98 protein-coding genes and 2 pseudogenes are annotated in these 107,936 nt (G+C 71.7%); 36 read left to right on the top strand and 64 right to left on the bottom strand.

Features of this window, described 5'->3' with window-relative positions; all coding sequences use genetic code 11:
• Positions 1-6 precede the first annotated feature (6 nt).
• Positions 7-195, bottom strand: coding sequence for a DUF4236 domain-containing protein (locus tag ACFV9T_RS24070; RefSeq protein ID WP_385443718.1), 189 nt, complete (start codon positions 193-195; stop codon positions 7-9).
• A 164-nt stretch (positions 196-359) separates the two neighbouring features.
• Here ACFV9T_RS24070 and ACFV9T_RS24075 point away from each other — a divergent pair, with 164 nt between their 5' ends.
• Positions 360-4,946, top strand: coding sequence for a hypothetical protein (locus tag ACFV9T_RS24075; protein WP_385443720.1), 4,587 nt, complete (start codon positions 360-362; stop codon positions 4,944-4,946).
• Positions 4,943-5,623: a hypothetical protein gene (locus tag ACFV9T_RS24080; RefSeq protein ID WP_385443721.1), complete on the top strand. Its 681-nt coding sequence runs from the start codon at positions 4,943-4,945 to the stop codon at positions 5,621-5,623. Before ACFV9T_RS24075 ends, ACFV9T_RS24080 begins: the two co-directional genes overlap by 4 nt.
• Here ACFV9T_RS24080 and ACFV9T_RS24085 read toward each other — a convergent pair.
• Genes ACFV9T_RS24085 through ACFV9T_RS24185 form a run of 21 tightly spaced genes read right to left on the bottom strand, consistent with a single transcriptional unit; the run spans position 5,611 to position 30,016 of the window.
• Positions 5,611-5,880 carry a hypothetical protein gene (locus ACFV9T_RS24085; protein ID WP_385443723.1) on the bottom strand — a complete coding sequence of 90 codons (270 nt, stop codon included), beginning with the start codon at positions 5,878-5,880 and terminating at the stop codon, positions 5,611-5,613. The genes ACFV9T_RS24080 and ACFV9T_RS24085 overlap by 13 nt on opposite strands.
• A 6-nt stretch (positions 5,881-5,886) precedes the next feature.
• A complete protein-coding gene (locus tag ACFV9T_RS24090; RefSeq protein WP_385443725.1) occupies positions 5,887-8,001 on the bottom strand; it encodes an ATP-binding protein in 2,115 nt (704 codons plus the stop codon).
• A 5-nt stretch (positions 8,002-8,006) separates the two neighbouring features.
• Positions 8,007-9,860: a hypothetical protein gene (locus ACFV9T_RS24095; protein ID WP_385443726.1), complete on the bottom strand. Its 1,854-nt coding sequence runs from the start codon at positions 9,858-9,860 to the stop codon at positions 8,007-8,009.
• On the bottom strand, positions 9,857-10,393 hold the full coding sequence (locus ACFV9T_RS24100; RefSeq protein ID WP_385443729.1) for a hypothetical protein: 537 nt from the start codon (positions 10,391-10,393) through the stop codon (positions 9,857-9,859). Before ACFV9T_RS24100 ends, ACFV9T_RS24095 begins: the two co-directional genes overlap by 4 nt.
• Before the next feature lie 2 nt (positions 10,394-10,395).
• Positions 10,396-11,532 (bottom strand): hypothetical protein, encoded by a 1,137-nt coding sequence (locus ACFV9T_RS24105; RefSeq protein ID WP_385443731.1) that lies wholly within the window; start codon positions 11,530-11,532, stop codon positions 10,396-10,398.
• Entirely contained in the window at positions 11,529-13,523 is a 1,995-nt protein-coding gene (locus ACFV9T_RS24110; protein ID WP_385443732.1) for a hypothetical protein, read from the bottom strand. Before ACFV9T_RS24110 ends, ACFV9T_RS24105 begins: the two co-directional genes overlap by 4 nt.
• Positions 13,524-13,525: 2 nt before the next feature.
• A complete protein-coding gene (locus ACFV9T_RS24115) occupies positions 13,526-14,791 on the bottom strand; it encodes a hypothetical protein (protein ID WP_385443734.1) in 1,266 nt (421 codons plus the stop codon).
• 11 nt (positions 14,792-14,802) lie between these two features.
• Complete coding sequence (locus tag ACFV9T_RS24120) at positions 14,803-16,761, bottom strand: phage tail protein I (RefSeq protein ID WP_385443736.1); 1,959 nt, start codon at positions 16,759-16,761, stop codon at positions 14,803-14,805.
• Complete coding sequence (locus ACFV9T_RS24125) at positions 16,758-18,827, bottom strand: putative baseplate assembly protein (RefSeq protein WP_385443737.1); 2,070 nt, start codon at positions 18,825-18,827, stop codon at positions 16,758-16,760. Before ACFV9T_RS24125 ends, ACFV9T_RS24120 begins: the two co-directional genes overlap by 4 nt.
• Positions 18,824-20,770: a putative baseplate assembly protein gene (locus ACFV9T_RS24130; protein WP_385443739.1), complete on the bottom strand. Its 1,947-nt coding sequence runs from the start codon at positions 20,768-20,770 to the stop codon at positions 18,824-18,826. Before ACFV9T_RS24130 ends, ACFV9T_RS24125 begins: the two co-directional genes overlap by 4 nt.
• Complete coding sequence (locus tag ACFV9T_RS24135; protein ID WP_385443741.1) at positions 20,767-21,198, bottom strand: GPW/gp25 family protein; 432 nt, start codon at positions 21,196-21,198, stop codon at positions 20,767-20,769. Before ACFV9T_RS24135 ends, ACFV9T_RS24130 begins: the two co-directional genes overlap by 4 nt.
• Positions 21,195-21,890, bottom strand: coding sequence for a phage baseplate assembly protein V (locus tag ACFV9T_RS24140; RefSeq protein WP_385443743.1), 696 nt, complete (start codon positions 21,888-21,890; stop codon positions 21,195-21,197). The genes ACFV9T_RS24135 and ACFV9T_RS24140 overlap by 4 nt, the downstream gene beginning before the upstream one ends.
• A gap of 2 nt (positions 21,891-21,892) precedes the next feature.
• The gene (locus ACFV9T_RS24145) at positions 21,893-23,074 is read right to left on the bottom strand and encodes a phage late control D family protein (RefSeq protein WP_385443745.1); all 1,182 of its coding nucleotides are present in this window, start codon (positions 23,072-23,074) and stop codon (positions 21,893-21,895) included.
• 10 nt (positions 23,075-23,084) lie between these two features.
• Positions 23,085-23,756, bottom strand: coding sequence for a LysM peptidoglycan-binding domain-containing protein (locus ACFV9T_RS24150; RefSeq protein WP_385443748.1), 672 nt, complete (start codon positions 23,754-23,756; stop codon positions 23,085-23,087).
• Positions 23,753-23,947: a putative phage tail protein gene (locus tag ACFV9T_RS24155; RefSeq protein WP_385443750.1), complete on the bottom strand. Its 195-nt coding sequence runs from the start codon at positions 23,945-23,947 to the stop codon at positions 23,753-23,755. The genes ACFV9T_RS24150 and ACFV9T_RS24155 overlap by 4 nt, the downstream gene beginning before the upstream one ends.
• Positions 23,944-24,462, bottom strand: a complete 519-nt coding sequence (locus ACFV9T_RS24160; protein WP_385443752.1) for a phage tail protein — start codon at positions 24,460-24,462, stop codon at positions 23,944-23,946. Before ACFV9T_RS24160 ends, ACFV9T_RS24155 begins: the two co-directional genes overlap by 4 nt.
• A complete protein-coding gene (locus ACFV9T_RS24165) occupies positions 24,459-25,952 on the bottom strand; it encodes a phage tail sheath family protein (protein ID WP_385443754.1) in 1,494 nt (497 codons plus the stop codon). The genes ACFV9T_RS24160 and ACFV9T_RS24165 overlap by 4 nt, the downstream gene beginning before the upstream one ends.
• Position 25,953: 1 nt before the next feature.
• On the bottom strand, positions 25,954-26,409 hold the full coding sequence (locus ACFV9T_RS24170; protein ID WP_385443756.1) for a phage tail protein: 456 nt from the start codon (positions 26,407-26,409) through the stop codon (positions 25,954-25,956).
• A gap of 31 nt (positions 26,410-26,440) precedes the next feature.
• Entirely contained in the window at positions 26,441-28,705 is a 2,265-nt protein-coding gene (locus tag ACFV9T_RS24175; RefSeq protein ID WP_385443758.1) for a phage tail sheath family protein, read from the bottom strand.
• Between the two features lie 10 nt (positions 28,706-28,715).
• Positions 28,716-29,441 carry a carboxypeptidase regulatory-like domain-containing protein gene (locus ACFV9T_RS24180; RefSeq protein ID WP_385443761.1) on the bottom strand — a complete coding sequence of 242 codons (726 nt, stop codon included), beginning with the start codon at positions 29,439-29,441 and terminating at the stop codon, positions 28,716-28,718.
• Positions 29,438-30,016: a DUF4255 domain-containing protein gene (locus tag ACFV9T_RS24185; RefSeq protein ID WP_385443763.1), complete on the bottom strand. Its 579-nt coding sequence runs from the start codon at positions 30,014-30,016 to the stop codon at positions 29,438-29,440. The genes ACFV9T_RS24180 and ACFV9T_RS24185 overlap by 4 nt, the downstream gene beginning before the upstream one ends.
• 183 nt (positions 30,017-30,199) lie before the next feature.
• On the opposite strand from ACFV9T_RS24185, the gene ACFV9T_RS24190 reads away from it, so the two are divergent.
• A complete protein-coding gene (locus tag ACFV9T_RS24190; RefSeq protein ID WP_385443764.1) occupies positions 30,200-30,397 on the top strand; it encodes a hypothetical protein in 198 nt (65 codons plus the stop codon).
• A gap of 320 nt (positions 30,398-30,717) precedes the next feature.
• On the top strand, positions 30,718-31,425 hold the full coding sequence (locus ACFV9T_RS24195; RefSeq protein ID WP_385443766.1) for a BTAD domain-containing putative transcriptional regulator: 708 nt from the start codon (positions 30,718-30,720) through the stop codon (positions 31,423-31,425).
• A gap of 21 nt (positions 31,426-31,446) precedes the next feature.
• Here the strand turns inward: ACFV9T_RS24195 and ACFV9T_RS24200 are convergent, their stop codons facing one another.
• Together ACFV9T_RS24200 and ACFV9T_RS24205 are read right to left on the bottom strand one after the other, a co-directional pair.
• Positions 31,447-31,965, bottom strand: coding sequence for a hypothetical protein (locus tag ACFV9T_RS24200; RefSeq protein ID WP_385443768.1), 519 nt, complete (start codon positions 31,963-31,965; stop codon positions 31,447-31,449).
• Positions 31,966-32,132: 167 nt separating this feature from the next.
• Positions 32,133-32,759, bottom strand: coding sequence for a hypothetical protein (locus ACFV9T_RS24205; RefSeq protein ID WP_385443770.1), 627 nt, complete (start codon positions 32,757-32,759; stop codon positions 32,133-32,135).
• 33 nt (positions 32,760-32,792) lie between these two features.
• On the opposite strand from ACFV9T_RS24205, the gene ACFV9T_RS24210 reads away from it, so the two are divergent.
• Positions 32,793-34,448, top strand: coding sequence for a protein kinase (locus ACFV9T_RS24210; protein WP_385443773.1), 1,656 nt, complete (start codon positions 32,793-32,795; stop codon positions 34,446-34,448).
• Positions 34,449-34,473: 25 nt separating this feature from the next.
• Here ACFV9T_RS24210 and ACFV9T_RS24215 read toward each other — a convergent pair whose 3' ends face one another.
• The 17 genes from ACFV9T_RS24215 to ACFV9T_RS24295 form a co-directional block, all read right to left on the bottom strand.
• The gene (locus tag ACFV9T_RS24215) at positions 34,474-35,514 is read right to left on the bottom strand and encodes an MBL fold metallo-hydrolase (RefSeq protein WP_385443775.1); all 1,041 of its coding nucleotides are present in this window, start codon (positions 35,512-35,514) and stop codon (positions 34,474-34,476) included.
• 80 nt (positions 35,515-35,594) lie between these two features.
• The gene (locus tag ACFV9T_RS24220; RefSeq protein WP_385443777.1) at positions 35,595-37,112 is read right to left on the bottom strand and encodes a class I adenylate-forming enzyme family protein; all 1,518 of its coding nucleotides are present in this window, start codon (positions 37,110-37,112) and stop codon (positions 35,595-35,597) included.
• A 12-nt stretch (positions 37,113-37,124) separates the two neighbouring features.
• The gene (locus ACFV9T_RS24225) at positions 37,125-37,445 is read right to left on the bottom strand and encodes an EthD family reductase (RefSeq protein WP_385443779.1); all 321 of its coding nucleotides are present in this window, start codon (positions 37,443-37,445) and stop codon (positions 37,125-37,127) included.
• A 31-nt stretch (positions 37,446-37,476) separates the two neighbouring features.
• A complete protein-coding gene (locus ACFV9T_RS24230) occupies positions 37,477-37,854 on the bottom strand; it encodes a hypothetical protein (RefSeq protein ID WP_385443781.1) in 378 nt (125 codons plus the stop codon).
• Complete coding sequence (locus ACFV9T_RS24235; protein ID WP_385443783.1) at positions 37,851-38,219, bottom strand: nuclear transport factor 2 family protein; 369 nt, start codon at positions 38,217-38,219, stop codon at positions 37,851-37,853. The genes ACFV9T_RS24230 and ACFV9T_RS24235 overlap by 4 nt, the downstream gene beginning before the upstream one ends.
• A 190-nt stretch (positions 38,220-38,409) precedes the next feature.
• The gene (locus tag ACFV9T_RS24240; protein WP_385443785.1) at positions 38,410-39,030 is read right to left on the bottom strand and encodes a TetR/AcrR family transcriptional regulator; all 621 of its coding nucleotides are present in this window, start codon (positions 39,028-39,030) and stop codon (positions 38,410-38,412) included.
• Positions 39,031-39,141: 111 nt separating this feature from the next.
• The gene (locus ACFV9T_RS24245; RefSeq protein WP_385443787.1) at positions 39,142-40,290 is read right to left on the bottom strand and encodes an acetyl-CoA C-acetyltransferase; all 1,149 of its coding nucleotides are present in this window, start codon (positions 40,288-40,290) and stop codon (positions 39,142-39,144) included.
• A 42-nt stretch (positions 40,291-40,332) separates the two neighbouring features.
• Positions 40,333-41,124: an enoyl-CoA hydratase/isomerase family protein gene (locus tag ACFV9T_RS24250; protein ID WP_385443789.1), complete on the bottom strand. Its 792-nt coding sequence runs from the start codon at positions 41,122-41,124 to the stop codon at positions 40,333-40,335.
• Positions 41,121-41,900: an SDR family NAD(P)-dependent oxidoreductase gene (locus ACFV9T_RS24255; protein ID WP_385443791.1), complete on the bottom strand. Its 780-nt coding sequence runs from the start codon at positions 41,898-41,900 to the stop codon at positions 41,121-41,123. The genes ACFV9T_RS24250 and ACFV9T_RS24255 overlap by 4 nt, the downstream gene beginning before the upstream one ends.
• Complete coding sequence (locus tag ACFV9T_RS24260; RefSeq protein WP_385443793.1) at positions 41,897-42,673, bottom strand: SDR family oxidoreductase; 777 nt, start codon at positions 42,671-42,673, stop codon at positions 41,897-41,899. Before ACFV9T_RS24260 ends, ACFV9T_RS24255 begins: the two co-directional genes overlap by 4 nt.
• The gene (locus tag ACFV9T_RS24265) at positions 42,670-43,917 is read right to left on the bottom strand and encodes an acyl-CoA dehydrogenase family protein (protein ID WP_385443795.1); all 1,248 of its coding nucleotides are present in this window, start codon (positions 43,915-43,917) and stop codon (positions 42,670-42,672) included. The genes ACFV9T_RS24260 and ACFV9T_RS24265 overlap by 4 nt, the downstream gene beginning before the upstream one ends.
• Positions 43,918-43,941: 24 nt before the next feature.
• On the bottom strand, positions 43,942-44,916 hold the full coding sequence (locus ACFV9T_RS24270; protein ID WP_385443798.1) for a phosphotransferase family protein: 975 nt from the start codon (positions 44,914-44,916) through the stop codon (positions 43,942-43,944).
• A complete protein-coding gene (locus ACFV9T_RS24275) occupies positions 44,913-46,115 on the bottom strand; it encodes an acyl-CoA dehydrogenase family protein (protein ID WP_385443800.1) in 1,203 nt (400 codons plus the stop codon). Before ACFV9T_RS24275 ends, ACFV9T_RS24270 begins: the two co-directional genes overlap by 4 nt.
• A gap of 34 nt (positions 46,116-46,149) precedes the next feature.
• Positions 46,150-47,295 carry a thiolase family protein gene (locus ACFV9T_RS24280; protein WP_385443802.1) on the bottom strand — a complete coding sequence of 382 codons (1,146 nt, stop codon included), beginning with the start codon at positions 47,293-47,295 and terminating at the stop codon, positions 46,150-46,152.
• Entirely contained in the window at positions 47,292-47,672 is a 381-nt protein-coding gene (locus ACFV9T_RS24285; protein WP_385443804.1) for a Zn-ribbon domain-containing OB-fold protein, read from the bottom strand. The genes ACFV9T_RS24280 and ACFV9T_RS24285 overlap by 4 nt, the downstream gene beginning before the upstream one ends.
• Before the next feature lie 5 nt (positions 47,673-47,677).
• The gene (locus ACFV9T_RS24290) at positions 47,678-48,466 is read right to left on the bottom strand and encodes an enoyl-CoA hydratase/isomerase family protein (protein WP_385443806.1); all 789 of its coding nucleotides are present in this window, start codon (positions 48,464-48,466) and stop codon (positions 47,678-47,680) included.
• A 95-nt stretch (positions 48,467-48,561) separates the two neighbouring features.
• Positions 48,562-49,701 (bottom strand): acyl-CoA dehydrogenase family protein, encoded by a 1,140-nt coding sequence (locus tag ACFV9T_RS24295; RefSeq protein WP_385443809.1) that lies wholly within the window; start codon positions 49,699-49,701, stop codon positions 48,562-48,564.
• A 187-nt stretch (positions 49,702-49,888) separates the two neighbouring features.
• Between ACFV9T_RS24295 and ACFV9T_RS24300 the strand changes: the two genes are divergently transcribed.
• Positions 49,889-50,929, top strand: a complete 1,041-nt coding sequence (locus ACFV9T_RS24300; RefSeq protein ID WP_385443911.1) for an NAD(P)-dependent alcohol dehydrogenase — start codon at positions 49,889-49,891, stop codon at positions 50,927-50,929.
• Positions 50,930-50,983: 54 nt separating this feature from the next.
• The gene (locus ACFV9T_RS24305; protein WP_385443815.1) at positions 50,984-51,742 is read left to right on the top strand and encodes an SDR family oxidoreductase; all 759 of its coding nucleotides are present in this window, start codon (positions 50,984-50,986) and stop codon (positions 51,740-51,742) included.
• Between the two features lie 25 nt (positions 51,743-51,767).
• On the opposite strand, the gene ACFV9T_RS24310 is transcribed toward ACFV9T_RS24305, so the two are convergent.
• Positions 51,768-53,069, bottom strand: a complete 1,302-nt coding sequence (locus ACFV9T_RS24310; RefSeq protein WP_385443817.1) for an MFS transporter — start codon at positions 53,067-53,069, stop codon at positions 51,768-51,770.
• A gap of 167 nt (positions 53,070-53,236) precedes the next feature.
• Complete coding sequence (locus ACFV9T_RS24315) at positions 53,237-54,040, bottom strand: SDR family NAD(P)-dependent oxidoreductase (protein WP_385443820.1); 804 nt, start codon at positions 54,038-54,040, stop codon at positions 53,237-53,239.
• Between the two features lie 158 nt (positions 54,041-54,198).
• Between ACFV9T_RS24315 and ACFV9T_RS24320 the strand changes: the two genes are divergently transcribed.
• Positions 54,199-55,530, top strand: a complete 1,332-nt coding sequence (locus ACFV9T_RS24320; protein ID WP_385443823.1) for an FAD-binding protein — start codon at positions 54,199-54,201, stop codon at positions 55,528-55,530.
• 4 nt (positions 55,531-55,534) lie between these two features.
• Here ACFV9T_RS24320 and ACFV9T_RS24325 read toward each other — a convergent pair whose 3' ends face one another.
• Positions 55,535-56,557 carry a glutathione S-transferase family protein gene (locus ACFV9T_RS24325; protein ID WP_385443826.1) on the bottom strand — a complete coding sequence of 341 codons (1,023 nt, stop codon included), beginning with the start codon at positions 56,555-56,557 and terminating at the stop codon, positions 55,535-55,537.
• A gap of 314 nt (positions 56,558-56,871) precedes the next feature.
• On the opposite strand from ACFV9T_RS24325, the gene ACFV9T_RS24330 reads away from it, so the two are divergent.
• Positions 56,872-57,633 carry a hypothetical protein gene (locus ACFV9T_RS24330; RefSeq protein ID WP_385443829.1) on the top strand — a complete coding sequence of 254 codons (762 nt, stop codon included), beginning with the start codon at positions 56,872-56,874 and terminating at the stop codon, positions 57,631-57,633.
• Between the two features lie 77 nt (positions 57,634-57,710).
• Here the strand turns inward: ACFV9T_RS24330 and ACFV9T_RS24335 are convergent, their stop codons facing one another.
• The 3 genes from ACFV9T_RS24335 to ACFV9T_RS24345 all read right to left on the bottom strand — a co-directional run bounded on the left by ACFV9T_RS24335 (position 57,711) and on the right by ACFV9T_RS24345 (position 59,634).
• Positions 57,711-58,370, bottom strand: coding sequence for an NADPH-dependent F420 reductase (locus ACFV9T_RS24335; protein WP_385443912.1), 660 nt, complete (start codon positions 58,368-58,370; stop codon positions 57,711-57,713).
• Between the two features lie 78 nt (positions 58,371-58,448).
• Positions 58,449-59,384 (bottom strand): SDR family oxidoreductase, encoded by a 936-nt coding sequence (locus tag ACFV9T_RS24340; protein ID WP_385443832.1) that lies wholly within the window; start codon positions 59,382-59,384, stop codon positions 58,449-58,451.
• A gap of 91 nt (positions 59,385-59,475) precedes the next feature.
• Positions 59,476-59,634 (bottom strand): hypothetical protein, encoded by a 159-nt coding sequence (locus ACFV9T_RS24345; RefSeq protein WP_385443835.1) that lies wholly within the window; start codon positions 59,632-59,634, stop codon positions 59,476-59,478.
• A 319-nt stretch (positions 59,635-59,953) separates the two neighbouring features.
• On the opposite strand from ACFV9T_RS24345, the gene ACFV9T_RS24350 reads away from it, so the two are divergent.
• Together ACFV9T_RS24350 and ACFV9T_RS24355 are read left to right on the top strand one after the other, a co-directional pair.
• On the top strand, positions 59,954-60,865 hold the full coding sequence (locus ACFV9T_RS24350) for a LysR family transcriptional regulator (RefSeq protein ID WP_385443838.1): 912 nt from the start codon (positions 59,954-59,956) through the stop codon (positions 60,863-60,865).
• Positions 60,866-61,325: 460 nt separating this feature from the next.
• Positions 61,326-61,463: pseudogene (locus tag ACFV9T_RS24355) on the top strand (Tn3 family transposase); the annotation flags it as partial.
• Positions 61,464-61,763: 300 nt separating this feature from the next.
• Here ACFV9T_RS24355 and ACFV9T_RS24360 read toward each other — a convergent pair.
• Complete coding sequence (locus ACFV9T_RS24360; protein ID WP_385443840.1) at positions 61,764-62,363, bottom strand: TetR/AcrR family transcriptional regulator; 600 nt, start codon at positions 62,361-62,363, stop codon at positions 61,764-61,766.
• A 97-nt stretch (positions 62,364-62,460) separates the two neighbouring features.
• Between ACFV9T_RS24360 and ACFV9T_RS24365 the strand changes: the two genes are divergently transcribed.
• Both ACFV9T_RS24365 and ACFV9T_RS24370 read left to right on the top strand, forming a co-directional pair.
• Positions 62,461-63,951 (top strand): carboxylesterase/lipase family protein, encoded by a 1,491-nt coding sequence (locus ACFV9T_RS24365; RefSeq protein ID WP_385443843.1) that lies wholly within the window; start codon positions 62,461-62,463, stop codon positions 63,949-63,951.
• A gap of 133 nt (positions 63,952-64,084) precedes the next feature.
• The gene (locus ACFV9T_RS24370) at positions 64,085-64,393 is read left to right on the top strand and encodes a hypothetical protein (RefSeq protein ID WP_385443846.1); all 309 of its coding nucleotides are present in this window, start codon (positions 64,085-64,087) and stop codon (positions 64,391-64,393) included.
• 46 nt (positions 64,394-64,439) lie between these two features.
• Here the strand turns inward: ACFV9T_RS24370 and ACFV9T_RS24375 are convergent, their stop codons facing one another.
• Positions 64,440-64,898: an Rrf2 family transcriptional regulator gene (locus ACFV9T_RS24375; protein ID WP_385443849.1), complete on the bottom strand. Its 459-nt coding sequence runs from the start codon at positions 64,896-64,898 to the stop codon at positions 64,440-64,442.
• Between the two features lie 154 nt (positions 64,899-65,052).
• Between ACFV9T_RS24375 and ACFV9T_RS24380 the strand changes: the two genes are divergently transcribed.
• Complete coding sequence (locus tag ACFV9T_RS24380; RefSeq protein ID WP_385443852.1) at positions 65,053-66,162, top strand: amidase domain-containing protein; 1,110 nt, start codon at positions 65,053-65,055, stop codon at positions 66,160-66,162.
• 64 nt (positions 66,163-66,226) lie between these two features.
• Here the strand turns inward: ACFV9T_RS24380 and ACFV9T_RS24385 are convergent, their stop codons facing one another.
• Complete coding sequence (locus ACFV9T_RS24385) at positions 66,227-66,898, bottom strand: TetR/AcrR family transcriptional regulator (protein ID WP_385443855.1); 672 nt, start codon at positions 66,896-66,898, stop codon at positions 66,227-66,229.
• Between the two features lie 244 nt (positions 66,899-67,142).
• Here ACFV9T_RS24385 and ACFV9T_RS24390 point away from each other — a divergent pair, with 244 nt between their 5' ends.
• On the top strand, positions 67,143-68,090 hold the full coding sequence (locus ACFV9T_RS24390) for an ADP-ribosylation family protein (protein WP_385443858.1): 948 nt from the start codon (positions 67,143-67,145) through the stop codon (positions 68,088-68,090).
• A 10-nt stretch (positions 68,091-68,100) separates the two neighbouring features.
• On the opposite strand, the gene ACFV9T_RS24395 is transcribed toward ACFV9T_RS24390, so the two are convergent.
• Positions 68,101-68,640 carry a hypothetical protein gene (locus ACFV9T_RS24395; RefSeq protein ID WP_385443861.1) on the bottom strand — a complete coding sequence of 180 codons (540 nt, stop codon included), beginning with the start codon at positions 68,638-68,640 and terminating at the stop codon, positions 68,101-68,103.
• Positions 68,641-68,649: 9 nt separating this feature from the next.
• Between ACFV9T_RS24395 and ACFV9T_RS24400 the strand changes: the two genes are divergently transcribed.
• Positions 68,650-68,811, top strand: a complete 162-nt coding sequence (locus tag ACFV9T_RS24400) for a hypothetical protein (RefSeq protein ID WP_385443864.1) — start codon at positions 68,650-68,652, stop codon at positions 68,809-68,811.
• Here ACFV9T_RS24400 and ACFV9T_RS24405 read toward each other — a convergent pair.
• The gene (locus tag ACFV9T_RS24405) at positions 68,808-70,043 is read right to left on the bottom strand and encodes a cysteine desulfurase-like protein (RefSeq protein ID WP_385443867.1); all 1,236 of its coding nucleotides are present in this window, start codon (positions 70,041-70,043) and stop codon (positions 68,808-68,810) included. The two genes, ACFV9T_RS24400 and ACFV9T_RS24405, sit on opposite strands and share 4 nt — an antisense overlap.
• Positions 70,044-70,269: 226 nt before the next feature.
• On the opposite strand from ACFV9T_RS24405, the gene ACFV9T_RS24410 reads away from it, so the two are divergent.
• The 4 genes from ACFV9T_RS24410 to ACFV9T_RS24425 all read left to right on the top strand — a co-directional run bounded on the left by ACFV9T_RS24410 (position 70,270) and on the right by ACFV9T_RS24425 (position 74,179).
• Complete coding sequence (locus tag ACFV9T_RS24410; RefSeq protein WP_385443869.1) at positions 70,270-71,355, top strand: AI-2E family transporter; 1,086 nt, start codon at positions 70,270-70,272, stop codon at positions 71,353-71,355.
• Positions 71,356-71,391: 36 nt separating this feature from the next.
• On the top strand, positions 71,392-71,841 hold the full coding sequence (locus ACFV9T_RS24415; protein WP_385443870.1) for an RrF2 family transcriptional regulator: 450 nt from the start codon (positions 71,392-71,394) through the stop codon (positions 71,839-71,841).
• Between the two features lie 114 nt (positions 71,842-71,955).
• Positions 71,956-73,152 (top strand): globin domain-containing protein, encoded by a 1,197-nt coding sequence (locus tag ACFV9T_RS24420; protein WP_385443872.1) that lies wholly within the window; start codon positions 71,956-71,958, stop codon positions 73,150-73,152.
• A 208-nt stretch (positions 73,153-73,360) separates the two neighbouring features.
• A complete protein-coding gene (locus tag ACFV9T_RS24425) occupies positions 73,361-74,179 on the top strand; it encodes a class I SAM-dependent methyltransferase (RefSeq protein WP_385443874.1) in 819 nt (272 codons plus the stop codon).
• A gap of 10 nt (positions 74,180-74,189) precedes the next feature.
• On the opposite strand, the gene ACFV9T_RS24430 is transcribed toward ACFV9T_RS24425, so the two are convergent.
• Complete coding sequence (locus ACFV9T_RS24430) at positions 74,190-75,227, bottom strand: methyltransferase (RefSeq protein WP_385443877.1); 1,038 nt, start codon at positions 75,225-75,227, stop codon at positions 74,190-74,192.
• 127 nt (positions 75,228-75,354) lie between these two features.
• Here ACFV9T_RS24430 and ACFV9T_RS24435 point away from each other — a divergent pair, with 127 nt between their 5' ends.
• Positions 75,355-77,094, top strand: coding sequence for a right-handed parallel beta-helix repeat-containing protein (locus tag ACFV9T_RS24435; protein WP_385443879.1), 1,740 nt, complete (start codon positions 75,355-75,357; stop codon positions 77,092-77,094).
• Positions 77,095-77,142: 48 nt separating this feature from the next.
• Entirely contained in the window at positions 77,143-77,616 is a 474-nt protein-coding gene (locus ACFV9T_RS24440; RefSeq protein ID WP_385443914.1) for a nuclear transport factor 2 family protein, read from the top strand.
• Between the two features lie 15 nt (positions 77,617-77,631).
• Here ACFV9T_RS24440 and ACFV9T_RS24445 read toward each other — a convergent pair whose 3' ends face one another.
• A complete protein-coding gene (locus ACFV9T_RS24445; RefSeq protein WP_385443881.1) occupies positions 77,632-77,802 on the bottom strand; it encodes a hypothetical protein in 171 nt (56 codons plus the stop codon).
• A 164-nt stretch (positions 77,803-77,966) separates the two neighbouring features.
• Between ACFV9T_RS24445 and ACFV9T_RS24450 the strand changes: the two genes are divergently transcribed.
• The gene (locus tag ACFV9T_RS24450) at positions 77,967-79,889 is read left to right on the top strand and encodes a glycoside hydrolase family 97 catalytic domain-containing protein (RefSeq protein WP_385443883.1); all 1,923 of its coding nucleotides are present in this window, start codon (positions 77,967-77,969) and stop codon (positions 79,887-79,889) included.
• Between the two features lie 119 nt (positions 79,890-80,008).
• The gene (locus ACFV9T_RS24455) at positions 80,009-80,581 is read left to right on the top strand and encodes a YceI family protein (RefSeq protein ID WP_385443885.1); all 573 of its coding nucleotides are present in this window, start codon (positions 80,009-80,011) and stop codon (positions 80,579-80,581) included.
• A 15-nt stretch (positions 80,582-80,596) separates the two neighbouring features.
• On the opposite strand, the gene ACFV9T_RS24460 is transcribed toward ACFV9T_RS24455, so the two are convergent.
• The 4 genes from ACFV9T_RS24460 to ACFV9T_RS24475 all read right to left on the bottom strand — a co-directional run bounded on the left by ACFV9T_RS24460 (position 80,597) and on the right by ACFV9T_RS24475 (position 85,718).
• Positions 80,597-81,628, bottom strand: coding sequence for a PHP domain-containing protein (locus ACFV9T_RS24460; protein WP_385443916.1), 1,032 nt, complete (start codon positions 81,626-81,628; stop codon positions 80,597-80,599).
• 27 nt (positions 81,629-81,655) lie between these two features.
• Positions 81,656-84,001 (bottom strand): glycoside hydrolase family 65 protein, encoded by a 2,346-nt coding sequence (locus tag ACFV9T_RS24465; protein ID WP_385443886.1) that lies wholly within the window; start codon positions 83,999-84,001, stop codon positions 81,656-81,658.
• Positions 83,998-84,741, bottom strand: coding sequence for an HAD family hydrolase (locus ACFV9T_RS24470; protein WP_385443887.1), 744 nt, complete (start codon positions 84,739-84,741; stop codon positions 83,998-84,000). The genes ACFV9T_RS24465 and ACFV9T_RS24470 overlap by 4 nt, the downstream gene beginning before the upstream one ends.
• A gap of 80 nt (positions 84,742-84,821) precedes the next feature.
• Positions 84,822-85,718, bottom strand: coding sequence for a Gfo/Idh/MocA family protein (locus ACFV9T_RS24475; protein ID WP_385443889.1), 897 nt, complete (start codon positions 85,716-85,718; stop codon positions 84,822-84,824).
• Between the two features lie 209 nt (positions 85,719-85,927).
• On the opposite strand from ACFV9T_RS24475, the gene ACFV9T_RS24480 reads away from it, so the two are divergent.
• Entirely contained in the window at positions 85,928-87,166 is a 1,239-nt protein-coding gene (locus tag ACFV9T_RS24480) for a YncE family protein (RefSeq protein WP_385443890.1), read from the top strand.
• A gap of 32 nt (positions 87,167-87,198) precedes the next feature.
• Here ACFV9T_RS24480 and ACFV9T_RS24485 read toward each other — a convergent pair whose 3' ends face one another.
• The 3 genes from ACFV9T_RS24485 to ACFV9T_RS24495 form a co-directional block, all read right to left on the bottom strand.
• Positions 87,199-87,573, bottom strand: coding sequence for a toxin Doc (locus ACFV9T_RS24485; RefSeq protein ID WP_385443918.1), 375 nt, complete (start codon positions 87,571-87,573; stop codon positions 87,199-87,201).
• 2 nt (positions 87,574-87,575) lie between these two features.
• Complete coding sequence (locus ACFV9T_RS24490) at positions 87,576-87,815, bottom strand: hypothetical protein (protein ID WP_014057435.1); 240 nt, start codon at positions 87,813-87,815, stop codon at positions 87,576-87,578.
• 79 nt (positions 87,816-87,894) lie between these two features.
• The gene (locus ACFV9T_RS24495) at positions 87,895-88,872 is read right to left on the bottom strand and encodes a carbon-nitrogen hydrolase family protein (RefSeq protein ID WP_385443893.1); all 978 of its coding nucleotides are present in this window, start codon (positions 88,870-88,872) and stop codon (positions 87,895-87,897) included.
• A gap of 213 nt (positions 88,873-89,085) precedes the next feature.
• Here ACFV9T_RS24495 and ACFV9T_RS24500 point away from each other — a divergent pair, with 213 nt between their 5' ends.
• Positions 89,086-90,069 carry an aldo/keto reductase gene (locus tag ACFV9T_RS24500; RefSeq protein ID WP_385443919.1) on the top strand — a complete coding sequence of 328 codons (984 nt, stop codon included), beginning with the start codon at positions 89,086-89,088 and terminating at the stop codon, positions 90,067-90,069.
• A 37-nt stretch (positions 90,070-90,106) separates the two neighbouring features.
• Here the strand turns inward: ACFV9T_RS24500 and ACFV9T_RS24505 are convergent, their stop codons facing one another.
• Together ACFV9T_RS24505 and ACFV9T_RS24510 are read right to left on the bottom strand one after the other, a co-directional pair.
• A complete protein-coding gene (locus ACFV9T_RS24505; RefSeq protein WP_385443895.1) occupies positions 90,107-92,062 on the bottom strand; it encodes a cellulase family glycosylhydrolase in 1,956 nt (651 codons plus the stop codon).
• A gap of 89 nt (positions 92,063-92,151) precedes the next feature.
• Positions 92,152-93,612: an FG-GAP-like repeat-containing protein gene (locus ACFV9T_RS24510; protein WP_385443897.1), complete on the bottom strand. Its 1,461-nt coding sequence runs from the start codon at positions 93,610-93,612 to the stop codon at positions 92,152-92,154.
• Positions 93,613-93,858: 246 nt separating this feature from the next.
• Here ACFV9T_RS24510 and ACFV9T_RS24515 point away from each other — a divergent pair, with 246 nt between their 5' ends.
• Complete coding sequence (locus ACFV9T_RS24515) at positions 93,859-95,262, top strand: glycoside hydrolase family 43 protein (RefSeq protein WP_385443899.1); 1,404 nt, start codon at positions 93,859-93,861, stop codon at positions 95,260-95,262.
• Between the two features lie 18 nt (positions 95,263-95,280).
• Here the strand turns inward: ACFV9T_RS24515 and ACFV9T_RS24520 are convergent, their stop codons facing one another.
• On the bottom strand, positions 95,281-96,549 hold the full coding sequence (locus ACFV9T_RS24520; protein WP_385443901.1) for a ricin-type beta-trefoil lectin domain protein: 1,269 nt from the start codon (positions 96,547-96,549) through the stop codon (positions 95,281-95,283).
• A 192-nt stretch (positions 96,550-96,741) separates the two neighbouring features.
• Here ACFV9T_RS24520 and ACFV9T_RS24525 point away from each other — a divergent pair.
• The 9 genes and pseudogenes from ACFV9T_RS24525 to ACFV9T_RS24565 all read left to right on the top strand — a co-directional run.
• Positions 96,742-97,194: pseudogene (locus tag ACFV9T_RS24525) on the top strand (tellurite resistance TerB family protein); the annotation flags it as partial.
• Positions 97,195-97,278: 84 nt separating this feature from the next.
• Complete coding sequence (locus ACFV9T_RS24530; RefSeq protein WP_385443921.1) at positions 97,279-97,572, top strand: ArsR/SmtB family transcription factor; 294 nt, start codon at positions 97,279-97,281, stop codon at positions 97,570-97,572.
• A gap of 95 nt (positions 97,573-97,667) precedes the next feature.
• A complete protein-coding gene (locus ACFV9T_RS24535) occupies positions 97,668-97,907 on the top strand; it encodes a twin-arginine translocase TatA/TatE family subunit (protein ID WP_385443903.1) in 240 nt (79 codons plus the stop codon).
• A gap of 259 nt (positions 97,908-98,166) precedes the next feature.
• Positions 98,167-99,165 (top strand): LacI family DNA-binding transcriptional regulator, encoded by a 999-nt coding sequence (locus tag ACFV9T_RS24540; RefSeq protein WP_385443922.1) that lies wholly within the window; start codon positions 98,167-98,169, stop codon positions 99,163-99,165.
• Positions 99,166-99,494: 329 nt separating this feature from the next.
• Positions 99,495-100,703, top strand: a complete 1,209-nt coding sequence (locus ACFV9T_RS24545) for an ABC transporter substrate-binding protein (protein ID WP_385443905.1) — start codon at positions 99,495-99,497, stop codon at positions 100,701-100,703.
• Positions 100,704-100,712: 9 nt separating this feature from the next.
• Positions 100,713-101,660, top strand: a complete 948-nt coding sequence (locus ACFV9T_RS24550; RefSeq protein ID WP_385443907.1) for a carbohydrate ABC transporter permease — start codon at positions 100,713-100,715, stop codon at positions 101,658-101,660.
• Positions 101,657-102,511 carry a carbohydrate ABC transporter permease gene (locus ACFV9T_RS24555; RefSeq protein ID WP_385443908.1) on the top strand — a complete coding sequence of 285 codons (855 nt, stop codon included), beginning with the start codon at positions 101,657-101,659 and terminating at the stop codon, positions 102,509-102,511. The genes ACFV9T_RS24550 and ACFV9T_RS24555 overlap by 4 nt, the downstream gene beginning before the upstream one ends.
• A 64-nt stretch (positions 102,512-102,575) precedes the next feature.
• Entirely contained in the window at positions 102,576-104,666 is a 2,091-nt protein-coding gene (locus tag ACFV9T_RS24560) for a beta-galactosidase (protein WP_385443909.1), read from the top strand.
• Between the two features lie 214 nt (positions 104,667-104,880).
• Positions 104,881-107,907 carry an ATP-binding protein gene (locus ACFV9T_RS24565; RefSeq protein ID WP_385443924.1) on the top strand — a complete coding sequence of 1,009 codons (3,027 nt, stop codon included), beginning with the start codon at positions 104,881-104,883 and terminating at the stop codon, positions 107,905-107,907.
• The last annotated feature ends 29 nt before the right edge of the window (positions 107,908-107,936 follow it).

Below are 107,936 nucleotides of genomic sequence, written 5' to 3' on the forward strand. Positions count from 1 at the left end.
CTGTCGTCAGTGGCGTGTGGTGGTCTTGCGGTAGCCGAAGGGGCCGGGGAGGTCCATCGACGTCGTCCTGCGGCCGGTGGAGGAGTAGGTGCGCTTGGCGTCGCCCTTTCCGAGGGTGACGGAGACCGACTTGCGGTTGATGTTGAGCCGGACGCCGGGGAAGACGCGGAAGCTCTTGCGGAAGGTGACGGGCACGGGAACTCCTTTCCTCTGTCCTCGCCTTTCGCGTTCCCCGCCTGCGGGCGGATACGCGGTCCGGGCTCGTGGAGACGCTGGGGGGACAGCGGGGTGACGGTCGCGTCACGCCCGTGCTGGCACGCTTCACCGGGAAGAACGTGCTGTGGGAGGGGTTCCGACCGATGCCACCGCCCAAAGCCCTCGCGCCGCGGCCAAAGTCGTCGAAGACGGCTTCCGCCCCGGTGCGGCAGCGTCCGGAAGCACGCACCCCCGGCCCCGTACGGCCCCCGCTCCCCGCGTCCAACGCGGCCGTGTCGGCGGCGCTGGCCGCCGGGCGCGGTCCGGCGCCGCTTCCGCCCGCGTCGGCCGCACAGCCGAGCGCCGGGCAGGACACGGTCGGCAATGGCGCGGTCGCGGCGGCCGCGGCCTCCGGGGGCGGGGCGGAGGTGGCGGCGCGTCCCGGACCGGAGGCGGATCCGAAGTTCGCGGCGCTGAAGCAGGACGTACGGCGCAAGAAGCGCTCGGTGGCGACGTCGCACCCGCCTCCCAAGACCGAGGCGACGGCGGCGCAGGACGCCGCCCTGCCGCCCAAGGACGACGAAGAGGCACAGGGCAAGACCGCCAACGCCGAGAAGATGAACGAGGCCAAGCCGAAGGAGTTCGACAAGGAAGCGTTCATCAGGGCGGTCGAGAAGGCGATCGCCGAGAAGGCGCCGAAGAACCTTGACGAGGCGGACAAGTTCGCCGACTCCGGCAAGGCCGATGAGGTGCGGGCGGAAGTGGACAGCAAGGTCGGCGAGGGCAAGACGGACTCGGCCGAGCAGATCGCCACGACGACCGCGGCGCCGCCGGACACCTCGGCGGCGGTGCCCAAGAAGGTCGTACCGCTGGCCGCCGACCGGCCGCCCGGCACCCCGGGGACGCCGAACCCCGCGAGCGCCGTACCGGACAAGCTGCCGCCGTCGGCCACCGACATGTCCGCGGGGCCTGCCCAGGTCGACCAGCGGATGGCGGACGCGCAGGTCACCGAGGCGCAGCTGAAGAAGTCCAACGAGCCCACGTTCGGCAAGGCACTGGGCGAGAAGAAGGCCGCCGAACGGCACTCCGCGACGGCCCCGAAGCAGCTGCGCAAGCATGAGGCGGGCGAGCTGCACGCCTCCACCGCGCGGGCGAAGCGGCTCGGCGCCGCGGCCATGGGCGCGATGGGCGCGCACCGGGTGCGCACCGGGCAGCAGGTCGGGGCGGGCAAGTCGGGGGCCAAGGGCCGGGACGAGGACAAGCGGGCCCAGGTCACGGCGACACTGCAGGGCGTCTTCGACACGATGAAGAAGGACGTCGAGTCCATCCTCGACGGGCTCGACAAGCTGGTCGACGACCAGTTCGGCAGGGATGAGAAGGCGGCCCGGGACGACTTCACCGCCGAGCACAAGCGGAAGATGGACGAGTACAAGAGCAGGCGGTACTCGGGTGCGACGGGCAAACTGCGCTGGGTGCGGGACCTGTTCGCGGGGCTGCCCGCCGAGGCCGACAAGATCTTCGAGGAGGCCCGCGACAACTACGTCCGCCGGATGCGGCAGGTGATCTCCGACGTCGCCGACACCATCGGCGGGGAGCTGAACCGGGCGAAGCGGCGCATCGCCGACGGCCGCACGGAGCTGCAGGCCGCGGTACAGGCGCTCCCGGCCGATCTGCGGTCCATCGGCCGGGAGGCGGCCGCCGAGTTCACCGACAAGTTCGACGAACTCACGCAGTCCGTGGACGACAAGGGCACCCAGCTCGTCGACACGCTGGCCACCAAGTACACCGATGCGCTGAAGTCGGTCGACGACGAGATCGCCGCGGAGAAGGAGAAGAACAAGGGCCTGGTGGACAAGGCCGTGAGCGCGGTCAAGGCCGTCATCAACACCATCCTGGAGCTGAAGCGGCTGCTGCTGTCGGTGCTGGCCAAGGCCGCGCAGGCGGTGATGCTGATCCTCAAGGACCCGATCGGCTTCCTGCGTAATCTGGTGTCGGCCGTCGGCGCCGGTCTGCGGCAGTTCCTGGCGAACATCGGGCGCCATCTGCAACAGGGCATCATGTCGTGGCTGTTGGGAAAGACGGCCGAGGCGGGCATCGAGGTGCCGTCGAAGTTCGACGCCCAGGGCGTGCTGAGGATGCTCGCCTCCGTACTCGGGCTGACGTGGCAGAACATCCGCGCCCGGATCGTCCGCAAGGTGCCGACGATGGAACCGGCGGTCACGGCGGCCGAGACCTCGGTGCCGCTGGTCGCCGAGACCCGCAAGCGGGGCGTCGCGGGGATGTGGGACGACCTCAAGACGCGCGTGGGCGATCTGAAGAAGGGGCTGCTGGACAAGGTCATCGCGTATGTGACGCCCACGATCATCCAGGCCGGGATCATGTGGGTGCTCTCGCTGCTCAACCCCGCGTCGGCGTTCATCCGGGCGGTGAAGCTGATCATCGACTTCGTACGCTTCATCGTCACCCAGGCACGCCAGATCTTCGAGTTCGTGAACGCCGTGCTGGACGCGGTCATCGCCATCGCCAGAGGCGGAGCCGGCGGCGTGCCGGGGCTGATCGAACGCGCCCTGGCCCGGTCCATCCCGGTCCTGCTGGGCGTCCTGGCGGCGGTCCTGGGCGTGGGCGGGATCGCCTCCCGCGTGAAGCAGATCGTCCAGGCGATGTCCAAACCGGTCAGCCGGGCCGTGGACTGGGTGATCGACAAGATCGTGGGCCTGGTGAAGAAGCTCTGGGCCAAGATCAAGCCGAAGTCCGCCAAGAAGAAGCCCAAACCGAAGCCGAAATCGAAGCGGAAGCCGGACCGGAAGCGGCCGGGCAGGCCGAAGCGGAAGCGTCCGGTTCAGCGGCGCAAGCCCCGCAAGGACGACCGGCGCAGGCCGAAGCGGAGGCGCGACCCGAAGAAGAAGCGGCCCGACAAGAAGCGGCCGGACAAACGGACCGAGGCGGACAAGAAGCGCGCCCTCGACGCCGCCGTGCGGGACGCGACGGCCCTGCTCAACGAGGAGTCGGCGACGGTCAAGTCCGTACGGCGCGGGCTCCCGGCCATCAAGCGGCGGCACCGCCTCACCCGGATCCGTCTCACCAAGGTCACCGGGGACAAGTACCGCGTCAAGGTGGCCATCAACCCGGAGGCGGAGACCCCGGTCGAGGATCTGGGCGACAAGTTCCCCTACAAGATCGGCCCGGCCGAGGGCAATTTCAAGATCAGGAAGCATGGGAAGGCGGTCGACCAGCTCAACTCGATCAAGGCACTTCCCATGGAGGGGCGCGACGCGCGGACCGGCTTCGTCGTCAACATGGCGGCGGTCCCGGGCGAGGTCAAGAAGAACCCGGGCATGGCCGCCCGCTACCTCCACGACGCCTGGAAGAACCCGGAGACCAAGCACTTCGGCCCGATCAGCACCGCCGTCGTCATCGGCGTCAACACCTTCGAGCACCTCGACCAGAAGAACGACAGCAAGGTCCTCAACGAGGCCATCGACGCCGTCAAGCGGCCGGTCAAGCTCATCATGGCCGTCTTCGGCTTCATCTGGACGCCCAAGTGGCTGCACAACGACGGCCATGAGGTCCCGATGGCGGAGGTGCGCACCAAGTACAAGAAGCTGACGGGCGAGGAGAAGCGGGTCGCCGAGAAGCACGAGAAGGGCCTGCGCGACAAGGACGCGCTCCCCTACGGCCTCTTCCGCGAGGAGGTGACGAACTCCTCGTACACCGAGAAGGCGACGGCCATCCTGTCGCACGCCAACGACCAGGTCCACATCCTGGGCCAGGACGCCGACACCGGGGTCGCGGTGTCCGAGACGACGGGCGTCCTCGCCGCGTACAAGCAGATCCTGGACGCGATGGAGAGCCATCCGCAGATCACGATCGGCGGCTACCGCTTCAAGGGCTTCAACTGGAGCCCGGAGGGCGACCAGCGCCCCAAGCAGCTCACGCTGCTCGCCAACGAGCTGGACCGGGCGATCCGCGTCGTCATCGGCAAGAAGTTCCCTCAGATGCTCTACCCGACCGAGCCGAACATGCTGATCAAGGCGTGGGACCGGAAGCGGCCGGACGGCCTCTTCCAGAACAGCCGGCTGGCCGCCCTGCGCCAGATCCAGGGCGGGCTCTACGGAATCGGCAGCGCGGAGGGACGCACCCTGCGGATCCGGTACATGGAGGTCTTCGGCGAGGAGCTGCCCGTCGCCTACGCCCCGGGGGCGTCCACCACCACGAGCCCGGAGCCGGGAGACCGGGACCGCGGACTGACCGTGGAACCGTCGGACGTCCACCTGGCCGACCGGGGCAAGATGCGGGGCAAGGGCGGCGCGGAGGAGGCCATCCGCGTGGCGCACCGGATGTACGCGCTCATCATCCAGTCGCAGTCCTACACCAGCGCCCACACCCTCTCCCGGGAGTACTTCCACGCCAATCCCGGCATGTCCAAGAGGCTGCGGTTCACACTGCGGGACACCGTCTTCGTCCACATCGAGAACGTGGCGATGCTCATGGCCGACACGCCCCGGCTGACCGCGCAGAGCCCGAGCATCCAGGCGGAGCTGCAACAGCTGGCGACGGCCGTCGAGCGGCTCGTCCGCGGCTCGGGAGGCGACGAGCGGCGCAAACAGGCCGCCCAGCGGGCCCACGATCTGACCTCGGACATCATCAAGGCGATGACCGCCCCCGAACTGCATACCTACTGGGAGAGTGTCCGCACGGCCCTCGACGAGGCCATGAAGGACGCACCGGAGAGCGGAGGAGACGCGCAGTGAACCCGGAGACCGTCGGACGGCTGCGGGAGGCGGCGTCGCGCGACGACTACGCCTCGATGACGCGCCTGGCGCGGGCGCTGTACGAGAGCGGGCTGGGGCCGCGCGAGGTGCTGCGCGAATGCTACGGCGCCGACTTCCCCGAAGAGGTCTTCGTCCTCGCCGGCGCGGGACTGTCCGCCCTCGATCTGCTGGCCTTCTTCGCCAACCAGCCCTGGCAGCTGGCCGTCCCGCCCGGCCAGGGCGGCCCCGCCGACGTACCCGGACCGCTGGCCGACACCGAACTGCTGGTCCTGGCCCTGGACCCCGACCTGCTGCCGCTGGTGCAGATTCCGGCGGCCACCTCAGCCGGGGACGACCACATCGTGTGCTACCGGATCGAGGAGCTGCGAGCGGGGCGTCCCACGGCGTTCTGTCTCCGCGCGGCGGCCTACCCCTACAGCGAGGTGCGCGACGCCGAGGCGGTGCGCTGCGGGGATTCCCTGCTCGACGTGTTGTACGAGGTCCACGCCGACGAGGCGCGACGGCTCGACGAGGAGTCGCGGCAGCCGTGGAACCGGGGCGCTGGCTCGGTGGACCGCGGGGAGGTGGAGCAGGCGCGCGCCTCCCTCGAACTGGTCGAGGAGCTGCGACGGAAGGCGGCCGGGGGCCAGGAGGGCACGGAGGGTCAGGAGGGCTGAGCGGGTTTCGGTTTCGGCGCCACCACCGCCACCACGACCGGCGGGTGCGGGACGGCGTTCGCCTGGGCCGCCACCGCCGCGTTGCCCACCTGGTTCTGGCCCACCGCCAGGAGGCGGTCGAGCGGGGTCGCCGACTGCGGCGCGGCGGGAGCCGGGGCCGGGGTCTGGTGGGTGGCGGCCGCGGTTTCCGGGGTTCGGGCCGGTGGGATCGGGGCCACCAGGCGGTGCAGGGAGAGCGGGGGTTCGGTGGGCAGCATCGGCGGTCACCCCTGGGTCGCGTCGTCAAGGAGGTGGGCGTGGGGGCCCAGTTCGGCCGGGCGGAGCAGGCGGGCCTCGCGCTGGAACTGGCGTGCCACGCCGCGGACGATATGGCGCATCCCGATCGTAGCGCTGTCGCCGTCCGCCGCCGAGAGCGCGGCGGTGCGGGCCGCCGCGGTGATGCCCGCGCCGGTCATGTCGAGGCGCGCCAGGGCGTCCAGGTCCACGTCGGGGGCGAGGGGGGCCTCCGGCGGGAAGGCGATGCGCCACAGTCTGCGGCGTTCGGCGGCGGCCGGGCGGGGGAAGTGGACGACGAAGTGGAAGCGGCGGGTGAACGCCGGGTCGATGTTGTCCTTGAGGTTGCTGGTGAGGATCACCAGTCCGTCGCTGGCCTCCAGGCGTTGCAGGAGGTAGCCGACTTCCAGGTTGGCGTACCGGTCGGTGCCGTGCTTGACCTCGCCGCGCTTGCCGAACAGGGCGTCGGCCTCGTCGAAGAGCAGCACCGCCTGGCTCTCCTCGGCCTGGCGGAACGCGGTCTCCATGTTCTTCTCCGTCTCCCCCACCCATTTGGAGACGACCTGGGCGAGGTCCACCTTGAGGAGTTCCAGGCCCAGCATGCCGGTGACGATCTCGGCGGACATGGTCTTGCCGGTACCGGGCTCCCCGGTGAAGAGCGCCTTGACTCCGCCGTGTCCGGAGCGGCGGGCGAAGCCCCAGCTCTCGGAGATCCGGGGCCAGGCGCGGAAGGCCGAGGCGATCTCCAGGATCTGGCGGAACTGGACGTCGGGCAGGACCAGGTCGTCGACGGTGCGGCGGGGCACGATGGAGTGGACGGCGCTGCCGCTGCGCCCCCGGGTGACAGTGGCGATGGCGGGTTCGACGTGGTCGGCGACCGGCTCCGGGTGTCCGTTGCCCGCGAGCCGGGCCCCGGCGTCCGCGACCGAGGCGACGGCGCGCAGTTCGCCGCCGCTCATCCGGTACCGGACGGCGAGGTCTTCGAGGAGCGGCCCGTCCAGGTCCGGGAGCGCGGCCGACCACATGGCCCGGCGGTCGGTGAACTTCGGTGTGGGGACGGTGAGTTCGGCGTAGGCGCGGGCGGCGAGCAGGCCTGCGGGGCGCCAGGGTTTCAGGCCGGTCAGGCACACCGGTACGCGTGAGCGCGGCAGCGCGGCGGAGATCGCGTCGGCGTGCGGCCGTTGCTGCTCGCCGTGGAGGTCGTCGGTGGGGATCCACAGCACCGCGCCCAGCGCGGCGGCGATCCGCAGGTCGGCCTCGGGGTCGGCGGTCAGGGTCCGCAGCGGTGTTCCGGCGGCCCGGGCCAGGGCCTGGACGGCGTCGAGCTGGCCGCCCGGCGGGCACCCCCACAGCCCGGCCAGGTCGATATCGCCGGAGCCGAGCGCGCGGCCCAGCCGGATGAGCCGGTCCGAGGACAGATGCGGGGACAGGACGCGCGGTTCGGGCGGCGCGACATCGCCGGGATCGTGGCCGAGCAGTCCGACGTCGCCGCCCCAGCCCAGCAGGAAGTCCAGCACCCCGGGGCTGAGGACCAGTTCCTGGGCCAGCTCGACCGGGGCCTCGCCATGGGCGCGCAGCAGGCCGTACCGGCGCAGGGGCCCGGCGGGGCCGAGGGAGCGGCGCAGGGCGAGGCGGGCGGGCGCGCTGTCGGCGCCGGTGCCCGCGCCCACGGTCACCAGCAGTTCGACGCTGGGGAGGCGGCGGTTGAGGTTGTCCACGATGTAGGCGTAGATCCGCTCGTAGCCCCGGTCCAGTTCGGGCGCGGCGACCAGCAGCAGCGCGTCCTGCTCGGCGCGGGTCAGGCCGAAGCGGGTGGCGAGGGCGTCCAGCGGCAGCGTGGTGCCCTCGGCGGACGCGCGCCGCCGCAGGTCACGTTCGGGCTCCGGCTCCTGCCGCCGGGGGGCGTACGGCGCGGCCATGGTGTCGCTGAAGGCGTGCACTTCGCCGAGGAGGACGCCGACCTGTTCGTCGGTGACGCAGTACGGGGTGAGGTCCGGCCGGGTGAGCCGGGCCGCCAGCTGTGCCTGCCGTTCGACGGCGACGTGCAGGGCCCGGTGTACGTCGGCCAGCCGGAGGCGCAGGTGCTCGACCGCTGGTTCGCCCATGTGCCTCACCCGGCCGAGAAGGTCAGGGTCCGGCCGCCCAGCCAGACCACGTCGGGTACGTCGGCGAGCAGCCCGCCGCGCAGGAGGTCCGTGTGGCGCCGTCCCATCGGTACGCGGACCCGGACGGCCTCGGCCTCGAACCGCACGGTGGCCTCCAGGTCGGCGAAGCGGCGCAGGGCCAGCAGCGGATCCGGTGTCTCACGGTCGCGCCAGAGCGTCCAGGCGATCGTGGCCAGTCCGAGGGCCGCGGCCAGGGTGACGGTGCGTTCCAGGCCTCGGTCCGGTGCGAGCGGTACCGCCCGGCGCTCGGAGACCAGGGCGGTGACCAGGTCCGCGAACCGCTCGGCGTGGGCGGGCAGTTCGGCCGCGAGCCGCAGGTCCGGGGTCGCGCCCACGGCGGTCCACAGCGGGGTGCGCCAGGGCAGCCGCGCCACCGGATCGCCGCGCAGCGGCCGTACGCCGGTGAGGAACGGCACGCCTCCCGTGGCCAGGTCGCGCAGGGTGCCGGGCGGCAGGGGTCCGTCGCAGAGCAGTACGGTCGGCCGCCCGGACGCCTGCCAGTACGGCAGCAGCCCGGCGGCGTCCGTGGCCCAGGCGATGGGGAACATGCCCTGGGCGTCGGCGAGGAGGAGCGCGTCGTCGGCGCCGGTGATCAGGAGCGGATCGGCGGGGTCGTGGCCACGGCACACCGAGAGCGCCAGGACGCCGTCGAGGACCGGGAGCGCGGGGCGCACCTGGCGGGCGAAGGCGGTCAGGTGTTCTTCGGCGACGGGTGGGTGGAGACCGGCGAAGGCGGCCGCGGCCTCGCCGTCCCGTTCGGTGCGGCGCCAGCCGCGCGCGGTCGCGCCCAGCACCTTGTACGCGAGCGCCGCCGCGAACAGCGGTGCGTCCTCGGCGAGTTCGAGGCCTGCCAGGGCGGGGCCGATCGCGTCGAGGTATCCGATCCGGGCCAGGGGTCCGGCGAGGAGGAAGGGCAGCGCGGAGCACACCCGTACCTCGCCGGTGGTGCGCTGCACCATCGGTGTGGCGCGCGCCGCCTTGGGCTCCACCGCGCTGGTGTCGCCGTCTGTGGTGCTGGGTGGCGGATCGGTGGTGCGGTCCGGAGGGAATGGCTGGGTGGAGGGGCCGGGTGTGGCGGCCAGGGTGCGGGCCAGCCGTAGCGTCTCGTCGGGGGTTGCCGACGTTACGTACGCGGCGAGGGCCCGGGGCAGGTCGGCGGTGTCGGTGCCGACGGCCGCGAAGGCGGTGCGCAACGGCTCGGGCAGCGCTTCGGCGGTCCCGGTGGCGAAGGTCCGTACGACGAGTTCGGCGAGCAGCCGGGCGGCCGTCGCGTCGTCGGCGCCGAGGAGGGCGGGCAGATACGCCCGTACGGACTCCTCCGGCAACAGCGCGAGCAGCGCGTCCAGTTCGCCACGCTCGGCGAGTTCGGCGAAGAGTGCTGCGGCGCTCGGTGCGGTCGGCGGGATGGGGGCCGCGGCGAAGGACTCCTCCAAGGACACGGCGTAGGGGTCAGCGTCGGGCGTGTCGGCGGGGATCTCCACCATCGGCACGGGTGCGAAGTGGACCTCGACGGGCGGCCCGCCGCTCGCTGCCCGGCCGGTGCTGCCCGTCCGGCCCGGCCGGACCGTGACGGTCAGGGGTTCGGTGATCTCCACGTCCGGTCCGTCCGCCCCCAGCCGCTCGGCGAAGTGGTCCGCCAGCAGCTCGGGGAGGGAGTCCACTACGTGGCGGACGAGGCCGCGTGGATCGGGCCCCCAGCTCCACCCACCGCGCCGGACCACGGTCACGGTGCAGCGGTGCACCGTGATCTCACCGGGACCTCCGGTCTCGCCGGTGTCCGGCGCGGTGGGGGCGCTCATGTCACCTTCTCCACGGTCAGGTGGCCCGCCCAGCCCGCGGCGAGCACCAGCACACCGTGGACATCGCCCGCGACGAGGGTCACCGGCAGTTTCACCTGGGTCTGCTGGGCGGGGATCTCTCCCGCGAGCACATGGGTGTTCTGCTCGTCGGACACCAGGGCGACCACGGGCGTCGGGCGCGCCACGGCGACCTTCACGGTGAGGGTGAGCCCGTCGGTGGCCAGCGCGATGTCGTCGGGCCACGACGCGAGGCGCACCAGCGCCGGTTTGGGTTTGCCGTCAGTGGTCACCTCGACGCCAAAGGCCAACGGCTCCGCGAGGGCGCCCGGTTCGTCGTCAACGGCCGCCACGGCCAGTTCCCTGGCGCTCAGTGGGAGGGTCGCGATGCGGCCGTCGCCCAGGGCGACGCGCAGCGGCAGCGCGGACCCGACGAGGTCGGCCGCCTCGGGCAAGGCGGCGGTGGCGGTACCGGTCAGGGCCAGCGCGCCCACGACGTGGCCGGTGTCGGCCGCGTACACCACGGTAAGAGCCATCGTCAGCCACCGCCGTTCGTTGGTGCGACCGTCGCCACGACGAGGAAGTCGACCGCCCCGGGCGCTTCGGTCACCTTGGCCGGGGTGACCAGGGGGTTGTGCAGGCGCACCCGGCACCGGACCCGGCGGTCGGCGTCCACGGCGGCCTCCACCGGGCTGTAGAGCGTCGCCTCCGGCAGGGGCGGTATGCGCGGGGTCAGCTGGACGTGGATCACGACCCGGCCGTCCGCGACCTGTTCCGGGGTGATGCCGGACGGCAGGGGCAGCAGCATGCCGTCGGTGGCGGTGCCGGATGCCACCAGGGTGCTCCCGGCGGGCATCCGGCCGCTGAAGCTGCCCTCGATGGTCAGGTTGCCGTTGGCGGCGAGCGTCATCAGGGGTGCGACCGTGCCGCTGCCCTGGTAGAGGCCGAAGACCAGGTTCGGTGTGTCGCCGCCGGTCAGGACGAGGGCGGGCTTGCCCTCCTCGGCCTCCGCGCCGGTCCGCAGGGTCAGCGCGCCCGACCGGGCCGATACGGTGTCCGCGCGCACGCCCGCGTAACGGACCCCGACACCGCGCGCCGTGGTCTCGACGCCGCTGAAGTGGCCGTCCGTCCAGCGGACGTAGCCGAGCAGGACGAGCCAGCGGGCGGGCGGGTCGGCCGGTGGGGCGCCGATGGCGGGCGGCCGCTGCTCCGCGACCAGCCGCTCGTCGCCGAGGCGGCCGAAGAGGATCTGGTACGACTCCTCCACCCGGGTCTTGGTGGCGCTGCCGGAGCAGGAGACCGGTCCGGGCCGCTGGGCCGGTTCGCGGTCGGCGGAGGTGAGGAAGACCGGGTAGGGCTCGTCCGTGGGCTGGTCCGCGCCGTTGACCTCTTCGAAGTCGCTCTCGCGCAGCACGACCGGATCGGTGACGACCAGCTCGCGGCCGGTTCCGTCGACGGCGATGCCCGCCGCGACGCTCACCTCCGTATAGCGGGCGTTGGTCAGTGGGTCGGTGCGGGGCTGGGTGGCGAGGGCGAGGCCTTCGACGACGCCCCACTCGTGCAGGTGGCGGGCGTGTCGGGCGGCGCTTCCGCGTGCGTACTCGACCGTGGCCGACAGGTCGGCGGCGGCGAGCACCTGGCCCTCGTGGAAGGCGGGGCGCAGGGGGCCCGTCATGGTGTCTCACCGGGCTTCTGGGTACGGGGGCGGGGCGACCGGGTGCGTTTGGCCGGGGGCTTGGCGGGCGCGTCCGAACGATCCGGCGCCTGGTCCGCTCCCCCGCCCTCGTCCGGGTCCGGGTCCGGCGTGTCGTCGCGCGGCCCGAGGTGTTCCTCCAGGTGGGCCACTTGCGTCTCGGTGCTGCCCAGGTGGGCGCGCAGGCCCTCCACGGCGGCGGTGAGGTCGGCGACCTGGGTCCTGAGCCGGGCGAGTTCCCGCATGCTGTCGGTGACTTCGCTGGGGGTCGTGTAGACCTGTTCGTGCAGCGCCTTGGGCGGTGTCTCGCCGGGCGCGGGGGTCAGCAGCAGGGACAGCATCTCCTCCAGGTCGCCGCCGCGTGGCCAGTCGCCGAGCAGCCCGTCCGCGTACGGGCGCGCCACCGGGCCCTCGGTCGGGAGGGTGGGTTTCTGGTACCGCGGCAGGGGTGCGCAGCACACGCGCTCGGCGAGTTCGCGCAGCCGGTAGAGCTTGGGCAGCCATTCGCCGTAGGCCGAGCCGCCGGGCAGCACCTGTTCCCGGGTGGCGGAGCAGACCCGTACGACGTCGCAGCCGTCCAGCTCCACCCGTGCGAGCAGGACATCGGTGTCGGTGCAGTCGCCGCACGGCGGGTTGAGCGTGGCGCACGCCGCGTCGGTCAGGAACCGGCGCAGGGCGGTGGACAGCGTCGCGGCCGCTTCCGCGATCTGCTGCACCTCGGCGACGGTCGCCGTCTCGGTGCTGTCCGGTGGCGGGGCGGGCAGGGGCGGTGGTACGTCGGCGGCGGCGACGTCCGTGCGCAGCGCGCAGTCGGCGAGGCCGTCGGCCTGGTCCAGGCGGCACAGCAGCCACTCGCGGATCAGGCCGAGGTCCGCGCGGAACTCCACCCGCAGCGCGTGGCCGAGCGGGGTGCCCTGGGCGAGCATGCGCAGTTCGAGTGGCGCGTCCTCGTTTCCGCGCTGCGGTACGACCCGGGCCGCGGTCTCGGTGACGACGGCGTGGGCGATCGTGGCGTGCAGCGGGTCGGGCCACGCCGCCTCCGCGTCGGCGGATCGGAGCCGTTCGCACGCCGTGCCCAGGACGCCTCGGGCCTCCTGGACGGTGGCGAGGTCGGGGTAGTCATGCCGGAGCTGGCCCTGCCCGGCCGCGTCGTAGGTGTCGAACCGGGCGACGGCGGCGGCGAGCGCGCGCACGTGCTCGGTCATCTCGCGGGCCGTCGGCGGGGGCGGCGGGCCCTCTCCGGCCGCGTTCGCGCGCAGCCAGGCGAGGGCGGTGGCGTACCGCTGGGCGTCGGCGGCGTCGAAGCGGAAGGTGCGGCCGATGCCGGTCGAGGCGAGGTTAAGGGCGTCGGTGTACAGGCTGAGCCGCCGGTCGCGGGTGCGGGCCCGGTCCGCGCGCGGGAGGTCGCCGATGCTCGCGAGGAGCCGGGTGCCGGGGTTGTGGCGGTGGTCCTCGGAGTCGTCGCACTTGACGACGAAGCGGAACCCCTCCTGGATCCTGGAAGGCACGCATCCGGGCGAGGGGCAGGGCTCCTCCGTGGCGTACGGGGCCACCGGTTCGACGGGCAGCTCCTGGTAGCGCACGTAGAGCCCGTAGCGCCGGTCCCCCTCATCGTCGCAGTCCTCGCCACAGTCCACGCCGAGGGCGCTGATGCGCCGCTCCTGCACCAGGGCCCGGACGTCGACGCGTTCCGTGCAGGACACGACGATGTCGTTTCCGGCGCAGTCGAGGGCGTGCCCGGGATGGACGGCCACGGTTCCGCCGCCGCACGGGTCGCAGGTGACGCCGAGGCCGCAGATGACGCCCGGCCCGTAGAGCGACCGGTTGTGCAGTCTGCGCTTCGCCGTCGTGTAGTCCAGCAGCAGGCTGAGATCGTCCTCGGTCAGCAGTTGCCCTGCGAAGAAGCGAGGACGTACGAAGGCGGAGGTCCGGGTGGCGTCGCCACCGCAGCCGCATCCGCAGTCTGTTCGCATGATCAGCGCTCCTTCACAAAGAACCAGCTTTCGAAGACGTCCCCGCCCGCTCCGGTGCCGGACGTCCAGGGGCCGATGCCCGAGGGTGGGAGGTCGCAGCCGCCGCCGTGCGCGGCCGACCGGGTGTTGTGGTCGTCGATGGTCGGTACGCGCCCGCCGACGTGGGTGCCGTCGACCGGGCGGCAGCAGCGGTCGAGGATGAACGCGGCCCGGACGGTGATCAGTACGCGGTCGCCGTCCTGCAGCGTCTCGCGAGTGGTCTGGCGGTAGCGGAACTCCTGGGTGAACTCGCCGCACCCGTCTTCGGTCTCCAGGTCCGGTTCGGCGAACCTGCCGCCCATGTACCAGGTGGAGGCGTTGCGTCCGCTGCCGCCCTCGATCACCTGGAGTTCCACCACGCCGGGCCGCAGAGTGTCGGTCCGTACGCCGGAGGAGAACCGCACCACGAGGCCGCCGTCCTCATCCTGGGTGCCGAGGAGGGCCTTGGCCTCGTCGATGGTGTAGGTGTATCCGTGGATCCAGTTGATGCCGGTGATCACGGTGGGCACGTGGCGGCCGAAGGCGCGGCGTACGTTCATATGGATCTGGTCGCACCGCACCGGCTCGTACCAGTCGACGCAGTCGATCCTGGCCAGCCAGAGCACCTTGTGCTCGCAGGGCGAGCAGCAGGTGTCGCAGCGTTCGTCGGCCGGGGGCTCGCACCCGGTGACCCGCACTGTGTAGCACTCCTCCGTCCAGCCGAACTCGCAGTCGGAGGTGTCCGCGCAGGCGTCGTTGTAGACGGCGCGGGTGGGCTCGACGGGCCGCTCGGCGTACTCGACGCCGACCCAGACGGTGTCGGTTTCCCGTTCGTGCGGGGGCAGCGCCTTCCACAGGTCGATGACGCAGCCGCCGCGCACCACGACCTCGTTGCCGTCGCAGTCCACGCCGAGGCCGGGGGTGATCGTCACCTTGGCCCGGCGCCGGTGGTGCCGCGGCGTTTCTTCGGCACCGGTTTCGGCACCGCTCTGCTCGACCGAGGGTGTTTCCCCGCCGTCGTCCGGCGGGCAGTCGTCCTCGTCCCGCCGCGCAGGTTCCACGTGGAGGCCGCACACCACGCCGTAGCCGAGCAGGGCGCGCATGCGCAGCTTCAACTTCTCGCGGTGGTAGTCCTGTTCGCGCTGGAAGTCCCGGGCGCCCAGCATCTGGCCGTGGAAGTACCGCAGTCGGCGCAGCGGTGGCGCGTCGAACCCCTCCGTGCCTGACCGTGATGTCTCTGTCTCCGTCATGCCCCGTCCTCTCACGACACCTGTGTGTGCACACCGACGGCGGAGACGACTCCCACGCCCACCCCTCGGCGCAATCCTCTTGGTCCCGGCCTCAGCACCCCGTCGCGGCTCAGCCGCAGGGGGCGCGCGCCGCCCAGTACGGGCGCGGGCAGCGGGACGAACGCGGTGTCCACACCGACCGTGGACCGCGACCCGACCACGAACCCCGCGCCGCCGGTCCGTACCGACCCCACCGTGTGCGCGGGCGCCTGCCGCTCCACCAGCCGGGCGAGCGCCGTCCCGTCCGCCGATCCGGCGGGAAGGGCCACCCGGAACCGGTGGGCGTGCGCGGTGAACGGGTCGCTGTCGGGGGCGCCGAACGCGCGCAGCGGCGCCGCGCCCAGTGCCGAGCCGCCGACCCGGAACCGGTTCGCGGAGCGGCCGAACAGCCTTATGGCGCCCAGCCCTTGGTCCTTCCCCGGCCCCTGGCCCGGGCCTCCGATGGCCGTGCGCAGGTGGGCCCAGCGGCGGTCCGTCGCCAGCTCGTCGATGACCGGGGTCACGCCGAACACGATGCGCACCGCCTCCCGCAGCGCCCATGGTGTGCCCCGGCGCCGGTACAGCTCCGGGGCGGCGGCCAGCAGCGCGCGCCGGGTGCGGGCGTCCCAGCCCGCCTCGAACGACAGGCCCAGCAGCCCGGCCAGCCACGGCAGCACCCGGTCGGGTACCCCGGCGGGGTCCAGGAGGGACGGATACCGCTCGATGACCCGGTCGAGCTGGGCGAGCGTGGCGTCGAACAGGGACAGGAAGCGTTCGGTGAAGTCGTCGGCCGCGGGGTCCTGGCGGAAGGCGGGCGGCAGCAGATCGGCGCTGGTGGCCCGGGGGAAGTCGAGGCGGATCCGGCGTACGACCGGTGTCGTGGCGCCGTCGCCGAGGAGCCGGAGCCGCAGCCGCAGGAAGCGGCCGGGCGGCTGGTCGACGAGGAAGTCGGTGATGCCCGGGGCCGAGGTCTGCCAGTCGCTGTCCTCGTACCGCCCGTCCTCGCTCACCACGATGGCCACGGCGACCGTCGTCCCGTCGGGCACGTCGGCGTCCACGCGGACGCGGTGCCAGCGGCACCGCGAGATCCCGCTGTCGATCAGGGTCGTGACGTACGAACCGCTGGTCTCGTACGCGTCGGTGGCGGACGGTCCGGGGTCCCGGGGCAGGCCCTGCCAGGTGTAGCAGGTGGTGGCGGGGCTGTCCGGGCCCTGCTCGTGCAGGCAGAACCCGTCGTCACCGGCCGAGGTGAGCGCGGACGGCGGCAGGGCGGCGGCCAGTTCGTCGACCGTGACGGTACGGAAGGGGCCCCGGTGGCCGCCCCGGTGGATCGTGAGCCGTCCGCCGTCGTCGGTGAGCAGCCATACGCTGCGCTCCGGTCCGGTGCGCAGGCCGACGACCTCGCCGCGCGCTCCGGTACGGAGCACCCCGCGGAAGCGGCCCGCCTGGTCGTACCGCAGCAGGACCGTGCTGCCCTGACAGGCCACCAGTATCTCGTCGCCGGGAGCCGGGGCGGCCCAGCGGGCCCGCTCGGCGCGGATCACCCCGGCGAGCTGCGCGCCCTCGCGGCGCCACACCAGGACGCGGCCGGAGTCCACCACGGTCAGCCGGTGTCCGCGCGCGGCGACCGAGACCGGGGCGCGCAGCAGGCCGGGGTCGCAGCCGGGCGGCCAGACGGGGGTGAAGGCGCCGCAGGCGTCGCGGCGCAGCAGCCGCCGCTCACCGGGGACGAGGAGGTACCAGGCGCACGGCCCGCACCCGGGCGCGAGGCGGGGGTCGGGGAACCACGGCAGCAGTTGGCCGCGGGTGGGGCCTTCCGGCACGCTGCCGCCGTAGGCGAGGCGGAGGCCGGACGGGTCGTCAAAACCGACGGTGCCGTGCGTCTCCTGCTCGTCCCAGCCCGTGTAGGCGTCGAGCAGCCGGAAGGTCGCGGGGTGGGGGGTGCACGTCATGGCTGGTCTCCTACCGGGATCAGCAGCGGGCGCTCCGGCCAGACGAGGGTGTGGGGCGGGAGAGCGTGGTCGGTGCAGGGCGGCAGGCGCATGCCGTCGACGGTCAGCGAGAGCCGGGTGACGGCCAGCACCCCGTCGACCGCGAGGAGCGCCCGGACCAGCGCCGTGTGCCGCAGCGCGCCGCCGAACGGCCAGCCCGCGCCGTCCTCCCCGCCGCGCAGCGGGTCCAGATAGGTGCGTACCGCGTCGCCCGCCCGGGCGAGGACGGCGGCCCGGTCTAGGTCCGGGTCGAGCGTGACCCAGGACTCCACGCCGACGCGGCGGTACGGCGCGGGGGCGGCCACCACGGTGACCCCGGCGGGGGCGGCCTCACGGGACAGGAAGTCGGCGACGGCCCGCAGGGTCGCGGCGGTGGGGACGGGCGGATCGCCCGTGTCGCCGTCCGGCGGTACGGGCGGTACGACGAGGACTCCGACGACGCCGGGGATCGGCGCCCCGGCGAAGTCGGGGTGCAGTCCGGGCACGCCCCGGGCGCGGGCCACCGAGGCGCCGGGCGCGCGGAGGGCGAGCTGCCCGTAGTCGGCGGGGGCCACGGCCCGGCCACGGGCCCGCAGTTCGCCGACGCCTCGGCGCATGGCGTCGGCGTCGGGTTCGGCGTCGGTTCCGCCGGAGGCCGGGAAGGGGTTGGCCACGCCGGTGACGAACGGCAGCGCGGTCACCACTCCGCTGACGGCTCCCGCCCGTACGGCGCCCGCGCTGCCGCCGCCCACGCGGTAGCGCACGGCGCGGACGTTGCGGAAGCCGGGCGGGACGGCCGCGCCGTTGACGCCGTCCCCGAAGGTCACCTCGCCGGTGTCGTGGTCCACGGTGAACACCCGGTCGTCGGCGCCGTATCCGGCCAGGCTCTCCACCTCGCGCCACCGGCTGGAGGTTCCGGCGCTGGTACCCGCGCTGGTGCCGAACACGTCGCCGCCCGTGTCGTCGTCCACCTCGATGACCACCGACCCGGCGAGGATGGGCACCTGGCTGAGCTTCATGCGCCGCCGCCCGGTCGCCGCGGCGTCCTGGACGGGCTGCAGCGGCTCGTCGCGGATGGTGCGGGCGGCGGTGGCGGTGACCACGTTGAGCCGCAGCCCGGACAGGACGGGCGCGGTTCCGGGGAAGGCGCCGTGGGCGATGCGCAGCCGCAGCCAGCGCAGCAGGGGGCGGGGCCGGGTGCCGGGCGGGCTGCCCGGCTGCCATGAGCGCGGCACCCTCAGCTCGACGGTGCCGTTCGCGCTGAGCCCGGCCGTGGAGTCCCGCAGCACCTCGGCGGGGACGAGCCGGGTGCCGTCCAGGACGTCCCAGCGCAACAGCGGCGCGGGCGGCAGCGGCAGGGGTACGAGCCCGCCGGAGGCCGCGGGCGCGGGCGGCGCGGCGACGACCACGAAGCCCAGGGAGAGCCGCGGGTAGGGTCCGGCCGGTCCGGCGAGTCCGATCCACAGCCCGTTGCCGGGTTCGGGGTCCCGGCCGAAGGGCGCGAAGGGGCGGCTGGGCCCGGACGGCCCCAGCGGCAGGGTCTCCAGCCGTCCGGACTCCTGGACGGCGAGGGCGCCGAGGGTCGCCGGGGTGGCGTAGAGGTCCTGGTCCGTCTCGTAGACGACCTGCCCGGCCGGGGTGGAGGCGGCGCTCTGGAACCCGGCGGGGACGAGCACGGAGGAGCCGTCGGGCGGGTTGACGGTGAACTCCAGGAGCGCGGCCGCCGCGCCGGGCGGGCGCCGCCGCACGCCCGCCGTGGCCAGGTGGTCGGCGAGCACCTTCTCCGGCAGCCGGTTGACGCGGCCGAGTACGGGTTCGGCGAGGGTGCCGAAGAGGCGGACGAGCGCGACCCCGGCGTCCTGCCGGTCGGGGTCGGTCCAGTCCGGGGTGTAGCCCGCGATGCGGCCGCGTACGGCGGTACGGACCGCCTCGCGGGTCGCGTCGACGAGTTCGGGCTGGACGCCGGTCGGCCCGGGTCCTGGCACGGTCCGCCCGTCCGCCCGCTCCTCTTCGCGGGCGTCCCGCTCCCACCACACGTCGCCGGTCATGTCAGCCCCTCCCCCGGTTCGACGGCGGGCACGATCCGGGTGCGGACCGTGCGCAGAACAGGCAACTCCCCGGCGCCGAGGGGAACTTCGTCGCATGTCTCGGCCGCTTCGGCTCCGTCGAGACCGATCGCGACGGCGGCGATGTCCGCGAGGTCGCCCAGCGCCCGCTGCGCGGCGCGCAGCAAGGCCGAGGGGCGCAGTGGCTGTCCGAAGGGCCAGCCATCCTGGTCGTCGCCGCCCGCCAGCGGGTCGAGGAAGCGGCGCAGCGCCTCGGTGACGACGGCGGACACGCGGGTGCGGTCGGCCGGGTCGCCGGACAGGTCGACGCGCAGGGCGACATCGCGGTAGCGGGGCGCGCGGACGAAGATCTCGGAGGTGAGCAGCCGCGCCGCTTCCAGGCGGGCGGCGACCGCGCGCAGCATGCCCGGGTCGGGTACGGGCGCGGCCACGAAGTCCTCGCGGCCGAGGTCGTCCCGGGGTGCGGCGGGGACGATGTGGACGGTCACCGCGCCGGGCACCGTGGCGCACGGGAAGCCGGGGTGGCTGCCGAGGGCCGGGTAGGCGCGGGCGACGGCGACGCCCGGGGTCGTACGGGCGAGGGTGACGAAGTCGTCGGCGGTGACGGCGCGGGTCACCTCGCCGAGGGAGGCGGCCGCGCGCTGGCGCGCCTGGGGAATCGTCTCCGGGTCCGCGCCGCCTTCGGCCCGTACGAGGTTGGCGGCCGATACCGCTCCCGCTGCCGGGATGTCCTCGGCCGGGAGCCAGTTGCCGGTCATGCCGCCGTTGCCGTCCCGGCCGCCGCCGGTGACGTACGCGACCCGCACGTCCGGGTCGGGGCGGGGGATGCGCCCGGTGAGTCCGTCGCCGAACACCAGCGCGCCTTCGGCCCGGTCGAGCACGAAGGTCCGGTCGGCCGGTGCGCCGAAGGTGAAGTCCGGGACCGGCTGCCACTCCTGGCCCGCCAGGCTCAGCGCGGCCTCCAGGAGGCGGTCGGCGGCGTCCGGCAGGACGAGATGCTGTCCGGGCAGCCGGAGCCAGGCGGTGATCTGCTCGTGGAGGTCGGCGCCGCTCGCGGTGCGGTGGGTGCGGTGGTGTGCGGCGGACACGTTGACGGCGAGCTGGAGGAGCCGGGGCGGGGCCGCGTAGGTGGCGGCCGGGGTCGACAGCAGCAGCCCGCTGTCCTCGGTGGTCCAGTCGGCCGGGGGATGCAGCCGCACGACGCCGGAGCGGCGGAGCCCGGCCGTGCCGTCCTCGACCTTCTCGAAGCCGCCGGTGATGTCCGTACCCGGCCGGAACCAGGACCAGGTCAGCTCGGCGGGCGGCGGCACCCCGTCGGCCGCGCCCGGCAGCCACGACGGTACGGACGCGGCGGGCGCGTCCAGCTCGATCAGCAGGCCGATCGGGCCGGGCGCGGGGTGCGCCCCGGTGAGCGGGAGGGTGAACCGGGCCTCGGCCGGGGCGCCGTCGCTCGCGAGCAGGGCGATGCCGCGCCGGGCCCGCAGGTCCGCCGTGCGGTCGCGGTCGGTCCACACGGTGATCTCGCCGCCCTCGGCGAGCGGCAGGACGGCCACCTCGTCGTCGAGGGTGAAGACGATCCGGCCGGTGGGGTCGCGGGTCAGCGCGGTCCCGGCGGGGACCACGGGTACGTCGGTGTCCTCCTGCCGGGCGGCGAGGCGCAGCACGGTGGCGGCGGGGCGGGCGGGGCGCGGGGGTTCGAGGCCGAGGAGGCGCAGTATGGCGACGACGAGCGCGTCCGGCACCTGGTCGAGCCAGTACAGCCGCTGTTCGAGGAGGTAGGCGAAGAGTTCGAGGAGGGTGACGCCGGGGTCGACGGGCGCGTGCAGGGTCCAGGTGCCGTCGGACTCGGCGGGGATGCGGCGGCGGATGGCCGCCATCATGTCGGCCCAGGTGAGGTCGTCCAGCTTGGGCGCGGGCAGGGTCATGACGTCCCCCCGGTGAGGCCGGTGGAGCCCGTGAGGTCGGTCAGCCCGGTGTAGAACGGGAACACCAGGTTGGCCTTGGTGTTGCTGCGCCGGATGCGGTAGACGACGGAGACGGTGATCCGCGATTCGTCGGCCGGGTCGGCCTCGGCGCGGACCTCTTCCAGGTCCACGCGCGGCTCGTGGTCGCGGACGGCGGCGGCGATCGAGTGTTCCAGGTCGCGCAGGTTCTGCACACTGCCCGGCGCGAACAGCAACTCATGGGCGCGGGTGCCCAGTTCGGGCCGCATGACGCGCTCGCCGGTGCCGGTGAGCAGCAGCACCCGCAGACAGTGCTCGATGCTCTCCTCGCCGGTGGCGTAGCCGAGCCGCCCGGACGCGTCGGGCAGGATCGGGAACCGCCACCCGGTGCCGAGGAATTCCTCGCTCATGCCGTCCTCGCCTTCTTGGCCAGCACGGCCGGGGTGAGTGGCGGCGTCGGCGGGCCGGTCGGCCCGGCGGCGGAGGGGTGGGTGTGGGTGTTGAACGCCTGGAGCAGCGCGTTGCCGAGGACGAGGGGTTCGGTGGCGCCGCCGCCGAGGTCGACGGAGGGCGAATCGACGGTCACCTTGGGCGCTTTGAGGGTGATGTCGCCCTGGGCGGTGACGGTGACGCTGCCGCCCTCGGCCGCGGTGATCTTGATCGTCTTGCCCTGGTCGTCCAGCTCCACCACGTGTCCGGCTGCGGAGGTGATGCGTACGGCGGCCTGGGACTCGGTGTCGTCCAGGAGCACCTGGTGGCCGTGCTTGGTCCGGATGGTCTTCTGGTCGCGGCCGTCGGTGCGGGCGGTCGGCGGCTTGTCCGCGCCGTTGTAGAGGCCGCCCAGGACGATCGGGTAGCGCATGTCGCCGTGGACGAAGGCGACGAGCACTTCGTCGCCTTTCTCGGGTACGAACACCGAGCCGTAGCCGTTGCCCGCGTACAGCTGGCTGACCCGGACCCAGTCGGTGACGGTGGTGTCGTCGAACCACGGGAACTTCAGCTTGACCTGGCCCTCGTCGTCGCCCTCGTTCTCCACGACGAGCGCCTCGACCACGCCGTAGTAGCGCTTGTCGGTGGAGCGGGCGCGTGGCGTGCCCCTCATGGTCACTGGTCCCCCTGATGGATCCGCCGTCCGGTGAACTGCGTGAAGAAACCACTGGAGTTGAGCGTGTGCTCCACCCGTTTGACGAAGTACGTGCCGGAGAAGCGGCGGCCCAGGCCGTAGATCTCCAGGTTGTCGCCGGGGCGCAGCTCGGGCAGTCCGGCCACCTTGCCGGTGGCGGTGATGAACTCGTACGCCCGCTCGCGCAGCAGGCTGATCGCCAGTTCGCGGGCCTCCTGATCGCTGCCGACCGGCGCGTCGACCATGACCTCCTGGCGGCCCTGCAGGGTGGACTCGGCGACCTGCGGGCCGCTCTGTCCATCGGCCGTGTTCTGCCCGGCGGGAAGGTTCTCGGCAGTGGCGGTGAAGGCGATGGCTTGCTTGGTGCGGGGGTCCCAGCCGCGCACGGTGACCTTGCTGACCTGCTGGGACACCGTCAGCGTCGGGGTGAACTCGATCAGGTTGGGGATGAGTCCCGCGGGCTGGCCGGTGGGGCCGGTGCTCAGCCCCGGCGCATACGCCAGCCGGTACAGCCGGATCGGGCGGCCGTCGCGGCCGTCGGTCGGCTTGATGAAGTACAGCGTGTCCTCGCCGGTCTTCGGGTCGGGGAGGATGTAGCAGTCGAAGTCCAGCCGCTTGGCCCGCTCCAGCAGGAACGTGGCGTCGTCCTGGTTCTTCTGCACCACCAGGTCGTGGGTGGGCCCTTCCCTGGTGACCTCGATGCGCAGGTGGTTGCGCTGGGCGATCTGCTCGGCGATGCGCCAGTCGGGCAGATTGCGGTAGGTCTTGGTCTCGTTCTCGGTGGGCTTGCGGTCCTTCAGCCGCAGCAGCCCGTCCACGCCGCTGACCTGCACGGTGGGCGAGGCGGCATCGGTGAACTTCGGGCTGAGCGTGGAGATGGTCCCGGTGGCGACGGTGAGCAGCTTGTCGGCGTAGCCGAGCCGGACCGAGACCCGGCCGCCGAGCCGGAAGCTCGGCGAATCGCTGTGCTTGAACCGCAGGTTGGCGTCGTCCCAGTTGTTCAGGGTGAGGTCGAACCCGGACATCTCGTCGATGTCCCGGTTCACCTTGATGTCGATGATGTCGTTCTTGGTGGACGGGTCCACCTCCAGGCCCTCGATGCGCACATCGAACTCGGGCGCGTACCGGTCGGGCGACGCGACCTCGGGTGCCGGGGTGCTCATCGGGCCCCCTTCACGGCAGCCGGGGCACGGTCAGCACCCGGCCCGGCCGCAGGTCGCGCGGGTCGCTGATGCCGTTGGCGCGCGCCAGCTCCCGCCAGGCGTCGGGCCGCCGGTACAGCGCGGCCGAGATGGAGCTGAGCGTGTCGCCTCGGCGCACCACATAGCTCTTCTCGACCGTGGGCGAGGAGCGCGGGGTCTCGGCGACCTGGACGGCGGCGGTACGGAACTCCTTGAGCGAGAGGTCCAGCATGGCGCGCAGCGGCACCCCGTCCGGCCGGAACAGCTGGTAGTTGACGTCGAGTTTCTCCACCACGCCGGTGAAGACCTCCTCGTCCCAGACGAAGCGGACGACCGGTGGCGCGTGTTCGCGGCTGTCGGGGCGCAGCAGGTCGCGCAGCGCGTTGACGTAGGCGGTGCGTACGTTCTCCAGGGTGTCGGAGGTGTCCACCAGGGCCTGGACCGTGAGGGTTTCGGTGCCGCCGCGCACGTATTGGAGTGGCGGGGTCTCCAGGCCGGGGATGGTGATCTCGGCGAACGTGTTGCTCTTGCTGAGCTTGTAGTCGGTGGGGTTGAACCGCAGCGGGATCCGCCGTTTCCGCTCGTCGGCGATCACCGGGCGGACGATCTCCAAGCGGGCCCGGGCGGCGCCCTGGCTCGCGAAGGACACGGGTGTCACGCTCATTGCGGCACCTCCCCGTCGCCGAAGCGTCGTTCGGCCCTGGTGTGCTCGGCGCGGGCGCACTGGTCCTCGTACAGCTTCGCCCAGGCCTGGATGTGCTTGTTGAACAGGCGGGTGAAGACGGCGCCGTCGTCGCCGTCGACCTGGAACCGGACCTCCAAGTGGTGGATGGTCACCTTCGGCACGCCGGTCACCTCCCCGGGCTCAGACGCGACAGGGCGTTCGCCGCGGCGTCCTGCAGGACCTTCGTCAGCCCCTCGTGGGCGATCTCCAGCGACTCGACGGCGATCGCGTTCTGCTCCGCGTGCAGGTCCGGGCCGCTCCACTTGGCGGCGAGCCCGCCGTGGAAGGCCCAGGCCGCGCCGGGCACCCCGTCCGGGCCGAGCACGATGACCGCGCCGTCGCGGCGGGCGCCCAGCGAGTCGGCGAGCCCGGCCTGGTACCAGGACCACAGCCCGGGGTCGCGGACCACGCCGCGCTTGAGCGTGATCCGGTTCCAGGAGTGGCGCAGCGGCAGCTGGTGGACCGAGTCGTTGCGGCCGCCCTCCGGGTAGCTGGTCACCTCCAGCTGCGCGCCGAGCCCGGTGACCTCCTGGAACGCGCCGGACGCGGCCAGGGGCAGCAGCAGTGCCTGCGCGGGCGGCAGATAGGCGTCGCCGGGGTCGAGGGTGACCAGGAAGCGGTATTTGGGCAGGGGATCCAGGGTCATGCCTCGATTACCTCCAGGTCTCGGTCCTGGCCGAGTACGAGACGGAGCCGGATGAACTCCATGGGGACGGCCGGGGCGACCTCGATCTCGCAGACCAGCTGCCCCGGGTCCTGTTCTGGCGGGTTGTTGGTGTCGTCGCACACCACCCGGAACGCCTGCTCGGGCCGGTCACCGGCGAGCGCACCGGCGCGGAAGGCCGCCAGGAGTACGGAGGTCAGCGCCCGCACGAGGGTCAGCCGCAGCTCGGGCGAGTTGACGTCGAACACCAGCGGGCCCGCCGCCCGCCGGATGGCCCGCACCAGCAGGTGCACCAGCCTGCGGTGGGCGATGTAGCGGGTGCGCGGGTCGGCGGACAGGGTGCGCCCGCCCCACACCATCAGCCCCCGCCCCCGGGTGCAGCGGATCAGGTCGATCCCGGCGTCGAACAGCCGGACCTGCTGCGGTTCCGGGTATTCGGCCGCGAGGTCGACCGCCTCCAGGATGACGGCGTTCGCGGGCGTGTGGTGGGCGCCGCGCTCGCCGTCGAGGCGGGCGATGACGCCGAGGACGTGTCCGGAGGACGGGACGGTCCGCAGCTCGTGCCCGTCGGGGACGCGCAGCGGCGGGTGGTAGACGGCGGCGCAGCCGAGGAGCCCGCTGTCGCCGGTGGCCGCCAGGGCGCCCACCCAGCTCACCGCCTCGTCCACGGAGGACAGCCGGGGCGGTACGTCCAGGACGGCGAGGCGGTCGTGCAACGGCTCGATGCCACGCAGCAGTTCGAGCACCACATCGGTGTGGGCGGTGCCGGACAGATCGGTGCCGAGGTCCGGCAGCGCCACCAGCGCCGGTTCCGGCAGCTCGGCCTGTACGGTCAGGGCGGCGGTGTACGCGTCGCGGGCGGGCGCCGCGTCGGTGCCGCCGGTGAGGGTGAGGTCCCAGGACGCGGTGATCGGGCCGGGCGGTCCAGCCGGCGGTGGCGGGCCGTCCGGGAGCAGCCGGATGTAGCGGGACGCGGCCAGCCGGTCGGCCACCTCGGCCAGCGGCAGCCCGGGGAAGGTCTCGGGCGGCTCGCCGGGCAGCATGACCCGTACGCCCACGGTGGGCGGTCCGGCGACCGTGCTGGCCTGGTAACGGATGGCGACGCGCGCGCCGTTGGCCCAGGCGCCGGGGCTGGTGGCCACCACCTGGAAGCCGGTGGCGGCCAGCCCGCGTAAAGGTCCGGCCTCCCACGGTGTCCGGGCCGTGATCGCGGGCCCGGACACGCGGATCACCCAGGCGGTACGGCCGCCGTTCTCGAAGAAGCCGCGCAGGGCGTACGGGGTGGCGAAGGCGCCCTCCGGCGGTCCGAAGGCGGCCACGACGTCGTTCCAGCTCTCCACGCGCACGGGAGTGCCGACCGGGCCCCGGCGGAGCCGGCCCAGGAACGCCGCAACGTCCGTGCGCAGCGGCTCCGTGCCCGGGTCACGGGGTGCGGACGTCAGGGATACGCCGGGAAGCGCTTCGCCGGTCATGTCAGGCGTCGATCTCCAGCTTCTCGACCGCCAGGACGAGGGTCTCCATGGCGATCTCGTTCTTGGTGGCGCTGAGCGTCGGGCCGGTGTACTTGGTCGGCCAGCCCCGGTCGAAGTTCCAGCGCATGGCCTCCTGGCGGTTCTCGTCGAGCAGCACGATCGACCCGGAGGTGCGCCGTACCTTGCCGTTGAGCGCTTCGACGATCCAGTTCCAGAAGCCGACGTGGCCGGTGACGCCGCGCTTGAAGGTGAGGTTGGTGAACTTCTTCAGCCCCGGGATCTTGCGGACGGTGATGTCCTCGCTCCCGGTGCGGTACTCGATCGGCGGGATTTCCAGCTCAAGACCGCTCACCTCGGTGAAGGACCCGCTCACCGCGACCCCGTCGTCGCTGACGTTGGTCACGATGATCTGGAAGTTATATGACGCGTAGGGATCGTCCCTGGTGACGGGCGGCATGGTGGCCTCTCCTCAGTCCTCGGTCGGGCGCTCAGGCGAGCTGGGACTCGCGGGTCTTCTGCTGGATCCGGAAGATGACGAACTCCGCCGGGAAGACCGGCGCGACGCCGATGACGCAGATCAGACGGCCGTTGGCCAGGTCGTCCTCGGTCATGGTGGTGCGGTCGCAGGCGACGAAGAACGCCTCGTCGGCGGTGGTGCCCGCGAGCGCGCCGCTGCGCCACACGGTGGTCAGGAAGTTGGTGACCGTCTGCCGGACCAGGGCCCACAGCGCCTCGTCGTTAGGCTCGAACACCACCCACTGGGTGCCCTCGTCGATGGACTCCTCCAGGTAGAGGAAGAGCCGCCGGACGCTGACGTACTTCCACGAGCTGTCCGAGGAGAGCGTGCGCGCGCCCCACACCCGGTGGCCCATTCCGGGGAAGAACCGCAGCGCGTTGATGCCCTTGGGGTTGAGCAGGTCCTGATGGCGCTTGGTGACGTCCTGGGCGATGCCGTCGGTCAGCCGGATGCCGCGGATGACCGCGTTCGCCGGTGCCTTGTGCACTCCGCGCTCGACGTCCGTGCGGGCGTAGATCCCGGCCATGTGGCCCGACGGCGGCACCTCGGTGTCGCGGCCCGTCGACGGGTCGCGGGTGACCAGCCACGGGTGGTAGAGCGCCGCGTACTTGGTGTCGAACGGCTCGCGGAACGCCTGGATGCCCTCGGTGTCCAGGCCGTCCTGCGGATCGAGGATCGCGAACCGGTCCCGCAGCAGTTCGCAGTGGGTGACCAGGGCCGATTCGACGGTCCCTGACCAGACTCCGGGCACCGCGCACACGGCCACCTCGTCGATGTCCTCCAGCGAGGCGATCCCGGTGCGCTTGCCGCTGCCGCCGTCCTCGCCGACGAAGTCGGCCACGCTCAGGGTTCCGTAGGCGTCGTCGCCGTCCGCCAGGGTGAGCCAGGAGCCGACCGCGGGCACGGGGAACTTCGCCGGGTCGGTGGACAGGCCGGACAGCGCGGTCGCGCGCACCAGCTGGGAGCGGCCGGCCAGGGTGGTCACCAGGTTCGACGGCGCGTCGCCGGTGAGCCGCAGGCCCGGGTACGACTCCGTCACCACCGCTCCCGAGGGGTCGGTGAACCGGGCGTCGACCCGCGCCTCGACCAGATGCAGCCGGTCGGTCTCGAACAGCGTCCCGGGCACGTTCCCGTCGAGGGTGACGACGTCCGCGGTGACCGACTCGACCGTGCGGACGGTCAGGTTGGTGCCGTCGTCGAGCTGGACCACTGCGCCCTCGTACAGCCTGCTCGCCCCGCCGACCCGCAGCGTCGGGCCCGCCGAGGTGTTGCCCCGGCGCACCCGGCGCACCAGCAGCCCTCGGCGCCACGCGGCGTGGGAGGTGCCGGACGGCAGGGTCAGCGTCACCTTCCCGTCGGCGGGCTGGCTGACCTGGACCTTGAACCGGCCGGAGCCGATCTGCACCCACACCTCGGCGGGCAGGTCGTCGGGGTCGAGCCCGGTCCGCGCGGCGACCTCGACCGTCTCGCTGTCCGCGGCGGCGTCGGCGGCCAGCTGCGTGACGAACAGCGCGCCCTCCTGCGGCTCCGGCAGCACCGGCAGCGCGGCCGAGGCCATCGGCTGGATCCGCACCTGGACGGCGCCGCCCCACGAGCCGGGGCTGACGGCGCTGAACTCCAGCGTCTCTTCCGTGTCGCGCGTCCCGATCTGCGCATAGTCGCCGCGTGCCGTCCTGACCTCCGCGGGCAGCGCCGCGTCCAGTTCGATGCGGCGGGCGGTCGCGTCGTAGGCGGCGACACCGGCGGTGTGGATCGCCTGCTGGTCGTCGCCGCGGAAGATCTGGATCTGCTGCCCGACGCCGGTGAACCCGATGAGGTGGCCGAGTTCCAGGCGGGTGGCGCCCTTGGCGGCGTCACCGGCGACCGGGGACACCAGGCCGTGGCCCAGGACGCCCGAGGCCGGTGTCGCCTGCCTGCTGGCGACGCGCTTGATGTACAGGCGCTGGCCGCCGTTGTCGAAGAAGCCCTTGACCGCCAGCGGGAACAGCCACCAGCGGCCGCCTTCGGCCGGATCGCCCGCCCAGGTGTCCCGGACGAGCGGGTCGGGCTCGGGGACGAATCCGCCGAACGTGTTCTGGAACTCCAGGAAGTTGGTGACCAGCTTGGGCTTGCCGCTGTACGGGCCGCGCACGGTGACCCCGGCCATACCGGCCGTACTGGTGCTCACCCCCGCGATCGGCCGTGGGCCCGCATCGATCTCCTCGATGTAGACCCCGGGGCTCAGATACTCCGCCATGGACGGCTCCTCAACTCTCGCGGATCTCTATGACGTGCCGGCGCTCGGCGTCCTGGGGCAGCCGCACGACCAGCGATCCGGACCTGCCCGGCCGCTCGGTGGCCCGCAGCTGGAAGGTCTCCTCGACGGCGTGTTCACCGGCCTTCTCGCCCTCCCACCGCAGGGCCAGCCGGAAGGCGCCCGTGGCGTCGGACAGGGTGCGCTCGTGCCAGGGCGTCAGGTCCCGGCTGGTGTGCCCCTCGGCCTCCACCAGCGCGCCCGCGACCGGCGCGGCGGTGGCCGCGTCGACCACGGCGCCGTGCACCGTGCGCACACCCGGCGGATAGGGGAACGAGACGCCCGGCAGCAGCCGGACGAGCCGCGGCGCGGTCGCCACCGCGGGCGGGTGGGCGTGATCGTACGGGTGCACCAGGAACTCGACGCCCACCAGACCCGACGAGAACGGCTCGCCGTCGGCCGGGTACAGCGGCTGGTATCCGGCGGCCGCGAAGCGGGCCCGGTGGCGCCGGGTCGGGGCCGCCCACGGCTCGGCGCACCGGCCGAGCCCCGGGTAGGCGAAGGCGGCGCTGGGGGTACGGACCGCCGCGTCGTCCAGCGGCAGCCACTCGCCGTCCTCGAACCGGTCCAGCTGAACGGTCACCCCGGCGCCGCGCACCCGCCGGGCGTAGTCGTCGTACGGGATGAACCAGGCGGGGCTGTGGAGCGTGGATCGCTCCAGCGGTCTGAAACGGCTCATGGCGTCGCCGCCCCGCTGATGACCCGGTTCTGCACCGGGCGGACCGCCGTCGCGGTGGCGGAGTCCAGGTTGACGACGCGGACCTCGTAGTTCAGCGAGAGCCGGTACGGCTTCTGGATCGCGTACCAGACCCAGGACTTCTGGTCGAGGGTGAGCGGGGTCAGGCTGAGGTGCAGCGAGTCGGTGCTCGCCGCGAGGCTGCCGGACAGCTGGACGCCGTCCAGGATCGCGTCGTCGTAGAACGTCTGCATCGCCCGGCCGAGCATCCGGTGCTGGGTCTCCTGGTCGCCGCCCCAGGGGGTGACGAGGTACCGCAGCAGCAGCGCCATCGGCGGCTTGCGGGTGACCGGCGGGTCGGGCGGCTGGGAGCGCACCGGTGGCCGGTTGCGCGAGGTGGGGTCCTCGGCGATCTCGTAAAGGAACACGGTGAGTTTCGGCGGCGGTGTCTGCACCGTCTCGGAGAGATCGTTGAGTTCCGCGATCGGCGGTTCCACCTGGCTGAGCCCGCGCAAGGACTGGGTCAGGGTCTCCACGATGACCGTCGAGACGTCGGCGATGACGCCGAAGTCACCCATGCGAATCCTCCCCGCGCTCCGCACCCGAAAGCGTGCCTCGACGAGGATGCAGGGCCCCGCGTGACTCCATCGCGATTCATCCATCACACGAGCGTCACCAGCCCGTTCCGTCGCCCGGCGATGACGTCGGCGGTCACGCGCCGACAACGCCGGGGTGACACGGATAAGGCATATTTTCCTTCCATGGAAATCCACTCAGAGCAGGCCGGCGTCCTGATCCTCCGAGTGTGGGTGGAAGAGGGAAGGCCGGACGGCTTCCGTGCGCGCATTGTGTGGACGGGCGGCCGCCACCAGGTGCCTCCGACCGCGGTGAGCGCGGTGGACGATGTGCTCAGCACCGTGCGCGCCTGGCTCGATCAGTTACTCGAACCCGAGAGGTGACGTTTCCGCGACGCCCCGGTGATGCCCGGCCATATAACATTCTGTACCCGAAGGGCTGGACACACGATCATGAATTGCTCGTAACATGGCTGGGCAGCATCCCGATTGCCGGTTGGGGATCTTTCACTGAGGATCTTTTACTGCGATCTTTTGCTGGGGATCTTTCACCGAAGCTGATATCGCCCGGGGGGCCGATGACCTCAGAAGGCCACGTCCTAACGTTGAGGCTGCTCAAAAGCTTCACGCTATCGGTCGATCACAAACGCGTTCCCCTTTCTTCCAGCGCCCAGCGCCTCCTCGCGTTCCTCGCCCTGCAGGACATGCCGCGAACCCGCACCTATGTGGCGGGAATGCTGTGGCCCGACGTCACGGCGTCCCGCGCCAACGCCAACCTCAGATCGTCTTTGTGGCGCGCGACCCGGACGGGACATCAGGTCATCGACGCGTCCTCACAGGAACTGGCGATCGCCAAACACATCGACGTGGACATTCACGCGGCGGCCACGCGCGCGCACCGGCTGCTCGACATGTCACGCCCGTGCGACGACATCCTCACCACCCAGACGCGGGCTGACCTCTCGTCCGATCTGTTACCGGAGTGGTCGGAGAACGAGTGGGTGCTGATCGAGCAGGAGCAGTACCACGAACTGAGGCTGTACGCCCTGGAGGCGATGACCGAGCGGCTGACGGCGGCGGGCCGCCACGGTGAGGCCGTCGCCGCCGGGCTCGCCGCCGTCCGGGCGGAGCCGCTGCGGGAGAGCGCTCACCGCGTGCTGATCACGGCGCATCTCGCCGCCGGGAACCGGGGCGCGGCGCTGCGGCAATTCGAGCAGTGCCGCCGGGTGCTGCTCGACGAACTGGGCCTGGAGCCCTCGCAGGCGCTGCGCAGCCTCGTACCGTCCCTGCCGCCGCCCCATCCGTCCGACCCCGGGGCGGCGGCACCCCCGGCGGCAGCCCGGAAGCCCCCACGTGTCGTGATGCGCCGCCCGGCGAGCGATGTGCTGGTGGAGGGCGCGGGCGGACGGTGAGCCCTGCGCCGCCCCCGCGGCTCAGCCCAGCCCGTCCCGGTGGGACCAACGGGGCTCACCGGGGCTGTCGTACGGCTGCGGGGGCTCCCTGCTCGGCTCACCTCGCACGGCGCTCCGCGCGGCCCGCATGTGGTCGCAGGCCCGGGCACCGGGGCTGAACTCGATGCCGGTGGCGGCCTCGAGCGCCGCGAAGAAGCTCTCCCCGAACTCCGACTGCTTGGTGGTCGTCCAGGTGTACGTCTCACCGCCGCGCAGGGCCCGCATCATCATGCGGCTCCCGTAGCCCCGGCGCTGCCACCGGTCGGCGACCCGGATCTTCCGGATCAGGCCCCGGCGGCACACGCCGCACACCTGCCAGGTGAGCCGGGCGAAGTCCTCGCCCTCCGGCACCTGGCACACCCGCAGTTCCCGGCAACCGGCCGGGACGCCGGGCGGGGTGTACGTCCAGACCTCCCCCTCCTCCGTGGGGCGCCCGGGTTCGCTCCGCCCGGATAACGCGCCCACCAAACGGCCCCAGAGCCCCGCCCGCTCGCCCGCCATCAGCAGCGGATCTCGTCGGCGGTGCCGAATCCGCGCCCGTCCTCGACGCCTAACCCTCTCAATGCCACCACGCCCCTTCGTCCGTCCCCCGACTTACCCTGACAGGTCGCCATTCGGGGGCGCGCGGTTCCGGGGCCGGGCGGGGTGCGTGGTGTTGACGCCTCGGCTCAGGGTGTGCGCCGGGGGCTCACCTCCACGCAGATCCAGTCGTACTGGCCGTCACTCAGCAGTTCGGGGCCTTCGAAAAGGGTCACCACGGAATCGCCGTACGCCCAGACCACGCCCCGCTCGGCGTCCAGCGCCTCGTCCGGCGGCCGGGGCACCGGCTCGCCCAGCCGGGTGCGCAGCAGTTCCTCGGCCGCCCGGTACGCGGATGCCCAGTCGTCCTCGGTGGCCTCCGGCCGCCAGCGCCAGCCGGTGAAGGCGCCGAACTCCCAGACCTCCTCCGGGGGCAGCGACGTCCCGTCCGGTTCGCACACCTCGAACGCGCTGTACGCCAGGGGCATCAGCACCCCGCGGTCCTCCCGGCACGCGGCGTGGGCACACGCCACCTCCGCGCCGTCCTCCTCACAGCCGGGGTGGTTGCCGATCCAGAGGTGCCAGCCCTCGTCGTGGTCCTCGCCGGGCGGTGGCCATATCTCCATCTCATGGATGACGGGTTCGCCATCGGGCCCCGACAGATGCCAGCCGTTGCGTACGAAAAGCGCCTCATAGGGCGGGTACGTCCAGGTCAGCCCCGCGAACTGCAGGGCGCGGTCGAGCCACTGGCCATCCGGCTGCGTCATCATCGCCATGCGCGGGACAGTACCCGGCACGCGGGGAGGGCCATGGGGACGTGGCTGGTCGGGCCGGTTATCGTGTCGAGGCACATCGAGCACGCGCAGGGCGGAACGAAGAGGGACGCGGTGTCGGACAACGAGCGGCTGGTCGCACGGCGGTACCGGCTGACCGAACGCATCGGCAGCGGCGGCATGGGCACCGTATGGCGGGCCGAGGACACCGTGCTGGGCCGCCAGGTGGCGGTCAAGCGGCTGCACGCCCCGCACCACCTCTCCGACGACGAACTCTCCACGCTGTACGAGCGCACCCGCCGTGAGGCGCGCAGCGCCGCCCGCATCACGCACCCCGGTGTGGTCGTCGTCCACGATGTGGTGGACGACGAGGAGGGGCTGCCGTGCATCGTCATGGAGTACGTGCCGTCCACCACGCTCGGCGCGCTGCTCAAGGAGCGCGGGACCGTGCCGCCGCAGGAGGCGGCGCGGATGGGCCGGGGGATGGTCGCCGCGCTCCGGGCCGCGCACACGGCCGGGGTGCTGCACCGTGACGTCAAGCCCGGCAATGTGCTGCTCGGCGCCGGTGACAGGATCGTGCTCACCGACTTCGGCATCGCGGTGGCCAGTGGAACATCGACGCTGACCCGGACCGGCGAGATGATCGGCTCCATCGAGTACATGGCGCCGGAGCGGATCCGGGGCCAGAAGCCCGGTCCCCACTCGGACCTCTGGGCACTGGGCGCGACGCTGTACCAAGCGGTGGAGGGTGCTCCCCCGTTCCGGCGGGACACGGCGATCGAGACGGCCTACGCCACCGCCGCCGACCCGCTGCCGCCCGTGCGACACGCCGGGCCGCTGGCGCCACTGATCGAAGCGCTGCTGGCCAAGGAGCCCGGCGAGCGGCCGTCGGCGGAGGAGACGGAGCGGCAACTGAAGGCCGTGGCGGCGGAGGAGCCGACGGCGCTGCGGCCGACCGGTGCCGCCCGGGCGTCGCGACAGGACACTCCGGCCTCGCGGCAAGACACTCCGGCCTCGCGGCAAGACACTCCGGCCTCGCGGCAAGACACTCCGGCCTCGCGGCAAGACACTCCGGCGTCGCGGCAGGACGCTCCGGAGCGACGCGGCGGCACGCGTCCCAGGCGCCGCCGCGTGGTGTGGAGCGCCATGGCGGTGGCGCTGACGACCGCGGCGGCGGCGGGCGCCTACGCCGTATGGCCGAACGACGGCGGCGTACAGCCGAGCGACGACGGCAAGGCGAAAGCCCCGGCGGTCCCCCACGGCTACCACCTGGTGGAGGAGAAGAACCTCGGCGTCTCCTTCCCCGTACCGAACGGGTGGAAGCTGGACAAGCGCACCAGCGACGGGGTCAGCTACATCGACCCCTCCCGACTGGTCCAGATCTCGATCGGCACGGTGGACCCGGCCGGTCCGACGCCCGTGGCGCACTTCCGGGACATCGAGGCGAACACCAAGAAGAACTACGACGTGTACCGGCGGCTGCGCCTGGACCGCACCACCTTCCGGGGGCAGCCCGCGGCGATATGGGAGTGCACGTTCGCCGGGAGGGTGCGCACCTTCCGCGCCATCGACCTCGGCTTCGGCCGGGAGGGCGAAAGGGAGGTCGACATCTACCTCTCGGCGCCCGACGCGCAGTGGGGCACCTACCGTCCTGTCTTCGACAAGGTGAAGGCAGGCTTGCGCACCCGCTGACCGCGCACTCCCTGACGAGGGGGCACTAGCCCACGCGGGTGTACTGGTTGACGCCGTCGGTGAACGCCACCGTCGCCTGCCCTCGGAGCACGAGGACGTCCAGGTGCGCCGCGGTCTCGTTGACCGCGAGCATCTGGTTGAAGGCGCTGAGGTCCCCGAACGGCACGGCCCGGCGCGTCCAGGCGAGTCCGCGCGCCACCGCGTGGGCGTCGAGCGTGTCCTCTCCCAGCGCGGTCAGGCTCGCGGCCAGCCGGTCGTCGTGGTGGGCGAGCAGTTCGCCGACCCGGGTGTGGGCGCTGTCGGTGACCGGCCCGTGGGCGGGCAGCAGGCGGGCGTCGGCGTAGCGGGTCATCAGCCGTAGCGAGTCGAGATAGTCGGCGAGCGGAGCGCCCCCCGGTTCGGCCAGTTCGAAGCCGATGGAGGGGGTGATGTGCGGCAGGACGTGGTCCCCGGAGAACATCAGTCCGCGCTGCTCGTCCAGGAAGACCACATGGCCCTTGGTGTGTCCGGGGGTGGGCACGACCCGCAGTGCGCGGTCGCCGAAGCGGAGGGTTTCGGCGGCGAGCCAGCGGTCGGGGGCCTCCCATACGCTCGGGTCGTAGCCGCCGTGGTCCATCGCCTCGATCTGGTCGGCGAGTTCCCCGGCTCCCGCCGCGCGCAGGGTGCGCAGTGAACCGGCGGGCCGGTCGCTGCGCAGCCGGTCGAGCATCTCCAGTCCGGGGCGTTCCCCCGCGCCGAGGTAGACGCGTGAGCCCAGCAGGCGGCGCAGTTCCACGGCGTGGGTGTAGTGGTCGCGGTGGATGTGGGTGACCAGGATGTGGCTGATGTCGCCGGGGTCGCGGCCGATGGCGGCCAGAGCTTCCTCAAGTGTTTTGCGCGCCTCGGGGATCGCCCAGCCGCCGTCGATCATGACGATGCCGCCGTCGTCGTCCAGGTCTTCCAGGAGGTAGACGTTCACGGCGTGCAGGCCGTCGTTGGGCAGCGGCAGGGGTACGCGGTGTACCCCGGGCTGTACCGTCTGGACTCCGGACGCTGCCCACGGGCCCTGGTCGAACCGCGCTGTCATGATCCTCCTCGTTGCTGAACTGCCTGGATCACGCGGGCGGGCATGCCGCGGCGGCGGCCGCTCGCGCACCCACCCCCTCGTCAGGCCCGGCCGGGCTCTTGAGCCCGCAGGCCCGCGGCCAACTCCCGGGCCCCGCCCCGGTCGAGCTTGCCGACCTTCGTCTGGGGCAACTCGTCGGTACCGTACACGTATTCGGGCCACTTGGTCTTGGACAATCCGATGCTCTCCAAGTGGCCGGTCATCTCGGCCAGATCGACGGGCCGGCCGTCCGTGGTGACGACGAGCAGCGCCACGCGTTCGCCGAGGATGTCGTCGGGGACCGGCACCACACACGCCCGGGCCACGCGCGGGTGTCCGGCGACCGCGCGCTCGATCTCGGTGATGTCGATGTTGCGGCCGCCCCGGATGATGATGTCCTTCTCGCGCCCCATGATGGTGAGGGTGCCGTCCTCGTGGGACATCAGCAGATCGCCGGTGGGCAGAAAGCCGTCCTCCGTCAGCGCCGGGGGGACGGCCCGCCCGTCGCCCGCGTAGCCGAGGAAGAGGGAAGGGCCGCGCACCTGCGCCCGGCCGGTCACCCCGGGCCCGGCCACCCGGCCGTCGGGGGTGAGCGCGCGCACGTCCGTACCCGGGAAGGGGCGGCCGTCCCTGCCGAGCCGGATCTCCTCGGGGTCGTCGGGGCGCGGCGAGGTGTGGCCGAGGCATTCGGACATGCCGAAGACCCGCAGGATCTTGGTGCCCAGGGACTGTTCGGCCCGGGCCAGGGCCGTGCGGTCCATGGGCCCGCCGCCGACGGTGATCGAGCGGACGCCCCCCAGGACGCCGGAACCGGCCGCCTCGTCGCCCATCTGCAGCGCCATGGTCGGTACGCACATGGTCCAGCGGACACCGGTCTCGGCCATCCGCCGCAGCGCGAGCGCCCGGTCCCACTTGCCCGTCATGACGAGCGGCCCGCGCAGCAGGAGGGCGAGATAGACGCCGAAGCAGTACGCGGCCGTCGACGACAGCGGGACGATCGCGGCGACGGCGTCGCCCGGCGACAGGCCGTTGACGGAGATGGTGGTCGCGGCGGCGTAGCGCAGGGCCTCCTCGGACTGGACGACGCCTTTGGGCCGCCCGGTCGATCCGGAGGTCAGGCCGATGAGGACGCCGCCCGACCACCGGGACACCTCGCGTTCGCCGGGTGCGGTCAGGCACGTCCAGCCGTCGAGCACGGTCCGCGCCGGGCCGGGCAGCCGTGTCGGCACCGCCCACGCGTCGATCGCCGAGTCCTCGGCTACCACGGCGTCCGGGCGGATGTCCGCCCAGGCGGTGGCGAATTCAGCCTGGGTGGTGTGCCGGTTGACCAGGGCGATGACCCCGCCGTCGCCGCAGCTGAGGCCCGCGGCGAGGGTGGCGGCGACGGTGCGCCATGAGTTGTCCGCCTGGATCATGACGGTGCCGACGGTTCCGTCGGCCGTGCCCTCGGACAGCGCCGCGGACAGCCGGGTGGCCTCGTCGAGGAGCTGCCGTGCCGTATGGCTGCCCGTGTCGTCGATGACGGCGACGAAGTCGGCCTCGGCGGCCCGCCGCTGGAACTCCCGCACTACTTCCCGCATCTCGTCCCCTCCTCAGGCGGCGAACAGCTCCGCCTCGTGCCCCATGACCGCGATGCGGCGGCCCTTCATGTCGCCCACCTGGGCGACGGCAGCGGCCCATTCGGGGCTCGCGAGGGCCTTCTTCAGGTCCTCGGGGGAATCGAAGCCGAGGACGGAGAGACCGTCCCAGCCGTCGGAGCGCGGCTCCAGCGCGGCGTCGATCTCGGTGTGCCGCCAGCTGCGCAGTCCGGGCAGGCGGCAGGTCAGCTCCGCGTGGTCGCCGCGCCACCACGTGATGAACTGCTCGTGTGTCCACTCCGGGGGCCGCGCTGCCAGCAGGACCAGGTTGTACATGAAGCTCCTCCGCAGGGTGAGTGGTCAGGGCTCAGGTGAAGCGGATCTCCGACGAGCGCCCGATCAGCAGGCGCCGCAGCCTGCCGTCGCCGTTCATCCGCCCGGTGGCGACGAAGGTCGCCTCGGGGACCCCCGCGCGCCGCACCTCGCCCAGGAAGAATTCGTCCCGGCCGAGCGTGGTCGCCGCGAGCCGGTGGTGGGTGCGGGTGCCCTTCTCGCGCTGTTCGAGGTAGCCGACCAGGGCGGCGCGGCCTCCCGCGAAGTCGGTGGCATTGCCGTCGCCGGTGGAGAACAGGATGGACAGGGCGAAGTCGTCGCTGATCAGGTCGAGGATCCGGGAGGGTTCGTCCCCGTCGAGGATCTCGAACCACGCGGTGAGGAAGGGGGCCGCCGCCGGGGTGTCCGTCATACCCGGCTCCTCTCCCCGGCCCAGTCGATCAGCTGGAAGTCGATGTGGAAGAAGGCCTGGTAGCGGGCGAGGAGTCCGCCGGGCGAGAGCACCGCGGCCGAGTGGAAGGAGCCCTTGTACTCCCCGCCCTCGGTCACCACTCCGTATACGGTCTCCAGGTCGCCGTCCCGGCCGTGGCGCAGGATCTCGTGTGTCCGGTCCACGGGATTGCGGCCCGCGATGTACGCGGCGAAGTCATCCCTGGAGGTGCCGGTGACCTCCTTGCCCGGCAGGGCGATGAGGAACCGGAAATCGGGTTCCAGCAGTTCGAGCGTCTGTTCCGGCTGGTGGCTGTCCATACCGGCGAAATACGCGCGCAACACCATGAGGGTGCCCCTTCGATTGGCGGCCAAGCGCCCCGGGACCCAGGTCCGCGACCTTCTAGATCAACCTGAGTTCAGTTCAATACGGATGCTAATCCTGCGGAAACAAGACTGACAAGAGTCGTGACGAACGGAAGACGGCCCCCGGCGGAAGTCCACCGGGGGCCGGGAGCGAACGGGGTCGCTCAGCGCGTCACGTGGCGACCATCCGTACGCAGGCGCCCTCGATCAGCTCGCTGATCTCCGACAGCGGCGTGGGCCCGGACGGCCGGTACCACCGCCAGACGCTGACGATCAGGCCGAGCACCCCCGCGCCCAGCAGCTGGGCGTCCCGGAGCGGGAACGCGCCCTGCGACATGCCCCTCACCAGCAGGTTCGTCCAGTCCCGCTCGACGAGCTGGACCAGCCGGCGGGCCTCGACGCGCTCGGCCTCCTCCCGCTTGGACTTCCGCGGGCCGGAGAGCAGGTCCATGTGGTTGTGCAGGATGCGCATCTGCAGAACCTCGTGGTCGGAGACGTCGTACGCCGCGTGCACGGCCGCCCTGAGGGCCTCGACCGGGTCGGTGACGTCGGCGGTGGCCTCCGTGAACTTGTCGTGGGAGCGCTGCAGCTCCAGCCGCATGATGGTGAGCAGACAGTGGGTCTTGGACTCGAAGTAGTGGTACAGCGCGGTCTGCCCGATGCCGACCCGCTCCGCCACGGTGGACCACTTGGTGGCCTCGAAGCCCGTCTCTCCGAAGCAGCCGACGGCGGCCGCCAGAATGGCGGCGCGCTTGGACCTCGGTCCCGCTTCCGGTTCAACCCTTGTCGCCATGACCCCGTCTCCTGGCCGCCGTCCACCTCGTCGGTACCCGAGAGTAGACCCAAGCTGAACTCAGTTGCCAATCGGCTCGGGCCGACCCGGCGTGACTCGGCCCGGCTCGGGTCAGAGGCGCTCCAGCACGGTCGCGTTCGCCATGCCGCCGCCCTCGCACATCGTCTGCAGGCCATAGCGTCCCCCGGTCCTGCGCAGCTGGTGGACGAGCGTGGTCATGAGCCGGGCACCGGTGGCGCCGAGCGGATGTCCGAGCGCGATGGCGCCGCCGAAGGCGTTGACCCGCTCCGGCGCGGCGCCGGTCTCCTTCTGCCAGGCCAGGACGACGGAGGCGAAGGCCTCGTTGATCTCGACCAGATCGATCGCGCCGATCGGCAGCCCGGCCTTGTCCAGGACCTTCTCGGTGGCGGGGATCGGGCCGGTCAGCATGTAGATCGGGTCGGAGCCGACGACGGCCATGGTGTGCACCCGGGCGAGCGGGGTCAGACCGTGGCGGCGCACCGCGTCACCGGAGGCGATCAGCAGGGCGGCGGCGCCGTCGGAGATCTGGCTGGAAACGGCGGCTGTGAGGCGGCCGTCCTCGGTGAGGGTCTTCAGCCCGGCCATCTTCTCCAGGGTGGTGTCGCCGCGCGGGCCCTCGTCGGCGGTGAGGCCGAAGGCCGGGGTGATCTCGTCGTCGAAGGCGCCGTCGGCCTGGGCGGCGACGGCCCGCTGGTGGCTGGTGAGCGCGAACTCCTCCATGTCCGTACGGGAGATGCCCCACTTCTCGGCGATCAGTTCGGCCCCGCGGAACTGGGAGACCTCCTGGTCGCCGAAGTGGTCGCGCCAGCCGTCCCCCGCGTACGGGCTGCCGAGGCCCGCCTGTTCGCCGACGTACATGGGGCTGGCGATGGGCACCAGGCTCATCACCTCCACCCCGCCCGCGACCACCAGGTCGGCGGCGCCGGAGCCGACCGCCTGGGCCGCGAAGTGCACGGCCTGCTGGGAGGAACCGCACTGGCGGTCGATGGTGGTGCCGGGCACGTGCTGCGGCAGTCCGGCGGACAGCCAGGCGGTGCGGGCGACGTTGCCGGTCTGGGCGCCGATCTGGCCGACGCACCCGAAGTACACGTCGTCGACGGCGCCCGGGTCGGCGCCGGTGCGCTCCAGCAGGGCGCGCAGCACATGGGCACCGAGGTCGGCCGGGTGCACACCGCTGAGCGCGCCCTTGCGGCGGCCGACGGGGGTGCGGACGGCTCCGACGATGAACGCTTCGGACATGGCGGGCTCCATGGGTTTCGGAACATGGGTTTCGGAACGGGTTCAGGCACGGGGGGCGGCGCGGGTGAAATCGGGCGCACGCTTGCCCAGGAAGGCGGCGACACCCTCGGCTCCGGCGTCGGAGACGGCCGCGGCGGCGATCGCGCGGGCCTCCCGGTCCAGCTGCGGGCCGAGGCCGTCGTTCAGTCCTTCGGCGACGAGACGGCGGGTGGCGCCGAAGGCGGCGGTGGGTCCGCGGCGCAGCGCCTCGGCCGTGCGCGCGGCCTCCTCGGCCAGCCGGTCGGGGGTGACGACCCGGCTCACCAGCCCAAGGTCCGCGGCTTCGGCCGCCGGGACGCGGCGGTTGGTGAGCAGCAGGTCCAGGGCCCGCTTGGGGCCGATGAGGCGGGGCAGGAACCAGCTGACCCCGGCGTCGGGTGTGTAGCCGATGCCGGTGTACGCGACGGTGAAGGAGGCGGTGTCGGCGGCGAGGGTCACATCGGCGGACGCGGCCAGGCCGAGCCCCGCGCCCGCGACGGCGCCCTGGACGGCGGCTACCACGGGCGCGTCGCTCGCCGCGAGGGTGCGCAGCGCGTCGTGGAGGGCGTCGGTCACGGCGGTGAGGTGCTTCTCGAGTGCCGCGCCGGAGAGCCCGGAGAACTCCTTGAGGTCGCCGCCGACGCAGAAGGACTTTCCCTCGCCGGTGAGCAGGACGGCCCGTACGCCCTCCGCCGCGCAGGTCCGTGCCGCGTCCAGCAGTCCGCGTGCCAGGTCCAGGCCGATGGCGTTGCCCGCCTCGGGGCGGCGCAGGGTGAGGTGGGCGAGGCCGTCGTCGATGTCGAGGGAGACGGTCATCGCGCGGTCCATCCGCCGTCGACGGTGAGGATCTGCCCGGTGCAGTACGAGGAGGCGTCGGAGGCGAGGAACAGCAGCGCGCCGTCGAGTTCATGGCCGTCGCCGCCGCGCCGCAGCAGGGTGTTGCGCTCGACCCAGCGGGCGGAGCGCTCGTCGCCGAAGAGGTCCGCGGTCATCTCGGTGCGGAACCAGCCGGGGGCGAGCGCGTTGACGCGGGTGCCGCCCGGGCCCCACTGTCCGGCCAGCTCCCGGGTCAGCCCGATCAGTCCGGCCTTGGACGCGGAGTAGCTCGCGCCGCCGAGCGGGGCGGCGGTGACCAGGCCGAGGATGGAGGAGACGTTGATGATGCTGCGGGGCGGCCCGCTCTCCTCCGCGGGTGCCTCCGCCACCAGACGCGCGAGGTGGAAGGGCGCGGTGAGGTTGACGCCGAGGACATCGGCGAAGGCGTCCGGGGACTCGTCGGCGGCGCGGGTCTCACCGGAGGTCGCGGCGTTGTTGACGAGGATGTCGACGTGTCCGGTGGCGTCGCGGGCGGTCTCGACCAGCCGCGTACGGTCCGCCTCCCGTGCGACGTCGCAGACCACGGGGTGGATGCGCGCGTCGGAGTCGGCGAGTTCCTTCAGCCGGTCCAGACGCCGGGCGGCGGCGAACACCGTGGCACCGGCCTGTGCGAGGACGGTGGCGAAGCGGGCGCCGAGCCCGGCGGAGGCGCCGGTGACCAGGGCTGTCCTGCCCTGGAGCGAGAACAGCTGGGCGGCGGGTCGCGGTGTGCTCATCCCTCCACCCCGATCGGCAGGACGGTCGCGCCGCCGTCGAGCACCAGGGTCTGGCCGGTCATCCAGGAGGAGGCGTCGGAGGCCAGGAAGAGCGCCGCGTCGGCCACGTCCTCCACTGTGCCGAGGCGCCGCAGTGGCAGCTTGGCGGTGAGGATCGGCTCGCGGACCTCCCACACCGCGCGCGCCAGCTCGGTTTTGATCAGGCCGGGGGCGATGGCGTTGACGCGGGCGCGCGGCCCGAGTTCGTAGGCGAGCTGCCGGGTCATGTGCAGCATGGCGGCCTTGGTGGCGTTGTAGTAGCCGATGTGCGGATCGACGACGAGCCCGCCGACGGAGGAGATGTTGACCACCGCTCCCCCGTGGTCGGCCATCCACGCCTGCCAGGCGTACCGGGTCCAGGCGACCATGCCGTACTGGTTGACGCGGACGGTCTTCTCCGCGCGCGGCAGGTCCAGGTCGAGCAGATCGCCGTGGTACGGGTTGGTCGCCGCGTTGTTGACGAGGATGTCGAGGCGGCCGAAGCGGGCCATGGTCTCCTCGACGCAGCCTTGCGCCTGCTCGGGTTCACCGGCGTTGGCCACCACGGTGTGGATGTCCCCGTCGCCCTTGACGCGCAGCAGCTCCTCCCGCGCCCCGTCCAGTCCGGCGGCCTTGCGGGCCGCGATCACGACGTGTGCTCCGGCCGCCCGGTAGGCGGTGGCGATGCCGAGGCCGATGCCACGGGATCCGCCGGTGATGACGGCCACTTTGCCGTCTAGGCTGTTGGCGCTCACGCTGCCCCCGTCTCGGTCTTCCGGCCGGTCTTCTTGATGGCTTCCTTGTAGGGCGCGAGTTCCTGGCGGGCCACCGTGCGCAGGTGTACTTCGTCGGGGCCGTCGGCGATGCGCAGTGCCCGGGTGATGGCATACAGCCGGGCCAGTACGGTGTCGTCGCTGACGCCCGCCGCGCCGTGTGCCTGCACCGCGCGGTCGACCACTTTGTGGGCGACCTCCAGCGCCGCGACCTTGATGGCGGCCACTTCCATGCGGGCGGCGGCGTTGCCGACGGTGTCCATCAGCCAGGCCGATTTGAGGACGAGGAGACGCAGCTGCTCGATCTCGATGCGGCTGCGGGCGATCCACTCCCGCACCACGCCCCGGTCGGCCAGCGGCCCGCCGAAGGCGGTGCGCGCGGTGACGCGCTCGCACATCAGCTGGAGGGCGCGCTCGGCGAAGCCCACGGCGCGCATCGCGTAGTGCATCCGCCCAGGTCCCAGCCGCCCCTGGGCGAGCGCGAAGCCCTCGCCCTCGCCGCCGAGGATGTTCGCCACCGGTACGCGGACGTCCTCGAAGAGCACATCGCCGTGGCCGAGCCGGTCGGTGTAGCCGAACATGGGCAGGTCGCGCAGGATGGTGATGCCCGGGGTGTCCCGGGGGATGAGCAGCATGCTCTGCTGCTGGTAGGTGCGCGCCTCCGGATCCGTCTTGCCCATCAGGATGATGAGCTTGCAGTCGGGGTCGAGGATCCCGGAGGTGTACCACTTGCGGCCGTTGACGACGTACGTGTCGCCGTCGCGGGTGATGCGGGTGCGGATGTTGCGGGCGTCGGAACTGGCGACTTCCGGCTCGGTCATGGCGAAGCACGAGCGGATCTCCGCCTCCAGCAGCGGCCGCAGCCAGCGGTCCTGCTGCTCGGGGGTGCCGTACAGGGCGAGGAGTTCCATGTTGCCGGTGTCGGGCGCCGAGCAGTTGAACACCTCGGGGCCGATGATGGAGCGCCCGGCCAGTTCCATGAGGGGCGCGTATTCGAGGTTGGTGAGGCCCGCGCCCCAGTCGCCGTGTGCCATGAAGAGGTTCCACAGGCCCTCGGCGCGGGCCTTCTCCTTCAGCCCGGCCATGACCGGCGGCAGCGCGTGCGGGTCGTCCGCTTCGGCGAGCTGCCGGTCGTAGACCGCTTCCGCCGGGAAGACGTGCTGCTCCATGAACGACCGTATGCGGTCCTGGAGTTCACTCGCGCGGGGCGAGAATCCGAAATCCACGCTTGCTCCTGTTCAATGGGGCGATCAGCCGAGGATGTCGCGTGCCGTGCGGATCATCGCGGCGATGGTGGGCGGCAGGCGTTCCTGGTCCGGGTCGTGGTGCTTGCCCTCGCGGTGGCGGCGCAGATTGTGGCCCATGATCGCGGCCATCTTCATGCGGCCGAGCGCCCGGAACCAGTCCATCGCGGGCAGGGCTGGCCCGCCGTCGCAGTAGGTGTCCAGGAGGTCGTTCTCGGCGGGCAGGCCGGGCACGGGGTGGCCCAGGCGGGGGAAGTTGCGGTGGTCGGCGAAGAGCAGGAACCAGCCGAGATCGATGCGCGGGTCGCCGACGCTCCAGATCTCCCAGTCCACGACAGCCACGGCGCGCTCGTCCACGCACAGCACATTGCCGAGCCGGAAGTCCCCGTGGAGCAGCACCGGCGGGAGGGCGCTCGGCACACCGTCGGCGAGACGTGCCAGCAACTCCTCCCCGCCGGGCCGCAGTTCGGAGGGGACGGCGTGCAGCGTGCGGGTCCACCGCTCCAGCTCACCGGCGGCGTCGAGAGGTTCGGGCGCGCCGAGCGCGGGCGCCCGTACATCGGTGGTGTGCAGCCGCCGCAGGACGCCAGTGATCTCCAGCATCCGGGCGCGGGCCGTCGCGGCGGGCAACTCGTGCTCGTCGAGGACTGGTTCGACGGCCTCCCCGGCCGCGAAGTCCATGGCGAACCAGGCGGGCTGGGTCTCGTCGACGGCGACGACGCCCGGCACCGGCACCGCGGATCCGTCCAGCGCGCCCAGCACCCGGGCCTGGCGCAGCACGTCGTTGCGTCCGACGGGCCGCTGTCCGGGCGGCACCGCCTTGACGACGTAGCGGGCTTCCCCCGCCGTGACCGAGTACGTCAGCCCGGAGTGGCCGCCCGGCAGTACGGTCAGCTCGCCGATGGGCGCGCCCGGGTGGTGGCGGGCGAGCCGGTGGCGGACCCGGGCGGCCAGCTCCGGCGTCTGTGTGGCGGTGCTCATCGGACGGGCTCCTTGGGCAGGCCGAGGACGCGTTCGGCGAGGATGGTGCGCTGGATCTCGTCGGTACCGCCCGCGATGCTGTAGCCGGGGGCGCCGAGCAGATGTTCCGTCCACGCGTAGGTGCCCCACTCCCCCGTGTCCGCCACGAGGCTCGGGCCCAGCAGTTCGGACACCAGGTCGCTGGTGCGGCGCATGGTCTCGGTGGCGTACAGCTTGCCGACCGAGGCCTCCGCGCCGGGTTCGCGTCCGGCGACGAGGGCGGCGGTGACCCGCAGTCCGATGAGCCGCTGGACCAGGGTGCGGATGTGGAGGTCGGCGGCGCGCTGCTGTTCGGCGCCGGTGAGGGGGCGGGGCAGGTGGGCGGCGAGGTCGAGCGCCCGGTCGGCGTTGTCGAGGCCGAGGCTGCCGGAGTCGAGCCGCTCGGCGGCCAGCACGCTGAGCGTGACCCGCCAGCCCTCGCCGACCGGGCCGAGCCGGTCGGTGTCGGGGACGCGCACGCCGTCGAGGTAGACCTCGTTGAAGCTGGTGCCGCCGGTCATCTGCCGGATGGGCCGTACGGTGACGCCGGGCGCGTCCATGCGCACCAGGAAGACGGTGATCCCGGCGTGTTTGCGCACCGCCGGATCGGTGCGGCACACGGCGACGCCCCAGGTGGCGACGCGGGCTCCGGAGGTCCACACCTTGTGCCCGGTCAGCACCCAGTCCTCGCCTTCGCGGACCGCCCTGGTGCGGACGGCGGCGAGGTCGGATCCGGCCTCGGTCTCCGAGAAGAGCTGGCAGGCCAGTTCGTCGGTGCGCAGCATGGGCCGCAGCCAGCGCTCCTTCTGCTCGCCGGTGCCCCAGATGGCGATGGCGGGGGCGACGAGTGCCTGTGTCACCGGGAAGATCTCGGGGCGGTGCGGCACGTCGAAAGCCGCTTCTTCGGCGCGGTAGAGCTGCTCGTAGTACGCGGGCAGGCCCCGGCCCCCGTATGGCTCCTCCCAGGTGAGTGCGGACCACCCCTGGTCGTAGCGGGTGCGTTCCCACTCCTGGACGCGGGCCGTGTGCGCGCGCTCCTGCTCCTCGGTCCAGTTGTCGAACACGGCGACGGAGTCGGAGCCGCTGCCCCACTCCCCGTCCGCGGTGCGGGTCCGGGCGACGGTGCCGAGCCACTGCCGGGCGCGGGCGCGGAACTCCTCGGGTTCCGGGATGCCGCTCATCTCTTCTGCCACCTCCTCCCATCGGGGGACATATTCAGCGGGACAGCACCGTGCAGGCGCTCACGCCGGGGGCGCCGTACACATGGGTGAAGCCGACGCGGGGACTGCCCGGGACCTGCCGTTCACCGGCCCGGCCGCGCAGTTGCTGGACGATCTCGTAGACCTGGCGCAGCCCCGAGGCGCCGATGGGTTCGCCGTTGGCGATGCAGCCACCGTCGGTGTTGACCGGGAGCGCGCCACCGATGCCGGTGGCGCCGGAGGCGACCAGCCGCTCCTGCTCGCCGTCCTCGCAGAACCCGCACTCGGCCATGTGCATGACCTCGGCGCCGCTCTCGGTGTCCTGCAGCTGGCAGACGTCGACGTCGCGGGGGCCGAGCCCGGCCTGTTCGAAGGCCTCGGCCGAGGCGTCGCGGCTGACGCTGGTCGGCTCGCCCGCCGGGATCGACGGGCTGAAGACCTCGAACGAGCCGTGGCGCCGGGTGCGCAGCGCCGCCGAGCGCAGGGTCACCGGCGAGCCGTCCATGGTGCGGGCGGCCTCCGGCGAGCAGAGCACCAGCGCGGCCGCGCCCGCTCCGGGTGAGCAGAACATGAAGCGGGTCAGGGGGTCGCTGACCATGCCCGAGTCGAGGATCTCCTCGGCGGACAGCGGCTTGCGCCGCCATGCCTCGGGGGTCAGGGCGCCGTTGCGGTAGGCCTTCTCGGCGACCAGGGCGAGGGTGCGCGAGGTGACCTGGTGGTCGTGCAGATAGCGCTGGGTCTTCATGCCGAAGAACTGGGTGGTCACCATCAGCCCGTCGCTGCCGTACTCCGCGCCCAGGCCCCAGTCCTCGGGCCTCGGGTCGAAGGCGCCGCGCGGGTGTTTGTCGAAGCCGACGGCGAGGACCACGTCGGCCATGCCGGAGCGGATCGCGTTGACGGCGGAGATCAGCGCGCTGCCGCCGGTGGCGCAGCCGTTCTTGACGTTGACGAACGGCAGCCCTATCAGGCCGAGTTGGGCCACCAGGGTGTCGGCGAGGCCCGCGCTGTCGCTGCCGCCGAACGCGGCCCCCACGCGCGACCACGCGATTCCGGCGTCCGCGAGCGCGGCGTTCACCGCGTCGACGGCCAGCTGCCGGCCGGTCGCCTCGGACCGGCCGAACGGGGTGCGCCCGGCGCCGCAGATCAGGACTTCGGTGCTCATGTTCCCTCCTCGCCGGGGGCGGTGGGCCTGGCCCGGGGGACGCCGGGGCCCGCGGTCACGGTCAGGGGCATGCCGATACGTACGTCCGCCAGGTCGTCCACGTCGAGGACGGCGGCCACCCGCACGCCCTCCGGCAGCTCGACGTACCCCAGCGCGAACGGCACGAAGCCGCCGGGCGGGGGCTGGTAGGGCGGCGACTTGGGGGCGTACCGCTGCACCGTCCAGGTCCACAGCGTGCCCGTGCCCTGGAGGGCCACCGGCTCGGCGGCTCCTCCGCAGCGCGGGCACGCGCCCTGTGCGGGGTAGGCGGTCACCGCGCAGCCGGAGCAGCGCGAGCCCTGGAGCCCGGCGCCCGGACTCCGCGGTTCCGCGGCCATCAGGTTCAGCGCCCCTGCCACTTGGGTTCACGCTTCTCCAGGAACGCCGACACGCCCTCGTTCGCGTCGTCGGAGTTGAGCGCCACGCCCACCGCGAGGTGCTCCATCACCATCAGCGACTGGGTGTCGGCGTCCAGGCTGCGGTCGATCGTCATCTTGGTCAGCCACATGGTGAAGGGGCTCTTGTCGGTGAGGTTCCCGATGAATTCCTCGACCGTCGCGTCCAGCTCGTCGGCCGGTGCGGACTGGTTGATGAGCCCGAACTCGGCGGCCTCGACGCCGGAGAGGAGCTTGCCGGTCAGCATCAGCTCCTTCGTCTTACGGATGCCGATCATGCGCGGCACCCGGTAGATCGGGCCCGCGCCGCCGAACAGCGCGCGGCGGATGTGGAAGTCGCCGATCTTGGCGTCATCGGAGGAGATGGCGAAGTCGCAGGAGATCATGATCTCGAAGCCACCGGCGGTTACGTGGCCCTCCAGGACCGCGACCGAGGGGGTCTTCATCGAGTAGAGGCGGTCGCACACCTTCGCGGACTTCACCGCCACGTCGATCGCGTTCGACTTGCCGACGTACTCGGCCTTCAGGCTGTCGAGGTCGAAGCCCGAGCAGAAGGTGCCGCCACGGCCACGGACCACCAGGACCCGCAGCCCGGGGTCCTCGTCGACCTCGGTGATGATCTCGTCGAGCCGGTCCAGGATCGGCACGGTGACGCAGTTCTTCTTCCAGGGGCGGTTGAGCCACACCCGGGCGATGTGGCCGTCGCGCTCGAACTGGATCTCGTCTTCCACTGTCATATCCTCACCCCTCTAAACTGAACTGAATTCACTACAACTCTGTAAGGCGGGGGCTCCACTGTCAACCCCCTTGATCGAGACAGCTGGCGCGACGGTCAAACCGAACATGGTTCAAGCGCGAGTCCGGCGAGCCGGGCCCGGTGCCGGTCCGCCGTGCCGAACAGCACCTCACCGGCGCGGGCGCGGCGCACATACAGATGGGCCGGGTGCTCCCAGGTGAAGCCGATGCCGCCGTGCAGCTGGACGTACTCGGCCGTCGCCAGCCGGAAGGTCTCGGAGCAGACCACGGCGGCGGCGGTGGCGGCCACCGGCAGCTGCGGCGGGGCGACGGCGACGCAGGCCGTCGCGTACGCGGACGCCGAGCGCGCCGCCTCCAGGGCGACCAGCACATCGGCCAGCCGGTGCTTGACGGCCTGGAAGGACCCGATGGGACGCCCGAACTGATGGCGCTGGGCGACGAATTCGACCGTGGTGTCCAGGGCGTGTCCGCTGCCGCCGACCTGTTCGGCCGCCAGCGCGGCCCGCCCGGTGTCCAGCGTCGCCGATACGGTGGCCCCGGCGCCCTCCGCCGCGCCCACGGGGGTGGCGGGCGCGCCCCGGAACTCCAGCAGCGCCTGGCGCCGCGTCTCGTCCAGGACGCGGCGCGGTGTCCGGCGACAGGTGGCCGGATCCGGCTCGCAGGCGAACAGCCCGGGCCCGTCGGGGGTTCCGGCCCGCACCAGGACCAGGTCCACTCCGGCCCCGTCGAGTACGAAGTCCGCCCGCCCGCGCAGCACCCATCCGGCGCCCCCCTGCTCGGCGATGACCCCGGGCCCGTCGTCGCCGAACCCGGCCACGGTCGCGGTGAGCGTGCCGTCGGCGATGCGGGGCAGATAGCGCTCGCACGCCGTGCGGTCACCGGCGTACAGCAGGGCATGCGCGGCCAGGACCACCGTGGGCAGCAGCGGCGCGCAGGCCAGGGCCCGCCCGCCCTCCTCCAGGGCGACCGCCAGCTCGGCGAAGGTGAAGCCCGACCCGCCGTACTCCTCCGGAACGGCCAGCCCGTGGACCCCGATCTCGCCCGCGAGCCGCGCCCAGAGCGCTTCGTCGTATCCGCGCGGTGCGGCCAGGTGCTTACGGAGGTCTTCGGGGCCGCACGCCTCGGCGAAGAGGTCTCGCAGGACGGTGCGCAGCTGCCGCTGTTCGTCCGTTTCGGACAGCAGCCGGGGGGCGATCTCGGGGTGGCGAGGGTGCATGGGGGCTCCATCGTGCTCGTACGACGGGATTCAGGGCTAAAATTGAACTCAATTCACGACCGTAGGCATGGAATCCCGACCGGGCAAGACCTCCGTACACCCCGACCCTTTCCCTGGCCATCTACTGAACTCACTTCACCTCTGTTACCGTGGCGGCCGCGGCCCGCCACGACCTGGGACGGTGATGATGAGGGCAGTGCGGCTGACGGTGTGGGGCGAGCCCCCGGTACCGGCCGATGTCGAGCGGCCCGTCCCCCACGGCGCACAGGTCCTGGTGCGGGTGGAAGCCACCGGGCTGTGCCACTCCGATCTGCACGTCATCGACGCGGCGCCGGGGGTGCTCCCCTACCGGCTGCCGTTCACGCTCGGCCACGAGGTCGCCGGGCGGGTGGCGGCCCTGGGGCCCGACGCCGACGGGGTGGACGTGGATGAGCCTGTGGTGCTCTACGGGCCGTGGGGCTGCGGCGCCTGCGGCCGTTGCGCCGCGGGCTGGGACAACTACTGCGACCGGCGCGACACACTCCCCTGGCACGGCGCTGGCCTGGGCCGGGACGGCGGAATGGCCGACTACGTCGTCGTCCCGTCCGCCCGCCAGCTGGTGTCGGCCGACGGCCTCACCGCCGAGCAGGCGGCCCCGCTCTCGGACGCCGGTCTGACCTCGTACCACGCGGTGTCCGGGCTCCGGCACACGCTCGGGGAGGGCGCCACCGCCGTCGTCATCGGCATCGGCGGGCTCGGCCACCTGGCGGTGCAGATCCTCCGCGCGACCACGGCGTGCCGCGTGCTGGCCGTCGACGTACGGGAAGAGGCCCTGGCCCTCGCGGAGCGCTCCGGCGCGGACTTCGGCACCTTGCTGCGCGCGGACACCGCCCGGGTGCTGAGGACGCGTGGCGGGGGCGCGGGGGCGGACGCCGTGCTCGACTTCGTCGGCACCACGGACACCCTGGCACTCGCCACCGGCGTCCTGCGGCCCGGTGGCGAACTCGCCGTTGTCGGCAGCGGCGGCGGCTCTCTGACGGTCACCAAGCCGGGCGTTCTCCCACCCGGCTTCCGGCTCTCGCTGCCCTTCTGGGGGCCTCGCCCCCAGCTCGCCGAGGTGGTCGCGCTGGCCCGCTCGGGAGCACTGCACGTCGAGACGGAGCGGTTCCCGCTGTCCGCCGCCCCGGAGGCCATCGACCGGCTGCGCCGGGGCCGGGTACGGGGGCGGGCCGTGCTCGTGCCCGACTGATCGATACGTACAAGGCTGATCGACACCGGAATGGACACGGAAAGGAAGCCCGGCATGCGCTTCGAAGGAATGGTCGCGATCGTCACCGGCGGGGCCCGGGGCATGGGCGCCGCACATGTCCGCGGGCTGGCCGCGGAAGGGGCCCGGGTCGCCGTGTGCGACCTGCTGGACGACGAGGGCGAGGCCCTGGCTGGCGAGATCCCCCAGGCGCGGTACTGCCATCTGGATGTCACCGACGAGACGCGGTGGGAGTCCGTCGTCCGCACGGTCGAGGACACCCTCGGCCCGGTGGACATCCTCGTCAACAACGCCGGGATCATTCACTTCGGCGGTGTGGAAGAGCAGTCGCCCGAGCAGTTCCGCCAGATCCTGGACGTCAATCTGGTGGGCGCCTTCCTCGGCATGCACACCGTCCTGCCCGGCATGCGCGCCCGTGGCCGGGGATCGGTCGTCAACGTCTCCTCGGCGGCGGGACTCATGGGGTTCGCCGATGGCATCGGCTATGTGGCGAGCAAGTGGGGGGTGCGTGGGATGACCAAGGCCGCAGCTCTCGACATGGCGGGCACGGGGATACGTATCAATTCCGTGCATCCGGGCGTCATCCGCACACCCATGGGTGAGAGCGCCTCACCCGCGCTGTTCGCCCGTCAGCCGGTGGCCCGCATCGGCGAGCCCGAGGAGGTCACCCGCATGGTGCTCTTCCTCGCGAGCGACGACGCCTCCTACACCACGGGCGGGGAGTTCCTCGTGGACGGCGGCCAGACCATCGGCCATGTCGGCCACGCCCACGCGGCGGACGAGGACGGTGCGTGACCCGAGGCCGCCGTCTCCCGCGTCCTTACACATCCTTGCGGACGGTGGCCAGGGCGCCGAGCCCGATCACGCAGACCGTCATCACGAAGAACGCCGGTGAGAGCAGGTTCCCCGTCCGCTGGACCAGCCACGCCGCGATGTAGGGGGCCGTGCCGCCCGCGAGGACGGTGCCGATGTTGTACCCGATGGCCATCCCGGTGTACCGGACCCGGCGTTCGAAGAGATGCGGCCACAGGCTGGCCGCCGGGACCTGCACGAACGCGCTGCTCAGCATGAAGAGCAGATACGCGAGCCCCGCCACGGCCAGGCTGTGCCGCCCCATGAGCGACATCGCGGGGTACGCCGTCACCAGGAAGCCCAGCAGCCCGCCCAGCAGGACACGACGGCAGCCGAACCGGGCGGCGAGCTTGCCCGCCGGGACCATGAGCAGCACGGTGACGAGTACGACGCCCGCGGTCAGCCAGAACACGTGCGTGGAGTCGTAGCCCAGGTTCGTGGTCAGGTAGATGCCGATGTACGTCAGCCCGAGGAAGATGGCGCCGCCCTGGGCCATGGCCAGGCCGATGGACTGCAGCAGCGCGGTGCGGTGGGTGGACAGGACCTCGCGGATCGGCGCGGTGGGGATGTCGGCGCGCCGCGCGGCCTCCTTGAATTCCGGGGTGTCCTCGATCCGCAGCCGGGCCCACAGGCAGATCAGGGTGAGGGGTACGGCCATCAGGAAGGGCAGCCGCCACCCCCAGTCGGACATCTGGTCCTGGGTGGTGAGGGCGGATATCGCCCCGGCGGTGGCGGCCGCGAACATGAATCCGAGGTTGGAGCCGATGGGTGTGACGGCACCGAGGAAGGCCCTGCGCTTGGGCGGCGCCGACTCGTAGATGTAGGTGTAGGCGCCGACCGACTCGCCGCCCGAGGAGATGCCCTGCACCAGCCGGGTGAGGAAGAGCAGCACCGCGGCGAGCACGCCGATCTGGCTGTAGGTCGGCAGCAGCCCCGTGATGCTGCTGGCCACGCCCATGCACAGCACGGAGGAGACCAGCGCCTTGCGGCGGCCCCACCGGTCGCCGAGCCACCCGAAGAAGACACCGCCGAGCGGCCGCACCACGAGGCCGGTGGCGAGCACCGCGAGCGCCGCCAGCGTCGAGGCCGTCGGATCCTCGTTCGGGAAGAACTGCGGGGCGATGGCCACGGCCAGATAGCCGTATACGCTGAAATCGTAGTATTCGATCAGTGTGCCGATGCTTCCGGCGAGCATCGCGCGACGCACCGTGCGGGGATCGTAGGCCGTTGGCTCCGCCCCTGGCGGAGCGGGCTGCTCAGTGGTGCTCATGATCCGGCTCTCCTTCCGAATGGCACGGATCCGTGCCTTGCCGACGCCCGGGACGCTACAGAACTGAACTCAGTACAGCTAGCCTTAGGTACGGATTTCTCGGATAGGCGAGGAAGCGTCACGGGAGGCTACGCGCGGTGATCTGAATTTGATTCGGTCGATGGGGTTCAGACGGTGAACCGGCCGCCGTTGGCGAGCAGCACCGCGCCGATCAGGTTCGCCGCGGCGTCGCTCGCCAGGAACAGGGCGATGTCGGCGATCTCCTCCGGGGTCGCGTACGGGCGCACCCGCGGATCGGCGAACCCCGTGCGCAGAACCTCCGGGGTGCGCGCGGCCATCCCCGTCTCGGTCGGCCCCGGCGCGACCACGTTCACCCGGATCCCGGAGGGGATGACCTCCTTGGCCACGGCCTGGCACAGGGCATGGACCCCCGCCTTGGACGCGGCGTAGTGGGGGTAGCCCGCCGGGGTGTCGAAGGCCGACGACGAGCCGATCACGACGATCGCCCCCGCCTTCGCCGGGCGCATGGCCCGTACCGAGGCGCGCAGCACATGGAAGGTGCCGTCGAGGTTGATCCGCATGACGCGCCGCCAGGCCGCGTCGTCGAGCGCGTCGGTCACCTCGGGCACGCGGCCCTCCACCAGGGCGTCCGCGATCCGCTGCTTGGCCTGCGGATCGTCGACCCCGGCGGCGTGTACCACGAGGTCGAGGCCGCCGTGCCGCCGCGTCGCGTCGTCCACGGCGCCGTCGACCGCCGCGGCGTCCGCCACGTCGACGCTGATCGCCCGGCCGCCCGGCACCTCCCGCGCGACGGCCCCCGCGCTCGCGCCGTCGACGTCGGCCAGGACCACGGCCCCGGCCCCTTCGGCGGCCAGCCTCCGGGCGACCGCCGCCCCCATGCCCGAGCCCGCGCCCGTCACCAGGGCGACCTTGCCCGCGAACCGGCCCGTGTGCGCTCCTTCATCCGTCATGACGACCTCCCACTACCGGTATTGAACTGACTTCACCTCTCCTATCGCGTCGACCACGGAACCAACAAGACCCGGGCAGCGGTATTGAGATGTGAATTGGATTCGGTTCTACTGAGATGCGGACCTGCGGACACCGGCGCCGGGCAGAGGAGATTCGCGTGGACACGGAAGTCGTCGATCTGCTCATCATCGGGGCGGGCATGGCAGGCCTGACCGCCGGTGCCCGCGCCGTCCGAGGCGGTCTGTCCGTGGTGGTCGTGGAGACGGGCGAGGAGGTCGGCGGCTCCGCGCGTTTCGCCGGTTACGCCTGGACCGCCCCGAGCCACGAGGTCATGGAGCAGCACAATCCACGAGGGGACCGCGCGCTGAAGCGCGCCCTCGTGGACCGGTTCGACGAGGGCGTGTCATGGATCCGCTCCACCGGGGTGGAGGTCAAGGACGCACAGCGCATCCTGAGCTTCGGCCGCGGACACCAATTCGACACCAACCACTACCTCGACACCTGCCGTCGGCTCATCCTCGACGGCGGTGGCCGGGTCCTGCTCACCACCCACACCGAACACCTGCTGACCGACCACGGCGCCGTCGTGGGAGCCCGGCTGAGGTCATCCGACGGCACGGTCAGGGAGATCGGCGCCCGCGCCACGCTGCTCGCGACCGGAGGGTTCCAGGGCGACCCCGCGCTCCGCACGGCTCATGTGCACCCCCACGCCGACCGCATGGAGCTGCGCTCCAATCCCCACAGCCGGGGCGGTGGCTACCGCCTGGCCACCGGCGTGGGCGCGGCCACCGGCCAGGTGGACGCCGGGTTCTACGGCCACCTCATCCCGAGCGGCGTCCCCTTCACCGACCCGGTGGACTTCGTCGATCTGTCGCTGTACTACAGCGAGCACGCGCTGCTGTTCAACCTGCGCGACGAGCGGTTCACGGACGAGACGCTGGGCGACCACCTCACCGCGATGGCGCTGCTGGACCAGCCGGAGAGCCGGGGCCTGCTGGTCGCCGACGCCCGGGTCTTCCGCGACTGGATCACCGGCTCGTACGTGGACGGCGCGGTCGCCGTCGACAAGTTCGCGCTGGCCAGTAAGCGCGGCGGCCGCGCGGGGCTGGCCGAAGACCTCGACGAGCTGGCCTGCCTGCCCGAGGAGTGGGGTTACCGGGGTGACGCCATTCGCGACGGTGTGAAGCGGTTCAACGAGCGTGCCTCGGCGGGACTCGCCACGGCCCCCGGCCGGGAGCTGGACCCGCTGCCGCTGGACGAACCGCCGTACTACGTCATCGAGACGGTACCGGCCATCACCTTCCCGTTCCACGGCGTGCGCATCGACGACCGGGCCCGGGTCCTCGCGGCGAACGGGGAGCCGCTGCCAGGGCTTCTCGCCGCCGGTTCGGACACCGGCGGCCTGTGGCACCGCGCCTACGCGGGCGGTATCGCGTCCGCCCTCGTCTTCGGGCTGACGGCGGCGGACACCGCTGCCCACCGCCCCTGATACGTCAGCTGGCGCGTCCGGCCTCCGGGACCGTTTCCCCAGGTGGCACCGGGCCGGGAGGGGTGCCGTCGCTGAAGGGGCGCCCGCCCAGTTCCTCGCGTCCGTGCGGGGCCGACCAGCCGGAGAGGTCGGGGCCGAGGGGGACGATACGGCGCGGGTTGAGGTCGGTGTGGACTTGGTAGTAGTGGCGCTTGATGTGGTCGAAGTCCACCGTGTCGCCGAATCCGGGCGTCTGGAAGAGGTCTCGTACGTATCCCCACAGCACCCGGTCCTCGCTCAGCTTGTTCCGGTTGCATTTGAAGTGGCCGTGATAGACGGCGTCGAAGCGCACCAGCGTGGTGAACAGCCGGATGTCGGCCTCGGTGATGGTGTCCCCGACCAGATAGCGCCGCGTGGCCAGCCGCTCCGACAGCCAGTCCAGCCGGTCGAAGAGCCGCCGGAAGGCATCGTCGTACGTGTGCTGGTGCTGGGCGAAACCGGCCCGGTAGACGCCGTTGTTCACATCGCGGTAGACCGCCTCCATCACCTCGTCGATCTCCTCACGGCGCCGCTCCGGGTAGAGGTCCGGCGCGCCCTTCCGGTGCAGGGCGGTCCACTGGGTGGCGAGGTCGAGGGTGAGGCTCCGGTAGTCGTTGGTGACCAGCTTCCCGCTGGGGATGTCGACGATCGCGGGGACGCTCACGCCGCCCGGGTACTCGCGCTCGCGGGCGTCGTACGCCTCGCTGAGGTACGCGATGTCCAGCACCGGGTCCCGCTCCCCCGCGTCCAGCGTGAAGCGCCAGCTCCGCTCGTCCTGGATGGGGTCCGCGATCGCCAGCGAAAGGGCCGGTTCCAGACCGAGCAGCCGCCGCGAGACCAGCGCCCGGCTGGCCCAGGGGCAGGCCCGGCTGACGACCAGCCGGTAGCGCCCGGCCTCGACGGGCCAGCCGTCCCGGCCGTCGGCCGTGATCCGGTCGGAGAAGTGCGGCCCGGACCGGGCGAATTCCTTCTGGCCAGCGGTGCTCAACTCGGCCACCTCCTGAAGCATGTGTGTACGGCTCGGCTCACCGCCTACCCTGCCCCCATCCGGGGAGTCATGCGACGTGGCTCGCTGCCCCGCATGGCGCGACGACGAAGGCGGAGGCGGCATGAGGAATCTTTCGGTACGCCCTTACGCACCGGGCGACGCGGCCGCGGTGCTCGCCCTGATCGCGGCCGACCGCCTGCCCGGACAGCCCCCGGCCACCGCCGCGATGCTCCGCGCTCACCCTCGGTCTGGAGGGCCTTCCGGCCCGCCACCGCCCGGCAGCCCACCGGGCACTGCGGAAAGCCGGATTCACCGGCCGCGACCTGTGGCGGTACATGCGCGCTGCGCTGCCGGTCGACGGTCTGCCGCGTGGTGCCGCCCACGTCACCTTCGTCGAATCCGACCATCCGCGCGGCATGAGCGTGGAGACCGTTGAGGGCGAGGCCCGGGCCCGGCTCGGAGCCCACGAGGCGATCCTCTACGTCGACGACGCCCCGCCCGGAGACGCCGAGCGCGACCGTACCGCCGCCAACGCACCGTACGACCGGGCCGGTTTCACCGAGGTCGACCGGTTGCACTCCTTCAGCCGCCGAGCAGTGGGCGCGCCCACTGCGGCGTCGCCGCGCCAGGCGTCACCATGGCCCTCCGCCCAGAGGGTCGCCCAGGGCTGGTGCGCCGACATCGGGACGAAGCCGTGCAGGGCGCAGGCGACACCCCATAGGCGGGAACCGGGGGCGGCGGTGCGAAGTCCCGTACCGCGTCATGGAAGTGTTCGCGAAGGCCGATGTTCTGTGGACATATGCTGTGTCGCCTCATGTCGTGTTGCGGCTGAGGGAGTCAAGTGGCGTACGAGTGGCGGCTGTTCTGGGAAGGCGAGGAGCGAGCGGACACGTGGAGGACGACCCCGACGGCACCGTCTCGCTGCGCTGGCCCAGCTCGTCGGCGAGGCCCTCGCCCACGCCCAGGGTCACGACGGCACCGAGGACCTGTTCTACGCCCTGGTCAGGGGGCCGCGCCCCTTCCCCGAGCCCGTGCCCGAGTCGGTGCGAGCCCGCGCGGACGAGCAGCAGGGCCTGACCCGGCGCCGTCGAACCTGACTTATGCCCCCGCCCGGTATCCACCGGGCGGGGGCATGGCACCGCCGGACCACATCATGGTCCGCGATAATTGACGGTTACCGCGTTGCGGTGGCCAGTGCCGCGCGGATGGCGTCCTCGCCGACCGGCTGGCCCTTCTCGTTCGAGTACGGCCCGTACGGTGTTCCCCACACCGGCGTGCCCGTCGCCTGCCGCCAGCTGTCGGCCAGCGTTCCCGCGTCCACCACGCTGTAGCCGATGGAGTCGAGGAATTCGGTCACCGCCGCCTTCGCCGGTGCGGAGTCACCGGCGATCGGCAGGTAGGAGCGGTCGGCCGCCCCGGCCGGGCGTGCGAGTGACAGCAGGTGCTTGAAGAAGATGTTGTTGAACGCCTTTACGAGCAGGGCGTCCGGGACGTACCGCAGAAGCAGCTCGCTCGAGGTGAGGGACTTGCTGTCGAGCTCGGGGATGTGCCCGTCACGCTCGGCGCCGTAGTTGCAGGTGTCGATGACCGTCTTCCCGGCCAGCGGCGCGGCGGGCACGTAGGGGAAGGCGCTGACCGGCACCGTGACCACGACAATGTCACCGGCCGCCGCGGCCTCTTCGCTCGTCGCCGCGGACGCCCGCGGCCCCAGTTCCCCGGCCGTGTCCACGAGCGTTTCAGGACCGCGCGAGTTGCTCAGCACCACCTGGTGCCGGGCCCCGACAGCGAGTCGCGCGAGGGCCCTGCCGATGCTTCCGCTTCCGATGAATCCCACAGTCGTCATAATCTCAACGTCCTTCAGAAGAGCCGAACTTGCCGGTTGCCGGGGTCGTTACGATCCGGGTTCCTGCCGTCAGCTGGCGGGGAAGTAGTGGCCGTTGTCCATATCGGCGAGCAGGCCGGGCCGGGCGGGTTCCCAGCCGAGGGTCCGGCGGGTGATGAGGTTGGACGCCGGGTAGCTCTGCGTGACGATATTCGTGAGGAACCCGAAGTATCCCGGCGTCATCAGGGCATCGTTGGGAACGCTCACTGCGGGCAGGCCCAGGCGGCTGGCGATGGCCTCGGCGATGTCGCGGAACGGGATGCCCCCGTCCTCGACCGCGTGCCAGTATGTGCCGGCCGGCCCCTTCTCCAGCGCCAGGCGGAACAAGGTGGCGGCATCGCGGATGTGCACGGCGTTCCACAGGTTCGCGCCGTCCCCGGGGTAGCCGACGAACCCCTTTTCCTTCGCGAGCGCGATCAGCGTGGGGAGGAAGCCGGCACGATCGGCCGTGCTGTGCGCGATGTTGGCGATCCGCACGACCGAAGACCGCACCCCCTGCCCGGCGAGGTCCACAACGGCCCTTTCCACGATATTGCGGACCCGCAGGGTGCCCTTGTGCTCATCGCCGGCGGGGAGGGCCGGGTCCTCCTCGGTGGCCGGCCGGCCCAGGTTCCCGGGCGAGCCCATGCTTCCCGCCGTGACCAGTGGCTTTCCGGTTCCCGCGAGTGCCTCGCCGTACGCGATCATGATCGAGAGCTCCGCGGTGGCCACGGCGTCGAGCCCGCCGGAGGGAAGCAGATCCTGCCTGTGGGCGACGTGGATGACGCCGTCGGAGTCCGCGGCTGCCTCCTTGAGCCCGTCGAGATCCTGCAGGTCGCCACGACGCACCTTCGCGCCGAGCGCGGACACGGCCGCTGCGGCCGCGTCCGACCGGGCCAGGCCGGTGACCTCGTGCCCGGCGGCGATGAGCTCGGGGATGATGTACGAACCGGAATGGCCGGTCCCCCCAGCGACGAATACGCGCATCTCACTGTCCTTGCGAGAGTAGGTGCAGGGTCTTTTCGTGCCGTGAGTGAAGTGGCGTAATGCGGCACGAGAGGTAGCGGTTGGGGCGCACTCAGCCGAGAAGGGTGATGCCGAGGGAGAAATTGGTGTGCTTGACGGAGTGGTTCATGAGGCCCAACTCCACCAGGCCGACGTTCTCCAGTGCCCGCGCCATGGACAGTTCCCCGGTGTCCCAGGGGCGCAGCCCTAAGCTCTCGACGAACGCCGACACGCGTTGCCGCGCAGTGCGTTCCCGTACTCCCTCACCACCGCTCCCGCGCCAGCGTACGGCGCGGCGAGGATGACGATGTCCCCGGTCGGCCAAAGCACGGGCCATATTCCCCAGTCCGATAATGCTGATGCCGCTCATCGATGTTCCTGCTTTCCGCGCTTTGGCCCTGCTGTCAACTTCCAGTGTCGAATTCTTGGGTCGAATTCACTTCGGCGCCCTTAAGTGCCTGCTTTCAGGCTGCCATTGGATCTGATTGGGTGTCCAAGACCTCTTGAAGCTGTGGTGATACCCTGAAGGCATCACCGGGCCGAGAGGTGCCATGGATCTGGATCTGCGCAAACTGCGTTACTTCGTCACCGTGGCCAACCGGCTGCATTTCGGCCGCGCCGCCGATGAGCTCCATATCGCGCAGCCGGTGCTCAGCCGCCAGATCCGCGCACTTGAGCAGGATCTCGGCGCCTCGCTGTTCACCAGGGATCGCCACGGAGTAGAGCTGACAGACGCGGGTCGGCAGCTGCTGGCCGACGCCGGTCCGCTGCTCGCCTCAACCCACGCGGTCCGCCGCCGGGTGTCCGCGGCCGCCAGTGGCAAGCGGCGGCTGATGGTCGGCTTCCGGGCCGGTATCGCCGTCACCCCGGCGGCCCGTGCGTTCGAGGACCGGCACCCGGACGTGGTCGTGGACGTGCAGCGGATCGAAGGGGACGACCAGGCTGCGATGCTGCTCGACGGCCGCATCGACGTCGGCTACGTGCGGCTGCCCATCGACGAGGCCGGCCTGCGCGTCACCCCGCTGTACACCGAGCCGCGGGTAGCGGTACTGCCCGCCGGACACCGGTTTGCCGGCAAGGAGCAGGTCACCGAGGCCGACCTGGCCGGTGAACCGCTGGTCTGGCACGGTGACTCGAGCACGCAGCCCACCAAGCGCCCGCTCCGCAATGCCGGGTACCCGGTGCGCGGGGTGGACGAGACTCTCGAGCATGTCGCGGCCGGACGGGGCATCTCCTTCCTGGCCCGTTCGGCGTCCGTGTTCTACTCGCATCCAGACGTCGCCTATGTGCCCATCCCGGATCTGGCACCCGAACAGGTGTGCCTCGCGGTGGCGGCATCGCACACCTCGCTGGTAGTGGATGACTTCGTCACCGCGGCTCAGTCGACGGCCGAGATCACGGCAGAATGTGGGAACTACGAGATGTGGCAGCTTGGAGGCGATGCCGCCACAAGGCACGCTTGAGCAGTTCGACTGACCCCGTTCATCACGGCTGATCGCCCTGTCGTCGGAGCGGAGCCGTTCACCGACGGTCTGCCGTTCGTAGCGTCGGGAGTCGGTCCCTGGGATCCAGAACCCGGCGGCGGGTTCCAGCCGGACGTGAAATCAACGCCGTGCTGCCCCGCGGGAGAGCGCCGCGGTGGAGTGGATGCCAGGTGCCGCGCGGCTGGTATCGCGTACCAGCCGGTGCAGCCGCGTGACCGGTAGCGCGTCCAGCCCGGCCGCGATGTGCCGCGTTAACTCGACACTTCCTCCCGTCGTCGGCCATCGCTGGCTGTGGCGGGGATGGCGTTGTCGATGAGGACGGCGGCGATGGCGGCGGCGGTCGGGAAGGCGTCGGCGTTGAGGACCCGGGTGCGGGCCGCGGCACCGTCGATGAGCAGCGCGAGCTGCTCGCCGAGCTGTCCAGGGTCGGGAGGGGTGACTCGGCCGCGCCGTACGCACGATCTTCGCCTGCGACTACCTCGCCAGCCCCGATCTGCGCCGCGAGATCCACGGCGGCCTCCAAGTCGTGGAGAACTGGAACTCGGCGAACACCGTGCTGCACTACGGCAAGGACGGCGCCCTGACTGGCCCGGACAAGGAACACGCCGAGCGCCGAGGACCGGCGCGGCCTGACGGCACTGTTCTGGTCGAACATCAATCCCTACGGCACCTTCCGGCTGGAGATGGACCGGCGGCTCGACCTCGCCCCGGCCGCCCCGCCCACACTCCGACAACCAGCGACGCAGGACCGGCGCCCGGCAGGCTGAGGCGGCAGGGCTGCCGGCCGTTGCGTCGATCTCCGACCAACCGATGCCAGGCGCCGTGGTCCGCGCTAGAGCTGATCTTGTCCCCACCTGCCCTCATGTCCGGGGGCAGGTCACATACTGCTGAACAGCCGGTCCAGATGGACGTCGATCGCGGCGAGCGCGTCCTGGGGCTCGATCACGTCGAGTTCGATCAGGGAGGTGAAGCCGGTGAGGGCGAGGAGCAGGTTGGTCTCGGTCACCGGGTCGCGGCCGGAGTCGATGTGCCCGTCGGCGATCGCCTGGCGGACCAACTGCTCGACGAGGGCCCGCCCTTGGACGAGGCCGCGGCGTGCCTGCTCGTGCACGGCCTGGTCGTGCAGCGCCTCCAGGACGTAGGCGGCGCTCATCCGGCTGGTCGCGCGGGCGTCGGCATGCAGGGGGAGCATTTCCGCGAGCGTCAGTCGCAGCACGTCACGGGGGTGCGGACGGTCACCGAGCTTTTCGAGCCCCTGGTGTACGCGCACCGAGGTCTGCTCGGACGCGAAATCCATGGCGAAGGAGAGCATGGCGGTCCGGGAGGCGAAGTAGTGCTGCAGCTGCCCGAGTGACATGCCCGCCTCCTGCGCCACCACGCGCATCGTCAGCTGTGTGACGCCGCGCTGCTCCACCACCCGCCACAGTGCGCGGGCGATCGCTTCGCGGCGTCCGCGGTGATCCACCTGTTTCGGCATCGCCGGCCCCTCCTTCGTACGCCGAGACTGTTCCAATACAGTTGACATAATACATCTGACCCATAACCCTGGGGCCCACTCAAGGGAAGGAATCGTCATGTCCGAACAGCCAAAGGTGCGGACCACGGAAGGCGTGGTGCAGGGGCGCTGGCGGCAGGGGAACGCGGTGTTCCGCGGCATCCCCTACGCCCAGCCCCCGGTCGGAGCGCTCCGCTTCGCCGCGCCCGCGCCGCCGCACCGCTGGGAGGGGACGAGGCAGGCGGTCGAGTTCGGCCCCGTGGTGCCGCTGTCCCTGCCGATCGACGTGCCCCCGCAGGGCACCGACTGGCTGACGCTCAACGTCGGCACTCCGGATCCCGGCGCGGCGGGACTGCCGGTGCTGGTGTGGATCCCGGTGGGCGGCTACCTCTCGGCGGCGTCGAGCGACCCGATGTACGACCCGGCAGCGCTGGCCGAGGCGGGAGTCGTCGTGGTGACCATCAACTGCCGCGTGGGCGCGGAGGGATTCGCGTTCCTCGACGACGTGCCGCCCAACCGCGGATTCCTCGACCAGATCGCGGCGCTGGAGTGGGTGCAGCGCAACATCGCCGCCTTCGGAGGCGACCCCGGCCGGGTCACCGTGGGCGGGCTGTCCGCCGGGGCGGGCTCGGTCGCCGCCCTGCTGACGATGAAGTCCGCGCGCGGCCTGTTCCAGCGGGCCATCGCCCATTCGGTGCCGGGGCTGCACAGCACCCCCGCGCTGGCACGGCAGGTCACCGCCGCGTTCGCGGACCGGCTCGGCGCGGCGGCCCCCACCGCCGAGGCCCTGCGCGACATCGACCCATGGCACCTGGCCGCCGAGCTCACCTCCTTCAACGCCGGCCTCCACGCGCACCGGGAGAGCTGGGGACGCCTCACGGAGACCGGCACCGCGCTGTGCCCCGTCGTCGACGGCGAGGTCCTCCCGGAAACGCCCTGGCCCGCGCTGACCGGCGCGCGCGCGAGCGGGACCGAACTGCTCGTCGGCCACACCCGGGACGAATTCCGGTACTTCAGCGTCATGAGCGGACGGTACGGCACCTTCACCGAGGAGGACGCCCACGCAGCCCTGGAACTGCACGCCCCGCAACCGGACGGCGCGCGGGCCTACCGTGCCGCGTTCCCGCAGGCAGGCCCGGAGGAGCTGGTGGAGACGGTGTACTCCGACGCCCTCTTCCGCATGCCGTCACAGAAGCTGGCCGAGGCGAACGCCGCGGCCGGCGGCACCTCGTACCTGTTCGAACTGTGCTGGGTTGCCCCGGCCCTCGGCGGCATCCTGGGCGCCTGCCACAGCCTCGACGCGCCCCTGGCGTTCGGCACGCTGGACAGCCCCGTCGGCACCCAGCTCATCGGCGAAGAGCCTACTCCCGAGGCCGTCGCGCTCTCCCGCGAGCTCCAGGAGGCATGGGTTCGCTTCGTCACCACCGGCGACGCGGGCTGGTCCGCCCACCGGCCCGGCGGGCGCCTCACCCGCGTCCTGGACGCCGAGTCGAAGACTCTGCCCTACCCCGAACAGGCATCCCGCCAGATCTGGGAAGGCCACTCCCCCGTCCCCTTCGATCATTCGTAATTGTCCTGGTCGGCTCCTACGACTGCGACGCCGCCACTCACCTGCCCATCGGGGACAGCGCGAATTGGTCACGGATGATCCCGGCTAGGGCCCGGATGGGCTCGCTCTCCGTTTCCCTCCGCCACACCAGCGCGTGCGGCAGCAGCTCCAGATCGGTGACCGGCGGGTAGGCGATGTCCGGCCGTGCCCAGTAGCGGATGAACTGGCCGGAGAGCCGGAGGGGGAGATCACGGTCGCCGATCTAGCGGCCCGGGCGGCCATCAGCCGCAACTCCTTCTACACGCACTTCTCCGGCATCGCCGACGTGGCCGCCCATCTGCTGACCGAGAAGGCCGCCGGACTCGCCGCGAACCTGGCCGACGGCCACGCCGGACGTGCGGTGCTGGCGCGGTCGGCGGTGACGCTGGCACCGCTGTTCGGCGAGGGCGGCGCGGCCCCGTGAGACGGCACCCCGAGTGGAGTGATCACCCGCTGCTTTGCACCGTGGGTCAGAGAGAGGACGCCGGGGCCTGATCGGGCGGTGTCTGACGCGGAGGCGCGGGTTCGCGCTCGGCATCCAGCACCTGCTGGAGCAGGTGGGCGATCGTCGTCCGGCCGAGCCGTTCCTCCATGGCCCGTTCCGCGTCCTGGAACTCCACCTCGAGCTGGGCGCTGATGTTACGTCCGATCTCGCACGCGTCGCTGGGTGGATGGGCGTGCCGCGACAGGATTCGCCCCTCCTCGACAGCGGCATAGGCGTCGTAGAGCGTGATGTCCCGTGGGGCGCGGGCAAGGGACCAGCCACCACCGCGACCCTCGGTGGACCACACCAGGTCGGCGTCTCGCAGGCGGCCGAGGATCCGCCGCACGAGCACCGGATTGCTCGCCAGGCTCTCCGCGATCTCCGCAGAGGTCAGCGAGCCTCCGCCCCGGCGCGCCAGCATGGTGCCGCCGTCAATCCGATGCATCAGTGAAAGTGGGCATTATCCCGTAGATGGAGAACCCGTGAACGCCACTTCGCATCCTGCGCACAAAATCACCAAAGTAGCGGCGCATATGCAAGTATCCGACCCCCCGGGTCGATCCGGCCCGGGATGCGGAGGGGAAACCATCGTGAAATCAATGAGCTTCAGATCCGCTGCCGGGGCGGCACTGACGGTGGCGCTGACGGCCGTGGCACTGCCCGCCTCTGCCGCGAGTGCGGCGCAGACGGGTGTGGTGGACGGGGCGACCGCCACGTCCTTCGGGCAGTTGGCCGACGCGGTGCTCACTGAGCGTACGGCGGCGCTGCTGGACGGGCAGCGGGCGCGGCGTGCGGCGGCGCCGGTCGCCAAGAAGGCGCGGCTGTCGGCCGGTCTGACGCGGACCGAGAACACGGCGCAGTCCACGCTGCGGACCCGCAAGGCGCGGCTGGCCGCGCTGGGCGAGGCGTACACGGACGCCGACACCAAGGTGACCGTGGGCAAGACCGTTGTCGCGGGCGGGCGGGCGACCGTCCAGGCCACGGAGACCACCACGCTGACGTACAAGAAGATCCGCGGGGACGAGCCCGCGACGACCCGCTTCGAGGCTCACCACGAGCTGAAGTTCACCGCCGGGACCGGCGGGAAGTGGGAGCTGACGGGCATCAGGCCCACGGACGAGGGGCCCGTGGCCATCAACGAGCCCGCCACGGTGTCGGTGAAGTCGGCGGCGGCGCTGCCCAGCGCCAAGCCCGCGGCCACGACGAAGCCGTCCCAGCAGGTGACCAAGCCCGCCGGGGCGTACAACTACGCGGCGATGGCCACGTACGCGGAGAAGTACTGGAGCAACTACAACCCCGCGTACCGGAAGTTCAACGACGCCGGCGGGGACTGCACCAACTTCATCAGCCAGGCCCTGAAGGCGGGCGGCTGGAAGCACGCGCCGGGCGACGCGCTGGACTACCGCACCTGGTGGTACGACACCTCCACCCAGGCCACCTCCTGGGTGGGCGCCAATGAGTGGTCGTGGTTCACCCTCGACTCCAAGCGGGCGACCAACCTGGCGAACGTGTACCACATGGGTGTCGGGGACGTCATGCAGATGGACTTCGACCGGGACGGGTCCAAGGACCACACCATGATGGTCACGTACCGCTCCTCCAGCGGTGTCCCGTACCTGACGTACCACTCGGTCAACACGTACCGGAAGTCGGTGGCGAGCATCATCGCCTCCAACCCGAACTCGCTGTACTACGCGTACCGCACCTGACCGGACCGGATCTGCCGGTGACCGTGGCCTCCGCCCCCAGAGGGTGGGGGCCACGGTCCGTTGGTCAGGCGCGGTGTTCGGTGGGGGCGTTCTCCGCCGTCGTCGGGGGTTCGCCGCTGAACGCGTGCTCCGGTTCCGGGTGGCCGGGGCCGGGGCCCGGGAGGTGGTGGGTGGCGCCGGGGCGGAGGCCGTCAAGGTGGACGGCGATGTGGCGGCGGGCGGTGGCGTCGAGCCATGCGGGCGGGGTGTTGGGCAGGGGGCGGCTGATCATGGCCGCGGCCATCAGCAGGTCGGTGGCGTTGACGTCGTCGCGCACCGCGCCGCGCTCCCGGCCACGGGCGAGGACCGCGTCCAGGCAACCGGTGATGCGGTGGCGCAGGACGGTGGTTTCCTCGTCGTGGAAGGCCGGGCCGCCGAACAGCGGGAGGACGAGGCGGGAGCGCTGTTCGACGACGCCGGTCAGAAAGCGTTCGACGGCCCGCAGCGGGGCGTCGGGGCCGTCCTCCTCGGCCACCTCCTGCGCGGCCCGCGCTTCGGCCAGCACGGTTTCGTAACCCTCGACGGCCACCTGGCGGCAGAGTGCGGCGCGGTCGGGGAAGCGGCGGTAGAGCGTCGCGATGCTGACGCTGGCGCGGCGGGCGATGTCGTCGAGGGGCGCGGCGGTGCCGTGCTCGCTGAACATCGCGCGGGCCGCGTCCAGGATGCGCAGCTGGTTGCGGCGGGCGTCGGCTCGCATCGGGGGCTTCGACCGTATGGATTCCTGACCGTCCCTCACGTCCTCCGCGCCTTCCTTCCGTGGGCGTACGGCCCATGGGTGCACGCCCGTGGGCGTACGGCATGCCGTGGATCACACCGCACGGGTGAGCCTAGCCGGGCGGTGGGCGGGATCCGATCGCCCCGGACGGGGCACCGGCGGTCGGGGGCGGTTCGGTAGCCTCGGTCCTCGTCACGGTGGCCGGGTGCGGATCGGGGGATGTTCGGTGGATGGGACGAGGGCGGACGTCGAGGAGCGGGTCCGGCGCGACTGGGGGCTCACGCTGCCGGAGTCGTTCTTCCGGCTGATGGAGTTCCTGGGACGGCTGGGGCCCGTCGAGCGCCGGGCGCTGGCGGACATGGACGTGTCCCCGTGCGGTGTCGCGGACCTGTACGACGCCCCGGGCGCCCGCCCCCGCGAGGGCGTCGATGTGCGGGTGCACGGGCGTTACTACCGGGATCCGCCGGAGTTCCTGACGTTTCTGCACGGCGGGTCCGACGGGCTGCACTACGGGCTGTGGTCCGACGACGGCCGCACGTGCGAGGGGATCGCCTCGTACTACACCAACGACGGTGGCGGGATCGAACGCCGCCCGGGGACACCGCTGGAGGCGGTGCGGGCGCTCCTGGAACGTCACTGGCAGGACCTCGCGGACGACGACGGGGACGAGGAGTACGTGGCGGGGCGACGCTCTGGGCTCGAGTCGCTGCGGCTGGCGCTGACCGGCTTCGAGACCGGGGACCGGGCGGAGGTGGGGATCGCCTACTCCATGCTCCACGACGCCGCCGCCCTGCCCGTCGACCCGACGCGGATCACCACCCTGGACGGTGCGGGCGCGCTCGTCGCGGGTGGCACCGCGCTGGACCGGCCGCCGCACAACGGCGCCGACGATTACGCGTTCGCGCAGTTCATGTACGGGTTCTTCGACGACCGCGCGGCCGTGGAGCGGAGCGTGGAGGAGGCACGGCGGCGGTGTGCGGCGGGGGATCCGGCGGAGGCGCTGGTGCTGGGGCGCGATCTGCACTGGGCGTCAGGGCGCGAACCGGTACTGGAGGAGTTCGCGCGGGATCTCCTCGCGACGGCCTACGGAGCGCTGGACCGCCCCGCGCTGGCGGGGATCGCCGCCGCCCATCACCGCCACCGTGATCTGCCCCGGGTGGACGTGCTCCGCTGAACGGTTGCCGTCAGGGGATGTCGGCCCAGCCGGTGGCGGTGACCAGCTCTCGCGCGATGTCCACCACCAGCCGCCCGTCGGTGGCCACGCGCAGGGTGTCCGCCGGGGCCTGCTCGTCCAGGAGGCGGGCTTTGCGGGCGCTGCCGCGCAGTTCGTGCTCCAGTTCCGAGCCGAGTTCCCGGCCGGTCAGCCGCTCCTCCGTCGTGGTGTCCGAGGCGGTGAGCAGGACCCGTACGATCCGGGCGCCGGGCCCGGTGGCGCGCTCGATCATGTCCGTGGTCGCGGACAGCACGCTCACGGTGTTCGTGTAGACGAGGCGCCGGTGGCCGAGCGCGGCGTAGTTGGCCCAGATCGCCGTCAGGTTGCGTTCGGCGATCTTCCTGCGGTGCGGGTCGTCCTCGGGGGGCGGGTGGATCTGGGCCATGTAGTCCCCCTCCAGGATCGTGTGGGGCACCGACGCGGCGCGCAGCTGCGCGGATACCTCCCAGCCGACGGTCGTCTTGCCGACGCCCGCGCGTCCTCCGATGACGAGTACTTCGGTGTGTTCCATGGAGGGAGGGTGTCAACGGCGGACCGCGGGGCGCGAGGCATTATCCGCGCCGCGGGCATTCGCCCACTGGCCACGGGCGAGGCCCTGCTCAGGCAGTCGGTGACCCGGCGGCTGCTGGCCGAGTTCGCCCGCTCGGCGCCGGTCGTGGTCCCTGGTCACACCCTGCGTTAGCGCTGCTCGGCGGCGTCCGGCGGCGGCGAGTCCGACAGGAAGTCCGACAGGCCCGTCAGCAGCCGGTCCACGTCCTCGGTGCTGGTGTAGGGGGCCAGTCCGACGCGGAGTGCGCCGGTGTCGCCGAGGCCCAGCCAGCGGGAGGTCTCGATCGCGTAGAAGGCTCCGGAGGGCGCGGCCACGCCGCGAGCGGCCAGGTAGCGGTAGGCGTCGGTGGTGTCGCGGCCGTCGATGGTCAGCAGGAGGGTGGGGGTGCGGTCCGCCGCGCGGGACAGGACGGTGATCGGGTCGAGGGCGGCCAGCCCCTTGTCGAGGCGCAGCCGCAGCGCGTCCTCGTGTTCTTCGAGTGCCGTGTACGCCGCCGCCAGGCGTTCGCGGCGGCTGCCGCGCGCCCGCGGGTCGAGACCGGCGAGGAAGTCGACGGCGGCGCGGGTTCCGGCGAGGAATTCGTACGGCAGGGTGCCCAGCTCGAACCGCTCGGGGATGGCGTTCGTGGAGGGAAGCAGCTTGTCGGGGTGGAGGGTTTCCAGGAGTTCGGGGCGGGCGGCCAGGACGCCGAGGTGCGGGCCGAGGAACTTGTACGCGGAGCAGGCGAAGAAGTCCGCGCCGAGCCGGTCGAGGTCGACGAGGGAGTGGGCGGTGTAGTGCACGCCGTCGACGTACAGCAGCGCCCCGGCCCGGTGGACGCGCCGGGCGATCTCCGGTATCGCCGGGCGGGTGCCGATGAGGTTGGAGGCGGCGGTGACGGCGACCAGCCGGGTGCGCTCGCTCAGGACGGCGCTGATGTCATCGGGGGTCAGCTCGCCCGTCGCCGGGTCGAAGTCGGCCCAGCGCACGGTGGCCCCGGCGCGGGTCGCGGCCTGGATCCAGGGGCGGACGTTGGCGTCGTGGTCCAGGCGGGTGACCACGATCTCGTCGCCCGGCGACCACTCCGTGGCGAGCGTGCGGGAGAAGTCGTAGGCCAGTTGGGTGGCGCTGCGGCCGAAGACGACCCCGGTGGGGTCCGCGCCGAGCAGGTCGGCCATCGCCTGCCGGGCCGCCGCCACGATCGCCTCGGCGTTGCGCTCTCCCGAGGTGGTCCGGCCCCGGTTGGCCAGCGGGTGCGCCAGTGCGTCGGTGATGGCCTCGATGACGGGTACGGGGGTCTGCGTACCGCCGGGGCCGTCGAAGTGGGCCGTACCGGCCTTCAGGGCGGGAAACTGCGCGCGGATGGCGGTGATGTCGTACGTCACGGCAACTCCTTGCTGCGGTGCGGCGGGCGGTCGGCGGGTGAGGCACCGTGGTGATCGATTATGGAGTTCGCCGGGGCTGTGGGGAACAGCGCCTTGAGCGTGATCAGGCGCGGATGCGGCCGCCCTGATTGAATCATCACATCAGGCCTGTAACGGGATGAACCGTCGCCCCGTCCCGCCGTGTGGCGCCGGGGCGGACCGGCGTGCGGAGGGTGGTGGCATCGGCGTGAGCGGCGAGTCTCCCCCTCCGAGGCCACCCGGTACGGACAGGGAGGGCGACCGGGTGCACCCCGGGCTGCGGCTGGCCGCCGCGTACGCGTGGCGGCTGCTGGCCGTCGGGGTGGCGGTCTATCTCGCGTTCACCGTGCTGGGGCGCTTTCAGCTGGTGGCGGTCGCGGTGTTCCTGGCGCTGGTGGGCACGGCGCTGCTGCGGCCGCTGGCCGATCTCTTGGCGCGCAGACTGCCCCGGCCGCTCGCGGTGGCGCTGGCGGTGTTCGGGAGTCTGCTGGTGGTGCTGGGGCTGCTGGCGCTGGTGGGCAACGCGGCGGCGGGTGAGGCGGGCAGGCTGGTGGGCGAGTTCCGCGGCGGGATCGGGCGGATCACGCGCTGGCTGGAGGGGCCGCCGTTCCATGTCCGGCACCGCACCCTGACCGGACTGCACGACAGGATCAGCTCGTTCGTCTCGGCCCATCGCGCCACGCTCATCAGCAGGGCGCTCAGCAGCGCGGGCCGGGTCGTGGAGGCGCTGACCGCGGCGGCGCTGGCGCTGTTCTGCTCGCTGTTCTTCGTCCATTCCGGCGACGGGATGTGGCGGTGGTTCCGCGAGCAGCTTCCGGAAGGAGCCCGCTCCCGGTGGGACCGGGCGGGCCGGGCGGCCTGGAGCACCTTCGCCGGGTACACCCGGGGGATCATCCTGGTGGCGGCCGCCAACGCGGTCGTGGTCGGCCTGGCCCTGTTGCTGCTGGGGGTGCCGCTGGCGCTGCCGCTGACCCTGCTGGTCTTCTTCGCCACCTTCATCCCGCTGATCGGCTCACCGATCGCGCTGGCGGTGGCCACGGTGGTGGCGCTGGCGGGGCGGGGGCCGGTCATCGCGGCGGTGGTGCTCGTGCTCATCGTCGTGGTCGGGCAGTTCGAGGGGCATGTACTGCATCCGCTGGTGATGAGCTGGGCGGTGCGGCTGCATCCGGTGGTGGTGGCCATCTCGGTGATCGCGGGCGGCATCGTGGCGGGGGTGGTCGGCGCGATCGTGGCCGTGCCCGTGGTGTCGGTGGCCTGGTCCGTGAGCCGTGCGCTGCGCACCCCGCCATCCTAAATTGCATCTTAGATTCGCATTATCTAATCTGCTGTCATGCGGCTGACGAAATCAACCGACCTGGCTCTCCGCGCCATCATGCGACTGGCGGTCACCGGAACCGAGCCGTGCACCGCACGGCAGATCGCCGGGGAGATGCGGGTGCAGTACAGCCACCTGGCGAAGGTGGCCGCCCGGCTGCAGCATCTCGGCCTCATCGAGACCCGGCGGGGGCGCGGCGGCGGGCTGGTGCTCACCGAGACCGGCCGCACCGCGTCGGTCGGCCAACTGGTCCGGGAACTCGAAGGGGCCGGTGAGGTGGTCGACTGCGAGGGCGACACCCCGTGCCCGCTCCGGCAGGGCTGCCGACTGCGGATGGCGCTGCGGCAGGCGCAGGAGGCGTTCTTCTCCTCGCTCGATCCGCTGACGGTCACCGATCTGGTCGACTCCCCGACCGGGCCCGTACTGCTCGGACTGGTCGGCCGGGGCCCGGGGGCGGACCGGTGACGCCGATCGCTCCCTCCCGGGCCCCCGCTTCGGCGCCCACCCTGCCGGGTTTCTTCGCGCCAGATTTCTTCGCGCCGTTAAATACGAACCTCACGTACCACTTAGGAGCCGGTGATGCTCTCCCAGAAGTCCGCTGACACCGTCCGTTCCACCCTGCCCGCCGTCGGCGCGGCCATCGGGTCCATCACCGACCTGTTCTACCGGAAGCTCTTCGAGGCCCACCCGGAGCTGCTGCGGCACATGTTCAACCGGGGGAACCAGGCCGCCGGGGTCCAGCGGCAGGCCCTCGCCGGTGCGGTGGCCGCGTTCGCCACCGCGCTGGTGGAGCACCCCGACGTCCGCCCCGACGCGATGCTGACCCGGATCGCGCACAAGCACGCGTCGCTCGGGGTGAGCCCCGCTCAGTACCCGCTGGTGCACCGCCATCTGTCGGCCGCGATCGCGGAGGTGCTCGGTGAGGCGGTCACCGCGGAGGTGGCGGCCGCCTGGGACGAGGTCTACTGGCTGATGGCAGGCGCCCTCATCGAGATCGAACGGCGGCTCTACGCCGAGCAGGGCGTCCTGGCGGGCGGGACGTGGCGGCCGTGGGAGGTGGCCGAGCGGGTCCAGGAGACCGCCGATGTCGTCACCTTCCGGCTGCGGCCCGCGGACGGCCGCCCGGCACCGGCCTTCGCGGCGGGCCAGTACGTCTCGGTCCAGGTCGAACTGGCCGACGGGGCGCGCCAGATCCGCCAGTACAGCCTGACCAACCCGCCCGGTGCGACGGTGCGCTCCATCACCGTCAAGCGGGTGCGCGGCGGCTCGGGGCCGGACGGCGAGGTCTCGGCTCATCTGCACGTGCACGTCCACGAGGGCGATGTGATCAGCGTGTCCGCCCCGTACGGGGACCTCGTGCTCGACTCCGGGGACGCACCGCTGCTGCTGGCGTCGGCCGGTATCGGCTGCACCCCGATCGTCGCCATGCTGGAGGACCTGGTCGACCGGGGGCACCAGGCCCCGGTGACAGCGGTCCACGCCGACCGCTCCCCCGCCGACCACGCCCTGCGCGCCGATCAGGAGCGACTGGTCACCAAGCTCGCCCAGGGCTCCGCGCACCTCTGGTACGAGCGGCCGGAGGACCACGGACCCACCACGCACACCGGCCGGATGGACCTGTCCGGCATCGAGATCCCCGATGGTCTCCACGCCTATCTCTGCGGGCCGCTGGAGTTCATGCGTTCGGTGCGCGCCCAGTTGCTGGAGCGCGGCGTGCGGCCGTCGGCCATCCACTACGAGGTCTTCGGCCCCGATCTGTGGCTCGCGCAGGACTGACCCAGGACTGACCCCGGCCACCCGACCGCTGTTTTCGGTCGTCTCCGGCAGCCTCCGGGCCCGGATTCTGGCGTGAAGGACACGAATGGCCCAGGGCGCGGTCGCCTTGGCCGGGGCACTCGTGGGACGGTACGCATCACGGATTCCGCCCATCCCGGATGAATCGCCGGAAATGGCCGTCGGTACCCCCGCACTCGACCGAGGAACCATGGATCGCGAAAAGATCACTCTCACCGGTACGCAGGAGACGATGCTCGCCACGCTGTACGGCAGGGCGGTGGACAGCCGCTCCCCGCACTCCGTCCTGGGCGATCACACGGCCCAGGAGGCGGTGGAGCGCGTCGCCTACGACTTCGGCAAGACCGGCATGACGGATACCACCGCGGTCGGCATCGCGCTCCGGGCCAAACAGCTCGACGACTGGACCTCCGCGTTCCTGGCCGAGCACCAGAAGGCGACCGTGCTGCACCTGGCGTGCGGGCTGGACACCCGGGTCCACCGGCTCGACCCGTCGTCGTCGGTGCGCTGGCTGGACGTCGACTACCCCGACGTCATCGACCTGCGGCGGCAGCTGCTGCCGCAGCCGTCGGGGAGCTACGAGATGATCGCCTCCTCGGTGACCGAGGAGGCGTGGCTCCGCGAAGTCCCCGACGACCGGCCCACCGTGGCCGTCTTCGAGGGGCTGACGATGTATCTGCACAAGGAGGAGGGCAAGCGCCTCATCCAGCGGATCACCGACCGGTTCCCCGGCGGACAGCTGCTCTTCGACGTCTACGGGTCGCTGGGCATCCGCCTCCAGAAGATGGTGCCCGCCGTACGCAACGCGGGCGCGACGCTGCACTGGGGCCTCGACGACCCCCGGGAGATCGAGGCCTGGCACGACGGGCTGACCCTGATGGACGCGGTGCGCAGCGTCGACATGCCGGGGATGGAGGCGATGCCCACCACGGGCAGGATGAGCATGAAGGTGATGGCGCGTCTGCCCGGCTTCAAGGACGTGGGCCGCATTCTGCGCTACCGCTTCTAGCCGTCCGCCGTCACGGGGCGTGCCCGGCGCCCGGGCGGTCCTTGATGCCGACCACCATGGAGTAGCCGCCCATCAGGGGTTCGGTCCAGGTGTTGCCGAACCCCGCCTCCGCCAGCCAGGACCGGCCGTCGGCTGCGGTGTATTCGAACCCGGCGACGGACTCGATCAGCATGTTCAGGCTGGCCAGCAGGCCGAACGTGTTCTGCCGCCGCCCGTCGTCGATGATCGCGTCGTAGACGAGCACCGCTCCCCCGGCGGGCAGCGCGTCGTACGCCTTCTTCAGCAGCAGCCGCTTCTCGTCCAGGCCCCAGCCGTGCAGGATCTGGCCCAGCACGATGACATCGGCGGTGGGCAGGTCGTCCGCGAAGAAGTCGCCGCCGTGGAAGGTGACGCGGTCGGTGAGGCCCAAGGACGCCACATACGTGTCGAAGACCGGCCGCACCCGGGGCAGCTCGAAGACGCCGCCGCTGATGTGGGGGTGGCGCTGGGCCACCGCCACCGGAACGCAGCCCAGGGCGCCGCCGACGTCGAGCAGCGTTCGGTAGTCGCCCCAGGGGAACTTCTCGGCTATCACCCGCGCCATTCCCATGCTGATCCCGGTCATGCCGTGCAGGAATCGTTCGAGGCCCGCCTGATCGTGGTAGATGGCGTCGTAGACGTCCCCGCCGTGCTTCTGCTCGTTCTGCGGCTTTCCGGTGCGCAAGGCCTCGGTGAGCGATCCCCAGAACGGATAGAGGCGGCTGTTCGCCATCTCCAGGACCCCGCCGATGTACGTGTCCTTCGCACGGTCGAGAAACGCGTCGGCGCTCGGGCTGTTGCGGTACTCGTCTCCCGTTCTCTCCAGGAATCCCAACGCGACCAGCGCGTCCAGGAAGTCCGCCGCGCCCCGTGGATGCAGACCCAGCGACCCCGCCAGATCGCCGCCCTCGCACGGGCCTTTGGCGAGCCGGGTGAAGACACCGAGTTCCACGGCGGTGAGCAGGGTTTTCGACGCCATATAGCCGAGCCCCACCTGCAGAATGGGCTCCGGGCTGATCTCGTGCGACATGCTTTTCCTTGCCGTTCTTCCGGCCATGAGCGCACGCGGCACTCGGCCGGTATCGTCGCGGACTTTCGTACGTTACCGCCCAGTTGGGCACCTTGACACCGCTGATGACAGCGCTTTCTATGGCGGGATGACGACCTCTGGACGACGATCCGTCAGACCCGGCCGACGGCCGCTCGGCCTGCTCACGGCCGCCGCCCTCGGCGCCGCCGCCACGCTCACGGCGCTCCCCGCCCCTGCCCTCGCCTCCGCTTCCGCGCAGCCCGCTGCGGCGGGCTCGGGCACCACCTATTACGTCGACTCCCGGTCCGGGCACGACGACGCGTCCGGCACCAGCGTCCGCGCGGCATGGCGCAGCCTGGAGCGGGTCGGCCGAACGACGTTCCGGCCCGGGGACCGCGTCCTGCTGAAGGGTGGCGGTTCCTGGAAGGGCCAGTTGTGGCCGAAGGGCTCGGGCGAGAAGAACCGGCCCATCACGATCGGCCGTTACGGTACGGGGCCCAAGCCCCGGATCCGCGGGGAGGGCCAGGTCGATGACGCGGTGCGGCTGTTCAACCAGGAGTACTGGGAGATCCGCGATCTCGACGTCAGCAACGCGCTGCCCGCCACGGGGACGCCGGGCGAGAATCTGCGCGATCTGCGCGGCATCCATGTGTCGGGGGACGACTCGCGGCAGCTGGACCACTTCGTGATCGACAGGGTAGACGTCCACGATGTCACCGGTGAGGTGAACTGGATCAGCGGCGATACGGCGGGCAACGCCCCGGGCGTGCGCTTCAAGACCGGTTGGGACCGGTCGAAGAAGACCGGCGGCATCGTCTTCGACACCACGGTGCCCGACATCACCGCGCCACCCGCCGCCGCGACCGTGCTGAACGATGTGCGGGTGCAGAACTCCACGGTGCGCAACACCTCGTTCGCGGGCATCGTCGTGAAGCAGTACACCGGCGACATGAAGGACGCCGATGGCAATCCGGTCGCCAAGCCGACCGGCTGGGGCACCCGGACCTCGGCGGCCGACACCACGTTCACCCCGCACACGGACATCACCATCCGGAACAACTACCTCTCCCAGGGCGGCACCGCCTACGGCTGCAACGCGATGTATCTGACCAACGTGCGCGGCGCGCTGGTCGACCGCAACGTGGTCGACCAGGCCGGGACGTCGGGCATCGAGGCGTACTACGCGGACGACGTGGTGATCCAGCGCAACGAGGTGTACCGCACGGAGCGGAAGGCCGGGGGCGCGGACTCCAACGGCATCGACGCCGACAAGGGCACCACGCGGGTCGTCATCCAGTACAACTTCGCCCATGACAACGGCGATGGGATCCTGCTCTGTCAGTTCGCCTTCGGCGACGTCGTGGTGCGGTACAACGTCCTGAACGGGAACTCGCGGTATCCGCTGTATCTGCATTCGGACAGGGCGGCGTCGGCCGAGGTCTACAACAACACGGTGCACAACGCGACGAGCAAGTACCTCGTCTACGGCTACGGCTCGTCGCTGAACGCGCGCTACAACCTGCACGACAACGTGTTCTCCTCGGCGGTCCCCGACGCGACCCTGACCACCAGCCCGACCATCACCTACGACCGCAACTTCTACGGCGGCGCCCCGCTGCCCGTACCCGCCACGGACGGCAACGCCCGCACCGGCGACCCGCTGTTCGTCAACCCGGCCGTGTCCGGCCCGTACGGCACCCCCACCAGCGGCCCGCAGCTGCGCACCGGCCTGGCCTTCGCCCCCCGCCCGGGCTCCCCCCTGATCGACACCGGCGCCCCCACCCCCGACAACGGCGGCCGCGACTACCGCGGTACCCCGCTCTACGACGGCGCACCCGACCTCGGCGCGATCGAGGGCCCGCGCTAATCACCGCCGGTTGTCAGTGGCGCCTCGTACCGTGAGGGCATGACGGACATGGAGACCGGGACACTCGACCCGATGGAGCGGCTGCTCGCCGAGCGTGCCTGTGAGCGTCTGATCGTGGAGTTCCTGCGGCGGCTCGATCTGGGCGAACCCGGCACGGTGGCGGAGTTGTTCACCGCCGACGGGATATGGGAGTGGCCCGCCGGGGATCGTCTGGTGCGGGGGCGGGACGCGCTGCGGGAGTATTTCGCCTCGCGTCCCGCGGACCGGCTGTCGCGTCGGCTCTGTTCCAACGTCCTGGTCACGGTGGACTCCGCGACGACGGCGACTGCGACGTCGTATTTCGCGACGTACCGGGTCGACGGTTACCGCGGCGGGATCGTCCCGCCGCGGCCGCCGGTCAATGTCGGGCATTACGAGGACACGTTCCGCCGGGCGGAGGGGCGGTGGCTGCTGGTCTCGCGGACCACGCATCTGGCCTTCGGCGGGGAGACGGAGCGGCTCGTGGACGGGGAGCGGGGCTGAGGGGCCGCCGTCAGGTCAGTGGCCCTCCGGGGCTGCGCCGCAGCGGTGGCAGCGGGCGTAGGGGGCCGCGTCCTGGAGGGCGCCGCAGGCGGGGCAGACGCGGTCCAGCCAGCAGGCGGCGTCCCCGCCTCCGGGTTCGGCGGGCGCGCGGTCCGGGGAGGGCTGCCGGGATTCGGTGTCGCTCATCGTCGGTGTTCCTCTCTCCAGTCCGTTCCCCTGAGCATTAGCATCCCACTCCGCAGATACCTCCGATCTATACATCCCTACGCGCCCCTGATGGACCGTAATCCCGCCTCACCTCTCCCCAGTTGTCGGATGAATCGGTAACGTATCCGCTTCGGGAGGCAAACATGGAGAGATCTGTCAGACGCTCCGCCCTCGTCCTGCTCCTCTGCGGCGCCCTGGCCATGACGCTGTTCGGCATGGGCCCGGCGCAGGCACAGGGGCAGGCGAAGGACTCCGGGTGGACGGTGAGCGAGCCGTCGTCACGCTCTTCCGGCGCCGGTCCGCTCGCCCGGCTGCGGCTCGACCGGGACTCGGGCGCGCTGACGCTTCAGGTGTCCCGAGGCGGTCGTACGGTGGTCGAGCCCTCACCGGTGGGCATCGTCACCGAGCGGGCGGACCTGTCGCGCGGGCTGCGGTTCCTGGGCCGAACCGACCGTACGGTGGCCGAGCGCTACCGGTCCACGGTCGGCAAGGAGCGCTCGCGCACGGTCCGGATGACCGAGGCGCGGTTCCGGTTCCGGGGCAGCGGCGGCGCCCGGCTGGACCTGCTGGTGCGGGCGTCCGCCGACGGGGTCGCCTACCGCTACGTCCTGCCGTCCGGCAGCGGTGATGTGCTGAACGAGACCTCGGCGTTCACGCTGCCCGCGGACGCGGACGCGTGGCTCGGCACCTACCGCAAGGACAACGAGAACCTGTTCAAGCAGTACACCGCGGCGACGGCGCCCGCCGGTGAGTACATGACGCAGGCGCTGTTCCGGACGGGCGGCGGCTACACCCTGATCGCCGAATCGGACCTCACCGGCCGCTACTCCGCCGCTCGCCTGGTCCACGACGAGGGGCAGCCGACGTACCGCGTCGGGCTGTGGGACCAGCGGGTCGAGTCCGACGGTCCGCTCAGCACACCCTGGCGCGCGATGGTCGTGGGCGATCTGGCGACGGTCACCGAGTCCACCTTCACCGACGACCTCGCACCCGCCTCGAAGGTCGCCGACACCTCGTGGATCCGGCCCGGGCCCGCGCTGTGGACCTGGCTCGCGGGCGGGCGTCCGGCCGGGCAGAGCCTGTCGATGCAGAAGGGGTACGTGGACTACGCGGCAGACCGCGGCTGGCCGTACGTGGTGGTGGACGCGGGCTGGTACTTCGACCCGGAGCAGTGGGACGTCACCGACCCCGACTGGCAGCGCACCAGCTGGATTCCGGAGCTGGTCCGGTACGCCAAGGAGCGCGAGGTCGGCATCCAGGTCTGGATCCACCAGCGCGATCTGGACACCGCGGAGGAGCGCGAGCAGTGGCTGCCGACGCTGGAGAAGTGGGGCGTGAAGGGGGTGAAGATCGACTTCATGGACTCCGAGTCCCAGACGACACTGCGCTGGTACGACGAGATCCTTCCGGCCACCGCGGCCCACCATCTGCTCGTCAACTTCCATGGTTCGACCATCCCCAAGGGCATCCAGCGCACCTGGCCGCAGGTGATGACGCTGGAGGGCGTCAACGGTGAGGAGAAGCGGGTGAACACGTCGCAGCACCTGACGACGCTCCCCTTCACCCGCAATGTCATCGGCTCGATGGACTTCACCCCGGGCGCCTTCCAGCGGGCCGAGCGCCCCAACGCGGGCTCGGACGCCGGTGAGCTGGGGCTGTCCGTGCTGTACGAGTCGGGGATCCAGAACCTGGCGGGCACCCCGGAGTCGTACGACGCCCGTCCACAGGCCCGGCGCTTCCTGGAGCAGATACCCGCCTCCTGGGACCGCACCCGGCTGCTTGCGGGGCGGCCCGGCCAGAGCGCGGTGCTCGCGCGTGAGAAGGACAGGCGCTGGTTCATCGGCGGCATCTTCGCGGGTGACGCGCACACCGCCGCCGTGCCGCTGCGGCTGGGCGAGGGCAAGTGGCTGGTCGATCTCGTCCTCGACGGAGCGGACGGCCTGGTGCGCACGCCACGGGTGGTGCGCGGCGGGGACACCGTGTCCGTCCCCGTGGTGAAGGACGGCGGCTTCGCCGCCATCGCCTGCCGCTGGCGCCCCGGCGTCACCAGCTGCGACCGGTCCTGACGCGCGCGGCGGCGGCAGGGGCATGGGGTGGCCCTGCCGCCGCCGGAGCGGCGGATCCCCCACACCTGACGCATGATCGTTCCGGGGCGACCGAGCGGATCACACGTCAGGAAGCGGATATGGCGATCACCAAATGGTTCTTCGAGCCCGGGCACACGGCCGCCGAATTCAGGGCCAGGCACATGATGGTCACGTACGTACGCGGGCAGCTCAAGAACGTGCAGGGCTCGATCGAAGTGGATCCGGACCAGCCGGAGAACGCCCGGATCGAGGCGACGATCGACGCCACGCAGGTGTACACCGGACAGCCACAGCGGGACGCCCATCTGCGCAGTGCGGACTTCTTCGATGTCGAGCATCATCCGACCTGGACGTTCACCGGCACGGGCGTCACCCAGCTGAGCGAAACCGAGTTCGAGGTCGCGGGCGATCTCACGGTGCGCGGTGTCACCCGCCGGGTGCCGCTGCATGTGACCTATCTGGGGCAGTGGGGCACGCCCTGGTGGGAGGGCGACCGGGACCTCGGACCGAGGCAGCGGGCGGGCTTCCTCGCGAAGGGCCGGGTCAACCGGCAGGACTTCGGGGTGTCCTGGAACGACACGGTGGACAAGGGCGGGGTCGTGGTGAGCGACATGGTCGACATCACCCTCGACGTCGAGGCCGTCCTCGACCCCGAGGGCGGGCGCACCTGAGCGGCAGGACAGGGCCTAACGGCCCGGGGGCTTGCGGGTGCGGGTCCACTCCCCCAGCTGCCGGGCCGTCCAGGTGTTGATGATCCGTTCCTTCGGCACGCCGCACTCCACCGCCCGGGTGCACCCGTTGATCTGCCAGTCCAGCTGGCCGGGCGCGTGGGCGTCGGTGTCGACCGAGAAGAACGTTCCCGCGTGGACCGCCTCCCGCAGCAGCCGACGCGGCGGATCCAGCCGCTCGGGACGGCAGTTGATCTCGACGGCGGTGCCCGACTCCGCGCAGGCCGCGAAGACCACGGCGGCGTCGAACGCCGACTCGGGGCGCTTGCCGCCCAGCAGCCGCCCGGTGCAGTGGCCCAGCACATCGACGTGCGGATCGCCGACCGCGGTCACCATCCGGCGGGTCATCGGGCGCGCGTCCATCCGCAGCTTGGAGTGGACGGAGGCCACCACCAGGTCCAGCCGGTCCAGCAGCTCGGGCTCCTGGTCCAGCGAGCCGTCCGCCAGGATGTCGACCTCGATGCCGGTCAGCAGCCGGAACGGGGCCAGCCTCTCGTTGAGCGCCGCCACCACGTCCAGCTGCTCGCGCAGCCGGTCCGCCGAGAGCCCGCGGGCGACGGTCAGCCGCGGCGAATGGTCGGTGAGCACGGCCCAGTCGTGTCCCAGCCGGGCGGCGGTACGGGCCATCAGCTCGATCGGGGAACCGCCGTCCGACCAGTCCGAATGCAGATGGCAGTCGCCGCGCAGCGCGGCCCGCAGCTCGTCCGCGGCGCCCTCGTGCCGGTCGGCGCCCTCCCCACCACCGGGTTCCAGTTTCCGGAGATAGGCGGGCACCTCGCCCCTGAGTGCCTCCTTGACCACCTGTGAGGTCTTGGGGCCGAGGCCCTTGAGCGAGCCGAGCGTGCCCGCCGCCACCCGTCGCTCCACCTCGTCAGGGGACAGCCCGGCGAGCACCGCCTGGGCGTTACGGAAGGCGCGCACCCGGTACGTCGGCGCCTGCTCGCGCTCCAGCAGGAACGCGATCCGGTCCAGCGCCGTCAGCGGGTCCACCACGCCCTCCATCATCCCCGCGACGACTCAGGCGCGCCGGTCCGGGCGGCGGCCCGGGGGCTGCCGGGGCTCGGCGCGGGCGGTCTGTTCGGGCACGTCGCAGGTCTGGGGCGACTTGTCGGAGACGGTGATGGGCCGTCCGTAGTGCTGGATCTCCAGCGGGGCGCCCTGGAGCAGGGTGTAGGTAGCGGTGAGGTCGGTGATCTCCACCCGCAGCCGCCGCCGCAGCACCTGCACGCTGAAGGCCAGCCGGGCCAGCTTCTCCGGCAGCTTGGGCGAGAAGCACAGGCTGCCCTCGCGGTACCGCATCCCGCCGAACCCGGCGACCAGCGCCATCCAGGTCCCGGCCAGCGACGCGATGTGCAGGCCGTCGCGGGTGTTGTGCTCCAGGTCCCGCAGGTCCATCAGGGCGGCCTCGCCCAGATAGTCGTAGGCGAGGCGCAGATGACCGACCTCGGCGGCCATGACGGCCTGGGCGCAGGCGGACAGGGAGGAGTCGCGGACGGTCAGATGCTCGTAGTAGGCGAAGTCGCGGGCCTTCTCCTCGTCGGTGAAGCACTCGCCGCGCAGATACAGGGCGAGCACAAGGTCGGCCTGTTTGATGACCTGTTTGCGGTACAGGTCGAAGTAGGGGAAGTGGAGCATGAGGGGGTACTGGCTGGGGTGGGTGTTCTGGAAGTCCCACTCCTGATGGCCGGTGAAGTCGGCGGACTGCTCGTGGACGCCCAGCGTCTTGTTGTACGGGACCGCCATGGCCTCGGCCGCGTCCCGCCAGGTCGCGGCCTCCTCGTCGTCGGCGCCCAGCAGCGAGCCCTTGTCCGGGTGGCGTTCCACGACGTCCGCGGCGGCGCGCAGGTTCGACTGGGCCATGAGGTTGGTGTAGACGTTGTCGTCCGCGATGGCGCTGTATTCGTCCGGCCCGGTCACCCCGTCGATGTGGAAGCGGCCGTGGTGGTCGTGGTGGCCCAGGGAGCGCCAGAGCCTCGCGGTCTCCACCAGGATCTCCACCCCGGTCTCGCGTTCGAACTCCTCGTCGCCGGTGGCGGCGACGTAGCGCACCACGGCGTCGGCCACATCGGCGTTGATGTGGAAGGCGGCGGTCCCGGCGGGCCAGTAGGCGGAGCACTCGGAGCCGTCGATGGTGCGCCAGGGGAAGGCGGCGCCTTCGTGGCCCAGCTGGCGCGCCCGCTCCCGGGCGGCGGGCAGGGTGGACTGGCGCCAGCGCAGCGCCTGGGCGACCGCCTCGGGGAAGGTGTAGGTCAGCAGTTGCAGGACGAAGGTGTCGGCGTCCCAGAAGGTGTGGCCGTCGTAGCCGGAGCCGGTGAGGCCCTTGGCGGGGATGGCGCGTTCCTCGGCGCGCGCACCGGCCTGCAGGACGTGGAAGATGCCGAACCGCACGGCCTGCTGGATCTCGGCGTCGCCCTCGACCTCGACGTCGGCGCGGGCCCAGAAGTCCTCCAGCCAGCCGCGCTGCTGGTCGACCAGGCCCTGCCAGCCGGTGGAGACGGCTCCGGCGAGCGCCGCCTCGACCTGGTCGCGGACGGCGGGCAGGGAGCGCGCGCCGGACCAGCCGTAGGCGACCAGCTTCTCCAGCCGCAGCTTCTCGCCCGGCCCCAGGACGGAGGTGACGGTGAGGCGGGCGACGTCGTCGCCGCTCTCGCTGGCGTGGCGGGTGGGCGGCGGCCCGGTGATCAGGTGGTCGGCGGCGGCGCCGACCCGCAGCCCGCTGTCCCTGGTGCAGTGGATCAGCAGCAGCCGCTTGTCGACGGCGGCGGTCTCCTCGGCCTCCAGCGGGCTCTCCAGCGCGGCGGACACCCGGGGGTCCCCGCCGCGCTCCGGCAGCTGCTCGTTGGCGACCAGTTCGGACTGGACGACGACCCGGATCTCGGCGTCCACCGCTTCCACCTCGTAGGCGATGGCGGCGATGGACCGCTGGGTGAGGGAGACCAGCCGGGTCGAGCGCACGCGCACGCTGGTTCCCGAGGGGGATGTCCATTCGCAGGTGCGGTGCAGCACGCCGCCGCGCAGGTCGAGCACGCGCTCGTGGGAGCGCAGCCGCCCATAGCGCAGATCGAAGGGCTCGTCGTCCACCAGCAGCCGGATGACCTTGCCGTTGGTGATGTTGATCATGGTCTGGCCCGCCTCGGGATAGCCGTATCCGGCCTCCGCGTACGGCAGCGGGCGCAGCTCGTGCACCCCGTTGAGGTAGGTGCCGGGCAGGCCGTGCGGCTCGCCCTCGTCGAGGTTGGCGCGCCAGCCGACATGGCCGTTGGAGAGCGCGAAGACGGATTCGCTCTGCGGCAGCAGATCGAGGCGCAGCTCGGTCTCGCGCAGCTGCCACGGCTCGACGGCATACGAGGCATCGGTGATCACGAGGGGCCCTCCAGCAGCTCGGCGAGATCCTTGACGACGATGTCGGCGCCGTGTGCGCGCAGCGCGTCCGCCTGCCCGGTCCGGTCCACGCCGATGACGCGGCCGAAGCGCCCGGCGCGGCCCGCCTCCATGCCCGCGAGGGCGTCCTCGAAGACGGCCGCTTCGGCTGGGGCGGTGCCCAGTTCCCGGGCGGCCTCCAGGAAGGTGTCGGGGTGGGGTTTGCCCGGGAGCTTCCGCTCGGCGGCCACCACGCCGTCGATCCGTACCTCGAAGAGCTGCTCGATCCCGGCGGCGATCAGGACATCGCGGCAGTTGGCGCTGGAGGAGACGACCGCGGTGCGCAGCCCGGCCTCCCGTACGGCCTCGGCGAAGCGCACCGAGCCGGGGTACGCCTCGACGCCGTCCTCCCGGATCTTCTCCAGGACGAGGGCGTTCTTCCGGTTGCCGAGCCCCTGGACGGTGTCCTTGTCGGGCGGGTCGTCCGCGCCGCCCTCGGGGAGGTCGATGTCCCGGGAGGCCAGAAAGGTGCGTACTCCGTCGGCGCGCGGGCGGCCGTCGACGTACTCGTCGTAGTCGGTGGTCTTGTCGAAGGGGCGGAAGGAGGCTCCGTCGCGGCGCCGCAGGAACTCGTCGAACATCTGCTTCCACGCCGCCGCGTGCACCACCGCGGTCCGGGTCAGCACGCCGTCGAGGTCGAACAGGCAGGCCCGGACGCCCGCCGGGAGGCAAAGCTTCGTCATGGCCCCCGGATCCCCCGCGTCCGCCGGAATATGCGGCGGATTTCTCCGGCGTGTGTACGCGGGGCTCCGGGGGCGGGAGCTCAGCCCGGTACGGCGGTGCGGCCCTCGCGGCGGGAGCGGTCGGCGGCCTCCAGCACGGCGACCACCTCACGGCCGAACCGCACGTCGCAGGGGTCGGCCACGCCCTCGCGGGCGCTGCGCAGCAGCCGGTCGACGGCCGTGCTGAACGCCTCCAGCGCCGTGGTTCCGGGGTCGGGCACCTCCGCCGTCCCCCGCTCCCCGTAGAAGTCGCAGCCGAATCCGGCGGCGGCGGGCGCGGCGTCCAGGGTGAGCGCGAGGGTGCCGACCGCGCCGGAGTCGTGGCGCAGCAGGACGTGCGCGGCGCCGCGCGGCCCGTCGAGGGCGGTGACCTCGGCCACCGGGCCCAGCACCGGCAGCAGCAGGGACAGGGCGTGCGGGCCGACGTCCCACAGCCCGCCGCGTTCGCGGCGCCAGGGCGAGCTGCCGTAGGGGCTGCCGGTGCGGAAGATGGAACCGAAGCCGGTGGCCCGGCCGCCGTCCCAGCCCCCGGCCGCGGCGGCGCTGTCCAGGAACGAGGCGATGGGCGCGGCGAAGCGCCGGGTGAAGAAGACCACCGAGGCCGCCGCGTGCTCGTCGGCGGCGGCCACGATCCGGTCGGCCGCGGCGGTGGTGAACGCCACCGGCTTGTCGAGCAGTAGATGGCGCCCGGCCCGTGCGGCGCGCTCGGCGAGTGCGCTCTGGATGTCCGGCGGGAGGGCGACGGCGACCGCGTCGACGTCGCCGATCAGCGCGTCCGCGTCGGGGTAGGCGCGGGTGCCGTAGCGGTCGGCCAGCGCCGCCGCCTTGGCCGGGTCGCGGCCCCAGATCCCGGCGAGTTCGGCGTCGGGGTGCGCGGCGAGGGCCGCGCCGTGGGTCTCCGCGGCCCAGTGTCCGGTTCCCAGCAGTCCGAAGCGCATCCGTCCGCCCCTATCTCCCGGTCAGCCGCGGGTCGCTCCCGTGGCCGGGCGCGATCCTACGCCGCAGTCCCCGGTACGTCGCCGGGGGTACGCCGCTCACCTGCTTGGACGTGGGCGGGTGCCGGAGGGTGGGGGCGGTGACAATCTTGGGCCACGGCCCCGCCGCAGTCCGCGCACGGCCGCGCTCCCCTCACCGCTGGAGGACGTCCGTGGCCAGCCCGTTCCTCACCACGCCGGGCCGTACGGCGCGGCGTACCGTGCTGCGCGCGGTCGCGGCGCTGCTGCTGTGCGGTGCGGCGGTGCCCGCCTGCGCCTCCGCCCCGGAGCAGTCCTCCCACCCGGGGAAGTCGGCGGCGGCGCACGACTCGGCGCGGGCGCAGTCCGCGGCCGAGAAGGCGGCGAAAGCGGCTCGGGCCCGGCTGCTGCCGGGCATGCCCGCGCCGCTCGACCCGCACGATCTGTACGCGGCGGACCGGCCGGGCAAGCTGTCGCGGACGGTGAAGAAGTTCCCGTCGCGGGTGTACGTGCCCAACACGCTGTCGGACACGGTCAGCGTGATCGACCCGAAGACGTACAAGGTGGTCCGCACCATCCAGGTCGGCCACCAGCCGCAGCACGTGGTGCCGTCGTGGGATCTGAAGACGCTGTGGGTCAACAACGACCTCGGCAACACCCTCACCCCGATCAACCCCGCGAACGGCAAAGTGGGCCGCCCGGTGGACGTCCACGACCCGTACAACCTCTACTTCACCCCGAACGGCAAGCACGCCGTGGTCATGGCCTCCAAGGACCGGGCGCTGGTGTTCCGGGACGCGCACACCATGCGGGTCGTGAAGTCGGTGCCGGTGACGTGTTTCGGCGTCAACCACGCGGACTTCTCCCCCGACGGGCGCTACTTCATCGTCTCGTGCGAGTTCTCGGGCGAGCTGCTGAAGGTGGACACGGCCCGGATGAAGGTGGTGGGTCAGCAGCGGCTGCCGCTCGCGGGGGCGATGCCGCAGGACGTCAAGATCTCACCGAACGGGAAGACCTGGTACGTCGCCGACATGGTGGCGAACGGGGTGTGGGTCCTGAACGGGGACACCTTCCGCCGCCCCCGGCTGCTGCCCACCGGCAAGGGCGCCCACGGCCTCTACGTCAGCCGGGACTCCCGCACCCTCTACATCTCCAACCGCGGCGAGGGCACCGTCTCCCTGCTGTCCTTCAAGTCCGGCAAGCTGACCGACCGCTGGCGGCTGCCCGGCGGCACCAGCCCCGACATGGGCGGGGTGTCCGCCGACGGTAAGGTGCTGTGGCTCTCGGGCCGCTACAACGGCGAGGTGTACGCGATCGACACCCGCACCGGGCGGCTCCGCGCCCGGGTCCCGGTGGGCGGCGGCCCGCACGGGCTCGCCGTCTATCCGCAGCCGGGCCGCTACTCCCTCGGGCACACCGGCATCTTCCGCTGAGCCCGGGCGGGCGTCGGGCCCGGACTCCGTCGTCAGATGCGCCAGGAGCGGATGCGCCCGGCCGCGTCGAAGACGTCCGCCTTGCTGGACAGGATGTCCCGGACCAGGTCGATCAGCGCGCCGTACGGGGGGTCGATGCCCTCGCCGGACGCGTGCATATAGGCCACGGCGGTCGCGCTGGCGAAGCGCGCGTTGCTCGCCGGGAGCGGCCTGAGCGTGGCGAGCGTGTGCAGCAATGCCGCAGCCCGCCACGCCGGGTCGGGATCGACGCCCAGGCGTGGCGGGTCGACGCGGTGGCGGGCCACGGCGGCGACCAGCCCCGAGAAGTCGGAGATGGCCGGCTGTTCGGGCAGGACCTCCTCATGGCGCTGGAGCAGCCACGGGATGTCGATGTGCAGCGGCGGCATCGTCACGCGGCCTGCCCGGGGTGGCGGTGCTCGTCGTCCGGGAACGCGTCCGCGAAGGCGTCCGCGTTGTCCGCGAAGAAGCGCCGGAAGACCTCGGCACCTTCCTGCAGGGCGCGGTGGCGGGCGATGTCGGCGACGGTGGCCTCGCGAACGAGGGCCTTCATCGTCGTACCGCGTTCCTTGGCGATCTGGCGGAGGTCCTCAAGTTCCCGATCGCTGAATTCCACGTTGAGTGCTGACATGCGGCACACCATACTTGTCCGGTACCCCGCCAGCAATCGCCCCAGCTCACACCCTGCTTTTGTAGGTACTTGACAAGCCTTACGGAGCCTGCGCGCCGGGTTGCCTGGCGCCGCTGCGATCCACCCTGACGAACGGCTCGCGCACCTCACGATCCGTCAGCGCGCGGTACGTGGCGGGGCGCCGGAACGCGTTGCCCCAGGTTTCGCGGCGCCGGTAGTCACGGAGCGCGTCGAGGTCGAAGACCGCCGGGTAGACGCCCTCGGCCTCGCCCGCCTCGATCACGAGCATGTCCCGGGAGCTTCCGTCGGCGAAGGCGATGCCGTCGAAGGCGATGGAGTGTCCCCAGCCGGGGCCCGCGTAGTTGGCCATGGCCAGGGCGGTCATGTTCTCGTACGCGCGGGACCGGAACTGGCCGAGCCGGTTGATCTCCAGATCGCAGGCGTTCGGGGTGAGGACGAGTTCCGCCCCGGCGAGCATCAGGGCCCGGGCGCTCTCCGGGAACTCCCGGTCGTAGCAGATCATCGCGCCCGTCATGACCTCGCCCGCCGCCGTGTCCAGGGCGCACACCTCGAAACCGTCTCCCGGGGTGAGGGCGGCCTCGGGCCAGTCGAAGGCGCAGGTGTGCACCTTGGCGTAGGTGAGGGCGAGGTGGCCGTGGCGGTCGATGAGGGACACGGTGTTGCGCGGCGCCCCGTCCCAGCTCTCCAGGTAGGTGAGGGCGATCGCCATGTCGAGTTCGGCCGCCAGCGCGCGGAAGTGGCCGACGAAGGGCCCGTCGCGGGTGATCGCCGCATCGCCCCAGACGGCCTCGGGCGCGGGCGGCGGGGGCGGCGTGCCGTCCCACAGCCGGGGGTGGCGGTAGAGGTCGCCGGTGGTCTCGTCGGCATCGTCGGCGACGGCCGGGCGGTAGCCGTTGCTCCACATCTCGGGGAAGAGCGCGATGTCCGCGCCGATGGCCTTGGCCCGGCGGCAGGCGGAATCACCGGTGGCGAGGTTCGCCCGTACGTCGCGGCCGGGAGGCGCGAGCTGGAGCAGGGCGACGGTCAGGGTGGTCATGGCTGGTCTCTCCTTCGTCGGCTGATGGAGCGGAGGCGAAGGAGTGGCCGGTGGACCCCGGGCGCGGGGCGGGCGTCACAGCATGCCCGCCACGCTACCGGGCACCCGGGGCCGCTGGTAAGAGGGCGGTCCCCGGCGAGCTGTACCGCAGGTGGGGGTACCGTGAGCCGCATCACAGGAGATCGCGGGACATCGCAGGAGGAGAGCGTGACCATGGAGCAGCGGGTGTGCGGCCGGACCGGGCGCGAGGTCTCCGTCGTCGGGCTGGGGACCTGGCAGCTGGGCGCGGGCTGGGGCGACGTCAGCGAGGCGGACGCCCTGGCCGTGCTGGAGGCGGCCGTCGAGTCGGGGGTGACGTTCTTCGACACCGCCGATGTGTACGGGGACGGGCGCAGCGAGCAGCTCATCGGGCGCTTTCTGCGGGACCGGCCGGACGCCGGGATCTTCGTGGCCACCAAGATGGGGCGGCGGGTGCCGCAGGTCGCGGAGAACTACACGCTGGACAACTTCCGCGCGTGGACCGACCGTTCGCGCGCCAACCTGGGTGTGGACACGCTCGACCTGGTGCAGCTGCACTGCCCGCCGTCCTCGGTGCACGCCACGGACGCGGTGTTCGACGCGCTGGACACGCTGGTGGACGAGGGCCGGGTGGCGGCGTACGGGGTCAGCGTGGAGACCTGTGAGGAGGCGCTGACCGCGATCGCGCGGCCGGGGACGGCGAGTGTGCAGATCATCCTCAACCCGTTCCGGCTGAAGCCGCTGGAGCGGGTGGTTCCGGCGGCGGCGGAGGCCGGGGTGGGGATCATCGCGCGGGTGCCGCTGGCGTCCGGTCTGCTGTCGGGCAGGTACACCAAGGACACGCTGTTCGCCGACGACGACCACCGTACGTACAACCGGCACGGTGAGATGTTCGACCAGGGTGAGACCTTCTCGGGGGTGGACTTCGAGGAGGGTGTCGAGGCGGCGGTGGAATTCGGGAAGCTGGCACCGGAGGGCGCGACTCCCGCGCAGACGGCGCTGCGGTGGATCGTCCAGCAGCCGGGGGTGACCTCGGTCATCCCCGGCGCACGTGGCCCCGAGCAGGCGCGGGCGAACGCGGCGGCGGCGGCGCTGCCGCCGCTGCCGCAGTCCACCCTGGACGCCATCGGCGAGCTGTACGACCGGCGGATCCGTGCGCAGGTGCACCACCGCTGGTGAGGTTCTTCCTGGGCTGATGGGATCAGAAGCCCGCGGTTCAGAAGCCCGCGTTCGCCGCCCATCCGGTCAGTTCGCGCTGGGCGGCGGCGCGCAGCTCCGCGGAGGGGGCGGCGGTGCCGTCGGCGACCAGGGCGTAGTGCAGGGTGCCGGTGTCTTTGGGTGCGGAGAGCACCAGGCGGCGGGCGTCCGGACCACCGGGCTCGGGCGCGGTGGCGATGGGGTGGTCGGCGGTGTGCCCCTGCGCGGTGTACGCGGGCGGGCCGGTGACCGTGCCCAGGTCGGAGACGACGGTGGTGGTGGCGGGGTCGAAGTCGCGGGGCAGGTGCAGTTCGGTGGGGGCGTCGGTGCGGCCGTCGGAGCGCCACACCAGCAGGCCGTAGCGGCCGGATCCGGTGAGCTTGGCGACGTTCGGGAGGGAGCTGGGGACGCGGTCCCAGCTGAGAGTGGTGTTGCCGTCGCGTGAGCGGTCCTCGAAGGTGAACGCGAGCGTGCGGCCCGCCACCGCGCTCGGGTAGAGGCGGTCGAGCAGCCGGGCGTCCTGGCGCAGCTGGGCGTTGCCGGAGTCGTCGAGGCGTACGGCGGAGAGGTCTTCGTCGTTCCAGGCGTCGCCTTCGGTGAGGATCTTCGAGGTGTTGCCGTTCATCGCCTCGCGGTGGCGGCCGTTGTAGATGTCCCACTGCCACTGGTTGGAGGAGAGGACGGAGCCGGAGGTGGCGGGCTTGGTCCACCAACTGGCGCCGGGCAGGCGGGAGTCGAGCGCCTGGTACATGCCCTTGAGGACGGTGGGCGCCTTGTCGGAGGTGAAGCCGGTGAGCGGGTGGCCGAACTCGCTCATGACGGCGGGGGTGTTCAGCGCGGTGGCGCGGTCGCGGACGGCGCCGAAGTCGGTCGAGTACTGGCCGTCTGCGGCCTTGCCGGGCATGAAGACGCCGGAGATGGCCTTCTGGTCGTAGTAGTGGGTGTTGAAGACATAGCGGGAGCCCGGCTTGCCCGCATCCAGCAGCCCGCCCTCGTGGCGCTGGAAGGACAGGTTGGAGTTCCAGAACATGTTGGGCTCCACGAAGGCGGGCTTGTCCCGCCAGCCCGCGGCGTCCATGCGCGCGCGGAACTTCTCGTAGAACGGCCACAGCACGTTCTTCTCCCAGGCGCGGCTGTTCTGGCCGTCGTCGTAGACACCCGCGTAGGGCTCGTTGAGCGGGTCGAAGCCGGTGACGCGGGCGAACGCGTCGGCGGGGAGGTGCTGGGCGAGGTAGGACATGGTCTTCTCGGCGGTGGCGAGGAAGGCGTCCTGCACGCGCACGGTGCCTGCGCTGGTGGTCAGGGCGCGGTTGTGCCAGAAGTCGCGGGTGGCCTTCATGACGGCCTGGTTCTGGGTGATGTTCTGGCCCCAGTGGGCGCAGATGCCGCAGGACTCCTTGCCGTAGCCGCCCGCGTCGACGACCCACTTCGGGGCGCCGTCGCCGCTGTACCAGCTGTCCTTGTCGAAGATGTGGCGGGAGTAGAGGTCTTGGTGGAAGTCGGGGTAGACCCGGATTCCGGCGTCGAGGAAGGCCTTCATCTGGGCGGTGACCTGCTCCAGGTAGCCGGTGTCCACCTGGCCGGGCTGGGGTTCGGCGTGGGCCCAGGAGAGCAGGAAGCGCACCGAGTTCGCCCCGGTCAGGTTGCGCATCGCGGCGGCGGACTTCCGGGCGTCGGCGACGCTGGCGAAGGGGAGGCCGTTGTTCTCCTCCAGCTTGGTCTCGCCGGAGACGTTGAAGCCGCGGAGCACGACCTCGCGGCCGTGGCCGTCGGCGAACCGGGTTCCGTCCGTGGTCACCTCGTCCGCGGCCCGCCCGTCGAACCAGGGCGGCTCGGCCGCGGCCGCCGGGGTGCCCGGGGCCACGATCGCGGCCACCAGCAGAACGGCCGCCCCGAGCAGCCCTGTTCGGCCCGCTCGGGACCGGCCGTTCCGTATGCCTGAAGTCGCGATGCCTCGCGTCGCATGCGTCGCCATGGAGACTACCGTCCAGTAGACATGAAGAATCGTCAACTAGTGGCGCTCAGCGGATCGTTCGGCCTTCGCGACGCATCAGGACAATCGGGTTACCGAGGGAAACCGCTGCCCAGGCCCGCACCCGCTTCCGGGGCGCCGAGCCCGTCGGGACCGAAGGAGACGATGCCGTCGGTCGTGAGGCCGGCCGACGCGCCGCGCAGCACCCAGGCGGCACCGCTGGAGGTCTGAGCGCCATCCTCACCAGGGGCGCCCACGGACAGGTCGGCCTTGCCGTCGCCGTTGGTGTCGGCGTGCTGGAGCGCCGCGCCGAAGTAGTCGCCCGCCTCGGCGGCGCCCGGAACCCCGGCGGTGTCCTGGGTGAACGCCTGCGCGCCGGTACCGGACAGCCCGCCCTTGCCGCCGAACAGCTGGACGACGCTGCCCGCGTCCTTCTGGCCCGCCTCCAGGTCCTCGTACGGGATGCCGACCGCGACGTCCGCGTAGCCGTCGCCGTTGACGTCGTCGGCGCTCAGCGCGTTGCCGAACTGGTCGCCCTCCTCGTTGACGCCCGGCACGCCCGCGGTGTTCTGGTCGATGGTCGCGGTGCGGGTGGTGCTCGGCCCGGACGCGGTGCCGTAGAACACCTTGAGGGTGCCGTGGTCGTACGGCAGGTCCTCGACGACATTGCCGGGGACCGTGCGCATGATCAGGTCACCGTAGCCGTCCTTGTCGACGTCGCCGACGGTGGTGGCGGCGGCGTCGGTGAGCCCGGTGGGCGTCTTCCCGAGGCCGTCCGTGCCACCCTTCCAGACGAGGGTGTCTTGGGACATCTCCTCGAAGGCGTGGGTGCTGACGAGTTCGTCCTTGCCGTCGCCCGTGATGTCGCCCGCGGTCAGGCTGGTCGGCCGGTCGATCTCGCCGGTGTCGACGGTGGCGCTCCCCGCCGCGGCACCCTCACGGGTGAACGGGCCGAAGCTGACGCGCAGCCCGGTCGTCTCGTCGAAGTCCGAGCCCTTGTTGACGATGACCTGGTCGACCAGATCGGCGTGGCCGTCACCGTTGAAGTCGCCACCGGCGATGGTGCTGAGGCCGAAGTTGTCGCCGTCGCCCGCGGGCAGCTGGGTGCCGCCACCGAGGCCGTTGGCCGAGCCCCACAGGACCGTGGTGGCGGGCTGGTTGCCCGCCTGGACCGCCAGGTCGGTGTAGCCGTCGCCGTCCAGGTCGCGGGCGACCGTCTCCTGGCCGAAGTACGCCGAGGCGGTGGGGTCACCGGGGACGCCCTCGGTGGCCCGGCTGACGATCTGCCGGTGTCCGGTGTCCGTACCGGAGGCCGAGCCGTAGACGACGGCGACATAACCGGCCTTGGCCTTGCCGTCCACGGTGCCGCTCTGCGCGGAGATGGCGAGGTCGGCGTATCCGTCCTTGTTGAAGTCGGCCCGGGGCGCGGAGGCCGCCGCGGTGGTGCGGGCCTCGGCGGCACCCGCCGACGGGGCGGCGAGTAAGACGGGGGTGGTCACAAGCGCGACCACCGTCGCGCAGCGCGCGACGGCGGAAAGGGAACGGGGCCGCACAGATCCTCCAGCTCGTTGGTGAGCGTTTACCTCATGTACACCCACCAGGACAGCCGGAGTCGCCGAACGGTTGCGCACCGGGACCTAGGGAATCCCCTAGGGGGCGTCTCGCCGGTCAACTCAGGCCCGTGCCCGAACGATTGACGCACCAGCCGTCACGGTCTACTTTCTGATCGATTCACCGAACTCTGTTCGAAATATCGACCTGCCATCCGGTGCCTGGCCGCATATCCCGGGGAGACCAAGATGAGTGCAGTGCTCCGCTCCGGCCCCGCCGAGCCGTCCCGCCGCCGCTTCCTCGGCATGGCCGCCGCCACTCCCCTGGCGGTATCCGGCGCGCTGACCCTCGGCGCCGGAACCGCCCACGCCGCCGACTCGGCCTATGCGATGTGCTACTTCACCGAGTCGACCAGCCTCGGCGCGGGCACCGACTACGGCCTCCACCTCGCCGTGAGCACGGACTCGCTCAACTGGACGCCGCTGAACCAGAACAACCCCCTGGTCACCCCCACCGCGGGCGCCCTCGGTCTGCGCGACCCGTTCCTCGTGCGCAAACAGGACGGCACGTTCGCCGTCCTCGCCACCGACCTCAAGGGGACCGACTGGAGTTACAACAGCCAGTACATCCATGTCTGGGACTCCACGGACCTGCGCACCTTCACCGGCTACCGGCGGCTGAAGCTGCACGACATGACCACCCACAGCTGGGCCCCCGAGGCGTTCTGGGACGCGGGCAGAGGGCAGTACGCGGTCATCTACTCCTCGGTCAACTCCAGCGGCCACAACGTGATCATGGTCAACTACACCAGCGACTTCGTCACCGCCTCCGCCCCGCAGGTCTTCTTCGACCCCGGCTATGACGTGATCGACGGAAACATGGCCGTCGGCGTCAACGGCTACCACTACCTGTTCTTCAAGAAGAACCAGACGCTGGTGGCGGCCCGCTCCACCTCCCTGAACCCGGGGAGCTTCAGGGAGTTCAGCACCGGTGTCGCGCACGGCGGCACCGAGGCCCCGACCGTCTACAAGTCCCTGACCTCGAACACCTGGTACCTGTGGGGCGACACCTACACCCCCAACGGGGTCTTCTACGCCTGGCGGAGCACCGACCTCGCCTCCGGCACCTGGACCGCGCTGGACCAGAAGACCTACACCCAGCCCGTCAACTCCAAGCACTGCGGCATCACGACGATCACCATGGCCGAGTACAACAACCTGATCGCCAAGTGGGGCGCCCCGGCCTGGAACCGGCTGAAGTCGTACAACTATCCGGACCGTTACGTCCGCCACTTCGGCTACGCCGGCCGCATCGACACGTACCCCTTCGACCTGTACACCGACGCGATGTGGAAGCTGGTGCCGGGCCTCGCCGACAGCTCGGGGGTCTCCTTCCAGTCGGTCAACAACCCCACCCGCCACCTGCGCCACTACGACTACCAGCTCCGACTCGACGTCAACGACGGGACATCGGCGTTCGCCGCGGACGCCACCTTCTACCGCACGGCGGGCCTGGCCGACTCGACCTGGGCTTCCTTCCGCTCGTACAACAACCCCACCCGCTACATCCGCCACTCCGACTACGCCCTGCGCGTCGATCCCATCTCCACGGCGACCGAGCGGCAGGACGCGACGTTCCGGGTCGGCTACTGAGCGTTCGAGCGGGGCCGATTACCGGTCTACCGTCCACTTCTGGTTGGCGGCGCCGGTGCAGGTCCATATCTGGAGGCGGGTGCCGTTGGCCGAACCGCCGCCACTGGCGTCCAGGCACTTGTCGGCCTGCGGGTTCACGATGTCGCGGGCCGCGGGGACGGCCCACTGCTGGGCCGCGCTGCCATTGCAGTCGTAGAGCTGGACCGGGGTGCCGTCGGCCGTGCCGCCCGATGCCACGTCCAGGCACTTGCCCAGCGCGCGGATCGTGCCGTCGCCGCCGACGGTCCACTGCTGTGCGGCCGACCCGTTGCAGTCGTAGAGCTGCACGGGTGTGCCGTTGGCGTTGTTGGCGCCCGCCACGTCCACGCACTTCCCGCCGACGCCGGTGATGGCACCGCCGCCCGATTGACCGCTGTCGGTGCTCACCCGGACATAGTCGACGAGGAGCTGCTGAGGGAAGGCCGTGCTGCCGTCGGGGTCTCCGGGCCAGTAGCCGCCGACCGCGAGGTTGAGGATCAGGAAGAAGGGCTTGTTGAACACCCACTGCCGTCCGCCGAGGTCGGCGGGGGTGCGCCGCTGGTAGACGGTTCCGTCGACGGACCAGGTGATCGCGTTCGGGCTCCAGTCGACGGCGAAGGTGTGGAAGGCGTCGGCGAACGCCTGGCCGCCGGGCAGGGTGTACCCGGCGCCGATGCCCCCGGATCCCGAGTACCCGGGGCCGTGGAGGGTGCCGTGGACCGTGGACGGCTCGAAGCCCACGTTCTCCACGACGTCGATCTCACCCGAGTTGGGCCAGCCGACCTGTCCGATGTCGTTGCCGAGCATCCAGAACGCCGGCCACATGCCCTGCCCGCGCGGAACCTTCATCCGGGCTTCGACCCGGCCGTACGTGGTGGTGAATTTGCCCGACGTGTTCAGCCGGGCGGAGGTGTACTCGCACCTTCCGTACCAGCACTGGTAGTTGTCCGGGTTCTCCCGGCGGGCGGTGATGGCCAGATGGCCCTGTCCGTCGAGGGCGGCGTTGCGGTTGCCCGCCGTGTAGTACTGCCGCTCATGGTTGTTGACGTTGTCCCCCGTCTCGATCTGCCACTTGCCGCCGTCGACGGCAGACCCCGCGGGCCCGTCGAACTCGTCGGAGAACGTGACGGCGGCGGCCGCCGCTGGTGGCGCGGCGGAATTCGCCGCGGAAGCGGGAGCGCCCTGCGCCAGTCCTGTGGACAGCGACGCGAAGGCGAGGACCGAGACGAAGGACAGCGACAGCCGCCGGGAAAGGCGCGAGAAGCCCATGGCTCTCCCTTCCAAAAACCTGACAGACGCTCAGTTCACTACGTGATTTAAGAAGTGAGGCAGGGCCCCGTCAAGGGATTGGTATGGACCAAATTCCCGCGGAAGCGCAGCCGCCTTCGCGGTACCTCTCTACAAACCTGTAGTTTTCTCTTTCCGCGTCGCGCGACGGGGAGCACCGACAAGGAGACGCACATGGCGCTGTGGGATCGCCTCAAGGACTCGGTCCAATCGATGCAGGCTCAGCTCACGGCGAAGAAGAGCGACTTGAAGAGCGGAGCCTTCCGGGACGCCAGCATGGCGATGTGCGCCCTGGTGGCGGCGGCGGACGGCAGGATCGACCCCTCGGAGCGGGAACGCGTCGCCCAGCTCATCGCCACCAACGATGTGCTCCAGACCTTCCCTTCGCACGACCTGCACCGCCGCTTCGAGGCGAACCTCGACAAGCTGACCGTGGACTTCGACCTCGGCAAGGTCAGTGCGGTGCAGGAGATCGCCAAAGCGAAGAAGAAGCCCGCGGAGGCACGGGCCGTCGTCCAGATCGGCATCGTCATCGGCGGCGCCGACGGCCACTTCGACGACAACGAACGGGCCGTCGTCCGCGAGGCCTGCTTCGCCCTGGACATCCCTCCGGCCGAATTCGACCTGGAACCGCTCGCGGCCGACGATCAGGGCGGCGTGGAGCGGGAGACACACCCCGGGACCGCCGCCCTGCCCGGAGACGAGCTTCAGGTGTTCCTCAAGGCGCTGGCCAGCGGGACGCGCCAGAAGCTCTTCTCGCACTTCGCCGACGGCGAGGAGCTGACGGTCGGCGAGGCCTCCGAACGTGCCGGACTCGGCCCGTCGACCACCTCCGAACACCTCGCCGTCCTCCGGCGCGGAGGGCTGCTCCAGTCGATACGTGCCGGCAAGCTGGTCCGCTACCGCGCCGACCAGGAGAACATCGCCGAACTCCTCGGGCAGCTCCATTCCTACCTGCTCGCCCCCTCGGCACCGACGTCCGCCGAGTCGCACGCGGCTCAATGACGCCCTGGCCCGCATTTCTACAGTGCTGTAGATTGACGTCGTCGTTCGCGGCCCATCGCCACGGGCCGCCATCAACCGGAGGAGACCACCCACCCATGTTCGGCCTCAGCGAACTCGCTCTCCTCCTCATCGTCGCCATCGTCCTGATCGGCGCCAGGAAGCTCCCCGACCTCACCCGCTCCGCGGGCAAGGCGGCCCGCATCTTCAAGAGCGAGGCCAAGGCCATGAAGGACGACGACGCTTCGGCCGACACCCCGAGCACCCCGCGCGTCATCCGGGCCGCCCCCGGCGACGTCACGCGCAAGGCTCCGGGAGCGGACAGCGGCCAGGGCTGAACCTGGACGCTTACGCGGCGGCCTGACCACCAAGCCGAGAAGGACGGTTCGCGCGAAGGGTTGACGTGCCCGGAGGACGGACGCATAGTCGCCTGACTACGTAGTCAGAGCAGACGGGCCGTCGTGTCGGTCGGTGTGACTACGTAGTCAACACCTGATCCGGCACCGTCCGGGATCGTGCTCGAAGGGAGCGTCCGTGCCCACCACCGAATCCCAGAACGCCTCTTCCGGGGCCGGGCAGGGGCATCGCCCCCCTTCGATGCGAGAGGTCGCCCGGCTGGCCCAGGTGTCGCAGAAGACGGTGTCCCGGGTCGTCAACGGGGAGCCCTATGTGAGCGACCAGGCCCGCGACCGGGTGCTGCGGGCCGCCCGCGAGCTGGGGTTCCGACCCAACACCGCTGCCCGGGCGCTGTTGCGAGGGCGCTTCCGCCGCATCGGCGTGGTGTCGTTGGGAACCGCGCTCTACGGCCCCTCGTCGCTGCTGTTCGCGCTGGAGCGGGCGGCGAGCGCCGCGGGTTACTCGTTCAGCGTCGTGACCACGCTCAATGGCGAACCCGCCGGTATCGAAGGTGCCGTCGAGTCCCTGCTGAACCAGGGTGTGGACGGCATCGTGCTGTCCGAGCCGATCGACGAGGGCGAGGCCGCTCCCCTCGACCCGGGGGTCCCGATCCTCAGCTTCGGCCGGATGCCGGCCCTGGCCCCGGGCACCCGGGCCCTGGTCACCGGCGCGGACGGAGTGGGCGGCGGCATGGCGGCCACGCGGCATCTCCTCTCCCTGGGGCATGCCACCGTGTGGCATGTGGCCGGACCTCACAGGTGGTGGGCGGCACGGGACCGCATGGAGGGCTGGCGAAAGGCGCTGCGGGAGGCGGGGGCGCCGGAACCGGAGTGGATCGAGGGCGACTGGTCGCCCTCGTCCGGCTATGAGGCGGGGCTCCGGCTGGCCCGTACTCCGGGGGTCACGGCCGTGTTCGCGGCCAACGACGACATGGCCATCGGTGTCATGCGCGGCCTGTCCGAGGCAGGCCGCGCGGTACCGGACCAGGTCAGTGTCGTCGGGTACGACGACATTCCGTCCGCGGCCTACCTCTCGCCGCCGCTCACCACCGTGAGCCAGGACTTCGACACCGTGGCGGCTCACGGACTCGACTTGCTGGCCCATCAGCTGGAGACGCCGGACACCCCCGCACCCACCCGGGCCGATCCGCCCGCCCGGCTGGTGGTCCGCCAGTCCAGCGCGCGGCCCCCACGCCCGTAGGACCGGCAGCCCTCCCCTCCGTATCGCACCGCGCCCGGCACCACGCGCGGCACCACGCACGGATATGTCATGCCCACATCACTCGGCACATCGCACCTCTTGACGAGGAGCCGCACATGAAGAGCCTCCCCCGATTCCCCGCGCCCACAGCGACCTCAGGACCGCACCGCGCACCACCACCCCCGCCGCCTCCTCCGAGCGCCGGGCACGGCACGGCCCCGCGCCGGTCCGTGCTGCGCTGGGCCGCCGGAGCCGGCGCCCTCGCCGCGACCGGAACGGCCTCGGCCTGCGGAGGCGGCCGCGCGCCGAGCGTGCGTACCTCCGGTCCCGTGACGTTGTCACTATGGACCCACGACCAGGGATACCAGGACTACTTCACCGGGGCCGCGCCCCGGGCCGAACACGCCACCCGGTTCTCCTACCGGTTGCGTGTCACCCGCGCCGGAGCCCAGGACCTGGTGACCAAACTCCTGGCCCAGGCCGTGGCGGGACGCGGCACCCCTGATGTGATGGGCTTCGAGATCGGCAACTACGCGCGCATGCTGCGCGGCGGCCTCTCGGCCCGGCTGCTGCGCGACTGGACGAAGGACGTCGCACCCCTCGGCGACGACCTGATCGCCGCGCGGCGGGCCCCGTACACGGTCGACGGCAGGCTCTACGCGCTCGACTCGGACACACCCGTCACGGTCTACTACTACCGCGACGACCTCCTGTCCGAATACGGCATACCGGTGGACATCGGTACGTGGGAGGAACTGGCCCGGGCCGGTGAGAAGCTGTACCGCAAGCACCGGGTCTCCCTGGGCGCGGTGGCCACCGGCAGCGATCTGAACCAAGTGGTGCAGCTCTTCGCCATCCTCCTCTACCAGAGAGGGGGCGCACTGTTCGACGCACATCGGCGCAGCACCCTGGACTCGCCCGAGGCGGAGGAGACGCTTCGGTTCATCTGTGACGGGCTGCGCAGCGGTTTCCTCGTGGACGTCGCCGACTTCTACGGCCCCAGCATGCAGACCGCCCTCAAGCGCGGCAGCGTCGCGGGACTGTGGATGGCGAGCTGGTACAAGACCTTCGGGCTGCGGCCGAACGTCCCCGAGCAGGCGGGCCGGTGGCGTATCCGCGCGCTCCCGAGGTTCTCGGCCGGAGGCGGCCGCACCTCGGTCGCCGGGGGCACGGGCTTCACCGCGATCACGGGCAAGGCGAACACCACCGCGAGCGCCGACTTCCTGCGTACCACCTGGCTCACCGAAGACGCCCAGATCCGCCGCTACCGCGAACTGGGCTACCTGCCGACCCGCCGCTCGGTCTTCCGCAGCCCCGAACTGCTCGCCCTGGAGGACACGTTCTGCGGCGGACAGCGCCTGTTCGAGGTGTACGCCCCGCTGGCGGACCATGTGCCCGCCTACTACCAGAGCCCGGACCAGTCCATCCTCACGGACGTTCTCAGCGGCTATCTGATCCGCGCGTACCGGGGCGACCTGTCCCCGCGCGAGGCGCTGCGGCGCGCCGCCTCCGACTTCCGTGCCCAGGCGAGCCGATAGGAGCCGCAGATGACCAGTATCCCCGCGGAACGGCTCCGCGAGTCCCTTCCCCCGGCGGTCGCGTCCGGCGGCCGCGCGTCGCGGCCACCGCGCGGTCCCGCCCGTGCTCCGTACCTGTTCATCGCGCCGTTCTACGTGCTGTACGTCCTGTTCATGGTCGTGCCGATCCTCGTGTCGATGTATCTGAGCCTGTGCGAATGGGTCGGGCTCGGCCCCCCGCGCTGGGTGGGACTGCGCAATTACGCGCATCTGCTCACCGACGTCAGTTTCCACCGCGCGCTGCAGAACACCGGCGTCTACGTCCTGGTGAGCGTGGTCGTCATCGTCCCCGTCGCGCTGATGATGGCCCAGGGGCTGAACGCCCGGGGCCTTGGGGCACGGGATCTGTTCCGGGTGTCCTTCTTCATTCCCATGGTGGTTTCGCCCATCGTGGTCGCCCTCATCTTCAGCCTTGTGTTCGACCGGCAGTTCGGCCTGGCCAACTCGGTGCTCCGGGCGGTGTTCGGGCTCGGCGGATTCGACTGGCTGGCCGATCCGACCCTGGCCAAGGCGAGCATCAGCCTCATCATGCTCTGGCGCTGGGCGGGCTACCTGACGGTCTTCTTCCTCGCCGGGCTGCAGAACGTCCCGCGTGAGCTGTACGAGGCCGCGGAGCTGGACGGAGCGGGACGGTTCCGCACGTTCACCACCGTCACCCTGCCGGCGCTGAAGCCGGTGACCGGGTTCGTCGCGGTGACCTCGTTCATCAGCGCGGCACAGATCTTCGACGAGCCGTTCCTCCTCACCCGGGGCGGACCGGGCGACGCGACGCTCTCGGTGGCGATGTTCATCTACCGGGCGGCCTTCGAACGCCAGCAGTTCGGCTACGCGGCGGCGGCCGGGGTCGTGCTGTTCGTCCTCGTCTTCACCATCAGCCAGGTCTTCAACCGGCTGCTCGGCATCGGGAGGTCGTCATGAGGATCTCGTCCCCGGCACGCGCCCGCGGGCCCCGGGCCGCTCCACGCGCACTGCTCTACGCCGCGCTGACCGCCTTGCTGCTGGCCTTCACCGGGCCGCTGCTGTGGGCGCTGAGCGGGTCGTTCAAGCCGCGTGGCGACATCTTCGCCTACCCGCCCCGGCTGCTGCCCAGCCCGGCGACCCTCGCCAACTACCGGCATCTGCTGGACAGCCAGCCGTATCTGAGCTGGTTCCTGATCAGCACCGTGGTGGCGATCGTGGCGACCGCCGTATCGGTCTTCGTCTGCGCGCTGGCCGGGTTCGGGTTCGCCAAGTACCGCTTCACCGGACGGAAATTCCTGTTCGCGGTGATGTTCAGCTCGCTGTCGATTCCGTTCGCCGTCATCCTCGTGCCGCTCTTCGTGATCCTCGTCAAGACCGGGCTGGGCAATCCCTGGTTCGCCCTGATCGTGCCGTGGGTGGCGCCCGCGTTCGGGATCTTCATGATGCAGCAGTACATCATCCAGAGCGTCCCGGACGAGTTGCTGGAAGCGAGCCGCATCGACGGCTGCGGGGAGTTCCGTATCTTCTGCCAGGTCGTGCTGCCACTGCTGCGCCCGTCGCTGGGCGCACTGGCGGTTTGGACGTTCCTGCAGAGCTACAACAGCTTCTTGTGGCCACTGGTCCTGGTCTCCGACATCCATCAGTTCACCCTCCCCCTGGGGCTCCAGACGCTCTTCCAGGCGGAGAACCGTCAGTACGACCTTGTCCTGGCCGGATCGGTGCTCGCCACCGTGCCCACCGTCCTGGTCTTCCTGCTGCTGCGCAGGCAACTGCTCGAAGGACTGTCGGCGGGCGCGGTCAAGGGCTGATCCCGCCCCTCGGCCACGTCCGCCGTCCCGGCTCTTTCCCGTAACCGTCGATAGAGGAGGACCCTTGCCCCAGCTTCCCCCGCGTGTGCTGTTCGGCGCCGCCTACTACCACGAGTACCAGCCCTGCGACCGGCTCAAGACCGACCTGGACCTCATGGAGCGGGCGGGCTTCTCCGTCATCCGGGTCGGCGAGTCGGTGTGGTCCACCTGGGAACCCGAGAACGGCCGGTTCGACCTCGGCTGGCTGCGGCCGGTGCTGGACGGGGCTCATGAGCGCGGCATCGGTGTCGTCCTCGGTACGCCGACGTACGCCGTACCGCCGTGGCTCGCCCGGCTGTACCCCGAGATCGCGGGCGAGCGGCGCACCGGCGAGCGCATCCCCTGGGGCGCCCGCCAGGAAGTGGACTTCACCCACCCCGCCTTCCGATTCCACGCCGAACGCGTCATCCGGGCGATCCTGGCCCGCTACGCCGACCATCCCTCGCTGCTGGGCTTCCAGGTCGACAACGAACCGGGCAACGAACTGTTCCACAACCACGGCGTGTTCCAGCGCTTCGTGGACCACCTGCGCGTGACCTACGGCGACGTGGAGACCCTGAACCGGGAATGGGGCCTGGTCTACTGGTCGCACCGGCTCTCCACCTGGGCCGACCTGTGGACCCCGGACGGCAACGCGCAGCCGCAGTACGACCTGGCCTGGCGGCGTTTCCAGGCCGAGGAGACCACGCGGTTCATCGGCTGGCAGGCGGACATCGTGCGCGAGTACGCCCGCCCGGAACACTTCGTCACCACATGCGTCGCCTACGACCGGCCCGCCCTGGACGACCAGGCCCTGACAAGCCGGCTCGACGTCACCGCGGGCAACCCGTACTACACCATGCAGGACGGCCTCGGCCTGCCCGACCCGGGCACCGGCGGCCAGACGTGGACGACCAACGGGACATGGGCGCTGTACCAGAGCGCTGACCGGATGTTCTCCTCGCGCCAGGAGCCGTTCCTGGTCACCGAGACCGACGCCCAGGCCATCGGACACTCCTGGAACAACCGGCCCGCGTACGACGGCCAGTGGCGGCAGGCCGCCTGGGCGCTGATCTCGCGCGGGGCACGCATGATCGAGTACTGGCACTGGCACACCCTGCACTTCGGTACGGAGACCTACTGGGGCGGTGTCCTGCCGCACAACGGCCGTCCCGGGCGCGTCTACCGGGAGATCGCCCGCATCGGCCAGGAGCTGGAGAGCGCGGGCGACCTGGTCGCCGGGCTGACACCGGACGCGGATGTGGCGATGGTCTACTCGTCCGCCAGCAAGTGGGCACTGGCGTTCCAGCCGCCGCTGGCCGAGCCGGACGGCGGCCCGGACCGGCGCTCGTACCAGGGGGTCTTCGAGCCCTTCTACCGGGGGGCGTTCGACGCCGGGCTCCAGGTCCGCCTCCTGCACGCCGACCGCCTCACCGGCACCACCGCGCGCGTTGCCGCCGAGCGGCACCCGGTCCTCGTCGTGCCGGGCCTCTACACCGCGGACGACGCGACGCTCGACTGGCTCGCCGCCTACGCCGCCGCGGGCGGCCACCTCGTGCTCGGCCCGCGCACCGGCTACGGCGACCCGTGTGCCCGGGCCCGCACCGACGTCATGCCCGCGCGCCTCGCGGAGGCGGCGGGCGCCTGGTACGACGAGTTCAGCAACCTCTCCCAGGACGTGCCGGTGCGCCCCGCCCCCGGAGCCCCCCTCGCCCTGCCGAGCGGGGCGGCGGCCACCCGCTGGGTGGACTGCCTCCAGACCGACGGCGCACAGGTCCTGGCCGGATACGACCACCCGCACTTCGGCCGCTGGCCCGCCGTCACCACGCATTCCCACGGCGACGGGCGGGTGACGTACGTGGGCACCGTACCGGACCCCGTCCTGGCCACCTCGCTGTTCCGCTGGGCCGTCCCGGAGCGCGAGGGCGGCTGGAGGTTCGCCCAGGAGAGCGTCACCAGTACGGGTGCCACCGCTCCCGACGGCCGCAGGGTGCGCTTCCTGCACAACTGGTCCTGGGACGAGGTGGCGGTCCGGCTCCCCGCCAGGGTCCGGGACGTGCTCGACGGTACGGATCACCAGGCCGGGGATGAGCTGAGGCTGAAGCCCTGGGACGCCCGGGTACTCCTGGAACGCTGACGACCGTCTCGCCTCGTCAGCGGTGCTCAGGAGAAGTCCAGCCCCTCGGTGCGGCGCAAGTCCGCCCGTCATGGGCCTTCTTGATTCCCCATAGACCCCTCATTACCTTGGAGGAATCAGGAGAGGTGCAATTGACTGATACCGACTCACCCTCATTCAGCGAATGCGGCGATGAAAAATTGCGGGGGTGTCAAAAACAGCAGGTTTCACGCCGATGTTACAGCGTTGCGAATTCTGCGTAGTCGTACGTCAAAGCACTAGTGGACTTACTAGACTTTCCGGAAGGGACCTCCCCTTGAGCACTCACCCCACGGACACGAATTCACCCGAGACGTCTCGCCCGGCACGGTATTCGCCCCCCACTACCACTCTTCAGTACGAACTCCTCGACCGGCGGGAAGAACTAGCCGTGTTAGGGCGGCTCACCAAGCGGTTACCCGACCGTGTCAGTTCGCTGGTATGCATCGAGGGTGCGGGAGGCATCGGCAAGACCTCACTGTTGAACGCCTGGATCGCCGGTGCGCGCGACCGTGGCCTGCTGGTGGCGCGTGCGCATGGCATCGAGTCGCGGGAACATCGGCCATGGACCGTGGCACGGCAGTTGTTCGACTCCCTTCTTGCCGCGCTCTCCGATGCGGACCGGCGTGTTCTGCAGGAGAGCCCGGCGACCCAGGCCCTGCTGGCCCGGTCCGGTGAGGAGTGCCGGGCGTCCGGGGACGACGCCGAGGTGTCATGCGAGATCGGCGATGATCTTTACGAGGTGATCGTCAGCGCCTGCGAGATGGGCCCGTTGGCTCTCGTCCTGGATGACGCCACCTGGGCCGACCAGATGTCGCTCAGCTGGTTTCGCTGCCTGGCGAGCCGCATCGACGGCCTCCCGGTGATGCTGGTGACGACCCGCCGGTGCGGTGGCGGGCACGAATCGGCGCCGATGCTGGACGAACTGGCCCTCCAGCCGGGCGCCATCACCCTGGAACTCTCCTCGCTCAGCCCCGGCAGCGTGCGCCGACTGGTCCAGGACCGGATGGGCGGACGCGCCGACGAGCAGTTCTGCGCCGCGTGCCACGAGGTGTGCGAAGGCAATCCCCTGCTGCTCAACGAGTTGCTGCGGGTCCTGGTGAGGAACGGTGTGCAACCGTACGCGGCGCAGGCCGACCGCGTGGCCGAACTCAACGAGCGCGTGCTGGAGAGGACCATCGCCATGCGCCTGGCCCGGCAGTCCCCAGCGGTCGTGGCGATGAGCCGTGCGCTGGCGGTACTCGGTGACGGCACACGGCTTCCCGTCGTGGCCGCCCTGGCCGGTCTCGACCCCTTCCGCGCGCAGGAGACGGTACGGGAGATGCGCTGCATGGGCGTCCTGGCCGAGGAGGAGCTGCCGCGGTTCACCCAGCCGCTGGTACGGCCCGCCCTCTTCCGCGCCATGACTCCGGCGCAGCTGGCCGAGGAGCACTTGCGCGCCGCCCGGCTGCTGCGCGACCACGGCGAAAGCAGTGAGAGAGTCGCCCACCATCTGATGCTCACCCAGCCCAACGGAGACGAGTGGCGCATCGCGGTGCTGCAGGACGCGGCGCGGAGGGCCGCGGCGCGCGGCGCCCCGGCCACTTCGGCCCGCTATCTGCGGCAGGCGCTGACGGAGTCCCCGGCCCCGCAGGCGGAGGTGTCCCTTCGGTCGGAACTCGCGACGATCGAGATGCTGGACAATCCCACCGCCGCGGCGTACCACTTCCAGCAGGAACTGCTGCTGCGTCAGGACACCCACGGGCGGGCCGCCGCGGTCAGCGGGCTGGCGGTGGCGTTGTGCACCACCCGGCGCACCCAGGAGGCCATAACCGCGCTGCGGCAGGTACTGGCCGAGCTGGGCGAGTCGCCCGAGGACGACGAGTGGCGGTTGCGGCTGGAAGCGCACCTGGTCATGACCGCGTGGCAGGACGGCCCCGCCGCGTCGATCGGCACGGAGCTGGTGGAGGCGCGTTCGCATCGTTCCCTGCGCGGCGACACTCCCGGCGAGCGGGCCTGGCTGGCCGTGTGCGCCCTGCATGCTCAGGCCGGTCACGGCACCGCCGAGCACGCCCGCGCCCTGGCGGGGCGCGCCCTGCGGGGTGGGATGGAGCTGGACGGGGCCATGGTGCGGTTCTTCCCGCCCCTCCTCCTCTCCCTCGTCGCCGCCGACCATCCGGAGATGGCGGCCGGCTGGCTCCAGCGGATGGCCGACCACGCCGCACGGCGCGGCTCCGCGAGGCTGTCCGCCGTGGCGACCTTCGGGCTGACCACGGTTGCCTGGCACTCCGGTCGGGTGGAGGAGGGGCTCGGCCACGCCCGTGCCCTGCTCGACGTGGTCGGGCGGGAAACCCCGGAGCGTCCCGCCGTACCGTCGTTCGCGGCCGTGGCCAACCTGCTGCTGGACCTGGGTGCCACCGATATGGCGCAGGACATGCTGCAGACGCACCCGACCGACAGCCTCGTCTGCGATGCCTGGGCCAAGTCCGCCTATCTTCTGGCCCACGGGCGGCTGCGGCTGGAGCAAGGTGATCCGGGAGCCGCGCTGGCGGCTCTGCTGGAGTGCGGCCGGTACCAGGAGGCGGGCCCTGTGATCACTCCGGCGGCCGCCCGGTGGCGCTCCTACGCCGCCCTGGCGTACGCCGCCGCCGGTGACCGGGCCTCGGCGATCGACATGGCCAACCGCGATCTGGACCTGTCGCGCAGATGGGGCACCCACAAGGCGATCGGCGTCAGCCTCCGCACGCTGGGCACGGTCACCGGCGGCCAGCGGGGACTCGAATTCCTCTCCCAGGCCGTCGACATGCTGGAGCACTCACCGGCGCGGGTGGAACTCGCCTACACGCTGAACGAGTTCGGTGCCGCCTGCCAGCGCCTCGCGCGGCGGGACGCGGCACGGTCCTCCCTGGAACGGGCGCTGGTGGTGGCGGAGGAGTGCTCCGCGAGCTGCCTGGCCGACCGTGTCCGCGTCACGCTGCCGCTGGTCGGAGGCAGCCTTCGGGCGGCCAGGCCATCGGATGCGCGGCGGCTCACCCCCAGCGAGCGCCGGGTGGCGGAGCTGGCCGCCCAGGGCCGGACCAACCGCGAGATCTCGGAGGCCCTCTTCGTCACGCGGCGCACCGTCGAGATCCATCTGACCAGTGCCTATCGCAAGCTGGAGATCTCCGGCAGGCCGGAACTCGCCTTCGCGCTGGCCCAGGCGGCCACCCCGGCCCGTCGGGAGAGCGCGCTCCCGATGCCCTGACGGCCAGCCGGGACGTACGGAACCAGGGC

Origin of the sequence: Streptomyces sp. NPDC059850, from assembly GCF_042731515.1 — a bacterium.
Taxonomy (GTDB): domain Bacteria; phylum Actinomycetota; class Actinomycetes; order Streptomycetales; family Streptomycetaceae; genus Streptomyces.

What these genes read in the sequence shown, in the direction of transcription:
- ACFV9T_RS24075 (WP_385443720.1), top strand. Translation starts at nt 360, where the DNA reads ATGCCACCGCCCAAAGCCCTCGCGCCGCGGCCAAAGTCGTCGAAGACG.
- ACFV9T_RS24085 (WP_385443723.1), bottom strand. Translation starts at nt 5,880, where the DNA reads ATGCTGCCCACCGAACCCCCGCTCTCCCTGCACCGCCTGGTGGCCCCG.
- ACFV9T_RS24090 (WP_385443725.1), bottom strand. Translation starts at nt 8,001, where the DNA reads ATGGGCGAACCAGCGGTCGAGCACCTGCGCCTCCGGCTGGCCGACGTA.
- ACFV9T_RS24095 (WP_385443726.1), bottom strand. Translation starts at nt 9,860, where the DNA reads ATGAGCGCCCCCACCGCGCCGGACACCGGCGAGACCGGAGGTCCCGGT.
- ACFV9T_RS24100 (WP_385443729.1), bottom strand. Translation starts at nt 10,393, where the DNA reads ATGGCTCTTACCGTGGTGTACGCGGCCGACACCGGCCACGTCGTGGGC.
- ACFV9T_RS24105 (WP_385443731.1), bottom strand. Translation starts at nt 11,532, where the DNA reads ATGACGGGCCCCCTGCGCCCCGCCTTCCACGAGGGCCAGGTGCTCGCC.
- ACFV9T_RS24110 (WP_385443732.1), bottom strand. Translation starts at nt 13,523, where the DNA reads ATGCGAACAGACTGCGGATGCGGCTGCGGTGGCGACGCCACCCGGACC.
- ACFV9T_RS24115 (WP_385443734.1), bottom strand. Translation starts at nt 14,791, where the DNA reads ATGACGGAGACAGAGACATCACGGTCAGGCACGGAGGGGTTCGACGCG.
- ACFV9T_RS24120 (WP_385443736.1), bottom strand. Translation starts at nt 16,761, where the DNA reads ATGACGTGCACCCCCCACCCCGCGACCTTCCGGCTGCTCGACGCCTAC.
- ACFV9T_RS24125 (WP_385443737.1), bottom strand. Translation starts at nt 18,827, where the DNA reads ATGACCGGCGACGTGTGGTGGGAGCGGGACGCCCGCGAAGAGGAGCGG.
- ACFV9T_RS24130 (WP_385443739.1), bottom strand. Translation starts at nt 20,770, where the DNA reads ATGACCCTGCCCGCGCCCAAGCTGGACGACCTCACCTGGGCCGACATG.
- ACFV9T_RS24135 (WP_385443741.1), bottom strand. Translation starts at nt 21,198, where the DNA reads ATGAGCGAGGAATTCCTCGGCACCGGGTGGCGGTTCCCGATCCTGCCC.
- ACFV9T_RS24140 (WP_385443743.1), bottom strand. Translation starts at nt 21,890, where the DNA reads ATGAGGGGCACGCCACGCGCCCGCTCCACCGACAAGCGCTACTACGGC.
- ACFV9T_RS24145 (WP_385443745.1), bottom strand. Translation starts at nt 23,074, where the DNA reads ATGAGCACCCCGGCACCCGAGGTCGCGTCGCCCGACCGGTACGCGCCC.
- ACFV9T_RS24150 (WP_385443748.1), bottom strand. Translation starts at nt 23,756, where the DNA reads ATGAGCGTGACACCCGTGTCCTTCGCGAGCCAGGGCGCCGCCCGGGCC.
- ACFV9T_RS24160 (WP_385443752.1), bottom strand. Translation starts at nt 24,462, where the DNA reads ATGACCCTGGATCCCCTGCCCAAATACCGCTTCCTGGTCACCCTCGAC.
- ACFV9T_RS24165 (WP_385443754.1), bottom strand. Translation starts at nt 25,952, where the DNA reads ATGACCGGCGAAGCGCTTCCCGGCGTATCCCTGACGTCCGCACCCCGT.
- ACFV9T_RS24170 (WP_385443756.1), bottom strand. Translation starts at nt 26,409, where the DNA reads ATGCCGCCCGTCACCAGGGACGATCCCTACGCGTCATATAACTTCCAG.
- ACFV9T_RS24175 (WP_385443758.1), bottom strand. Translation starts at nt 28,705, where the DNA reads ATGGCGGAGTATCTGAGCCCCGGGGTCTACATCGAGGAGATCGATGCG.
- ACFV9T_RS24180 (WP_385443761.1), bottom strand. Translation starts at nt 29,441, where the DNA reads ATGAGCCGTTTCAGACCGCTGGAGCGATCCACGCTCCACAGCCCCGCC.
- ACFV9T_RS24185 (WP_385443763.1), bottom strand. Translation starts at nt 30,016, where the DNA reads ATGGGTGACTTCGGCGTCATCGCCGACGTCTCGACGGTCATCGTGGAG.
- ACFV9T_RS24190 (WP_385443764.1), top strand. Translation starts at nt 30,200, where the DNA reads ATGGAAATCCACTCAGAGCAGGCCGGCGTCCTGATCCTCCGAGTGTGG.
- ACFV9T_RS24195 (WP_385443766.1), top strand. Translation starts at nt 30,718, where the DNA reads ATGCCGCGAACCCGCACCTATGTGGCGGGAATGCTGTGGCCCGACGTC.
- ACFV9T_RS24200 (WP_385443768.1), bottom strand. Translation starts at nt 31,965, where the DNA reads ATGGCGGGCGAGCGGGCGGGGCTCTGGGGCCGTTTGGTGGGCGCGTTA.
- ACFV9T_RS24205 (WP_385443770.1), bottom strand. Translation starts at nt 32,759, where the DNA reads ATGGCGATGATGACGCAGCCGGATGGCCAGTGGCTCGACCGCGCCCTG.
- ACFV9T_RS24210 (WP_385443773.1), top strand. Translation starts at nt 32,793, where the DNA reads ATGGGGACGTGGCTGGTCGGGCCGGTTATCGTGTCGAGGCACATCGAG.
- ACFV9T_RS24215 (WP_385443775.1), bottom strand. Translation starts at nt 35,514, where the DNA reads ATGACAGCGCGGTTCGACCAGGGCCCGTGGGCAGCGTCCGGAGTCCAG.
- ACFV9T_RS24220 (WP_385443777.1), bottom strand. Translation starts at nt 37,112, where the DNA reads ATGCGGGAAGTAGTGCGGGAGTTCCAGCGGCGGGCCGCCGAGGCCGAC.
- ACFV9T_RS24225 (WP_385443779.1), bottom strand. Translation starts at nt 37,445, where the DNA reads ATGTACAACCTGGTCCTGCTGGCAGCGCGGCCCCCGGAGTGGACACAC.
- ACFV9T_RS24230 (WP_385443781.1), bottom strand. Translation starts at nt 37,854, where the DNA reads ATGACGGACACCCCGGCGGCGGCCCCCTTCCTCACCGCGTGGTTCGAG.
- ACFV9T_RS24235 (WP_385443783.1), bottom strand. Translation starts at nt 38,219, where the DNA reads ATGGTGTTGCGCGCGTATTTCGCCGGTATGGACAGCCACCAGCCGGAA.
- ACFV9T_RS24240 (WP_385443785.1), bottom strand. Translation starts at nt 39,030, where the DNA reads ATGGCGACAAGGGTTGAACCGGAAGCGGGACCGAGGTCCAAGCGCGCC.
- ACFV9T_RS24245 (WP_385443787.1), bottom strand. Translation starts at nt 40,290, where the DNA reads ATGTCCGAAGCGTTCATCGTCGGAGCCGTCCGCACCCCCGTCGGCCGC.
- ACFV9T_RS24250 (WP_385443789.1), bottom strand. Translation starts at nt 41,124, where the DNA reads ATGACCGTCTCCCTCGACATCGACGACGGCCTCGCCCACCTCACCCTG.
- ACFV9T_RS24255 (WP_385443791.1), bottom strand. Translation starts at nt 41,900, where the DNA reads ATGAGCACACCGCGACCCGCCGCCCAGCTGTTCTCGCTCCAGGGCAGG.
- ACFV9T_RS24270 (WP_385443798.1), bottom strand. Translation starts at nt 44,916, where the DNA reads ATGAGCACCGCCACACAGACGCCGGAGCTGGCCGCCCGGGTCCGCCAC.
- ACFV9T_RS24275 (WP_385443800.1), bottom strand. Translation starts at nt 46,115, where the DNA reads ATGAGCGGCATCCCGGAACCCGAGGAGTTCCGCGCCCGCGCCCGGCAG.
- ACFV9T_RS24280 (WP_385443802.1), bottom strand. Translation starts at nt 47,295, where the DNA reads ATGAGCACCGAAGTCCTGATCTGCGGCGCCGGGCGCACCCCGTTCGGC.
- ACFV9T_RS24285 (WP_385443804.1), bottom strand. Translation starts at nt 47,672, where the DNA reads ATGGCCGCGGAACCGCGGAGTCCGGGCGCCGGGCTCCAGGGCTCGCGC.
- ACFV9T_RS24290 (WP_385443806.1), bottom strand. Translation starts at nt 48,466, where the DNA reads ATGACAGTGGAAGACGAGATCCAGTTCGAGCGCGACGGCCACATCGCC.
- ACFV9T_RS24295 (WP_385443809.1), bottom strand. Translation starts at nt 49,701, where the DNA reads ATGCACCCTCGCCACCCCGAGATCGCCCCCCGGCTGCTGTCCGAAACG.
- ACFV9T_RS24300 (WP_385443911.1), top strand. Translation starts at nt 49,889, where the DNA reads ATGAGGGCAGTGCGGCTGACGGTGTGGGGCGAGCCCCCGGTACCGGCC.
- ACFV9T_RS24305 (WP_385443815.1), top strand. Translation starts at nt 50,984, where the DNA reads ATGCGCTTCGAAGGAATGGTCGCGATCGTCACCGGCGGGGCCCGGGGC.
- ACFV9T_RS24310 (WP_385443817.1), bottom strand. Translation starts at nt 53,069, where the DNA reads ATGAGCACCACTGAGCAGCCCGCTCCGCCAGGGGCGGAGCCAACGGCC.
- ACFV9T_RS24315 (WP_385443820.1), bottom strand. Translation starts at nt 54,040, where the DNA reads ATGACGGATGAAGGAGCGCACACGGGCCGGTTCGCGGGCAAGGTCGCC.
- ACFV9T_RS24325 (WP_385443826.1), bottom strand. Translation starts at nt 56,557, where the DNA reads ATGCTTCAGGAGGTGGCCGAGTTGAGCACCGCTGGCCAGAAGGAATTC.
- ACFV9T_RS24330 (WP_385443829.1), top strand. Translation starts at nt 56,872, where the DNA reads ATGCGCGCTGCGCTGCCGGTCGACGGTCTGCCGCGTGGTGCCGCCCAC.
- ACFV9T_RS24340 (WP_385443832.1), bottom strand. Translation starts at nt 59,384, where the DNA reads ATGCGCGTATTCGTCGCTGGGGGGACCGGCCATTCCGGTTCGTACATC.
- ACFV9T_RS24350 (WP_385443838.1), top strand. Translation starts at nt 59,954, where the DNA reads ATGGATCTGGATCTGCGCAAACTGCGTTACTTCGTCACCGTGGCCAAC.
- ACFV9T_RS24360 (WP_385443840.1), bottom strand. Translation starts at nt 62,363, where the DNA reads ATGCCGAAACAGGTGGATCACCGCGGACGCCGCGAAGCGATCGCCCGC.
- ACFV9T_RS24365 (WP_385443843.1), top strand. Translation starts at nt 62,461, where the DNA reads ATGTCCGAACAGCCAAAGGTGCGGACCACGGAAGGCGTGGTGCAGGGG.
- ACFV9T_RS24375 (WP_385443849.1), bottom strand. Translation starts at nt 64,898, where the DNA reads ATGCATCGGATTGACGGCGGCACCATGCTGGCGCGCCGGGGCGGAGGC.
- ACFV9T_RS24380 (WP_385443852.1), top strand. Translation starts at nt 65,053, where the DNA reads ATGAGCTTCAGATCCGCTGCCGGGGCGGCACTGACGGTGGCGCTGACG.
- ACFV9T_RS24385 (WP_385443855.1), bottom strand. Translation starts at nt 66,898, where the DNA reads ATGCGAGCCGACGCCCGCCGCAACCAGCTGCGCATCCTGGACGCGGCC.
- ACFV9T_RS24395 (WP_385443861.1), bottom strand. Translation starts at nt 68,640, where the DNA reads ATGGAACACACCGAAGTACTCGTCATCGGAGGACGCGCGGGCGTCGGC.
- ACFV9T_RS24415 (WP_385443870.1), top strand. Translation starts at nt 71,392, where the DNA reads ATGCGGCTGACGAAATCAACCGACCTGGCTCTCCGCGCCATCATGCGA.
- ACFV9T_RS24420 (WP_385443872.1), top strand. Translation starts at nt 71,956, where the DNA reads ATGCTCTCCCAGAAGTCCGCTGACACCGTCCGTTCCACCCTGCCCGCC.
- ACFV9T_RS24425 (WP_385443874.1), top strand. Translation starts at nt 73,361, where the DNA reads ATGGATCGCGAAAAGATCACTCTCACCGGTACGCAGGAGACGATGCTC.
- ACFV9T_RS24430 (WP_385443877.1), bottom strand. Translation starts at nt 75,227, where the DNA reads ATGTCGCACGAGATCAGCCCGGAGCCCATTCTGCAGGTGGGGCTCGGC.
- ACFV9T_RS24435 (WP_385443879.1), top strand. Translation starts at nt 75,355, where the DNA reads ATGACGACCTCTGGACGACGATCCGTCAGACCCGGCCGACGGCCGCTC.
- ACFV9T_RS24440 (WP_385443914.1), top strand. Translation starts at nt 77,143, where the DNA reads ATGGAGACCGGGACACTCGACCCGATGGAGCGGCTGCTCGCCGAGCGT.
- ACFV9T_RS24445 (WP_385443881.1), bottom strand. Translation starts at nt 77,802, where the DNA reads ATGAGCGACACCGAATCCCGGCAGCCCTCCCCGGACCGCGCGCCCGCC.
- ACFV9T_RS24450 (WP_385443883.1), top strand. Translation starts at nt 77,967, where the DNA reads ATGGAGAGATCTGTCAGACGCTCCGCCCTCGTCCTGCTCCTCTGCGGC.
- ACFV9T_RS24455 (WP_385443885.1), top strand. Translation starts at nt 80,009, where the DNA reads ATGGCGATCACCAAATGGTTCTTCGAGCCCGGGCACACGGCCGCCGAA.
- ACFV9T_RS24470 (WP_385443887.1), bottom strand. Translation starts at nt 84,741, where the DNA reads ATGACGAAGCTTTGCCTCCCGGCGGGCGTCCGGGCCTGCCTGTTCGAC.
- ACFV9T_RS24475 (WP_385443889.1), bottom strand. Translation starts at nt 85,718, where the DNA reads ATGCGCTTCGGACTGCTGGGAACCGGACACTGGGCCGCGGAGACCCAC.
- ACFV9T_RS24485 (WP_385443918.1), bottom strand. Translation starts at nt 87,573, where the DNA reads ATGCCGCCGCTGCACATCGACATCCCGTGGCTGCTCCAGCGCCATGAG.
- ACFV9T_RS24490 (WP_014057435.1), bottom strand. Translation starts at nt 87,815, where the DNA reads ATGTCAGCACTCAACGTGGAATTCAGCGATCGGGAACTTGAGGACCTC.
- ACFV9T_RS24495 (WP_385443893.1), bottom strand. Translation starts at nt 88,872, where the DNA reads ATGACCACCCTGACCGTCGCCCTGCTCCAGCTCGCGCCTCCCGGCCGC.
- ACFV9T_RS24500 (WP_385443919.1), top strand. Translation starts at nt 89,086, where the DNA reads ATGGAGCAGCGGGTGTGCGGCCGGACCGGGCGCGAGGTCTCCGTCGTC.
- ACFV9T_RS24505 (WP_385443895.1), bottom strand. Translation starts at nt 92,062, where the DNA reads ATGGCGACGCATGCGACGCGAGGCATCGCGACTTCAGGCATACGGAAC.
- ACFV9T_RS24515 (WP_385443899.1), top strand. Translation starts at nt 93,859, where the DNA reads ATGAGTGCAGTGCTCCGCTCCGGCCCCGCCGAGCCGTCCCGCCGCCGC.
- ACFV9T_RS24520 (WP_385443901.1), bottom strand. Translation starts at nt 96,549, where the DNA reads ATGGGCTTCTCGCGCCTTTCCCGGCGGCTGTCGCTGTCCTTCGTCTCG.
- ACFV9T_RS24535 (WP_385443903.1), top strand. Translation starts at nt 97,668, where the DNA reads ATGTTCGGCCTCAGCGAACTCGCTCTCCTCCTCATCGTCGCCATCGTC.
- ACFV9T_RS24540 (WP_385443922.1), top strand. Translation starts at nt 98,167, where the DNA reads ATGCGAGAGGTCGCCCGGCTGGCCCAGGTGTCGCAGAAGACGGTGTCC.
- ACFV9T_RS24550 (WP_385443907.1), top strand. Translation starts at nt 100,713, where the DNA reads ATGACCAGTATCCCCGCGGAACGGCTCCGCGAGTCCCTTCCCCCGGCG.
- ACFV9T_RS24555 (WP_385443908.1), top strand. Translation starts at nt 101,657, where the DNA reads ATGAGGATCTCGTCCCCGGCACGCGCCCGCGGGCCCCGGGCCGCTCCA.
- ACFV9T_RS24565 (WP_385443924.1), top strand. Translation starts at nt 104,881, where the DNA reads ATGTTACAGCGTTGCGAATTCTGCGTAGTCGTACGTCAAAGCACTAGT.